The organism is Caballeronia sp. GAWG1-1, assembly GCF_023631465.1.
Classification (GTDB): Bacteria; Pseudomonadota; Gammaproteobacteria; order Burkholderiales; family Burkholderiaceae; genus Caballeronia.
Genome location: NZ_JALQDB010000023.1, coordinates 56,703 through 172,045, shown reverse-complemented (window position 1 = coordinate 172,045; position 115,343 = coordinate 56,703). Strand labels below are relative to the sequence as shown.

Annotated in this window: 102 protein-coding genes, 1 tRNA gene and 2 riboswitches (2 of these 105 cut by a window edge); of the genes, 66 read left to right on the top strand and 37 right to left on the bottom strand. The window is 61.8% G+C overall.

The window, feature by feature from the left end; translation table 11 throughout:
* From NCT03_RS14180 to NCT03_RS14125, 12 genes are all read left to right on the top strand, one after another.
* Window positions 1–35, top strand: partial view of a lipid A biosynthesis lauroyl acyltransferase gene (locus tag NCT03_RS14180; RefSeq protein WP_244826664.1) — the 3' end only. The gene continues 850 nt to the left of window position 1, outside the view; the window shows 35 of its 885 coding nt (coding positions 851–885); its start codon lies beyond the left edge, outside the window; the stop codon is at window positions 33–35.
* Window positions 36–114: 79 nt separating this feature from the next.
* Complete coding sequence (gene dapF, locus NCT03_RS14175) at window positions 115–999, top strand: diaminopimelate epimerase (protein ID WP_250492863.1); 885 nt, start codon at window positions 115–117, stop codon at window positions 997–999.
* A 36-nt stretch (window positions 1,000–1,035) separates the two neighbouring features.
* Window positions 1,036–1,749 (top strand): DUF484 family protein, encoded by a 714-nt coding sequence (locus tag NCT03_RS14170; RefSeq protein ID WP_244826662.1) that lies wholly within the window; start codon window positions 1,036–1,038, stop codon window positions 1,747–1,749.
* 7 nt (window positions 1,750–1,756) lie between these two features.
* Window positions 1,757–2,680: a tyrosine recombinase XerC gene (gene xerC, locus NCT03_RS14165; protein ID WP_244826661.1), complete on the top strand. Its 924-nt coding sequence runs from the start codon at window positions 1,757–1,759 to the stop codon at window positions 2,678–2,680.
* Between the two features lie 40 nt (window positions 2,681–2,720).
* On the top strand, window positions 2,721–3,920 hold the full coding sequence (locus NCT03_RS14160) for a class I SAM-dependent rRNA methyltransferase (protein WP_250492862.1): 1,200 nt from the start codon (window positions 2,721–2,723) through the stop codon (window positions 3,918–3,920).
* Window positions 3,921–4,053: 133 nt separating this feature from the next.
* A complete protein-coding gene (locus tag NCT03_RS14155; RefSeq protein ID WP_250492861.1) occupies window positions 4,054–5,127 on the top strand; it encodes a CobW family GTP-binding protein in 1,074 nt (357 codons plus the stop codon).
* A gap of 564 nt (window positions 5,128–5,691) precedes the next feature.
* Window positions 5,692–6,108, top strand: a complete 417-nt coding sequence (gene dksA / locus NCT03_RS14150; protein WP_035962045.1) for an RNA polymerase-binding protein DksA — start codon at window positions 5,692–5,694, stop codon at window positions 6,106–6,108.
* 342 nt (window positions 6,109–6,450) lie between these two features.
* Complete coding sequence (gene hslV, locus NCT03_RS14145) at window positions 6,451–6,987, top strand: ATP-dependent protease subunit HslV (protein ID WP_244826658.1); 537 nt, start codon at window positions 6,451–6,453, stop codon at window positions 6,985–6,987.
* A 24-nt stretch (window positions 6,988–7,011) separates the two neighbouring features.
* The gene (gene hslU, locus NCT03_RS14140) at window positions 7,012–8,358 is read left to right on the top strand and encodes an ATP-dependent protease ATPase subunit HslU (protein WP_244826657.1); all 1,347 of its coding nucleotides are present in this window, start codon (window positions 7,012–7,014) and stop codon (window positions 8,356–8,358) included.
* A gap of 352 nt (window positions 8,359–8,710) precedes the next feature.
* Window positions 8,711–9,799 carry a bifunctional DNA-binding transcriptional regulator/O6-methylguanine-DNA methyltransferase Ada gene (ada, locus tag NCT03_RS14135; RefSeq protein WP_250492860.1) on the top strand — a complete coding sequence of 363 codons (1,089 nt, stop codon included), beginning with the start codon at window positions 8,711–8,713 and terminating at the stop codon, window positions 9,797–9,799.
* A 147-nt stretch (window positions 9,800–9,946) separates the two neighbouring features.
* Window positions 9,947–11,560 carry a glutamate--cysteine ligase gene (gshA, locus tag NCT03_RS14130; RefSeq protein WP_250492859.1) on the top strand — a complete coding sequence of 538 codons (1,614 nt, stop codon included), beginning with the start codon at window positions 9,947–9,949 and terminating at the stop codon, window positions 11,558–11,560.
* Between the two features lie 141 nt (window positions 11,561–11,701).
* On the top strand, window positions 11,702–12,211 hold the full coding sequence (locus tag NCT03_RS14125) for a hypothetical protein (protein WP_244826654.1): 510 nt from the start codon (window positions 11,702–11,704) through the stop codon (window positions 12,209–12,211).
* Window positions 12,212–12,214: 3 nt separating this feature from the next.
* Here NCT03_RS14125 and NCT03_RS14120 read toward each other — a convergent pair whose 3' ends face one another.
* Together NCT03_RS14120 and NCT03_RS14115 are read right to left on the bottom strand one after the other, a co-directional pair.
* Window positions 12,215–13,774: a DHA2 family efflux MFS transporter permease subunit gene (locus NCT03_RS14120; protein ID WP_250466235.1), complete on the bottom strand. Its 1,560-nt coding sequence runs from the start codon at window positions 13,772–13,774 to the stop codon at window positions 12,215–12,217.
* Window positions 13,775–13,870: 96 nt separating this feature from the next.
* Window positions 13,871–14,371, bottom strand: a complete 501-nt coding sequence (locus tag NCT03_RS14115; protein ID WP_250492858.1) for a MarR family winged helix-turn-helix transcriptional regulator — start codon at window positions 14,369–14,371, stop codon at window positions 13,871–13,873.
* Between the two features lie 199 nt (window positions 14,372–14,570).
* Here NCT03_RS14115 and NCT03_RS14110 point away from each other — a divergent pair, with 199 nt between their 5' ends.
* Entirely contained in the window at window positions 14,571–14,852 is a 282-nt protein-coding gene (locus NCT03_RS14110; protein WP_250492857.1) for a hypothetical protein, read from the top strand.
* 190 nt (window positions 14,853–15,042) lie between these two features.
* On the top strand, window positions 15,043–16,635 hold the full coding sequence (locus NCT03_RS14105; RefSeq protein ID WP_250492856.1) for an efflux transporter outer membrane subunit: 1,593 nt from the start codon (window positions 15,043–15,045) through the stop codon (window positions 16,633–16,635).
* Window positions 16,636–16,857: 222 nt separating this feature from the next.
* Here the strand turns inward: NCT03_RS14105 and NCT03_RS14100 are convergent, their stop codons facing one another.
* The 12 genes from NCT03_RS14100 to gspD all read right to left on the bottom strand — a co-directional run bounded on the left by NCT03_RS14100 (window position 16,858) and on the right by gspD (window position 28,253).
* Window positions 16,858–17,637: a type II secretion system protein N gene (locus NCT03_RS14100; protein ID WP_250492855.1), complete on the bottom strand. Its 780-nt coding sequence runs from the start codon at window positions 17,635–17,637 to the stop codon at window positions 16,858–16,860.
* A gap of 1 nt (window position 17,638) precedes the next feature.
* On the bottom strand, window positions 17,639–18,142 hold the full coding sequence (locus tag NCT03_RS14095; RefSeq protein ID WP_244826648.1) for a type II secretion system protein M: 504 nt from the start codon (window positions 18,140–18,142) through the stop codon (window positions 17,639–17,641).
* A complete protein-coding gene (gene gspL, locus NCT03_RS14090; protein ID WP_250492854.1) occupies window positions 18,139–19,452 on the bottom strand; it encodes a type II secretion system protein GspL in 1,314 nt (437 codons plus the stop codon). Before gspL ends, NCT03_RS14095 begins: the two co-directional genes overlap by 4 nt.
* 17 nt (window positions 19,453–19,469) lie before the next feature.
* The gene (gspK, locus tag NCT03_RS14085; RefSeq protein WP_244826646.1) at window positions 19,470–20,582 is read right to left on the bottom strand and encodes a type II secretion system minor pseudopilin GspK; all 1,113 of its coding nucleotides are present in this window, start codon (window positions 20,580–20,582) and stop codon (window positions 19,470–19,472) included.
* Window positions 20,579–21,250 carry a PulJ/GspJ family protein gene (locus NCT03_RS14080; RefSeq protein ID WP_250492853.1) on the bottom strand — a complete coding sequence of 224 codons (672 nt, stop codon included), beginning with the start codon at window positions 21,248–21,250 and terminating at the stop codon, window positions 20,579–20,581. Before NCT03_RS14080 ends, gspK begins: the two co-directional genes overlap by 4 nt.
* On the bottom strand, window positions 21,228–21,614 hold the full coding sequence (gspI, locus tag NCT03_RS14075; RefSeq protein ID WP_244826644.1) for a type II secretion system minor pseudopilin GspI: 387 nt from the start codon (window positions 21,612–21,614) through the stop codon (window positions 21,228–21,230). Before gspI ends, NCT03_RS14080 begins: the two co-directional genes overlap by 23 nt.
* Window positions 21,614–22,096, bottom strand: coding sequence for a GspH/FimT family pseudopilin (locus NCT03_RS14070; protein WP_244826643.1), 483 nt, complete (start codon window positions 22,094–22,096; stop codon window positions 21,614–21,616). The genes gspI and NCT03_RS14070 overlap by 1 nt, the downstream gene beginning before the upstream one ends.
* Before the next feature lie 13 nt (window positions 22,097–22,109).
* Window positions 22,110–22,568 (bottom strand): type II secretion system major pseudopilin GspG, encoded by a 459-nt coding sequence (gene gspG, locus NCT03_RS14065; RefSeq protein ID WP_244826642.1) that lies wholly within the window; start codon window positions 22,566–22,568, stop codon window positions 22,110–22,112.
* Between the two features lie 117 nt (window positions 22,569–22,685).
* Window positions 22,686–23,099: a type II secretion system protein N gene (locus NCT03_RS14060; protein WP_244826641.1), complete on the bottom strand. Its 414-nt coding sequence runs from the start codon at window positions 23,097–23,099 to the stop codon at window positions 22,686–22,688.
* On the bottom strand, window positions 23,099–24,316 hold the full coding sequence (gspF, locus tag NCT03_RS14055; protein WP_250492852.1) for a type II secretion system inner membrane protein GspF: 1,218 nt from the start codon (window positions 24,314–24,316) through the stop codon (window positions 23,099–23,101). Before gspF ends, NCT03_RS14060 begins: the two co-directional genes overlap by 1 nt.
* Window positions 24,317–24,321: 5 nt before the next feature.
* On the bottom strand, window positions 24,322–25,833 hold the full coding sequence (gene gspE, locus NCT03_RS14050) for a type II secretion system ATPase GspE (protein ID WP_370652050.1): 1,512 nt from the start codon (window positions 25,831–25,833) through the stop codon (window positions 24,322–24,324).
* Window positions 25,830–28,253 (bottom strand): type II secretion system secretin GspD, encoded by a 2,424-nt coding sequence (gspD, locus tag NCT03_RS14045; RefSeq protein WP_250492893.1) that lies wholly within the window; start codon window positions 28,251–28,253, stop codon window positions 25,830–25,832. The genes gspE and gspD overlap by 4 nt, the downstream gene beginning before the upstream one ends.
* Window positions 28,254–28,877: 624 nt before the next feature.
* Here gspD and NCT03_RS14040 point away from each other — a divergent pair.
* Window positions 28,878–29,324, top strand: coding sequence for a lytic transglycosylase domain-containing protein (locus NCT03_RS14040; RefSeq protein ID WP_250492851.1), 447 nt, complete (start codon window positions 28,878–28,880; stop codon window positions 29,322–29,324).
* Between the two features lie 182 nt (window positions 29,325–29,506).
* Entirely contained in the window at window positions 29,507–30,715 is a 1,209-nt protein-coding gene (locus NCT03_RS14035) for a GTP-binding protein (RefSeq protein ID WP_250492850.1), read from the top strand.
* A 144-nt stretch (window positions 30,716–30,859) separates the two neighbouring features.
* Here the strand turns inward: NCT03_RS14035 and NCT03_RS14030 are convergent, their stop codons facing one another.
* Complete coding sequence (locus NCT03_RS14030) at window positions 30,860–31,138, bottom strand: HU family DNA-binding protein (RefSeq protein ID WP_008352404.1); 279 nt, start codon at window positions 31,136–31,138, stop codon at window positions 30,860–30,862.
* A gap of 299 nt (window positions 31,139–31,437) precedes the next feature.
* On the opposite strand from NCT03_RS14030, the gene NCT03_RS14025 reads away from it, so the two are divergent.
* The 8 genes from NCT03_RS14025 to NCT03_RS13990 all read left to right on the top strand — a co-directional run bounded on the left by NCT03_RS14025 (window position 31,438) and on the right by NCT03_RS13990 (window position 41,684).
* Window positions 31,438–32,463: a DedA family protein/thiosulfate sulfurtransferase GlpE gene (locus tag NCT03_RS14025; RefSeq protein ID WP_250492849.1), complete on the top strand. Its 1,026-nt coding sequence runs from the start codon at window positions 31,438–31,440 to the stop codon at window positions 32,461–32,463.
* A 66-nt stretch (window positions 32,464–32,529) separates the two neighbouring features.
* Window positions 32,530–34,335: a bifunctional tRNA (5-methylaminomethyl-2-thiouridine)(34)-methyltransferase MnmC2/FAD-dependent 5-carboxymethylaminomethyl-2-thiouridine(34) oxidoreductase MnmC1 gene (gene mnmC / locus NCT03_RS14020; RefSeq protein ID WP_250492848.1), complete on the top strand. Its 1,806-nt coding sequence runs from the start codon at window positions 32,530–32,532 to the stop codon at window positions 34,333–34,335.
* 783 nt (window positions 34,336–35,118) lie between these two features.
* Window positions 35,119–36,321: a cation:proton antiporter gene (locus NCT03_RS14015; RefSeq protein WP_250466215.1), complete on the top strand. Its 1,203-nt coding sequence runs from the start codon at window positions 35,119–35,121 to the stop codon at window positions 36,319–36,321.
* A 44-nt stretch (window positions 36,322–36,365) separates the two neighbouring features.
* Window positions 36,366–37,481 (top strand): YbdK family carboxylate-amine ligase, encoded by a 1,116-nt coding sequence (locus tag NCT03_RS14010; protein WP_244826634.1) that lies wholly within the window; start codon window positions 36,366–36,368, stop codon window positions 37,479–37,481.
* A gap of 803 nt (window positions 37,482–38,284) precedes the next feature.
* Window positions 38,285–38,929 (top strand): MarR family winged helix-turn-helix transcriptional regulator, encoded by a 645-nt coding sequence (locus NCT03_RS14005; protein WP_244826633.1) that lies wholly within the window; start codon window positions 38,285–38,287, stop codon window positions 38,927–38,929.
* A 145-nt stretch (window positions 38,930–39,074) separates the two neighbouring features.
* A complete protein-coding gene (locus tag NCT03_RS14000; protein WP_250492847.1) occupies window positions 39,075–39,803 on the top strand; it encodes a glutamine amidotransferase in 729 nt (242 codons plus the stop codon).
* Window positions 39,804–39,904: 101 nt separating this feature from the next.
* Window positions 39,905–41,017 carry an NADH:flavin oxidoreductase/NADH oxidase gene (locus tag NCT03_RS13995; RefSeq protein WP_250492846.1) on the top strand — a complete coding sequence of 371 codons (1,113 nt, stop codon included), beginning with the start codon at window positions 39,905–39,907 and terminating at the stop codon, window positions 41,015–41,017.
* 217 nt (window positions 41,018–41,234) lie between these two features.
* A complete protein-coding gene (locus tag NCT03_RS13990; RefSeq protein ID WP_244826630.1) occupies window positions 41,235–41,684 on the top strand; it encodes an SET domain-containing protein in 450 nt (149 codons plus the stop codon).
* Window positions 41,685–41,738: 54 nt separating this feature from the next.
* Here NCT03_RS13990 and NCT03_RS13985 read toward each other — a convergent pair whose 3' ends face one another.
* The 3 genes from NCT03_RS13985 to NCT03_RS13975 form a co-directional block, all read right to left on the bottom strand.
* The gene (locus tag NCT03_RS13985; protein ID WP_370652049.1) at window positions 41,739–43,259 is read right to left on the bottom strand and encodes a sensor histidine kinase; all 1,521 of its coding nucleotides are present in this window, start codon (window positions 43,257–43,259) and stop codon (window positions 41,739–41,741) included.
* Window positions 43,260–43,279: 20 nt separating this feature from the next.
* A complete protein-coding gene (locus NCT03_RS13980) occupies window positions 43,280–43,966 on the bottom strand; it encodes a response regulator transcription factor (RefSeq protein WP_244826629.1) in 687 nt (228 codons plus the stop codon).
* 282 nt (window positions 43,967–44,248) lie between these two features.
* Window positions 44,249–44,512 (bottom strand): hypothetical protein, encoded by a 264-nt coding sequence (locus tag NCT03_RS13975; protein ID WP_250492845.1) that lies wholly within the window; start codon window positions 44,510–44,512, stop codon window positions 44,249–44,251.
* Window positions 44,513–44,514: 2 nt separating this feature from the next.
* Between NCT03_RS13975 and NCT03_RS13970 the strand changes: the two genes are divergently transcribed.
* Complete coding sequence (locus NCT03_RS13970) at window positions 44,515–45,000, top strand: Lrp/AsnC family transcriptional regulator (RefSeq protein ID WP_244826627.1); 486 nt, start codon at window positions 44,515–44,517, stop codon at window positions 44,998–45,000.
* On the opposite strand, the gene NCT03_RS13965 is transcribed toward NCT03_RS13970, so the two are convergent.
* The gene (locus NCT03_RS13965; protein ID WP_250492844.1) at window positions 44,976–45,515 is read right to left on the bottom strand and encodes a class IV adenylate cyclase; all 540 of its coding nucleotides are present in this window, start codon (window positions 45,513–45,515) and stop codon (window positions 44,976–44,978) included. The two genes, NCT03_RS13970 and NCT03_RS13965, sit on opposite strands and share 25 nt — an antisense overlap.
* 88 nt (window positions 45,516–45,603) lie before the next feature.
* Window positions 45,604–46,506: a LysR family transcriptional regulator gene (locus NCT03_RS13960; protein WP_250492843.1), complete on the bottom strand. Its 903-nt coding sequence runs from the start codon at window positions 46,504–46,506 to the stop codon at window positions 45,604–45,606.
* Between the two features lie 125 nt (window positions 46,507–46,631).
* Here NCT03_RS13960 and NCT03_RS13955 point away from each other — a divergent pair, with 125 nt between their 5' ends.
* From NCT03_RS13955 to NCT03_RS13825, 27 genes are all read left to right on the top strand, one after another.
* Entirely contained in the window at window positions 46,632–48,308 is a 1,677-nt protein-coding gene (locus NCT03_RS13955) for a GMC family oxidoreductase (RefSeq protein ID WP_250492842.1), read from the top strand.
* 312 nt (window positions 48,309–48,620) lie between these two features.
* Window positions 48,621–49,400, top strand: coding sequence for an ABC transporter ATP-binding protein (locus tag NCT03_RS13950; RefSeq protein WP_244826623.1), 780 nt, complete (start codon window positions 48,621–48,623; stop codon window positions 49,398–49,400).
* A complete protein-coding gene (locus NCT03_RS13945; protein WP_244826622.1) occupies window positions 49,397–50,158 on the top strand; it encodes an ABC transporter ATP-binding protein in 762 nt (253 codons plus the stop codon). Before NCT03_RS13950 ends, NCT03_RS13945 begins: the two co-directional genes overlap by 4 nt.
* Window positions 50,159–50,253: 95 nt before the next feature.
* Window positions 50,254–51,471, top strand: a complete 1,218-nt coding sequence (locus NCT03_RS13940) for an ABC transporter substrate-binding protein (protein ID WP_244826621.1) — start codon at window positions 50,254–50,256, stop codon at window positions 51,469–51,471.
* A gap of 83 nt (window positions 51,472–51,554) precedes the next feature.
* Entirely contained in the window at window positions 51,555–52,439 is an 885-nt protein-coding gene (locus tag NCT03_RS13935) for a branched-chain amino acid ABC transporter permease (RefSeq protein WP_250492841.1), read from the top strand.
* Complete coding sequence (locus tag NCT03_RS13930) at window positions 52,439–53,410, top strand: branched-chain amino acid ABC transporter permease (protein WP_250492891.1); 972 nt, start codon at window positions 52,439–52,441, stop codon at window positions 53,408–53,410. Before NCT03_RS13935 ends, NCT03_RS13930 begins: the two co-directional genes overlap by 1 nt.
* A 504-nt stretch (window positions 53,411–53,914) precedes the next feature.
* A complete protein-coding gene (locus NCT03_RS13925) occupies window positions 53,915–55,081 on the top strand; it encodes an ABC transporter substrate-binding protein (RefSeq protein WP_250492840.1) in 1,167 nt (388 codons plus the stop codon).
* A gap of 247 nt (window positions 55,082–55,328) precedes the next feature.
* On the top strand, window positions 55,329–56,501 hold the full coding sequence (locus NCT03_RS13920) for an ABC transporter substrate-binding protein (RefSeq protein WP_250466197.1): 1,173 nt from the start codon (window positions 55,329–55,331) through the stop codon (window positions 56,499–56,501).
* 156 nt (window positions 56,502–56,657) lie between these two features.
* Window positions 56,658–57,713, top strand: a complete 1,056-nt coding sequence (locus NCT03_RS13915; protein ID WP_250492839.1) for a branched-chain amino acid ABC transporter permease — start codon at window positions 56,658–56,660, stop codon at window positions 57,711–57,713.
* Between the two features lie 4 nt (window positions 57,714–57,717).
* Complete coding sequence (locus NCT03_RS13910; protein WP_250492838.1) at window positions 57,718–59,502, top strand: branched-chain amino acid ABC transporter ATP-binding protein/permease; 1,785 nt, start codon at window positions 57,718–57,720, stop codon at window positions 59,500–59,502.
* On the top strand, window positions 59,502–60,254 hold the full coding sequence (locus NCT03_RS13905) for an ABC transporter ATP-binding protein (RefSeq protein WP_250492837.1): 753 nt from the start codon (window positions 59,502–59,504) through the stop codon (window positions 60,252–60,254). The genes NCT03_RS13910 and NCT03_RS13905 overlap by 1 nt, the downstream gene beginning before the upstream one ends.
* A 150-nt stretch (window positions 60,255–60,404) precedes the next feature.
* Window positions 60,405–62,369 (top strand): tRNA uridine-5-carboxymethylaminomethyl(34) synthesis enzyme MnmG, encoded by a 1,965-nt coding sequence (mnmG, locus tag NCT03_RS13900; protein ID WP_250492890.1) that lies wholly within the window; start codon window positions 60,405–60,407, stop codon window positions 62,367–62,369.
* Window positions 62,366–63,031 (top strand): 16S rRNA (guanine(527)-N(7))-methyltransferase RsmG, encoded by a 666-nt coding sequence (rsmG, locus tag NCT03_RS13895; protein WP_250492836.1) that lies wholly within the window; start codon window positions 62,366–62,368, stop codon window positions 63,029–63,031. The genes mnmG and rsmG overlap by 4 nt, the downstream gene beginning before the upstream one ends.
* A 76-nt stretch (window positions 63,032–63,107) precedes the next feature.
* Window positions 63,108–63,878 (top strand): ParA family protein, encoded by a 771-nt coding sequence (locus tag NCT03_RS13890; protein ID WP_250492835.1) that lies wholly within the window; start codon window positions 63,108–63,110, stop codon window positions 63,876–63,878.
* Window positions 63,879–63,924: 46 nt separating this feature from the next.
* Entirely contained in the window at window positions 63,925–64,827 is a 903-nt protein-coding gene (locus NCT03_RS13885; RefSeq protein ID WP_244826612.1) for a ParB/RepB/Spo0J family partition protein, read from the top strand.
* 3 nt (window positions 64,828–64,830) lie between these two features.
* The gene (locus NCT03_RS13880; RefSeq protein ID WP_502800371.1) at window positions 64,831–65,967 is read left to right on the top strand and encodes an SLC13 family permease; all 1,137 of its coding nucleotides are present in this window, start codon (window positions 64,831–64,833) and stop codon (window positions 65,965–65,967) included.
* A 303-nt stretch (window positions 65,968–66,270) separates the two neighbouring features.
* Window positions 66,271–66,750 (top strand): ATP synthase subunit I, encoded by a 480-nt coding sequence (locus NCT03_RS13875; RefSeq protein ID WP_250492888.1) that lies wholly within the window; start codon window positions 66,271–66,273, stop codon window positions 66,748–66,750.
* Between the two features lie 167 nt (window positions 66,751–66,917).
* Window positions 66,918–67,769, top strand: coding sequence for a F0F1 ATP synthase subunit A (gene atpB / locus NCT03_RS13870; protein WP_244826610.1), 852 nt, complete (start codon window positions 66,918–66,920; stop codon window positions 67,767–67,769).
* Window positions 67,770–67,859: 90 nt separating this feature from the next.
* The gene (atpE, locus tag NCT03_RS13865) at window positions 67,860–68,129 is read left to right on the top strand and encodes a F0F1 ATP synthase subunit C (RefSeq protein ID WP_244826609.1); all 270 of its coding nucleotides are present in this window, start codon (window positions 67,860–67,862) and stop codon (window positions 68,127–68,129) included.
* A gap of 136 nt (window positions 68,130–68,265) precedes the next feature.
* Window positions 68,266–68,736, top strand: coding sequence for a F0F1 ATP synthase subunit B (locus NCT03_RS13860; RefSeq protein ID WP_244826608.1), 471 nt, complete (start codon window positions 68,266–68,268; stop codon window positions 68,734–68,736).
* Window positions 68,737–68,738: 2 nt separating this feature from the next.
* A complete protein-coding gene (locus NCT03_RS13855; RefSeq protein WP_250466184.1) occupies window positions 68,739–69,281 on the top strand; it encodes a F0F1 ATP synthase subunit delta in 543 nt (180 codons plus the stop codon).
* Between the two features lie 57 nt (window positions 69,282–69,338).
* Entirely contained in the window at window positions 69,339–70,880 is a 1,542-nt protein-coding gene (gene atpA / locus NCT03_RS13850) for a F0F1 ATP synthase subunit alpha (protein WP_244826606.1), read from the top strand.
* A 70-nt stretch (window positions 70,881–70,950) separates the two neighbouring features.
* Window positions 70,951–71,847, top strand: coding sequence for a F0F1 ATP synthase subunit gamma (gene atpG, locus NCT03_RS13845; RefSeq protein ID WP_244826605.1), 897 nt, complete (start codon window positions 70,951–70,953; stop codon window positions 71,845–71,847).
* Window positions 71,848–71,891: 44 nt separating this feature from the next.
* A complete protein-coding gene (gene atpD / locus NCT03_RS13840; protein WP_244826604.1) occupies window positions 71,892–73,286 on the top strand; it encodes a F0F1 ATP synthase subunit beta in 1,395 nt (464 codons plus the stop codon).
* A gap of 70 nt (window positions 73,287–73,356) precedes the next feature.
* Window positions 73,357–73,782 (top strand): F0F1 ATP synthase subunit epsilon, encoded by a 426-nt coding sequence (locus NCT03_RS13835; protein WP_244826603.1) that lies wholly within the window; start codon window positions 73,357–73,359, stop codon window positions 73,780–73,782.
* Window positions 73,783–74,002: 220 nt separating this feature from the next.
* Entirely contained in the window at window positions 74,003–75,733 is a 1,731-nt protein-coding gene (locus NCT03_RS13830; protein ID WP_250492834.1) for an AMP-binding protein, read from the top strand.
* Window positions 75,734–76,334: 601 nt separating this feature from the next.
* The gene (locus tag NCT03_RS13825) at window positions 76,335–77,282 is read left to right on the top strand and encodes an alpha/beta hydrolase (protein ID WP_250492833.1); all 948 of its coding nucleotides are present in this window, start codon (window positions 76,335–76,337) and stop codon (window positions 77,280–77,282) included.
* A gap of 4 nt (window positions 77,283–77,286) precedes the next feature.
* Here NCT03_RS13825 and NCT03_RS13820 read toward each other — a convergent pair whose 3' ends face one another.
* Entirely contained in the window at window positions 77,287–78,069 is a 783-nt protein-coding gene (locus NCT03_RS13820) for a transporter substrate-binding domain-containing protein (RefSeq protein ID WP_502800370.1), read from the bottom strand.
* Between the two features lie 198 nt (window positions 78,070–78,267).
* On the opposite strand from NCT03_RS13820, the gene hemE reads away from it, so the two are divergent.
* The 4 genes from hemE (at window position 78,268) to NCT03_RS13800 (ending at window position 87,687) form a co-directional block, all read left to right on the top strand.
* Entirely contained in the window at window positions 78,268–79,365 is a 1,098-nt protein-coding gene (gene hemE, locus NCT03_RS13815; protein ID WP_350030145.1) for a uroporphyrinogen decarboxylase, read from the top strand.
* A gap of 448 nt (window positions 79,366–79,813) precedes the next feature.
* On the top strand, window positions 79,814–82,051 hold the full coding sequence (locus NCT03_RS13810) for a primosomal protein N' (RefSeq protein ID WP_250492830.1): 2,238 nt from the start codon (window positions 79,814–79,816) through the stop codon (window positions 82,049–82,051).
* A gap of 465 nt (window positions 82,052–82,516) precedes the next feature.
* Window positions 82,517–86,446, top strand: a complete 3,930-nt coding sequence (gene putA, locus NCT03_RS13805; RefSeq protein WP_250492829.1) for a trifunctional transcriptional regulator/proline dehydrogenase/L-glutamate gamma-semialdehyde dehydrogenase — start codon at window positions 82,517–82,519, stop codon at window positions 86,444–86,446.
* 92 nt (window positions 86,447–86,538) lie between these two features.
* Window positions 86,539–87,687: a branched-chain amino acid ABC transporter substrate-binding protein gene (locus NCT03_RS13800; RefSeq protein WP_244826596.1), complete on the top strand. Its 1,149-nt coding sequence runs from the start codon at window positions 86,539–86,541 to the stop codon at window positions 87,685–87,687.
* A gap of 71 nt (window positions 87,688–87,758) precedes the next feature.
* Here NCT03_RS13800 and NCT03_RS13795 read toward each other — a convergent pair whose 3' ends face one another.
* The 4 genes from NCT03_RS13795 to NCT03_RS13780 all read right to left on the bottom strand — a co-directional run bounded on the left by NCT03_RS13795 (window position 87,759) and on the right by NCT03_RS13780 (window position 91,452).
* A complete protein-coding gene (locus NCT03_RS13795) occupies window positions 87,759–88,658 on the bottom strand; it encodes an NYN domain-containing protein (RefSeq protein ID WP_250466170.1) in 900 nt (299 codons plus the stop codon).
* A 196-nt stretch (window positions 88,659–88,854) separates the two neighbouring features.
* Window positions 88,855–89,415, bottom strand: coding sequence for a cytochrome b/b6 domain-containing protein (locus tag NCT03_RS13790; protein ID WP_250466168.1), 561 nt, complete (start codon window positions 89,413–89,415; stop codon window positions 88,855–88,857).
* Window positions 89,416–89,427: 12 nt separating this feature from the next.
* Window positions 89,428–89,691, bottom strand: coding sequence for a PepSY domain-containing protein (locus tag NCT03_RS13785; protein ID WP_250466166.1), 264 nt, complete (start codon window positions 89,689–89,691; stop codon window positions 89,428–89,430).
* Window positions 89,692–89,769: 78 nt separating this feature from the next.
* The gene (locus NCT03_RS13780; protein WP_250492828.1) at window positions 89,770–91,452 is read right to left on the bottom strand and encodes a thiamine pyrophosphate-binding protein; all 1,683 of its coding nucleotides are present in this window, start codon (window positions 91,450–91,452) and stop codon (window positions 89,770–89,772) included.
* 404 nt (window positions 91,453–91,856) lie between these two features.
* On the opposite strand from NCT03_RS13780, the gene flhF reads away from it, so the two are divergent.
* From flhF to NCT03_RS13765, 3 genes are read left to right on the top strand one after another with little or no spacing between them, the layout of a single operon-like run.
* Window positions 91,857–93,641, top strand: coding sequence for a flagellar biosynthesis GTPase FlhF (gene flhF / locus NCT03_RS13775; protein WP_244826591.1), 1,785 nt, complete (start codon window positions 91,857–91,859; stop codon window positions 93,639–93,641).
* Window positions 93,634–94,554, top strand: a complete 921-nt coding sequence (locus NCT03_RS13770) for a MinD/ParA family ATP-binding protein (protein WP_244828138.1) — start codon at window positions 93,634–93,636, stop codon at window positions 94,552–94,554. The genes flhF and NCT03_RS13770 overlap by 8 nt, the downstream gene beginning before the upstream one ends.
* Before the next feature lie 18 nt (window positions 94,555–94,572).
* The gene (locus tag NCT03_RS13765) at window positions 94,573–95,304 is read left to right on the top strand and encodes an RNA polymerase sigma factor FliA (protein WP_244826590.1); all 732 of its coding nucleotides are present in this window, start codon (window positions 94,573–94,575) and stop codon (window positions 95,302–95,304) included.
* 94 nt (window positions 95,305–95,398) lie between these two features.
* Here NCT03_RS13765 and NCT03_RS13760 read toward each other — a convergent pair whose 3' ends face one another.
* The gene (locus NCT03_RS13760; RefSeq protein WP_244826589.1) at window positions 95,399–96,493 is read right to left on the bottom strand and encodes a GGDEF domain-containing protein; all 1,095 of its coding nucleotides are present in this window, start codon (window positions 96,491–96,493) and stop codon (window positions 95,399–95,401) included.
* Window positions 96,494–96,696: 203 nt separating this feature from the next.
* Between NCT03_RS13760 and NCT03_RS13755 the strand changes: the two genes are divergently transcribed.
* Window positions 96,697–97,680, top strand: a complete 984-nt coding sequence (locus tag NCT03_RS13755; RefSeq protein ID WP_250492827.1) for a Rieske 2Fe-2S domain-containing protein — start codon at window positions 96,697–96,699, stop codon at window positions 97,678–97,680.
* A 24-nt stretch (window positions 97,681–97,704) separates the two neighbouring features.
* Here NCT03_RS13755 and NCT03_RS13750 read toward each other — a convergent pair whose 3' ends face one another.
* From NCT03_RS13750 to NCT03_RS13710, 9 genes are all read right to left on the bottom strand, one after another.
* Window positions 97,705–98,544, bottom strand: a complete 840-nt coding sequence (locus NCT03_RS13750; RefSeq protein WP_250492826.1) for an arylamine N-acetyltransferase family protein — start codon at window positions 98,542–98,544, stop codon at window positions 97,705–97,707.
* A 1-nt stretch (window position 98,545) separates the two neighbouring features.
* Window positions 98,546–99,226, bottom strand: coding sequence for an acetyltransferase (locus tag NCT03_RS13745; protein WP_250492825.1), 681 nt, complete (start codon window positions 99,224–99,226; stop codon window positions 98,546–98,548).
* Complete coding sequence (locus NCT03_RS13740) at window positions 99,223–99,972, bottom strand: SDR family NAD(P)-dependent oxidoreductase (protein WP_244826585.1); 750 nt, start codon at window positions 99,970–99,972, stop codon at window positions 99,223–99,225. The genes NCT03_RS13745 and NCT03_RS13740 overlap by 4 nt, the downstream gene beginning before the upstream one ends.
* A gap of 11 nt (window positions 99,973–99,983) precedes the next feature.
* Window positions 99,984–100,736: an SDR family NAD(P)-dependent oxidoreductase gene (locus tag NCT03_RS13735; RefSeq protein WP_244826584.1), complete on the bottom strand. Its 753-nt coding sequence runs from the start codon at window positions 100,734–100,736 to the stop codon at window positions 99,984–99,986.
* Window positions 100,737–100,742: 6 nt separating this feature from the next.
* A complete protein-coding gene (locus NCT03_RS13730) occupies window positions 100,743–100,964 on the bottom strand; it encodes an acyl carrier protein (RefSeq protein ID WP_250492824.1) in 222 nt (73 codons plus the stop codon).
* A gap of 13 nt (window positions 100,965–100,977) precedes the next feature.
* Entirely contained in the window at window positions 100,978–102,045 is a 1,068-nt protein-coding gene (locus NCT03_RS13725; RefSeq protein ID WP_250492823.1) for a 3-oxoacyl-ACP synthase III family protein, read from the bottom strand.
* On the bottom strand, window positions 102,042–102,278 hold the full coding sequence (locus NCT03_RS13720) for an acyl carrier protein (RefSeq protein WP_250492822.1): 237 nt from the start codon (window positions 102,276–102,278) through the stop codon (window positions 102,042–102,044). Before NCT03_RS13720 ends, NCT03_RS13725 begins: the two co-directional genes overlap by 4 nt.
* 65 nt (window positions 102,279–102,343) lie before the next feature.
* Window positions 102,344–103,894 (bottom strand): amino acid adenylation domain-containing protein, encoded by a 1,551-nt coding sequence (locus NCT03_RS13715; RefSeq protein WP_250492821.1) that lies wholly within the window; start codon window positions 103,892–103,894, stop codon window positions 102,344–102,346.
* 166 nt (window positions 103,895–104,060) lie between these two features.
* Window positions 104,061–105,233: a DegT/DnrJ/EryC1/StrS family aminotransferase gene (locus tag NCT03_RS13710; RefSeq protein WP_244826579.1), complete on the bottom strand. Its 1,173-nt coding sequence runs from the start codon at window positions 105,231–105,233 to the stop codon at window positions 104,061–104,063.
* A 290-nt stretch (window positions 105,234–105,523) separates the two neighbouring features.
* On the opposite strand from NCT03_RS13710, the gene NCT03_RS13705 reads away from it, so the two are divergent.
* Entirely contained in the window at window positions 105,524–107,761 is a 2,238-nt protein-coding gene (locus NCT03_RS13705) for a glycosyltransferase family protein (protein ID WP_250492820.1), read from the top strand.
* A 21-nt stretch (window positions 107,762–107,782) separates the two neighbouring features.
* Here the strand turns inward: NCT03_RS13705 and NCT03_RS13700 are convergent.
* A tRNA-Arg gene (locus tag NCT03_RS13700) sits at window positions 107,783–107,858 on the bottom strand.
* 304 nt (window positions 107,859–108,162) lie between these two features.
* On the opposite strand from NCT03_RS13700, the gene NCT03_RS13695 reads away from it, so the two are divergent.
* A complete protein-coding gene (locus tag NCT03_RS13695; RefSeq protein ID WP_244826577.1) occupies window positions 108,163–109,062 on the top strand; it encodes a c-type cytochrome in 900 nt (299 codons plus the stop codon).
* A 196-nt stretch (window positions 109,063–109,258) separates the two neighbouring features.
* On the opposite strand, the gene NCT03_RS13690 is transcribed toward NCT03_RS13695, so the two are convergent.
* Window positions 109,259–111,346: a UvrD-helicase domain-containing protein gene (locus NCT03_RS13690; RefSeq protein WP_250492819.1), complete on the bottom strand. Its 2,088-nt coding sequence runs from the start codon at window positions 111,344–111,346 to the stop codon at window positions 109,259–109,261.
* A 311-nt stretch (window positions 111,347–111,657) separates the two neighbouring features.
* On the opposite strand from NCT03_RS13690, the gene NCT03_RS13685 reads away from it, so the two are divergent.
* The 4 genes from NCT03_RS13685 to gcvT all read left to right on the top strand — a co-directional run.
* Entirely contained in the window at window positions 111,658–112,701 is a 1,044-nt protein-coding gene (locus tag NCT03_RS13685) for an oxidoreductase (protein WP_250492818.1), read from the top strand.
* 154 nt (window positions 112,702–112,855) lie between these two features.
* Entirely contained in the window at window positions 112,856–113,656 is an 801-nt protein-coding gene (locus NCT03_RS13680) for a hypothetical protein (protein WP_250492816.1), read from the top strand.
* Window positions 113,653–114,045 (top strand): hypothetical protein, encoded by a 393-nt coding sequence (locus tag NCT03_RS13675; protein WP_250492814.1) that lies wholly within the window; start codon window positions 113,653–113,655, stop codon window positions 114,043–114,045. The genes NCT03_RS13680 and NCT03_RS13675 overlap by 4 nt, the downstream gene beginning before the upstream one ends.
* A gap of 105 nt (window positions 114,046–114,150) precedes the next feature.
* Window positions 114,151–114,264: riboswitch (glycine riboswitch) on the top strand.
* A gap of 22 nt (window positions 114,265–114,286) precedes the next feature.
* A riboswitch (glycine riboswitch) is annotated at window positions 114,287–114,404 on the top strand.
* 125 nt (window positions 114,405–114,529) lie between these two features.
* Window positions 114,530–115,343 carry the 5' portion of a glycine cleavage system aminomethyltransferase GcvT gene (gene gcvT, locus NCT03_RS13670; RefSeq protein WP_250492813.1) on the top strand. The gene runs 308 nt beyond the window's last position, so 814 of the gene's 1,122 nt are visible here — the first part of the coding sequence; the start codon lies at window positions 114,530–114,532; the stop codon falls past the right edge of the window.

The following is a 115,343-nucleotide window of genomic DNA, read 5'->3' as shown; positions in this document are numbered from 1 at the left end:
AAACGCGTCCGCCGGGCGAGCCGGGCTTCTATTGAGCGCGCATGGCGCCGTGGTGGCGCAGATCGTCGCGAAACGTCATGAAACGTGACGGTGAGGCTCACATACAATAGCGCCATGAAACTCAAATTCACCAAGATGCAAGGCGCGGGCAACGACTTCGTCGTGCTCGACGGCTACACGCAGGCGCTCGATCTGAGCGCGCAGCAAGTGCGTGCGCTCGCCGACCGTCATTTCGGCGTGGGCGCGGACCAGTTGCTGCTGGTGGAAAAGCCGACCATCGAGGGCGTCGATTTCAAATACCGCATCTTCAATTGCGACGGCGGCGAGGTCGAACATTGCGGCAACGGCGCGCGCTGCTTCGTGAAGTTCGTGCGCGACCGCAAGCTGACCGACGCCGCCACCGTGCGCGTGCAGGTGCAAAACGGCGTCATCACGCTGACCATGCAAGCCAATGGCGAAGTGACGGTCGACATGAGTACGCCGGTGTTTCATGCGCCCGAAGTGCCTTTCGACGCGCACGGTCTCGAAGGCCGCAACGAAGGCAACGACACGCTCTGGCCGCTCGATCTGAACGGTTGCGCGAATGAACCGCGCTGGATTTCCGTCGTCTCGATGGGCAATCCGCACGCCGTGCAGATCGTGGATGACGTGGAAGCGTATCCCGTGCTCGTCGAAGGTCCGCTGATCGAGCGTCACGCGCGCTTTCCGAAGCGCGTCAACGCGGGCTTCATGCAGATCGTCGATCGTCATTCGGTCAAGCTGCGCGTCTACGAACGCGGCGCGGGCGAAACGCTCGCGTGCGGCACGGGCGCGTGCGCGGCGGTGGCGGCAGGCATCCGGCGCGGCGTGCTCGACACGCCGGTGCGCGTCGAGACGCACGGCGGCACGCTCACCATCGGCTGGGACGGCGCACGCGACGAATCCGCGCCGCTTTTCATGGCCGGACCCGCCGCGACGGTTTTCGAAGGCGAGATCGACCTCGACCGCATCGCCGGCTGAGTTTGCATACGCATCGCATCATTACGACCATCGACCATGAATCCACGCGAAGTCGCCGATTATCTGCTCGACAACCCCGATTTCTTCACCGAGCACGCTGAACTGCTCGGCACGATCCGGTTGTCCAATCCGCATGGCAAATCCGCCGTGTCGCTGCAGGAACGCCAGATGGAAATGCTGCGCGACAAGAACAAGCAACTCGAACGGCGCCTCGCCGAACTGCTGCGCTACGGCCACGAAAACGACAGCATCTCGACGAAGTTCAACCGCTGGACCGTGCGCGTGATCGCGCAGCGCGATCCATACGCGTTGCCCTCGACCATCAGTCGCGGCCTGTGCGAAGTCTTCGACGTTCCGCACGCCGCGCTGCGCGTCTGGGATGTCGACGAAGGGTATCGCCAGGCCGACTTCGCGCGTCAGGTCGGCGAGGAAGTGCGCATCTTCGCGAACAATCTGGAAGTGCCGTATTGCGGCGCGAACAGCGGCTTCGCGGCGGCGCAGTGGCTTGGCGCGCCGAACTCGGCGTCGGCTACGACCGTTGCCGGAGAAGGCGCCGCGCAGCGCAAGATCGAATCGATCTCGCTGATCGCCCTGCGCGATCCGCAAGCCGGTCCGGATGCGCCCACCTTCGGCCTGCTCGTCATGGGCTCGCCCGATCCGCGCCGCTTTCACGACGGCATGGCGACCGATTTCCTCACGCAGATCGGCGCATTGGCCAGCGCGGCTTTGAGCCGTCTGATGCCTTACTGAGATCGCCATGGACGCCGCCGAAGCCATCGCCACGTATCTTTCGATGCTCGAACACGAGCGGCGTCTGTCCGAACACACTTTGCGTGGCTACACGTACGAACTGAGCGAACTGCGCGCGCTCGCCAAAGACCGTCCGCTCGAATCACTGACCGCGCTCGATATGCGCGGCGCGGTGGTCAGGGCGCATTCGGCGGGGCTGTCGTCGCGCTCCATCGCGCATCGGCTGTCGGCGTGGCGGGCGTTTTATCGATGGTTCGCGCAGCAAGTCGACATGCCCGCGAATCCGGTGGCGACCATTCGCGCGCCCAAGCGCGAGAAGAGCTTGCCGAAGGCGCTTTCCGTCGATGACGCCATGGCGCTCATGGACGCGCCCCAGGCCAGCACAACCGAAGCCGCGCGCGATCACGCGATCCTCGAACTCTTCTACTCGTCCGGCTTGCGGCTCGCCGAACTGGTCGGGCTGGACGTGCATTTCGTCGAGACCGCCGAATACCGCTCGCAAGGCTGGCTCAATCTCGCGCACGAGGAAGTGACGGTGCTCGGCAAGGGCAACCGGCGGCGTTCGGTTCCGGTCGGACGCAAGGCAGTCGATGCCTTGCGCGCGTGGATCGCGGTACGCGGCGAATTCGTCAAGCACGACCCGCACGCGCTCTTCATTTCGGTGCGCGGCAACCGCATGGCGCCCGGCGTGGTGCGCGAGCGCGTGAAGCGCATGGCGCTGCTCGCGGGCATTCCGTCGAACGTACATCCGCACGTGTTGCGGCATTCGTTCGCCACGCATGTTCTGCAATCGAGCGGCGACCTGCGCGCCGTGCAGGAGTTGCTCGGTCACGCGAGCATCACGGCCACGCAGGTCTATACATCGCTGGATTTTCAGCATCTCGCTCGCGTCTACGATTCAGCGCACCCGCGCGCGAAGAAGCGCGATTAACCTGCGGGCGCTTGCATGAGCGCCCGCGCCTGACATTCTCATGCATACCATCACGCTCAAACCGGCGAAGGACAGGTCGCTCGTTCGCCGCCATCCGTGGATTTACGCCAACGCCATCGCGCGGATCGACGGCAATCCCGCGCCTGGCGCGACCGTCGCCGTGCGCGCGGCCGACGGCCGCTTTCTGGCGCGCGCGTCGTATAGCCCGCATTCGCAGATTCGCGCGCGCGTCTGGTCTTTCGACGAAGCCGAACCGGTCGATCACGCGTTCTTCAAGCGTCGCGTGCAGCGCGCGGTCGCGCATCGGCAGACGATGGTGCGCGATACCGGCGCCACGCGCCTCATTTTCGGTGAAGCGGACGGCTTGCCCGGCTTGATCGTCGATTACTACGTCGCCGACGAAGGCGCGCGCGCGCAACTCGTTTGCCAGTTCATGGCGACGGGCGTCGAAGCTTGGAAAGAGGCGATCGTGCAGGCGCTCATCGACGCCACCGGCTGTCCAAATGTCTACGAACGCTCGGATGTGTCGATTCGCCAGAAGGAAGGGCTCGAGCAAACCACCGGCGTGCTCGCCGGCGACGCGCCGCCCGAGACGCTCATCACGAACGAATGCGGCGTGCGCTATCACGTCGATGTCATGCACGGCCACAAGACAGGCTTCTATGTCGATCAGCGCGACAACCGCGTACTGGTTCAGCAAAACGCGGAAGGCCGCGAAGTGCTGAACTGCTTTTGCTACACGGGCGGCTTTTCGCTCGCGGCGCTCAAGGGCGGCGCCACGCGCGTGGTGTCCGTCGATTCGTCCGGCGACGCGCTCGCCCTGGCGCGCGCCAACGTCACGGCAAACGGCTTCGACGCCGAACGCGCCGAATGGCTCGACGCCGACGCGTTCAAGACCTTGCGCCGTCTTTACGACGAAGGCCGGCGCTTCGACCTGATCGTGCTCGATCCGCCGAAGTTCGCGCCGTCGAAGGAAAGCGTCGAGCGCGCCGCGCGCGCTTACAAGGACATCAACCTCAGCGGTTTCAAGCTGCTGCGTCCGGGCGGGCTGCTCTTCACGTATTCGTGTTCCGGCGCGATCGATTCGGACCTCTTCCAGAAGATCGTCGCGGGCGCGGCGTCGGACGCGCGTGTCGATGCGCGCATCCTCAAGCGGCTCGGCGCGGGCGTCGATCACCCGTTGCTGACGGCTTTTCCCGAAGGCGAATACCTGAAAGGGCTGCTGTTGCAAATTGCGTGAGCGCCCTTATCTAGCGGCCACGTAACCGGGTCGCACGGAGCACCGGTTCGGCAAATATGTTTCAATATTCGACTCATTGCGCCTGCCGCGGCCCGCGCAATCCCCGAACACAGACAAGGACACAGGCGACACCATGATTCCCGTAACCATCCTGACCGGCTTTCTGGGTAGCGGCAAAACCACGCTGCTCAAGCGCATTTTGAACGAGCAGCACGGCATGAAGATCGCCGTGATCGAGAACGAGTTCGGCGAAGAGAACATCGACAACGAAATCCTCGTGCAGGAAACGAACGAGCAGATCATCCAGATGAGCAACGGCTGCATCTGCTGCACGATTCGCGGCGATCTGGCGCGTGCGCTGGAAGACCTCGCTAACCGCAAGAAGGCGGGGACGCTCGATTTCGACCGCGTGGTGATCGAAACGACGGGTCTCGCGAATCCGGGCCCCGTGGCGCAGACGTTCTTCATGGACAACACCGTCGCCGACGAATTCCTGCTCGACGCGATCATCACCCTCGTCGATGCAAAGCACGCGAACGCGCAGCTCGACCAGCACGAAGTGGTGCAGCGTCAGGTCGGTTTCGCGGACCGCCTGTTCATCACCAAGTCCGATCTCGTCGATGCCGCCGCGCTCGAAGCGCTCAAGCATCGCCTGCTGCACATGAACCCGCGCGCGGCCATTCGCGTCGTCAATTTCGGCGATGCGGACATCAAGGAAATCTTCGACCTGCGCGGCTTCAATCTGAATTCGAAGCTCGAGATCGACCCGGATTTCCTCGCGGAAGACGACCACGACCACGGCCATGACCACGCGCACGATCACGGCGACGACCACGATCACGCCACTTGCGGTCACGATCATAGCCACGACCATGAGCATCATCATCACCATCACGCGCATCACGACGACAAGATCAAGTCGTTCGTGTATCGCAGCGACAAGCCGTTCGATCCGAACCGCCTTGAAGACTTCCTGGGCGGCATCCTGCAGATCTACGGCGAGCGTCTGTTGCGCTACAAGGGCGTGCTCTATATGAAGGGCGTGGATCGCAAGGTCGTGTTCCAGGGCGTGCATCAGATGATGGGCAGCGACCTCGCCAGCAAGTGGATGCCGATCGAGAAGAAGAACAGCAAGATGGTGTTCATCGGTATCGAGTTGCCGAAGGATCTGATTTTCGACGGCCTCGACGCCTGCCTCGTCAAATAGATTGGCATGCATATCGCTTGATAGCCGCGGTTCCCGTCTTCAGGAAGCGTGCGCGAAAAGCTGGAAACGCCGCCGCGGCCTATCGCGCGCGGCGTTTTTCGTAGCGTGACTTTCGTGCGGCGTGTGTAGTCGCGACCACGAAGCAGCATCGCTTTTTGTACGTCCACGCGTTATATTTTTGAAATTCCGACATAAATTGACAGGGTTTTCTCGTTGTCGTCGGAAATTGCGGTTCAGTTACAATACAGCCCCACTGGAGAAGGGCAAATCCGTTTGGCGCATGGCTTGAAGTCACATCTGAGCCTTACGCTGTCGGATGTCAGGAGAAGGGATGGCCTGTTTTGCGTTATCTCGATTTAGCGGGGGAAGGCGAATCGAAACAACGCAGGAAGGCCCGGAACGCGGACATGCGAAAAAATGCCCCGTGTACCGGACACATCCGTAATCGGTTTCCAGAGGAGTTCGGCCCCGCATCGACGTGTCGCGTGATGCCATGACGCTGCATGCGGGTAATGTAGTCGGGGCGTTGCGGAAGACTTCGCCTTACATTGAAGAAGCAAGCAGATGACAACGAAACTCTTGACCGAAGCCGAAATCCTGAAGATGAGCGAGAAGGACTACATGAACGAGGAACAGCTCGCCTTCTTCAAGAACCGGCTCGAACAGTTGCAAGCCGACATTCTCAAGAATGCCGGACAGACGACCGAGAACCTGCGGGAAACGGTGATCGTGCCGGACCCGGCGGATCGCGCGACCATCGAGGAAGAGCATGCACTGGAACTGCGCACGCGTGACCGCGAACGCAAGCTCCTGAAGAAAGTGCAGCAGTCGCTCGCGCGCATCGAGTCCGGCGATTACGGCTGGTGCGAGGAAACCGGCGAGCCGATCGGCATTCCGCGTCTCATCGCGCGCCCGACCGCCACGCTCTCGCTCGAGGCACAGGAACGCCGCGAACTGCGTCAGAAGCTGTTCGGCGACTGAAGCGCGTCTCTCTCGGCGAACGTCGCGGGGCCGCCCGCCACGGGGAAGACGCCGCCGCGAAATTCGCGTGTTCGAACGCTCCGGTACACGCAAGGCACACGCATCCGCGTGTGCCTTTTTGTTTGCGCGGCGCGTCCTGCGCATCGCGTGTCTTGATAAATTCCCCATCGCCCTAAAATGAATCCGACGCGCCCGTTCACGACGACGGCGCGTGCGCGGCGCCGGACGCTCGTCTTTTCGAGTCGGGCGGAACCCCGCGCCGTGCACTCCATCGAATTCTCGACTGCGTGGCGGTTCTTTAGATCGAGCCGCCCGCGTCCTTCGTTTTCTCAAGGAACGCACATGGAACAATTTCACGGCACGACCATCGTCTCCGTGCGAAGCGGCGGCAAAGTCGCGTTGGGCGGCGATGGTCAGGTGACGCTCGGCAATATCGTCATGAAAGGCGGCGCGAAGAAAGTGCGCCGTATCTATGGCGGCAAGGTGCTGGTCGGCTTCGCCGGCGGCACGGCCGACGCGTTCTCACTGCTCGACCGCTTCGAAGCCAAGCTGGAAAAGCATCAGGGCAATCTCACGCGCGCAGCCGTCGAACTCGCCAAGGACTGGCGCACCGACCGCATGCTGCGACGTCTCGAAGCCATGCTGATTGCCGCCGACGCGCAAGCCACGCTCGTCATCACCGGCAACGGCGACGTGCTCGATCCCGAAAACGGCATCTGCGCCATCGGCTCGGGCGGCGCGTACGCGCAAGCCGCGGCACAGGCACTCGCCGAAAACACCGAACTCTCTCCGCGCGAAATCGTCGAGAAGGCGCTGACCATCGCCGGCGACATGTGCATCTACACCAATCACAATCGCGTCATCGAGACGATCGAGTAAGCGCACGCGCGCAAAGGACCAACGATGACCACCATGACTCCCGCCGAAATCGTCTCGGAACTCGACAAACACATTATCGGCCAGGGCCGCGCGAAGAAAGCGGTCGCGGTCGCGCTGCGCAATCGCTGGCGCCGTCAGCAAGTCGCCGAGCCGCTGCGTCAGGAAATCACGCCGAAGAACATTTTGATGATCGGGCCGACGGGCGTCGGCAAGACCGAGATCGCGCGACGTCTCGCGAAGCTCGCGGACGCGCCGTTCATCAAGATCGAAGCGACCAAGTTCACCGAAGTGGGCTACGTCGGCCGCGACGTGGACAGCATCGTGCGCGATCTGATCGAGATTTCGGTGAAGCAGACGCGCGAATCCGAGATGAAGAAAGTCCGCACGAAGGCCGAGGATCGCGCCGAAGACCGCATCCTCGATATTCTGCTGCCGAGCGCGCGGCCGGTTGGCTTCGGCGCGTCGAGCGCGGCGGAATCGGCCGAGGACAGCAACAACGTCACGCGTCAGACCTTCCGCAAACGGCTGCGCGAAGGCGCGCTCGACGACAAGGAAATCGAACTCGATGTCGAACAGCCGCAAGTCGGCATGGACATCATGGGTCCGCCGGGCATGGAAGACATGACCGAGCAGATTCGTTCGATGTTCGCGAACATCGGCGGCGGCAAGAAGACGCGCCGCAAGGTGAAGGTGAAGGAAGCGCTCAAGCTGCTCACCGACGAGGAAGCCGGCAAGATGCTCAACGACGAAGAGGTCAAGAGCCGCGCGGTGCAGAACGTCGAGCAAAACGGCATCGTGTTTCTGGACGAGATCGACAAGATCGCGTCGCGCAGCGAAACCGGCGGCGCGGAAGTGTCGCGCGCAGGCGTGCAGCGCGATCTGCTGCCGCTCGTCGAAGGCACGACCATCAACACGAAATACGGGATGATCAAGACAGATCACATTCTGTTCATCGCGAGTGGCGCGTTTCATTTGGCCAAGCCGAGCGATCTGATTCCCGAACTGCAAGGGCGTTTTCCCATTCGCGTCGAGCTGGATTCGTTGTCCGTGCAGGACTTCGAGTCGATCCTGAATTCCACCGATGCAAGTCTCGTCAAGCAATACAAGGCGCTGCTCGCGACCGAAGGCGTGGAACTCGATTTCGCCGATGACGGCATCCGGCGTCTCGCCGAAGTCGCGTTCTCGGTGAACGAAAAGACGGAGAACATCGGCGCGCGGCGGCTTTACACGGTGATCGAAAAGTTGCTGGAGGAAGTGTCGTTCGCGGCGGGGAACCACGCGGGCACGCCGGTGCGAATCGACGCGGCGTATGTGGATCGCGCACTGAACGACGTGGCGCAGGATGAGGATCTTTCTCGCTACGTGCTGTGATGTAACTCGGTGAAAACGAACCGGGCGAGCTTCAGACGCCCGGTTTTTTTACGCCCGAAAGCCACGCGGCGCGCGGCATCGCCAAAAACGACAGACGAAAAAAAGCCCGCCTAGTTGGCGGGCTGAATCCATATCAGGAGGAGACATGGAGGAGACAGTTCCAATACTACACAGCCACTTGATGCGACGCAATAGTTTTTTTAGTAAAAACCCCTATGGCGCCGAAGTGTGGCATCTGTGCGTCACAATTCTGAAATTGCTGGACGCGGCGCGCGATGACAGCGCAAGAAACGGCGCGTAACCTTTCTCACAGGGCCTTACAGTGGATTCACGCCCTTCCACTGGAGCAGCCATGAACATCGCGGAAACCTTTCATATCGTCCCTGATTTCGATACCGACGCCGGCCGCTGGCAAGCCGTGGTCGATCGCGACGCGCGCGCCGACGGCGCATTTTTCTTCGCGGTGCGCACCACGGGCGTATTCTGCCGTCCGTCGTGCGCGTCGCGGGCGCCGCGACGGGAGAACGTCGAGTTCTTCCAGACGACGGATGCCGCCGCCGAGGCGGGTTATCGGCCATGCAAGCGTTGCCAGCCGACCGGCCTGCCGCGCGAACTCGCGATTGTCGAGCGCGCGTGCAAGGTACTCGACGCCGATCCGCAGCGGCGCCTGACGCTCGCGCAACTGAGCGACGCCGTGCACGTCAGCCCGTTTCATTTGCAGCGCTTGTTTTCGCGCATCGTCGGCGTATCGCCGCGGCAGTATCAGGCGGCGAGGCGCGCAGGCGTGCTGCGTGAAGCCTTGCAGCACGGCCGGGACGTCACCCGCGCGACCAACGACGCCGGTTTCGGCTCGCCTTCGCGTCTGTACGACGCCGTTCCCGCCGAACTCGGCATGACGCCATCGGCCTACAAGCGCCGTGGCGCGGGCTCGACCGTGCGCTATACGACGGCCGACACGCCGCTCGGCGTCGTATTGGTCGCGGCAACCGACAAGGGCATCTGCAAGATCGCTTTCGGCGACGATGGCCGCGCACTCATCGATCAATTGGCGGTGGAATTCGCCATGGCCGAGCGAATCGAGGATGCCACGCGACTGGAGCCGTTCGTCGCGCAAGTTCTGGCCTACGTGCAGGGCACGCGCGAACGTTTCGATTTGCCGCTCGACATCGGCGCCACGGCGTTTCAAGGGCGCGTCTGGGAAGCGTTGCGCAACATTCCCTACGGGCAGACGCGCACCTATTCCGAGATCGCCGAAGCGCTCGGCGCGCCGCGCGCGGTGCGGGCGGTGGCGAACGCGTGCGCGTCGAATCCGGTGGCGCTCGCGATTCCCTGCCATCGCGTGATTGGCAAGGACGGCGCGATCACGGGGTATCGCTGGGGCGTGACGCGCAAGGAGGCCCTGCTCGATACCGAACGCGCGCAAAGGGACGCGAAGTCCTGAGCGCGGCCGCACCGCAAACCCCGGAAATCCCCGCAAATGCCCGTCGCCATTGGGCCCAAGCACATCGAACACCGAGATGTTAAAGTGCCCGCTACCCGAAAATAAGACCGGGCGCGAAACACCTGCGCTCCTCGCTCAACGGCTTCAATGGCAAACCAGCAATCCGCTCACCCCAAGGCCGGCGCCTATCAGCGCCGGCTCGCCGCGCTCGCGTCCGGACCGCACGCCAACGCGTTGCGTCAAGGCTTGCGCGGCATCGAGAAAGAAAGCCTGCGCGTGACGCCCGAAGGCAAGCTCGCGACGACGCCGCATCCGCGTTCGTTCGGCTCGGCGCTGACGCATCCGCTCATCACGACCGACTATTCGGAAGCGCTCGTCGAACTCATCACGCCAGCGGAAACGGATATCACGCTGACGCTCGATCGTCTCGATCTGCTGCATCGTTTCGCCTACGCGCATCTCGGCGACGAGTTACTGTGGAACGATTCGATGCCCTGTTCGCTGCCGCCGGAAGACGACATTCCGCTCGGGTTTTACGGCACGTCGAACATCGGTACGCTCAAGCACGTGTACCGGCGCGGGCTGGCGCTGCGCTACGGCCGCACGATGCAATGTATCGCGGGCATCCACTACAACTATTCGCTCGACGAAAACGTCTGGCGCGCGTGGCAAGCGCTCGATCCGTCGAGCACGCTCTCGGCGAAAGACTTCCAGTCGGAGCGTTATTTCGCGCTCATCCGCAATTTCAGGCGCACGAACTGGCTGCTGATGTATTTGTTCGGCGCATCGCCCGTGCTGAACCGGCGCTTTATCGAAGGCAAGGCACATAGCCTGGAAGCGCTCGACGCGGACACGTTCTATCTGCCGCACGCCACCAGTCTGCGCATGAGCGATCTCGGCTACACGAACAATCCCGCGCAGGCGGATTTGCTGCCGAGTTACGACAATCTCGCCGCGTATGTCGACGTGCTCGCGAACGCCGTGAGCCAGCCATATGCGCTTTATCAGGCCATCGGCACGCAGCGTAACGGCGAGTGGGTGCAGATCAACACCAACGTGTTGCAGATCGAAAACGAGTTCTACTCGACCATTCGGCCTAAGCGCGTCACGCGTTCGGGCGAGCGTCCGCTGCATGCGCTGGCCGATCGCGGCGTGCAGTACATCGAAGTGCGTTGTCTGGATATCGATCCGTTCGAGCCGACCGGCATTTCCCTCGTCACTTCGCGCTTTCTCGACGCCTATCTGCTTTACTGCGCGCTCGAAGACAGCCCGTTGCTCTCGCGCGAAGCGAATCTCGAAGCGAACGGCAACTTCACCAAGGTATCGAAGGAAGGGCGCAAGCCAGGACTGACGCTCACGCGCGACGGCGCGTCCGTGTCGATGCAGCAATGGGCCGAGGAATTGTTCGACGCCATTGCGCCGGTTGCGAAGATCCTCGATCAACTCGACGGCACGAACGACACCACGCGCGTGCTCGAAGCACTGCGGCCGCGCATTCGCGATGCATCGCTGACGCCTTCGGCACGCGTGCTTCAGACGATGCGCGACAAGCAGCAATCGTTCGATGCGTTCGCGCTCGACTTGAGCCGCCAACATGCGGAGTTCTTCCGCGAGCGTCCGCTTTCGCCCGAAGAAGCAGGCGAGATGGCCGCGCTTGCCGCGAAGTCGCTGGAAGAGCAAGCCGAGATCGAACGCAATCAAACCGAAACGTTCGACGAATTCGTCACCGCGTATCGCGACTACAAGGCGGCCGCGCGCTGAACCGGCGCGTAGTTTTACCTTGCTCGCGCCTCGTGCGCGCGGCAAGCGTTACGCGTGTTTGAAACAACCCGAAACGCGCAGAAACGCCGCCCGGCGGGATCAGTCAAAATGATCAAGGACTTATCGACTAGCGGGGACGCAATGAGCACCAAATTACTGAAGGCCGCATCGGCGACGGCAGCGCTGGTTCTGCTCGCGAGCTGCACGAGCGAAGGCCAGGTCAGCAGTCAGACGATGGAGCAGGCCACCGCGCCGCTCACCTGCATGAGCAAGCTGGAATGCGACGCCTGGTGGGCGCGCGCGCAAGTCTGGGTGACGAATCATTCGGAGTACAAGCTTCAGGCAATCACGGATTCGATCATCCAGACGGCAGGACCGTCGAGCGGCAAGCGTGCGCTTGCTTATCAGATCACCAAGACGCCGAGCAACGAAGGCACGGCCACGATCGGTTTCGCCGCGCATTGCGACAGTCCGCTCGGCTGCCAGCCAGGTCCGTGGCAGGCGGGCGCGGACTTCAAGCAGTTCGTGCGCAATGGCGCGACGCGCCCCGTGAGCGCAACGCCGCAAGCCGTGCAGACGAATCCGCAGCCTGTACCGCTCAATCTCGACAGCCAGCCGGGCCAGTCGGGCGAACCGCTCACGCCGCAATAGGCGTCAGTGTCCCGTCGTCGCCGACGCGCCTTTCCTCGGGCGCGTCAGCCAGACCATCGCGGCGAGCACGAGAAACGCATAGAAGGAAATGCGGAAGAAGTCGTTGGTCGACATCATGTACGCCTGCGCCGACACCACGCGGTCCAGTTGCGCCGTCAGTGCCTGCCCTGAAAGCCCCAGTCCCGAGAGAAGGTCCGAATAAGCGGTCGTGCCTTGCGAATAGGCGCTCACCGACTCCGTGAGCACCGAATGATGGCGGATCATGTCGTTCTCCCAGAAGGTCGTGCTGACCGCCGTGCCTATCGCGCCCGACAAGGTCCGCAGAAAATTCGAGAGCCCCGCCGCGCCCGCAAGCCGTTCGTCGGAGACGCTCGATAGCGTGATGGTCGTCATCGGCACGAAGAAGCACGCGACGCCAATGCCCTGAATCAGACGAGGAAAGATGATGTGGCTAAAGGGCGTATCGAGCGTGAAAGTCGAGTTCCAGTACGACACGAACGCAAACACGATAAACGCGAAGCTCGCGACCACGCGCAGATTCATGCGATGCATGTTTTGCCCGATCATCGGCGAGAGCACGAGCGCGAGTATGCCGACCGGCGCGGTTGCAAGACCCGCGAGCCACGGCGTATAGCCGAGCACGGTTTGCAGCCACAGCGGCAATACCACGACCGAGCCGAAGAACGCGAGAAAGCCCAGCGAAGTGATCATCACGCCCATTGCGAAATTGCGGTCGCGGAACAGCGACAGGTCGATCACCGGTTCTTTTTCCGTCACTTCCCACGCGAACATGAACGCGAGCGATACCGCCGCGACGATCGCCAGCGTGACGATGAACGTCGAGTTGAACCAGTCGCGGTCCTTGCCGAGATCGAGCATCATCTGCAGGCTCGCGACGCCGATCACGAGCAAACTGAGCCCGACGGCGTCGATGCGCTGTCGCGTCGTCTTGGTCTCATGTCCGCGCAGGAGAAAGTACGCAATCGCCGCCGAAAAGATGCCGATCGGCACATTGATATAGAAGATCCACGGCCACGTGTAGTTGTCGGTGATGTAGCCGCCCATCACGGGACCGAAAATTGGCGCGACGATGACAGTCATTGCCCACAAACCGAGCGCGAGTCCGCGTTTTTCCGGCGGATAGCTGCGCATGAGGATGGTTTGCGACAGCGGCACCATGGGGCCGGATACGAGGCCTTGCAGCAGCCGGAAGCCGATGAGCGATTCGAAGTTATGCGCGAAGCCGCAAAGCGCCGACGCCACGGAAAACAACAGCACGGAGATAGTGAACAGTTTCACTTCGCCGACGCGGCGCGCGAGCCAGCCGGTGAGCGGCACGGCGATCGCGGATGCAACCGAGTACGAGGAAATTACCCACGTGCCTTCGCTCGTCGCGACGCCCAGACTTCCTGAAATGGTCGGCACGGCGACATTGGCGATGGATGTGTCGAGCACTTCCATGAAGGTGCCGAGCGCCAAGCCCATTGTCAGCAAGGCGAGGATGCCGCCCGTGAGCGGACGCGGCGCGGGCGTGGCGGGTTCGGCAGTCGCGGTCGTCGACATATCTTTTCTCTTATGCGTTCGAAAGTCCGTGCCACGGCATTCTCTGCCCAGACAGCAAAATGCGCGGCTTTTGGCGGCTACGTTGCCGCTGCTTTGTTACTCCCCGGCGTCTTCCACACATCCGACGCAACCTGCGCGGCCAGCACCAGGCGAATTGCTGATGATGCGCGCTAGCATCGACGTCAGAAGATCGAGTTCGGCCCGGCTGAAGCCTTCCAACTGCTTGTTCAGTACCGCAGCGCCGAGCGCGGGCAGTTGCGCGGCGGCGGCGCGGCCACGGTCCGTCAGATTCAGTTCGACGATGCGCCGGTCCGCGTCGCTGCGCGTGCGGCCGATGAAACCCTTCTTCTCCAACCGGTCCAGCATGCGCGTCATGGAACCGCTGTCGTAAGACATCTCGCGCGACAGTTCCAGCGGCGTGCGCGCTCGACCCGCTGCCAGGAAAAGCAGCACGCCGATTTGCTGCGACGTCAGATCGAGCGGCCGCAGCGCTTCGTCAGTTCGCGCGATCAACACGTTGCGAGCCTTCGCAAGGTAGTAGCCAAGGCTGGTGTCGAGTTGAATCGTGGCGGGATCGTAAAGCGGTTCGCTGGTCATTCGACAGTCCGTGGGACGACGCGCAAAGCTATGCAACGTCCCGGAAAAGCAACATTCCGAAAAAAGCAATCGGTAGTATCTTGAAAACTACTTGCATAGTCAATATTATTTAAGGCACCGAGTTACGCGCGACATGCGCCACCCGAGACCATGTTCTGATCGCCCGATGCGCCGTTCGCGACGCCCCAAGGACCCTTCGATGACCCGCTTTGCCCGCACCGCCGGCCGACGTTTCGGCCAAGTCAGCAGCTCGATCGCCAACGCATCCCGTCAGTTCGTTCCGCCGAATCTGAACTCGTGGAAATTCGCGTTGTATCTGATCGTGTTCCTGATGCCGGGCGGTTCGTTCATCGTGCTGGCCATGGGATGGTTCGAGAATCGGCAGCGGCGCAAGACTGAAAAGCCCGCGCGTGCATCAAGCCGCACCTTGCTTCCCGCGCCGTGCGCTTGCTCCAGTAGCGGCGGAGCAGGCGGCGCCTGAAGCGCGTAACGCGTCGTAACCGATTCCCGCTGCCGCGTAACACCCACCTTACGCCGAAGCCGTTACCCTAACGTCTGCCTGACGCTCGCGCGCAAGTCCCACGACCTGCTTCGCGAGCGTTCCGTTACCATCTCGGCAGTCGCATTCGTCATATCGGACGAAGCGCCGCCGACAGGAATTTCGAAAGCAGATGCCGTCTCGCCTCGCTGTTTCATCCTCGCTGCGCCTTTCCGCCACTGCGCTTGCGGCCACGCTGGCGTTGTCCTTCGCCGGTTGCGCGGTCGGTCCCGACTATCAGCGCCCGTCCACGGCAATGCCCGCGTCCTATAAGGAAGCGCCCGAAGGCTGGAAAGTCGCGCAGCCCGCCGATCAAACCGATCGCGGAACGTGGTGGACCATTTACGACGACGCAACGCTCAACGACCTCGAAGCGCGGCTGAATCAGTCGAACCAGACGGTTGCGCAATATGCGGCGGCTTATCGGCAGGCGCGGGCGCTCGTCGGCGAGGCGCGCGCGGCATATTTCCCGACCATCGGTGCGTCGGCTTCGGGGTCGCGCTCTGGGCAAGGTGCCGGCACGCGTTCCACGAGCACTTCGACGTTCGGCAACAGTTCCAGCACCGTCGGCAACAGCTTCAGCGCATCGCTCGATGCCACTTGGGAGCCTGATCTCTGGGGCAGCGTGAGCCGCACGGTATCGGCGCAGAAGGCCGGCCAGCAGGGCGCGGCAGCCGATCTCGCGAACGCGCGTCTGTCCGCGCAAGGCACGCTCGCGCAGACCTACTTCCAGTTGCGCTCGCTCGACGCGCAACAACGGCTTCTGGACGATACCGTCGCCGCTTATCAGCAGTCGCTGAAGCTCACGCAGAATCAGTATGGGCAGGGAATCGTCGCGCGCTCGGACGTGATTCAGGCGCAGACGCAGTTGCAGTCGGCGCAGGCATCGGCAATCGATAACGGCGTCGCGCGCGCGCAGTACGAGCATGCCATCGCCGTGCTTATCGGCGAGGCGGCTTCGACCTTCTCGCTGGCGCAGATGCCGCTCGATGCCACGCCGCCGACCGTGCCCGCGCAGATGCCATCCGCGATTCTCGAACGGCGGCCGGATATCGCATCGGCCGAACGGAAGGCTGCGGCGGCGAACGAACAGATCGGCGTGGAAATCGCGGCGTACTTTCCCACGCTCACGCTCTCCGCGCAGGGCGGCTTCGAAAGCTCGGTGTTGTCGCAATTGCTGCGCGCGCCGTCGCGTTTCTGGACGCTCGGCCCGGACATCGCCGCAACCATTTTCGATGGCGGTTTGCGCGCCGCCCGCACGGACGCCGCGCGTGCCGCTTACGACCAGAATGTCGCGACGTATCGGCAGACGGTGCTGACGGCGTTTCAGGATGTCGAAGACAATCTCGCTTCGCTGCGCATTCTCGAGAAGGAAGTCGTCGTGCAGCAGCAGGCGGTGGAGTCGGCGCAGCAGGCGCTCGCGATCATCAACAATCAGTACAAGGCGGGGACGGTCGCGTTCATCAACGTGCTGACCGCGCAAACCACGGCGTTCACGGCGCAGCAGAAGCTGGCGAATATCGCGGGACAGCGGATGGTCTCGTCGGTGGGATTGGTGAAGGCGCTAGGCGGCGGGTGGGATGTCGCGCAGATGGATCAGGAAACGGGGGCGGCGCAGGCGCCAGCTTCGGCTTCGGCTTCGGCTTCGGCTTCGGCTTCGGCTTCGGCTTCCGATATCGTCAGTCAGACGCTATCGGCTAGCGACAAGCGCGCGTCAGCCGACTAAAACGCCCGTGCAAGCTCGAACGCATGCGTGTTGCCTGGTGCGCCGCGTTGCGGGCAAGCAAGCACAAGCCAGCTGAGTAAGAATCTCGCGAGCTCAAGCGGTGCGCTCAGTGCGCCTTCGTTGTTCAACGTGCGCGCACGAACCGCTCAATCCGAAGCGCCGTTGGAAAGACAACTTGCACAACCGCACCGGCACTAAAGACATCCGAAAGCCAGCACCGCCTCACCGCACCAAGGTCAGCGCCACCGTATCCTGATCCGTATGCCGGCCTAGCAGATTCAACAGTCCCGCCAGATTCTCGCGCTGCTCGGGCGCCGCCGTCGCGGTGCCGTTGAACGCCGTCGATCCCTGCGACACCGTGCCGTTTCCCTTCAGCAAGAGCGGGCCACGCGTAGTCGTGAGATCGATTTCCGCCGATTCACCCTGCGCCTGCAACGCCACCCGATACGACCCGAGCGGCTTCACCCGCGATACTCTCGACGACATGTCGTCCAGCGTGACGACCACCTGACCATACGCATTCCTGCCAAGCACGCGGAACTCGGTCCATGTGAGCCGCACCGAACCATCGAAGTTCAGCGTGTTGAACGGCGCGCCGAGTCCGGAAAGCAACGTGGCCGGCACGGCGATCCCGCCAGCCGAAAGAAACGCGCCGCGCGGCGTGGCATCGACGATCACGGCGTCGGGCATCGCTTCGCTCTGGCGCATGCTCATGTGAACGCGGCCCGTGAAAAGCGGCCAAAACGCCGTCGTCCACTCGATACGCCCCGGCAGCAGCGTCGCGCCGGATACGTCGCCGCCCGTCGCGAGCATGAGCGTGGCTGAACCGCGCCAGAGCGAACCCGCCGGATCGACGAGATTCACGCGGCCGCCCGTCACGCGCGCGAATTGCGGCGTGATCCAGGCGGCGGGCAGCATTACGAGCAGCGTGCCGGCGACCGACAAGATCATCACGAAAAAAGCCGGCAGCGCGTACCGGATTCGGCGAGTCCAATAGCTCATGTCACTTCACGCTCGCCGGTTGCAGCGATGCCGTCAGATCCACCTGGCCATCCGGCTGAAGCGCCGTGACATGCGCCTCCGACACTTGCACCTTGAACTGCTTGCGGGCGTCGTCGAGCCACAGCGTCCAGTTCGGAAACGACGTGTTCTTCAACTGAATCTGCACCGCCGCGCCGATCACCTGCACCTGCGTCGCCTGCATGCCGCTGTCCGCCAGCGACTTGGTGAGCGCATCGCGCAAGGCGCCGCCCGTCGGCGTCACGCTATCCGAATTGCCCGCGAGCGAGCGCGCCTCGTTGGCTTGCGCGGTCATCGTCGCGAGCTGGCGTTGCATGGCGGGCAGCGTGTCGCGCAAGCGGCCGCGCCCTTCGAAGGCAGGCGCCCACAGCACCAGATACACGAGCGCGAGGCCGAGAACCAGTCCGCCCCAGAACAGCAGCGCCTTTTCGCGTGCCGTGCGCGCCTCCCAAAACTCTCCGAGCGAACGTCCGAGTTCCGCTTTCATTGACCGCTCCTGATCGTCCACTTACCCGTGTTGCTGTCGATTGCACCGTTCAGCCCGTTCGCCGAGAGACGCCGGGAAAGATCGCCATCGACCTTCGTCTCCGGTTTGAACGTCACTTCGAGATGCCGATCGCGATAATCCAGCCCCGCGATGCCGTTCACCGGCACCGGCCCGAGCGAACGCGCGAGGCCATCGGCGAGTGTCAGAAAATCCGATGGCGACAGCTCGCCCGACGCCACGCGCAGACGATCGAGATTGCGCGTCATCTGATCGGGCGCGTCGAGCACGACGGTGGTTTTCGGGAAGGCGTTGAGCAGCAGCTCCGTCATCTGCGCGCTGATCGCGTCGCGCTGACGCGCAAGCTGAATCCACTGCACGTTGATCCCGATGATCGACACGACGATCGACGCCACCACGAGCGCGATCGGCACGCGCAGACGGCGCATCGTCGTGCGGTCTAGCCGCCACGGCTGCGCGGCGAACTCGAACTGGCACAGATCGAAGCGGCTCGCGAGCGCATTGCGTGCGAGCGACTCGAACGCGAGCGGCTCTGCGCCGACGATGCTCGCCGCCGCCCGCGACGACGCGAGACGCGGCTCGTCGCCCGGAAGATCGAGAAGCGAATACACGGTGACCGGCTGATCGCCCGCGAGAGCGTCTAGCGTCGCGGCTATGGAATCGGACGGCAAGGCGAGTCCCTCGCCGAGCGCCGCGTGCTCGCCGCGCGCAATCGCCACTTCCATGCGCGGCGTGACAAGCGCGGCCGGCGCGGCCACTTCGCCGATCAGCGCGGGCGCGGTCGAAACCACATGCCCGAGCAGTCCGGCGACGAACGGCGGCGCGGCAAGTGCTTCATCGGCTTCGCGGGACGGAATCGGCAGGCAACGCATGGCGGGCACCGCCTTCACATTGCGATGCCCCGCGCCAGAGAATGCCTCGCGCACGAAGCGGAACCAGCCGCGATCGATGACCGCGAGCACGCGCCGGCCATCGGCGAGCGCGACGGGATCGACGGCGATATGGCAAGTCTGCGCGTCCTGGATCACCTGATCCTCGATCACGTTCGGCAGCGCCTGACGCAAGCGCGGCCCCTTCAGCGGCGGCACTTGCGCGGCGAGCAGCAGCGTGTCGCGCGCGGCGACGATCAGCACGGTCGCGTTCGCACGCGGCAGCAAGCCGAGCGATGCGCGGCCAGCGCGCTGAGTTTCGCCGCGCTTGTCGAGCAGCACGAACGGCAGGTCGGGCAGATGCCACTCTTCCGAGCGCACCGCCGGATCGCGCGGCGGTAGTAGAACGATCAGTGTGCTCAAAGGCCACTTCCTCTCATTTAAAGCGCGTCGCGCGTATAGACGATGCGCGTCGTATGCGTGGTCGGATCGCGGTACACGAGCGTCGAGCGCTCCAGCTGCGCGCGCTCATGTTCGACGCGCCCACGGATCACGAAATAGCGTGTGGTGACATCGAGCTCGCTGGGATCGATCGATGTCGCGGTCTTCACGCCCGCGCCGGTGAGCGCGAGCTGCACGTTGCCGGTATCGTGAAAGAACACCGTCTCGCGGCGCGCGACGAACGCCTGCGCCTGCGATAGATTCATTCCCGGCACCACGGCCGCGACCACTTCGGCGGGCGCGGTGTTCATGTTCACGGCGGTCGTCGTCGGCAAAACGGTGACGAACGGCCTGAGCTTCGCGACGGCTTCCGGCGAGAAACCCTGCACGTCGAGCAGCGAGTCCACGCTGATCATCTGCAAGGGCGCGACGGGCGCGTCGGTATCCGCGTCCTTCAGGCCGGGATCGTCGGTGAAATTGCCGCCGCCCGTGCCACCGCCCTGCGCAATCGCCGCGATGGTCGCTTCCGGCGTGGTCGTGCTCGTCGTGGTGCTGTTGCCCGTTTGCGTCTGAAAACGCGTCGCGGACCGCGCGAGACCCGCGCGTATCTGCAGCGCCACCGTTTTCGCGAGCGACCCGTTGATGCCGAGAAGCGTAAGCAGCCGCTGGAACGCCTGAATCTGTTCGACGTTGATGGTCAGTACGCCCGGCGTTGGCGTCGACACGAGGTTGCGCAGATTGAACTTCGCCTGCGCGTCTTCAATCGATCCGGACAGAAACGTCTGCGCGCCTTCCTGCGAACGCACTTCACCAATCTGCCCGAGAAAGTCCGACAGCTTCGTCTTCGCGATGGGCACACCCCACACGCCGCCGAGATACGTGACGGTCGGCGAGGTATCGGCTTCCGAGCGCAAAATGAGGCGCGTCCAGTCGAGCGCGCTACGCGAAATCCACTGCGCCTGCGCGAGCAGCCGCTGATTTTCGATACGCCGCACCTGCACCTGCTGACGCCACAACATGCCCGACACCAGAATGGCCGACAGCGCGACCACCAGCAACGCGCTGATGATCGCGACTCCGCGTTCTTTCCGGCTTCTGGCGCGCATCGTCATTCTCCGACCATGAATACACGCGTGATCGGCACGGCGAGATTGCGCGCGCCGACCGCCACCTGAATTCCCGAAACCGCGCGCGGCAGCGGCGCGTTGCCGAGCTGCGGCACCTTCAGGTTGTTGTCGTTCTCGTTGATCTGCGAGAACACGTCGTTCATCCTCGTGGTCCAGCCTTTCTGCGGAATATAGACGCGCGAGGCGAGCGAAGCCACGCCGCCCATCAACTGCACCGCGTTCCATCCGTCCGCCGTATCGCTCGATGACAACGCGCGCCGCACTTCGCCCACATTTGCGAGCGGCGGCGACGCGAAGCGCACGATGCGCCCGTCCGACAAACGGTAACGCACGACCTGCAAGCGCGGCGGCGCACCGACCGCGAACATGCCGCGCACAATCTGCAGCGAGCCGTTGTCGATCGACACCGCGGGCTGACCCGCTTCGTCGTCGGTGGCGGCCTGACGCGCGTCGATACGCATCTGGTCGAACAACTGCGCGACCACGCGCTCGTCTTCCATCGAATTGGTGATGGTCGCACGGGCGCGGATGATGGAGTCGAGCCCGCGCCACGACAGCACCGCGATCACCGCCAGAATGGCGATGGCGATCAGCATTTCCAGCAGCGTAAAGCCGCGCTGCCTCGCGGCGTCAGAGGGAGCGATTCGTTTCATTCGCCACCACCGTGACCATTTGCGCGAGATAGCCCGAACGGCCCGGCGTCGTGACGAACATCTCGACGCGCCGGAAAATCGGGTTGGGCGTCGCGGTGACGCGCTGCGTGCAGACCAGCTTCAGGTTGCCCTGCGAACATTCGAAGGTGCGTGAGCCGATCTCCGGGAATGTGTGCGCCAGCCGAATCTGCGCGAGCTCGTTGTCCGCGCTCCAGCCGGCAAGCAGACGCCGATGCAAATCCGCCTCGCCGTTGGCAATCGCGCCGACCGCCCTCAGCGACGCGGCAAGCGCCACCGCGATGATCGCCAGCGCAACCAGCACTTCGATCATCGTGAACCCGCGTTCCTTCCGCCGGGTGCACATCACCGCACCTGAAAGCGGCCATTGCCGCTGCCGACGATGGTCGCGCGCCCTGCCGGCGAAACGAGCGTGACTTCCATGGGCGTGTCGATGGCTTCGGTGCCGAAGACGAGGCGGCTCGCCGACTTGTCGGAATCGAGAAACTGGATCGTCGCGCTCGTCACGCCGCCTTCCCACGGACGCGGCCGCAGCAGATCGTCGCGCAGCGGACGCCAGCCGTCCTCGGTGCGGATATCGAAGCGAAAACCGCCGTCATAAGGCTGCCACGCGATGGGCCGCGCGCGCACTTGCGCTTCGTCGCCCGCGGATTCGAACAGGAGCGCGAGACGCTGCGCTTCCTCGTTGAGGTCGGTGCGCGGATTGCGCGTGAGCTGCAACGAAGCCAGCGACACGAGCAGACCCGCGATCACCAGCACGACGAGCATTTCCAGCAGCGTGAAGCCTGCTTCACGGCCTCTATGCATATCGCGCCTGCCCACGATCATTCCTTCGATGAGATTACTGCCATGAACCGACGTCGGCGTCGTTGCCGTCGCCGCCCGCCTTGTTGTCCGCGCCGTAGCTGAACACGTCGATTTCGCCGTGTACGCCCGGATTCAGATATTGATACTGCGCGCCCCACGGGTCGGCCGGCAGACGTTCCAGATAGCCGCCGTCCTTCCAGTTGTTCGGCGCCGGTTCCGTGGTCGGCTTCTCGATCAGCGCGCGCAAACCCTGCTCTTGCGTCGGATAACGGCCGTTGTCCAGGCGATACAGCTTCATCGCCTGCATGATGGTGCCGATGTCCTGTTTCGCGGCGACGCGGCGCGCCTCGTCCGGACGACTCATGATCTTCGGCACGATGAGCGCGGCGAGAATACCGAGAATGGCGATCACCACCATGATTTCGATCAGCGTGAAACCGCCCTGACGGCGCGCCTTTGCAACGTTCATGCGGCGTTGTGTCCACAATTGCATGACTACTACCTCTTGATATGAATCCGGGGCTTGCGCCCGCTGTTATTGAAAATTCCCGCCGAGCATTCTAGCGAGCGCGTTCGCATGAACACGCGAACGAACCCGCCGCGCGGCGCTTTAGCGCACGTAGATCGTCGGTCCAGGAGGCATCTGCGGCAGGAAGATCTCCGACTTCGAGCCGTTACGATCGATGATGATCGAACGCGCGCGCACTTCCGAAAGCTTCACGCCTTGCGTGAGCGGACCGCCGAGCGAGATCGCGCGGGCCGGCTCGCCGCCATAACTGACGATAGCCGCCGCGCCGTGCTGCAGGGCCAGGATGCCGAACAGATGCACATCCTGATTCGCTTGCCGTTCCAGTTGTCCGCCGAAAATAGTCGCGGCCTGTTCCACCGACGGCGTGCGCGTGGCGGCGGCAGCGGGCAAGGGCGCGGTCTGCCGCGAGGTCAGCGTGACGACCCAGTACGTCACGGTCACGCAAAAGAGCGCGAGGGCGGCGAGCGATATCAGGCGAATTTGCAGGCTGTTCATTACTGCACCAGATTGTTCAGTTCGATGATCGGCAGCATCACCGCAAGCACGATCACCAGCACGACGCCGCCCATCGCCAGAATGAGCAGCGGTTCGAGCAGACTCGTCAGGAACATCGTGCGACGTTCGAGTTCGCGCGCTTCGCCTTCGGAGGCGCGGTCGAGCATGGTGGTGACGTCGCCGGTGGCTTCGCCGGAGCGGATCAGATGCACCAGCACGGGCGGAAACGTCTTCGTGTTGCCGAGCGCGCGCGACAGCGACGAACCTTCGCGCACGCGCACGATGGCGTCGTCGACGTTATTGCTCATTGCCCGGTTGCTCAGGGTTTCGCCCGCGGCCTGCAGCGCGCGCAGGATCGGCACGCCGGCGGCCGTCAGAATGGCGAGCGTGCTGGCAAAGCGCACGGTGTTATAGCCGCGCACCAATTTGCCGATGAGCGGCGCGGTGAGCAGCCAGCGGTCGAACGCCATGCGCGGCCCGGGCCGCGCGAGAATGCTCTTGACGATCCACGCGAAAAGCGCGACGCCGACCAGCATGGCCCACCAGTAATTCCGCACGAACGCGGAGAGCGCCATCATCATCACGGTGAGAACGGGCAGCGCCTGCTTGGTGCTGGCGAACACGTTCACGACCTGCGGCACGACATAACTCAAAAGAAACGTGACGATGCCAAGCGCGATGATCGTCACGATACCCGGATACGTAAACGCCAGAATGATCTTCTGTTTCAGCGCGTTGCGTTGCTCGATGTAGTCCGCGAGACGGGAGAGCACGAGACCCAGCTTGCCGGTATGCTCGCCCGCCGCGACGAGCGCGCGATAGATCTCGGGGAAGTCTTTCGGATGCTGCGCCAGCGCATTGGCGAACGAATGCCCGCCGAGCACTTCGGCGCGGATCGCGGCCATGAGTTCGCGGATGTAATCGCGCTCGGACTGCTCGGTCAGAACCGCGAGCGTTTCGCCGAGCGGCAAACCCGCGATCAAGAGGCTCGCGAGCTGACGCGTGAGAATGGCCTGCTCGCGCTGCGACAGACGCCGCCCGAGCGAAAGGCGTTGCTGCCGTTCGCCGCGCGTCCGCGTACCCGCCGCCTCGACGATAAGCGGCGTCAGACCTTGCGTGCGCAACTGGCTGCGCGCGGCGCGGGCGCTGTCGGCATCGAGCACGCCCTTTTGCGTCTTGCCCGCGTGGTCGATCGCTTCGAAACGGAAAGCCGGCATACGCCTTAATCTCCGCCCGTCACGCGCAGCACTTCTTCGAGCGACGTCACGCCGGTCGCCAGCCAGCGGTTGCCGTCCTCGCGCAGCGTGCGCATGCCTTGCTTGCGGCCCGCCGCGAGAATTTCGGCATCGGCGGCGTTGCGGTGGATCAGCGGACGGATTTCATCGTCCATCAGCAGAAGTTCGTAGACGCCGCGGCGTCCTGCGTAACCCGACTGGCCGCAGCGGTCGCAGCCCACCGGATGCCAATGCGTCACGCCGTCTTCCTCGACGCGCTCTTCCTTGCACACCGGACACAGTTGCCGCACGAGCCGCTGCGCCAGCACGCCGAGCAGCGACGATGCGAGCAGATACGGCTCCACGCCCATATCGGTGAGACGCGTGACGGCCGAAGCGGCGTCGTTCGTGTGCAAGGTCGCAAGCACCAGATGACCCGTGAGCGACGCCTGCACCGCGATCTGCGCCGTCTCCAGGTCGCGAATTTCCCCGATCATGATGATGTCCGGGTCCTGCCGCAAAATGGAACGCAGCGCGCGCGCGAAGGTCATGCCGATGCGCTCGTTCACCTGCGTCTGGCCAATACCCGACAAGTCGTATTCGATCGGATCTTCCACCGTCATGATGTTGGTGGTGGTGGTCTCAAGCCGCGACATGGCCGCATAAAGCGTCGTGGTCTTGCCCGAGCCCGTCGGCCCGGTGACGAGCACGATGCCGTGCGGACGGCCGATCAGCTTGTCGAAGTTCACGAGCGTGTCGCGCGCCATGCCGAGCTTTTCGAGGTTCAGGCGTTGCGCGTCTTTTTCGAGCAGACGCAGCACCGCGCGTTCGCCGTGTCCGGTCGGCAGCGTCGACACGCGCACATCGACGGGACGCCCACCGACGCGCAAGGTAATGCGCCCGTCCTGCGGCAGACGTTTCTCGGCGATATCGAGCTGCGCCATGATCTTGATCCGCGAGATCAGCGCGCCGTGCAGCGCTTTCTTCGGGCGCACGACGTCGCGCAACGTACCGTCCACGCGAAAACGCACGACCGACGCGTTCTCGAACGGCTCTATATGTATGTCCGACGCCTGTTCGCGCGCCGCCTGCGTCAGAAGCGCGTTGATCATGCGGATGATCGGCGCGTCGTCTTCCGATTCCAGCAGGTCCTCGACTTCCGGAATGTCCTGCATCAGGCGCGAGAGATCGACTTCCCCTTCCACTTCGCCGACAACCTGCGCCGCGCTGCCGTCGTTGCGCGCATAGGCGGAATTGATGGCGGCGGCCAGTTCATCGGCGGATTTGCGCTGGATGGACAGCGCGCCGAAATTGCGCGCGACTTCCGCGAGCGCGGCGTCGGACGTGCGCTCGCTGATCCAAACCTCGATGTTGTCCGCATGCTGATGCGCGAGCAGTATCTGCCCGGTTCGCGCGAAGCTGTAAGGCACGAGCCTGGCCGCGAGCGGCGACGCTGCGGCCGGCGCTTCAGCGTTGTGGGCGAGATTCGTGCGATCGGCTTCGGCGTTCAGCGTATTCACGGCCGTGCTCCTGACGAACTGTTCGAATTGTTCGAACTGTTATCCAGCGGCGTGGTGCTCGGCTGATTGTTGGGCACCGCGTAATTGGTTGGCGCATTGCCGTACGGCGGCTGCTGCGGCTGCGGCAACTCCGAACGCTGCGGCGCTTGCTGATACGGCTGCGGCGCGGGACCCGCGTTCGGGTCCTGGGGCAGCGTCGTGCTCGGCGTACCGCGCGTCAGGTTGCTCCAGTCCAGCAGATTCTGGGCCGGGGCGCCACCGCCTTCGCTCGGTCCAAGCGGCTTCGGCGGCATGACCGGTACGTTCTGATCGCGAATCAGGCGGTTGTCCGTGGTCGAGCCGTATTGTTGCTGGCGCATGTAGTCGTAGCGCGTGTTGGCGATCTGCGAAGCCGTCGCCTGATCGCGCACGATCACTGGGCGCAGGAACACCATCAGGTTGGTCTTCGTGCGCGTCTTGCTTTCGCTGCGGAACAGGCTGCCGATGAACGGGATATCGCCCAGAAGCGGAATCTTGCTGTTGTTATTGTTGTACTGATCCTGCATCAAGCCGCCCAGCACGACGATTTCGCCATCGTCCGCGAGAATGGTCGACTGCACGGAGCGCGTGTTGATGGTCACGCCGCCCGGATCGGTCTTGGTCGTGGCATCGACGCTCGAATCTTCCTGATAGATCTGCATCTTGAGCACGCCGCCGTCGGTGATCTGCGGCTTGACGTGCAAGGTCACGCCGACGTCGCGGCGGTCGAACGTGTTGAACGCCGTCACCGACGTCGCGGCGTTGGCGGTCGGCGTGGCGTAGGAGCCCGTCACCACCGGCACGTTCTGGCCGACGACGATTTTCGCTTCCTCGTTGTCGAGCGTGATCAGGTTTGGCGTGGAGAGGATGTTGGCGTCGGCGGACGTGGACAACGCCTGCAAGAGACCGCCGAGACCGAACAGATTGCCGAAGCGGTGCAGCAAGCCAATGTTCAGGCCGTTCGCCAAAAGACCCGTCGAAGCGGTGATCGCCGACGTGTTTTGCGCGACGGCTGCGCCCTGCACGGTCAAATCGAAGATGTTGGTATTGCCCGAGCCGAAGCTCGTGCTGCCGTACACCGCGTTGTTGCCGCCGTTCGAAAGCAGCAGACCCTGCCATTGAATGCCGAGATTGGCCCCGGTGGTGGCCGAGAGTTCGACGATCAGCGCTTCGATATAGACCTGCGCGCGGCGCGCGTCGAGCTGGTCGATCACGGCGCGCAGGTTCCGATAGACCGGGTCCGCCGCCGTGATGATGAGCGAATTCGTCGCCGAATCCGCCTGGATCATGCCGCCGCCCGAGTCGTTGCCGTTGTCGCTGTCCTTGTTCGACGAGAAACCGCTGTCGCGATTGCCGCCCGATCCCGACATCGGGTTACTGCCGCTGCCCGAACTGCTGTTGCCGCCAAAACCGCCTGGCAACGGCGGCACGCCCGACGTGCCGGTGGAGTTCGACGAATTGCCGAGCCCGCCGCTCTGGCCGAACGAATTCGACGAGTTCGAGTTCGAATTGCTCGACGAGTTGTCGTTGCTGCTGCCGTTGCCCTTGCCCATCATGCCGCGCAGGGTTCTGGCAAGACGCGTGGCGTCGGCGTTGCGCAACGCCACGACGTGCATGTTGCCCGGCTGCGAAGTCGGCGAGTCCAGCTTCTTCGCTAACGTTTTCGCGGCTTCGAGCCGCGCGCTGCTGGAAGCGCGGAACATGAGCGAGTTGGTGCGCGGGTCGGCGGTGACGACGACCTTGAGCGTGGCGTCCGTGCTGCCGATCGTGCCGGGGTCGAGCAGCTTGTTCATCTGGTCGGCCACGTCGATCGCGTTCGCGTTCTTCAGCTGGACCAAGTCCACCTCGCGCCCGGCGGCGGTGTCGATACCCGCGATGATTCCGGCGATCCGCCGCACGTTGTCGGCGTAGTCGGTGACCACGAGCGTGTTGTTGCCGGGATAGGCCGCGATGGTGTTGTTCGGCGAGATCAGCGGGCGCAACACCGGCAAAATGTTATTGGCCGATTCATTGCGTAACTGGAACACCTGCGTGATGACCTGATCGCCTCGCGCGGCAGGCGAGTTGCCGACATAGGTCGGCACGCCCTGCAGCTTGGCGTCGGCCTCGGGCACGACTTTCAATACACCGTGATCCTGCACCAGCGCAAAACCCTGCATGCGCAGTGAGGCTTGCAATGTCTTCAGCGCCTGATCCTCGGGTACCGGATTTTCCGAGACGAGGTTCAACTGCCCCTTCACCCGGGGATCGACGATGATTGTCTTGCCAGTGGCGGCGCCGATCGCCTTTGCGACCTGGTCGATATCGGCGTTGACGAAATTCAATGTCACTTGCGCGTGCGCGGCTTGCGCGACGATAAGTCCCGCCGCCAGCAGTGCCGTCGCGATGCGACGCAGTGCGATAGGTTGTCTTCTCATGAATGTGTTGTCTAAGCGAACTTCTCGGGTAAAGCCCGCTAAGGCAGCACCGCTCGTCAAGCAGAGGCGCCGCCGATCGTTTCCGGGCTAGCTTGCCCGGGCGACGATCATTTCAAAAAATTGTGACGATAGCAGCAACGCGTAACGAAATTATTCAAAAAATCGTTCAAGACCAGAATTTTCTCTAGCCGCCTTCGCTTACTGAATTCCGCCGCTCTCAAGCTTTCAACGAACTTGCCGATAAACCGTCTGTGAAGCCTTCACAGGCTGGCCCATGCGCGCGGGAGACGAATTGTAACCCGACTCGAAGTCTTATTATTCAGACGTTTAAGAACGCCTTCCGCCGCGCGGCTGGCGGAAAACGGCTGACCTATGGCGCGCCCTCGCCGGGGTGTATGTCTGGTGGCTAACTTATGGCGTCAAACTTCAGCGGGTATGATACGGGCGGTTCCGCATTCCGGGCGGCGACATCGGGGGTGGGTTTTCCCGATGCCATACGACTGCGAGCGTGCTTTGACTGGCGCCGACGCGGATGAATGACGTTAGGCGCCCGGTCGCCGAAATGGCGGCGTGACGCTTTTCCGCGTGGGCGGATGGAGTAGAAAGAAGATGAAGAGATTCCTGCGATTACTTGCGATGGCCGGCGGCGTGATGCTCGCGGCTGCTTCCGCACACGCCGACTGCTTCGACGAGGCAGCGAAGTATCAAAAGGTCAATCCGCTCATCTTGCGCGCCATCGCCTGGCAGGAATCGCACAACAAACCCGACGCCATCAACAAGAACGCCAACGGCTCGACCGACTACGGTCTGATGCAGATCAACTCGATTCATCTCAACACGCTGGCTCAATACGGTATCTCCAGCGGCACGCTGATGGAACCCTGCAAGGCCGTGTACGTGGCCGCATGGCATCTGCGCCAGAAGATGAACAAGTATGGCAATTCGTGGCAGGCCGTCGGTGCTTACCATTCCGAAACACCCGCATTGCGCGACAAGTATTCCTCGCAGATCATCGATATCCTGCGTCGCTGGAAGTTGCTTCAGGCTTCCAAGTAAGTTCGGCCCGGCGCTCAGGCGCTTGCGTCCTTGCGCCTTTCATCTGCATTTGATGCAAAATCCCTTCTCCGACAGCGCGCGCCGTTGACCATTGTCCGGCGTGTCGCTTCGCCTGTGCGCGGGCTTGCCGTTTGCCGCGTGTCCGCCTGCCTCTCAAATGCCGCTCGCCGGTCATCATCGCAATGAACTCAACGCCACTCCCAGTCACCGTGATTTCCGGATTCACCGGCGCGGGAAAGTCCGCGCTCGTCAATGCCATGCTCGCCAACGATGAAGGCGTGCGCGTTGGCGCCGTTAGCGTCGCTCACGAAGCGGACCCGGTCGAAGCAATCGAGCGAGACATCGCAGCGCTTGCCGAACAGCAGCGATTCGATGCGATCGTCGTCGAGCTGCCGCCGTTCGTGAACCCGCTCGATATCGCGGAGCAACTTGCTTTCGGCGACGACGAGCAAGCGACGCTCGGCGGTCAGGCCGTGCTCGATACCTTCGTCACCGTGATCGATGCGGCGAGCTTCCTGCGCGATTACGCATCGACGGATTCGCTCGCGCAACGCGGCCTTGCATCGCACGATGACGCGCACGACGAAGGCAGGACGGTGGTCGAGTCGCTCATCGAGCAGATCGAATTCTGCGATGCCATCGTGATCAACAAGATCGACCTCGTCGACGAAGAGGCGCTCGAAACGCTCGCGAGCATTCTTCATGCGCTCAATCCGCGCGCGCTTCAGGTGCAGACGCAGTCAGGCAAGGCGCCCATAGCCGACGTGCTCGATACGAACCGCTTCGATTTGGACAACACGGCAAGCGCGCCTGGCTGGCTCGCGATTCTCAACGACGAGCATCCTTCGAACGGCGAGCCGGATGCGTCGGGTGTCGGGCATCTCGTCTATCGCGCGCGCCGGCCTTTTCATCCGCAAAGACTGTGGGAACTGCTGCATCGCGAATGGACGGACGTGTTGCGCGCCAAGGGATTCTTCTGGCTCGCCACGAGAAGCGAAGTGGGCGGGGCGTTGTCGCAAGCGGGCGGGACGCTGCGGCATGGTCCGGCGGGCGTGTGGTGGGCGGCGCAGGATCGCAGCGAATGGCCAACGGACGATCCCGAGCTCGAAGCGGATATCGTCGCGGAATGGTTCGGTGACCCGGATGACAACAGCGTCGGCGATCGCAGGCAAGAGCTGGTGCTGATCGGCCTCGATCTCGACGTGGCGGCATGGGACGCCAACTTCGATGCATGCCTGCTCACCGACGAGGAATGGCTGCTCGGCTCGGACGGCTGGCGGCATCTGAACGATCCGTTTCCTGCATGGGATATCGACGATCACGAGCATGAACACGGCGATGACGATCACGAGCACGGTCCGGATTGCGGCTGCGACGGCCACACGCACTAAGCCAAACCGCACGAGTCGAGCGCGCGAAAAAAAACCCGCCGAAGGCGGGTTTATGTGTTGCTGCGGTCTGTCTGCGCGCACGCGGATTAACCTGATTCCGAGGCGCCGCGCTAAGAGCGCGTAGCGCCACAATCGGCAAGAAACTTACCGCTTGTTCACTGCGTCCTTGAATGCCTTGCCAGCCGTGAACTTCACCGTCTTTGCGGCCGGAATCTTGATGGACTCGCCCGTCTTCGGATTACGGCCGGTGCGCGCTGCGCGCTTGCCCGAACCGAAGCTGCCGAAGCCGATCAACTGCACTGCGTCACCTTTCGAGACAGCCTTCTTGATCACTTCGAGCAGGGTGTCCAGCGTTTCGCCGGTTTGAGCTTTGCTTGCGCCGGTCTGAGCGGCTACGGCGTCGATCAATTCCTGTTTGTTCATTAAGGTTCCTTTATCAGTTTAGGTTGACACGAACAGCGCGAACGCGCCGATTATACGTGCGCGGGCCGTGCAGTCGAGTAGGGACGGCCTTCCGGCGCGCCTTTGCGACGAACTGGCGTTCTTTCGCGCCACTTCTACGGCCATGCTTCGCTTCATTGCCCTCGCGCCGCCTCTATACGCGGCGCTTGGTATGATAGCGCAGCGCAAACCCAATCAGGACAAGGGTTTCAAAGATTTACCCTTATATTTTCCGGGCTTGCGGGCGGTTTTTTTGAGCATAGAACTCCGGGGTGCGGTCCATGCTACGCGAGCTGATCATCGAATACGGGCTGCCGTTGGTTTTTGCCAACGTTCTGCTGGAATGCCTCGGTCTGCCGCTGCCAGCCTTGCCCACATTGGTTCTGACGGGCGCCATCGCAGTCACCGCGAGCCTCGGAAAGAGCGGTCTCACGGCCATGTTTCCCGCCTCCGCATTCGCGCCGCTCGTCGCTATCGTGGTGGTCGCAAGCACCGCCGCGTTGCTCGGCGACACCCTCTGGTTCTGGCTCGGACGCCGTTATGGCAGCCGCGTGCTGGGCGTTTTGTGCAAGCTTTCCATCTCGCGCGACACGTGCGTGAACCGCAGTCTCGACTTCTTCGGCCGCTTCGGCGTGCGTATTCTCGCGGTATCCAAGTTCATCCCCGGCCTTTCCACGCTGGCCATTCCCGTGGCGGGCGCGACCGGCGTCAGCTTCGGCACCTTTCTGTTTTATGACGCACTCGGCGCGGTCCTTTGGTCGGGACTCGGCGTGACGTTCGGCGCGATGTTCGCCGATCTCGTCGATAAGGCGCTCGCCCTGCTCGACTGGCTCGGTCGCGGCGTCCTGGCATTCGCGGTCGTCGTGCTCGCGCTATATCTCGGCGCGCGCTGGTGGCGGCGCGTCACGTTGTTGCGACGCCTGCGCATGGCGCGCATCGAGGTTGCGGAGTTGCGCGCGTTGCTTGCGAGGGAACCACGGCCGCTCGTCATCGATGTTCGTCGCGGCGAGCGTCGCGCGATGGACCCGTATGCCATTCCGGGCGCGCTGCTGCTCGATCATGGCGGCATCGCGGCGCAGCTTGCGGGCATCGAGCGCGATCTCAAGATCGTGACCTACTGCGATTGTCCGAACGAAGTATCCGCGGCGTTGGCGGCAAAAGACCTGATCGCGCATGGTTTCGACGATGTCGCGCCGCTCTTCGGCGGTCTCGAAGCATGGCGCGCCGCCGGTCACGCGGTCGAACCGATTGCGCTCGAAGGCACGATGCCCAACGCCTTGCATGCGGCCAAAGCGCCGTCTGTCTAGTACATGCTTGAGTCTTGCCGTCTTCGTCCGGTATAGCGGACGCCTTCGATTTCCTTTCCCTTTCGCATGACCGAATCATCGTTGCCTACGGACAAGCTTTTCGCGCTGCACGATCTTCCCGCGCGCTGGCGGCATCGGCGCGTCTTTACTTTCGTCGATACGCAATTCGCGCACGCCAACCGCTTTCTCGACATCTGGCGACGTTGGCGTGATGACAACGCGCGCTGCGAACGTCTGCATGTAGTCGTCATCGCGCCGTTGCATGCGCTCGATGCAGCGCCGTCGAAGAACGGCGACCCGCTCGCGGACGCACTGATAAACGCCTGGCCGATGCGCGTCTCCGGCATGCATCGGCTCGAATTCGATGCAGGGCGCGTGGTGCTGACGCTCGCCATCGGCGATGCGAACGACATGCTGTCGAGACTGTGGCTGCGCGCCGATGCCTTCCATCTCGACGCCGCCGCCTTCGACAATCCGCAATGGTTGTGCAAGGGCATCGCGCGGCTTGCGGGCGACGATGCAACCGTATCGGCGACGAACATCGCGGACGCCGCCTCGTTGCGACGCGCATTGGAGGCTTCGGGTTTCACGTGTGCCGACGACCGAAGCGCGCGCTTCGCCCCGCGCTGGCGCGTGCGTCGTCACGAACCGCCGCGCGCGTCCGCTGTCCAGTCGCGCGAAGCCATCGTGATCGGCGCGGGACTCGCGGGCTCTGCAATGACATCGCGTCTCGCGGCGCGCGGCTGGCATGTCACGCTCATCGACCGGCACGCGCTGCCCGCGCGCGACGCGTCGGGCAATCCCGCTGGCGTGTTTCATCCCATCGTCTGGCGCGATGACAGCGTCGCCGCGCGGCTCACCCGTGCGGGCTTTTTGTTCGCGCTGAGTCAGTGGCAAGCGCTCGAAGCGCGCTCTTACGACTTGCAACGTAGTCGCGATGGCTTGCTGCAAATCGCGGACACGCCCGAAGACGCCGCCGCAATAGCCGACGCCATCGCCCGTTTCGCGTATCCGCGCGACTACGTGAGTTCGGTATCCAGCGCCGATTCATCGCGTATCGCAGGCGTGGATGTCGCGCGCGGCGGATGGTTCTTCCCGCACGGCGGCGCGATCTCGCCGGCATCGGTCTGCGCGGCGCAGCTTGCCGATGCCGGCGCCGCGCTGACGACGCGAATGAACACGGAAGTGGCGCGCATCGAACGTGATGGTGACAACTGGCGCGTCTTCGACACGCACGACGCGGAGGTCGCGCGAGCGCCGATTCTCGTGCTGGCGAACGCGCATGAAGCTGCACGACTCGCACATCTCGATGATGCAACGACGAGCAGCGTTCGCGGACAACTCAGCGTCCTGGACAGCACCACGCTCGATGGATTGCGCGTTCCCGTCATCGGCGAAGGTTATGCGGTGCCTTTGGGCGAACGAGGCACGCTGATCGGCGCGACCTATGACATCGACGATCCCGATATCGAAGTTCGTGACGCAGGGCATCGGGAAAACATCGAGCGCGTTGGAGCCATGCTTCCAGCACTGCAAGCGACGGCGCATGTGAAGCAAGGCCGCGTCGCGTTCCGTTGCGTGACGAGCGACCGCATGCCGATGATCGGCCAGTTCGCCGATGAAGCCGCCGCGCGCGCCGACGCCGCCCGCCTCAAAGGCGCGTGGCCGCTCGACCTGCCGCGCATGCCGGGTTTGTATGGCGCGTTTGCCTTCGGTTCGCGCGGGCTCGTCTGGGCGACGCTCGCCGCGGAACTCATCGTCTCGCAGATCGAAGGCGAACCTTGGGTCATCGAACGCGAACTCGCCGAGTCGATCGATCCCGCGCGCTTTTTATTGCGAGCGCTGCGTCACGGTCAATTCGACGCAACGTAGTTATCCAAGCCGGGTTGTGGATAAGACCCGGGTTTACCGAAGAACGAGTTGTGGACTCGTTGTGCACGTAAACGGGACAACCTGCACGAGTGCCCGAGCGTCCCGAAAGTTGTTCAAAGTTGACCGCCATGCCTGAACATGTTTACCGCTGCGTTCTGCTTTCCACAATCGCTTGTTTGGAAAGGAGAAATTGGTCTTATCCACAGATAAGGCAGGTGCTTGTTAACTACTACTACATGTATATACAGTAAACCTGTAAACACCTGACACAGAGGCTATCGGAAGAGGGAAATCGAATCCAAAAACCGCCCGCCGGTCAGCCTTGCCGCCTTCGCGCGTGCGCGGCTGTCGCTTTTACTTCATAAAAATCATGAGCCTGGACTTCCCTGTCACGGTCATCGAGGTATGGCACAATCGCGCTTCTTCCCGCGTCGCGCCGTTCAGACGGCGACCGCTTCAACGGAACGATGAGCGCGCGCCACGAATCTGATCAACCAGGGCCGCGCTGTCGTCTGGCCGTCGGCCCGCCTCCGGGCAAGCGCCGCTTGTCTTGCCCGCATCCGTCACCATCTCAATGCGCGCGAGTCGTAAGCCGCGCGATGGCGAGCCGGGTGCGTCGTCTAATTCGTGCACGGCTGGTTCCGTGACGCCGTGTTCGTTCGCTTTCGTTTCATTTGAATGAACTCATTCGCCTGAACAGGCGAGCCGCTCGGATGCGCCGCGCGCGCAAAGTCACGCAACAGAACGTGCATCCTCTGCTGCAACGAAGGAGAAGCAAACACGATGAATTCGGCCTTTTCGTTTTTGCCCGCCTGGCCGCTCGAACCCAATGCCATTCTTTGGGCAGGTCTTGCGCTCGTCACCGCCGGCCTCGCCGGAGAATTGCTCTGGCGCGCATGGCGTCTGCCGCGTATCACGGGCTATGCGGTCATCGGGCTGATCGCCGGTAACGCGGGGCTCGGTGTGATCGACGTCAGCGCAGGCGCCATCTCACGGCCTCTGCTGGATGTCGCGCTCGGGCTATTGCTCTTCGAACTCGGCGGCCGGCTCGATTTGCGCTGGATCCGCCGCAATCCGTATCTGATTCTGTCGAGCATCGCCGAAGCCACGCTTACCTTCGGCTTCGTGCTGATTGCGTTGATGTTATGCAACGTGCCGACAATGCCTTCGATCGTCATCGCGGCCATCGCCATGGCGACGTCGCCCGCAATGGTCATCCAATTGAAGACCGAATTGCGCGCCGAAGGACAGGTTACGCAGCGTCTTCTCACGTTGACCGCGTTGAACAGCATGTACGCGGTGATCGTCGAAAAACTCGCGGCCGGCGTGTTGCATCAGGAAATTTACGGCAATGCGTTTGCAACCATTCTGCAGCCGCTTTATCTGCTGATCGGTTCGCTCGTGCTGGCCTTCCTGCTCGCGCGTGCATGCAACCTGCTGTATCGGCGTCTGAATGCGAACGACGAGCACTCCTTCGTCGCGTTGTTCGGTCTCGTGCTGCTGGCTATCGCGATCGCGCATATCTTCAAACTGTCGATCATTCTTGCGCTGCTTGCAGCAGGCATCATCGTTAAGAACGCTGATGAAAAGCCGCAACTCTGGCCTACGCATTTCGGTTCCGCTGGATGGCTGCTGACCGTCATTCTTTTTGCGCTGACACTGACGTCATTCGAATGGCGCGATATCGCGCTTGGCGGTGTAGCGGCGCTCGCGCTGATCGTCGCGCGCTTCATCGGCAAGCTGGCCGGCGTGATGATTTTTGCAAAGCCGAGCGGCCTCGACTGGAAGCAGGGCGCGGCGTTGGGCGTCGCGCTCACGCCGATGTCCGCGCTTGCCTACCTGCTCGTCGACGACATGTACGTGCTTTATCCGAGCTACGACCCGACGCTTCGTGCGATCGTCATGTGCTCGATCGTCGTGCTGCAAATCGTGTCGCCGTTCCTGGTGTACCGTAGCCTGTCGGCGGTGGGCGAGCGGCGCGAATAGGCGCCGCACCGCACCGCACGGGCATTGAATTTTTTAGAGGCGTCATGGCACTCGAACCATTTATCGACTCCGAGCCGTTCACCTTCGGCGTGGAGCTTGAGATCCAGGTCGTCAATACGCACGACTACGATCTGACCCGCGCCGCGTCGGACCTCATGCGTCTCATCAAGGACGAAGAGATTCCGGGCAACATCACGCCGGAAATCACCGAAAGCATGATCGAGCTTTCGACCGGCATCTGCACGACGCATGAACAGGCCGTCACCGATCTGCGCAAGATTCGCGATACGCTGGTCGCGGCGGCGGATCAACTCAATGTCGGCCTTGCCGGCGGCGGCACGCATGCTTTTCAGCAATGGAGCGACCGGCAAATTTACGACGCGCCGCGCTTCCAGTACATCTCCGAACTCTACGGCTACCTGGCCAAGCAATTCACGGTGTTTGGCCAGCACGTGCATATCGGCTGCCCGGACCCGAATAGCGCGCTGTTCCTGTTGCATTCGATGTCGCGCTATATTCCGCACTTCATAGCGCTTTCGGCATCGTCGCCGTATATCCAGGGTGTCGATACCGGCTTCCATTCGGCACGGCTTAATTCAGTATTCGCGTTCCCGCTTTCCGGACGCGCGCCATTTGTCCTCACGTGGGACAGCTTCGAGGAATACTTTTCGAAGATGGTGCACACGGGCGTCGTGAACAGCATGAAGGACTTCTACTGGGATATCCGGCCGAAGCCGGGTTTCGGCACCATCGAGGTTCGCGTGATGGATACGCCACTTTCTGTCGATCGCGCTGCGGCGATTGCTTGCTATATACAAACGTTGTCGCGGTATTTGCTGCTCGATAAACCGCTTACGCCGCAAGAAGACGATTACCTCGTCTACACATTCAATCGTTTCGAAGCTTGCCGCTTCGGTCTGGAAGGCACTTGCGTGCATCCGCAGTCGGGTGAGCGGCACACCATCGGCGAAGATATTCTCGCAACGCTGGATGTACTTGCACCGCATGCCGAAGCATTGGGTTCGCAAGCGGCGCTCGCGCAGATCGCGGACATTGCACGCGGTGGCATGAATGACGCCACTTGGTTGCGCGGTGTATTCGACAAAGAGAAGTCGCTCCATGAAGCCGTACGTCAGCAATGCCTGCAATGGCGCGCATGACGCTGCCCTTACACACGCGTTGAAGTGAGAATCAAGACGAAAGGCCGTTTCGATGAAAGTCGAAACGGCCTTCGTGCTTTGAAACTTCGGTCTCGCTATGTTGTGTATGAAACGCGTGCATGCGGAACTTAGGAATAAGCTCGTTGCCTGAACGTTACGTGAATCGATACGGCATCTCTAAGGTTTCCCGTGAGAAGTCCGTATACCTACGTAATAGAAGGTAACGAGGGCTGCGCGACGCTATGGAAAACGTTAAAAAGCGCTGCAAGGTCAACGAATTGGAAAAACGATAAGGCGGTGAATCAAAGTTGAATGGATGCGCGCGGCCAACGATACGACAAAGGGTGGTCGAAAGATGCCTTGGCTTATCGAGAATTCGCTCACAACCAAACGCTACGTTTTTCCACGGGTTATCCACAGTTTTGCGTGAATAATTAAGGTGTACGTTTGTTCTAGGTCGCTTAGAATGGCGACGTTGCCGACGGCGCGTTATAGTCGGCAAAAACATAGCGCCGCAACCGGTCACTTTGGACGCAAAGCAAGATTGTCGAGCAGGGTGGTGAAGTGGCTGGTGACAAGATGGCGCATAACGAAGAGGGTTGCATGTCCCCCATTCAGGCAAAGCGAATTGGCTTGGTACGCCTGAATTTTGAGACGGCGGGGACCACGACCTGAAGGCGGTCTTTGGAATACTGACAGCAGTGCACAGGCAGCAGGTTCCTGGGGCGGCTTAGGGGACGTGGTGTTCGTTGGTTAGCGAACATGCCGTCAAAACCCATAAGCGGAACAACAAGCGAAAGATCATGAGTGAAGGTTTATACGGAGAGCAGGCGACGGGGCGGGTGACCCACGGCCTGCTGAGGCTGAGCACAGCGATGCGCAGCCAGGCCTGGGAATGGGCGGAAGGCGCGGGGCTTACGCCAACCCAGGGTGAAATTCTCGTACTGCTGATGCAGCGCAAGGGGCCCATGCGCCTCGGCGAGATTGCACGGGAAACCGCGCTGACCGCCGCGACCACCAGCGACGCCGTGAGCACGCTCGAAGGCAAGGGGCTCGTCGAAAAGCGCCGTGCACTCGACGACGGTCGCGCACTGGCTGTGCGTCTGACCGCACGCGGCCGCACGGCCGCCAAGCGCGCGCTGCAATGGCCGGACTTCCTCGCGAAGGCAGTCGGCACATTGCGTGAAGAAGAGCAAGCGGCGCTTTACCGCAGCTTGCTCAAGACCATCCGCCAGCTCGAAACACAACAGCAGATTCCGGCGCATCGGATGTGTCTGTCGTGCGCGCATTTCCAGCCGAGCAAGAATCCGAAGAAGGTGCTGCATCATTGCGCACTGCTTCAGATCGACATGGCGGATACCAATCTGCGTCTCGACTGTTCGGTATACGAAGAAGCCGACGTCGCCACGCAGAAGAAGAGCTGGAAGGTCTTCGCGCAAATCGCCTGAACGGCAACGGCCCGGGACAACCCGGGTCGATCGGTGCAAAGGTACGCTGTGAGGCCGCGTCGAGTCGGTTAGACTGTGCGCGTCGCGCCTCCTGGCGAGGCGCGGCTCGTCTCTACTCCGCAGTCCGAGCCACGGAAACCCGCCGATGAAACATGAAGTCCTGGCGATTCGCCACGTCTATTTCGAAGATCTGGGCAGCCTCGAACTGGTCCTCGGCGACCGCGGCCATCTCGTGCGTTATCTCGACGTGGGCCGCGGACGCATAGACGCGCCCGATCCGCTCGATGCATCGCTCATGGTCGTGCTCGGCGGGCCGATCGGCGCCTACGACGATGCGCAGTATCCGCATCTGGCTCCGCTTTTGTCGATGCTCGAAAAGCGCATTGCGGCGGGCTTGCCGACCATCGGCATCTGTCTTGGCTCGCAACTGATCGCGCGTGCTCTCGGCGCGCGCGTGTATTCGTCGGGAAAGCTGGAGCTCGGCTGGTCGCCGCTTGCGCTGACCGACGCCGGGAGCGCGTCGCCGCTGCGTCATCTCGAAGCTGACGGCAAACCCATTCCCGTATTTCACTGGCACGGCGACACCTTCGATTTGCCGCAGGGCGCGAGCTTGCTTGCATCGACGGAAGCTTGCGCGCATCAGGCGTTCTCGTGGGGCGAGCATGTGCTTGCGCTGCAGTGCCATCCCGAAGTGCTGCCAGACCGGTTCGAGAGCTGGCTCGTCACCTATCCCGCGGATATCGCCAGGAGCGGCGCCACGGCCGTCACGCTGCGTGAAGAGACGGCGCGCCACGGTCCCGCGCTCGAACGTGCGGCGCGCGCCATATTCCACGAATGGCTCGACAAGTTTCCCTGCACCGAACGTCAGGGCTGAAGGTCAAGGCGCGAATTGCGGCGGGTGGCACCGCATGCATCCTGCACGGAAGAAATCCCGATGCTATTCTCGATCGCATCTTTTCTCACCGAGCCTTCGACATGAGCGCGCTTTTCACTCCCAAGACCTTACGCAGCCTTCAGCTTCCCAATCGCATCGTCATTTCGCCGATGTGCCAGTACTCCGCCGAACGCGGCGAGGCCACTGCGTGGCACATGATCCATCTGGGCCAACTCGCGCTCTCGGGCGCGGGCATGCTCGTCATCGAGGCGACCGCGGTCGAGCCTGACGGCCGCATCACGCCCGGCGATCTCGGTCTCTGGGACGACGCGACCGAAGCCGCGCTGCGTCCGGTCCTCGCGGCCATCCGCCAGTATTCGGATATCGCCGTGACCATGCAGCTCGCGCACGCGGGCCGCAAGGCGTCGAGCAACAAGCCGTGGGATGGCGGCCAGCTGATCCGGGTTGCCGACGGCGGCTGGATGACGCACGCTCCTTCGGCCATTCCGCACAAGGAAGGCGAGACGCCGCCGCTCGCGCTCGATGCGGCCGGCCTCATTCGCGTGAAGGAAGCGTTCGTCGCATCGGCGAAACGGGCGGCGCGGCTTGGTATCGACGGCATCGAAGTGCATGCGGCGCATGGTTATCTGCTGCATCAGTTTCTGTCGCCGCTCGCCAATCAGCGCACCGACGAATACGGCGGTTCGCTCGAAAATCGCATGCGTTATCCGCTCGAGATTTTCGAGGCCGTGCGCGCCGCGTTTCCCGCCGACAAGCCCGTCGGCGTGCGCGTGTCCGCGACGGATTGGGTCGAGGGCGGCTGGACCATCGAGGACACGATCGCGTTCGCGGCGGAACTGAAGAAGCGCGATGTCGACTGGATCGATGTCTCGTCGGGCGGCGTATCGCCGCTGCAGAAGATCACGCTCGGGCCGGGCTATCAGGTGCCGTACGCGCAGGCGGTCAAGGAAGCCACGGGCGTGACGACCATCGCGGTCGGTCTCATCACGGAGCCGCAGCAAGCCGAAGCTATCGTTGGTAGCGGCAAGGCGGACTTCGTCGCCATCGCGCGGGCCGCGCTGTACGATCCACGCTGGGCGTGGCACGCCGCCGCCGAGCTCGGCGCGACCGTCACGGCGCCGCCGCAATACTGGCGCTCGCAGCCGCGCGAACTGAAGAACCTGTTCGGCGACGTGGCGTTCGGCCAGCGCTAACCAACATCATCAGTCGATACCCACGGATACTCACGGGCCAGTTGTTCGACAGCGGCCCGGGAGTGTACGATGACGATTGAGTTGAACAGCACGTTCAACCATGCCAACGCGGCGCCTCAGCGGCCACCGCGTTTTTTTTATCCGCTTTCGTCGAGACGATCCAAGACGAAGTGGACATGAAGCCAACCCCACACCTCGTTTATTAAGGATTCGTTCGATGAGTTCACGCAGGATCACCGTCCGCCGCTCGGGAGTACATGGCAAGGGCGTATTCGCCGTGAAGCACATCGCGGCGGGTGAGCAGGTGATGGAATACAAGGGCGAGCGTATCTCGTGGAAGGAAGCGCTGCGCCGGCATCCGCACAATCCGGATGAGCCGAATCACACGTTCTACTTCGCGCTCGACGACGGCAGCGTGATCGACGGCAAGATCGACGGCAACAGCGCGAAGTACATCAATCATTCGTGCAAGCCGAATTGCGAAGCCGAGGAAGTGGAAGGGCGCGTGTTCATCCACGCCCTGCGCGACATCGAGCCGGAAGAAGAGCTCAATTACGACTACGGCCTCGTGATCGAAGGCCGCATCACGAAGAAGCTCAAGAAAGAATACGAGTGCCGTTGCGGCGCGAAGAAGTGTCGCGGAACCATGCTCGCGCTGAAGAAATAGGCGCTTGCAACGCGATGGTAAAGAAGCCACTGCATGGAATCATGCCGTGGCTTTTTATTTTGCGGCGGCTGGCGCCGCGCCGTCCTTGAGCGGCATACGCACGATGAAGCGCGCGCCGCCTTCCGGAGCGTCTTCGTAATGCACCGTGCCGCCGTGCAGCGAGATGATGTCGTGAACGATGGCGAGCCCGAGTCCCGCGCCGCCTTCCACCATCTGACCGTCGCCACGGAAGAAGCGCTTGAAGAGATCGGGTTGCTGATCCGGCGGCACACCGGGACCGTTGTCCTCGATGACCACCTCGCCGAAACGCTTGCCTTGCGCATCGTGCCAGTCGCCGATGGTCAGCGTGATGCGCGAACCTTCATGACGCGACGGCGGCACATACTTGAGCGCGTTGTCGATGAGATTCGCGATCACCTCGCGCGTCAGCACGATATTGCCGCGCGCCATCATCGGGTGTTCGTTGTCGGGGTCGTCGAGACGCTGAAAGCCCAAATCCACGCCCGCCGACAACGCGCGCGGCACCCATTCCGCGCCGGTTTCGAACGCGAGCGTGGCGAGATCGAAGTCGGTGAAACGCGCGGCTTGCTCGCCCGGTTCGGCGCGCGCGAGCGAAAGCAGTTGATTCGACAAACGCACCGCGCGATCCGCCGATGCGCGCAGTTCCTTCACCGCTTCGATGGCCTTCGCCGGATCGCGCGAACTAAGCGCTTGCTCCGCGTGCAGCTTGACGGCGGTAAGCGGCGTGCGCAATTGGTGCGCGGCATCGGCGATGAATTTGCGTTGTGCATCGAGCGCGGCCTGAAGACGCACGAGCAAGCCGTTCATGGCGCTCGTGAGCGGACGGATTTCGCTTGGCACGAAGGTTTCGTCGACGGGTTCGAGCGAGATGTGGGTCTGCTGGTTGAGCGTGTCGGCGAGATCGGTGAGCGGGTTCAATTGCTGATTCACCACGCGCCATACGATCACCCAGCCTGCGAGCAGCAAAAGCAGCAGCGGCATCATGATCGCGAAGAGAAACTCCACCGCGATTCTGTAGCGCGAGCCCACGCGCTGCGCCACTTCGACGACGATAGGATTGCCCGTCGGCTGCGGCACGCGCACTTGCGCGGCGCGCACGCTCACGCCCTGATAGTGCGTTTCGAAAACGTATGCATAGTGGATGCGCCGCACGGCGGTGCCGGTCAGCGGCAGATCGGGCTCGCCGGCAATTTCCTGGTCGCCCGTGCTGATGCGATAGACGAGTTGCTCCACCGGATCGGAGAACATCGCCTGGGCGAGCGGCGGAACGGTGACGGGGGCATCGACGCCCGCGAGCTGAATCTGCTTGGAGATGGCGGTGGCGAGATCCGCGAGAGAACGGTCCACCACGTGCTGCGTGTACTGCCACGCGAGCCAGTACGCCATCAGGCCGCTCATCAGCGCGAGCAGGGACAGCGGCGCGGCCAGGCGGCGCAACAGCGTGCGCCGCAGGCTCGGTGACGCGGGAACTTCGGTGGCCTTAGATCGCGCCAGATCGAGCCAATCTTCGCGGGCGAAACGCTGATCGCCCGCGCGCCGGGTGGGAAGTCGCAAACCGTTCTACCGCCGGGACATCACGTCGCCTGACGGATCTCCTGAAGCAAATAGCCGAAGCCGCGCACCGTCACGATTTCCACGCGCGTGTTTTCGAGCTTTTTGCGCACGCGATGCACATAAACTTCGATGGCCGTATCGCCGAGATCGCCGCCGAAATGCGTCAGGTGATCCTGCAATTGCGCCTTGCTGACGACGCGGCCATGACGCAGCAGCAGCATTTCCAGCACGGCGAATTCGCGCGGCGACAGTTCGAGCGGACGCTCGTCGTTGAAGATGCGGCGATCCACGCCCGACAGACGCAAGCCGCCCAAGGTGACTTCGGGGCGCGGCACGTCGCCGTGCGGGCCGCTACGGCGCATCACGGCGCGAATGCGCGCTTCCAGTTCCTGCGGCTCGAAGGGCTTGAGCATGTAGTCGTCGGCGCCGCTGTTCAGCCCCTGCACGCGGTCATGCAGTTCGTCGCGCGCGGTGAGGATGATGACCGGCGTATGCCGGTTGCTCTGGCGAAAGCGCGCCAGAAGCGTCATGCCGTCGATGCCCGGCAGGCCCAGATCGAGAATGACCAGTTCGTGGCGGTTCTGCGCGAGCGCTTGCTCGGCGAAGATGCCGTCGTGGACCATATCGACCGTGAAGCCCGACTGTTCGAGGCTGCTCTGGATGCCGCGCGCAATGGGGCGGTCGTCTTCAATCAGAAGGATTCGCATGAACTCGCTCAAGTACGATGGGTTTAACCCGAGCCGGCGCCCAAGCCGGTGACATGCACGACGCGGCGGCGCGGGTTCGAGCCGGATCAAATCCGTTGATTCTCATGCGGCGTCGCGCGAACGTAACCTCGAGCCGCGAGCGGCCGTACACCGGATGACTTTCTGCCTGAACGTTGCCCAGGCTAGTTGCGCTGCTGATTGTACAGCGTCAGTCAGAAGTGCCGGTCGATCGGCCGGGTCCACGGGCGCGCGTCACGCGGCTAGATTACACGCCCTTATAAATCAGCCTGCACGACCGAAAGATTTCAGCACGATTTCTTTCTCCAAGCTTCGCATCGGCTTCCATCCATGACGTGAAGCTGGCAAAAGGCGCTTTTCGATCCTTTCGATCATGTCACGGTTGGTAATACGGCTGTTACCTTGTCGGTTGCCGTAAGCAGGCGTTAAGCTCCGCGCGAAACGGCCCTTCGACGCGTCGGGTATGTGAGTGATGGCATTTTCATGCGCTAAAGTCGCATCTTCGTTTTCGCTTTCGCGCGCGCCCAATCATGCTGGAACTCGATCATTTCGATCTCGCCTTGCTCGATGTGCTGCAACGCTTCGGCCGCGCCACGCATCAGCAATTGGGCGAGCAGGTGCCGCTGTCGCCGTCGCAGATCGGCCGTCGACTGCAGCGGCTCGAAGCGACCGGCGTGATCGAAGGATATCGGGTGGTGTTGCGGCCAGAAAAGCTTGGCCTCGGTGTGACCGCGTTCACGAGCCTGAAGCTCAAGCATCACGGCGATTCGATCATCGAGGAGTTTCAGCAGCAGATCGAGACGCTGCCCGAAGTGCTCGAATGCCACGCGACCGTCGGCGATGCGGATTACCTTCTGCGGATCGTCGCGCCCGATCTGAACGCGCTGTCCACCTTCGTGATGAAGAAGCTGATGCGCGTTCCCGGCGTCGATAGCGTGCGCTCGAACATCGTTCTCACGACATTCAAGCGCAACGGTCCGCTGCCGCTAGGTCACTTGTCGACCGATTCCGCCTGAAGCGTCGGATTCAGCAAGTCGACATAAGCAACCGGCACCAGATCCGTCTGTTCCACGCCAAGACGCGCGAACATGGCGTGCGCTTCTTCCTCGCCGCCGGCTTCGTCGTCTTCCTGACCCAGCAGCACTTCGAGTTCGATGAAGTCCCCAAGCCCATCCACGCGATCCAGATGGATGCGCGTGCGCCCGACCAGATAGACATGCCTTTCCTTCGTGACGATGCCGCGCGTGGTCAGCGCCTGCGCGAGCAGCGTATGCATGGCTTCGGGATTCGTCACGGGACTGCGCGAGTAATACGAGACTTTCGGGCCGTCGCGGTCGTCGCGCTGATAGAAGATCAGCTCCGATGGCGTGCCGTCGTCGAACTGGCGCAACTTGAGACGGCCGATGGGCACGTCGTAGAAGAAGTCCTGCTGGCGAAACACCAGCGGCCTGTCGGTGGCGAGCGCGGCGGCGCGCTCACGCAATTGGTCGAACTGATGAGCGCGTGCCTTGATTTCGATGTTGCGTGCCATGGAGGACTCCGGTTGAGCGGTTTGCGTTGAATGAAGCATCTGCGCTCAAGCCTAGCAAAGTTTCGATGAAGGCCGCTTGAACTTCGCCTTACATCGACCATTGGGCGTCGATGAGCCGCAGCGCAGCCGCAATCGCCGGTTCCTCGCGGCGTTCGGCGAGCGTCACGAACGACAGTTGTGTCGATACCGTGACGCCCTCGACGATGGTCAGCGCATGCGCGTGCGCTTCCCGCAGCGCGATCGAATCGCGGGCGAGCGAAAGGCCCACGCCCGATTTGACGAGATCGAGCATCGACGGCTCCTGATCCACTTCGGCGACGATGGTCGGCGACGCGTTGGCATCGCGGAAAATCTGCGATAGCAGCCGGTTGTGCGCGGATTCCGGCGGCGTCCAGATCCACGGCAACCGCGCGAGCGTCGCCCAGTTGCGCTTTCCCTTGTTCACGCGGTTATGCCAGCCAGCGGGCGCGAGCACGCGATAGTCGAAGGGCGTCAGCCGCACGACATGAAAGCGCTCGCCATCGCGCGTGCCGTCCGCCGCAGGGTCGCCGATGTAGTAGCCGACATCCAGTTCGCGCGACTTCACGCGTTCGAGCACCCAGCCCGACATGCCATGCCGCAACGCCGTTTCAATGCGCGGATACGCTTCCACGAGTTGCCGCAGAAAGCCGCCAAGGCGCAGAAATTCGGGATCGAGGATCGTCCCGATGCGCAACGTGCCGCTCACTTCGTCGCGCAATGCGGCGGCGGCGCGTTGGACATCGGCGGCGGCGCCGAGCGCGCGTTCCGCGTGCGGCAGCAGCGCTTCGCCGTCGCGCGTCAGCAAAAGTCCGTGCGATGTCCGCGAGAACAGCACGACGCCGAGCATCTCCTGAAGATTCTTGATCTGGAGACTGACCGCTGGCTGAGTGACATGCAGTTGCGCCGCCGCGCGCGTGAGATTGCCTTCGCGAGCGACGGTGATGAAAGCGCGCAGAAGTGTGTAGTCCATGCGCTGATATTAGCGCGACTTATATCGCCGATGAACATATCTCATTGGATTTGCTGCGGCTTGCGGCGTTACTCTCGCCAGACCATGCCGCGACAGACGGCATTGCCGGCCATCAGGAGACAGCGATGAAACAGGACGCCCGCAAGTTGGAAGGTGAATTCGACTACATCATCGTCGGCGCGGGCACGGCCGGATGCGTGCTCGCCAATCGCCTCAGCGAAGACCCCAACGTGAACGTGCTGCTGCTCGAAGCGGGCGGCAAGGACGACTATCACTGGATTCACATTCCCGTCGGCTACTTGTACTGCATTGGCAATCCGCGCACGGACTGGCTGTACAAGACGCAAGCCGAAGCGGGTCTCAACGGGCGCGCGCTGTCTTATCCGCGCGGTCGCGTGCTCGGCGGATGTTCATCCATCAACGGCATGATCTACATGCGCGGCCAGCGCGAAGACTACGATGACTGGGCGCATATCAGCGGCGACCCGAACTGGTCGTGGGATTCCGTGCTGCCCATCTTCAAGCGCAGCGAGGATCATCACGGCGGCGCGAATCAGTGGCATGGCGCGGGCGGCGAATGGCGCGTGGAAAAACAGCGTCTCAAGTGGAAGATTCTCGAAACCTTCTCGCAAGCCGCGCAGCAAAGCGGCATTCCCGCAACCGATGACTTCAATCGCGGCGACAACACAGGCGTCGGTTATTTCGATGTGAACCAGCGCGGCGGCATTCGCTGGAACGCGGCCAAAGCCTTCCTGCGTGAAGCGATGAAGCGCCCGAACCTCACGACCATCACCGGCGCGCACACGCAACGGCTCGTGTTCGAGGGCATGCGGTGCTCGGGCGTGGAATATCGCGGCGGCGACGTCGATTACATCGCGCGGGCGCGTTGCGAGGTGATTCTCAGCGCGGGCGCGGTCAACTCGCCGCAGATTCTCGAGCTCTCGGGCATCGGCAATGGCGCGCGGCTGCAGCGGCTCGGCATCGATGTCGTGCGCGATCTGCGCGGCGTCGGCGAGAATCTGCAGGACCATCTGCAATTGCGCATGGCATACAGAGTGAACGGCGTACGCACGCTCAATACGTTGTCGGCCAAATGGTGGGGCAAGCTTTTCATCGGCATGCAATACGCGCTCTTGCGCAGCGGCCCCATGTCGATGGCGCCGTCGCAACTCGGCGCGTTCGCCAAATCCAATCCCGACGACGCATCCATCAAGCGCTCCGATGTCGAATATCACGTTCAGCCGTTGTCGCTCGAACGCTTCGGCGAGCCCTTGCACGCGTTCAATGCGTTCACGGCGTCCGTATGCAATCTGCGGCCTACGTCGCGCGGCAGCGTGCATATCGGCTCGCCGGATGCGCACGCGGCACCGCTCATCGCGCCGAATTATCTTTCCACGAAACACGACCGCGAAGTTGCCGTCAACGCGTTGAAGCTCACGCGACGTATCGTCAGCGCGCCCGCGCTGGCGCGACATGCGCCCGAAGAGATTCTGCCCGGCATCCAGTTCCAGACGCAGGAAGAACTGATCGAAGCGGCAGGCAATATCGGCACGACGATTTTTCATCCGGTCGGCACATGCCGCATGGGCACGGACAACGATCCCGCCGCCGTGGTCGATAGCCGTCTGCGCGTGATCGGCGTGCGCGGATTGCGCGTGGTCGATGCATCGGTGATGCCGGTCATCACCTCCGGGAACACGAATTCGCCGACGCTGATGATCGCCGAACGCGCAAGCGACATGATTCGCGAAGACCGGCGCGGCATGGAAGCGCAAGAGGTCATCGCAACCGCGCTTGCATGACCGCACGATGAACAGCGCGTTTGGCGGCCTCGCACGAGACGGCGTCATGCGAGGCCTTCGCATGTCCGACAGCCCGAGCTTTCAACGGCGTAAGTAAGTGCAAATCCCAATGATTGCGCTGCATCATTGCGGCGACAATGGCCTCGAATCAGGTGATGCTCGGCTTATCGCGCGCACACTTTTGTGCAACCGCAACAGCGGCGCACGAGGCTAAGCGGTATCGGCGCGAAACCCGCGTCCGGTATGCGCGGATAAAAAATAAGGCGCAGGCGAAGTCATCCGCTTAGCGTTTCACTTCGCATGGAAGGGGACATGATTCTCGGCGACACCATTCTGGAAACGCGAGGGCTCACGAAGGAATTCAAAGGCTTCACGGCCGTGAATGGCGTGAACCTGCGCGTGCGCCGCGGTTCGATCCACGCGCTGATCGGTCCCAACGGCGCGGGCAAGACGACCTGCTTCAACCTTCTCACCAAGTTCCTCGAACCCACCGCGGGCCAGATCGTCTTCAACGGCACCGACATCACGCGCGAACGCCCGGCGCATATCGCGCGGCGCGGCATCATTCGTTCGTTCCAGATTTCCGCCGTGTTTCCGCACTTGAGCGTGCTGCAGAACGTGCGCGTCGGCCTGCAGCGGCAGCTCGGCACGTCGTTCCAGTTCTGGCGCAGCGAGCGTTCGCTCGATGCCCTCAACGACCGCGCGATGGATCTGCTCACGCAAGTGGGCCTGACCGATTTCGCCGATACGAAAACCGTCGAGCTTTCATACGGCCGCAAGCGCGCGCTGGAAATTGCCACGACGCTTTCGATGGAACCCGAACTCATGCTGCTCGACGAACCGACGCAAGGTATGGGGCACGAGGACGTGGATCGCGTGACGGCGCTCATCAAGAAGGTCTCGGCGGGACGCACCATTCTGATGGTCGAGCACAACATGAACGTGATCGCGGGCATCTCCGACACCATCACGGTGCTTCAGCGCGGCGAAGTGCTCGCGGAAGGCAGCTATGCGGAAGTATCGAAGAATCCGCTCGTGATGGAAGCCTACATGGGCAGCGCCGATGCAGCGCTCACCGGAGCGCACGCATGAGCACGATCGTGGAAGCGCGCCGCTCGCAAGAGGCGAACGGCGCAGCGGGTCATGTGCCCGCGCTGGAAATAGCAGGCTTGCAGGCGTGGTACGGCGAATCGCACATTCTGCATGGCGTCGATCTGAAGGTGAATCGCGGCGAAGTGGTCACGCTGCTCGGCCGTAACGGCGCGGGGCGCACGACCACGATGCGCGCCATCATGGGATTGACCGGGCGGCGCACGGGCTCTATCCGCGTGGGCGGACGCGAGACCATTGGGCTTGCCACACACAAGATCGCGCATCATGGGGTCGGCTATTGTCCGGAGGAGCGCGGCATTTTTTCGAGCTTGTCCTGCGAAGAAAATCTTCTCCTGCCACCGGTGACCGGCAATCCGAAAGAGGCGATGCCGCTGGACGAGATCTATTCCATGTTCCCGAATCTGAAGGAGCGGCGCGCGAGTCAGGGCACGCGGCTCTCGGGCGGCGAACAGCAAATGCTCGCGGTGGCGCGCATTCTGCGCACCGGCGCCAATTTGCTGCTGCTCGATGAAATATCGGAAGGGCTTGCGCCCGTCATCGTGCAGACACTTGCGCGCATGATCCTCATGCTGAAGGCGCGTGGCTACACCATCGTCATGGTCGAACAGAATTTTCGTTTCGCGGCGCCGCTCGCGGACCGCTTCTATGTGATGGAGCATGGAAACATCGTCGAGCATTTCGGCGCGGGGGAACTCGAAGCGAAGATGCCGGTGCTGCACGAATTGCTCGGGGTGTAATCGTTCTTAAATCGACAAACGCGGCACGTTGAAGCGGCACGTAAAGCGGCACGGCTCAGGCAGCACGCAACAACCAAAAACTCACGGAGACTGCAATGAAAATGAAGACCCTCGCGCGCCTTTCCACTTTTTGCTTTGCGGCTGCGGCGGCGAGTGTGGCGTCCATGAACGCTGCTCACGCGGCCGACGGCAACACGGTGAAGATCGGCTTCATTACCGACCTGTCGGGTCTCTATGCCGATATCGACGGCCAGGGCGGTCTCGAAGCCATTCGCATGGCGATTGCGGACTTCGGCGGCAAGGTGAACGGCAAGCAAATCGAACTCGTGTATGCGGATCACCAGAACAAGGCGGATATCGCGGCATCGCGCGCGCGTGAGTGGATCGACCGCGATGGCGTGAACGTGATCATCGGCGGCACGAACTCGGCTACCGCGCTTTCCACCAATCAGGTCGCGGGCGAGAAGAAGGTTCCGTACATCAACATCGGCGCGGGCGCGGACAACCTCACGAACGAGCAGTGCACACCGTACACCGTGCACTATGCGTACGACACCATGGCGCTCGCCAAGGGCACCGGTTCCGCCGTGACGAAGCAGGGCGGCAAGTCGTGGTACTTCCTCACCGCCGACTACGCGTTCGGCAAGGCGCTCGAAAAGAACACGGCCGATGTGGTGAAGGCCAACGGCGGCCAAGTGCTCGGCGATGTACGCCATCCGCTGTCGGCGTCGGACTTCTCGTCGTTTCTGTTGCAGGCGCAAGGATCGAAGGCGCAGGTGCTCGGTCTTGCGAACGCGGGCGGCGACACCATCAACTCGATCAAGGCAGCGAAGGAATTCGGCATCAACAAGTCGATGAAACTCGCCGCGTTGCTGATCTTCCTGACGGACATCCACAGCCTGGGACTCGAAACCACGCAAGGCCTCGTGGCGACGGATAGCTGGTACTGGAATAAGGACGACAAGACGCGCGCGTGGGCCAAGCGCTACTTCGACAAGATGAAGAAGATGCCGACGAGCCTGCAGGCCGCGGACTATTCGGCTGTCACGACGTATCTGAAGGCCGTGCAGGCCACGGGCACGACCGACAGCGACAAGATCATGGCGCAGTTGAAGCAGACGAAGATCGACGACTTCTACGCGAAGGGCACCATCCGCCAGGACGGCGCGATGATCCACGACATGTATCTCATGGAAGTGAAGAAGCCGTCGGAGTCGAAGGAGCCGTGGGACTACTACAAGATCACGGCGACGATTCCCGGCGATCAGGCATTCGGCACGAAGGCGGAGTCGCGCTGCGCGGCGTGGAAGTAAGCGCACACGGTTGATGCGGCAAGCGGCTGTCATCGGCCGCTTGTCGCGATGACTTAATCGACCCATTCCTGACGGCAGGTTCAATGGAAATTTTCGGCATTCCGCTCGCCGCGATGATGAGCCAGTTGCTCCTCGGACTGGTGAACGGCTCGTTCTACGCGATCCTGAGTCTCGGGCTCGCGGTGATCTTCGGCTTGCTCAACGTCATCAACTTCGCGCACGGCGCGTTGTTCATGCTTGGCGCGATGCTCGCGTGGATGGGCGCCTCGTATCTCAACGTGCCGTATTGGGCGATGCTCGTGCTCGCGCCGCTTGTCGTCGGCCTCTTCGGCATGGTTATCGAACGCTCGATGCTGCGTTGGCTGTACAAGCTCGATCATCTCTACGGCTTGTTGCTTACGTTCGGCCTCACGCTCGTGATCGAAGGCGTGTTCCGTTCCATCTATGGTTCGTCGGGTCAGCCTTACGACGTGCCCTCGCTTCTGACGGGCGCGACCAATCTCGGCTTCATGTTCCTGCCGAACTATCGCGCGTGGGTCGTCGTGGCATCGCTCGCGGTGTGCTTCGCGACATGGTTCGTGATCGAGAAGACGCGCATCGGCGCTTATCTGCGCGCAGGCACGGAGAACCCGAAGCTCGTCGAGGCATTCGGCATCAACGTGCCGCTCATGATCACGCTCACCTATGGCTTCGGCGTCGCGCTTGCGGCCTTTGCGGGGGTGCTGGCCGCGCCGGTGATTCAAGTGTCGCCGCTGATGGGCCAGTCGATGATCATCACCGTGTTCGCGGTCGTGGTGATCGGCGGCATGGGTTCGATCATGGGCTCGATTCTCACGGGTCTTTTGCTCGGCATCATCGAAGGCCTGACGCGCGTGTTTTATCCGGAAGCGTCCGCGACGGTTGTCTTCGTCATCATGGCGCTCGTGCTGATGGTGCGGCCCGCCGGACTCTTCGGCAAGGAAAAATGATGCAGAGAAAAGCGCTTTACGGCTTGTTGCTGATCGCTTTGATCGTCGCGCCCTTCGCGGGCGTATATCCGGTCTTCATGATGAAAGTGCTGTGCTTCGCGTTGTTCGCGGCGGCGTTCAATCTGTTGATCGGCTATACGGGCTTGCTGTCTTTCGGGCACGCGATGTTTCTGGCAAGCGCGGGTTACACCGCGGGCTATGCCATCCAAACATTGGGGTTGACGCCCGAACTCGGCGTGATCGCGGGAACGGCGGTGGCGACCGTGCTTGGATTGATCGTCGGTCTTCTGGCGATTCGCCGCCAAGGCATCTACTTCGCGATGGTCACGCTCGCGCTCGCGCAGATGGTCTACTTCGTGTTCCTGCAGGCGCCGTTCACGCATGGCGAAGACGGCTTGCAAGGCGTGCCGCGCGGCAAGCTCTTCGGCGCGTTGAACCTCGGCAGTGACATCACGCTCTATTACGTCGTACTCATCGTCATGTTGCTGGCGTTTGCGTTGATCGTGCGTATCGTGCATTCGCCGTTCGGGCAAGTGCTGATCGCGATCAAGGAGAACGAGCCGCGCGCGGTATCCCTCGGCTACGATACCGCGCGCTACAAGCTGCTTGCGTTCGTGTTGTCGGCGGGTCTTGCAGGGCTGGCCGGTGCGCTGAAGACGCTCGTGCTCGGCTTCGAAACTCTCGGCGATGCCTACTGGACCATGTCCGGCCTGGTTGTGCTGATGACGCTCGTCGGCGGCATGAGCACCATGTTCGGTCCGTTGCTCGGCGCGGCGATCATCGTTGCGCTGGAAGACCGGCTCGGCGATATCGGCGGCGGACTTGCGCGACTCACCGGCGTGGACTGGTTCAATTCGCTGGGTGAATCCGTGACTATCGTGACGGGCCTGATTTTTATCGCATGCGTGCTGGCATTTCGACGTGGCATTGTGGGTGAAATCGTGGCGCGTGTCAGACCGCTACAGGGTTAACCATTTAGTTGGATATCCGAACAAATACTGTTCAAGCAACGGCACGCGCGCAATGCACGGTTAACGACCCCGAAATCGCCCTCTTAAGGTGCTTTTATGCACCACTAGGGTAAATGCTAGGTTGTTGCGAAACGATACAGTCGATAACATTCTGCTTAGTTCTGTTGCACCCAGATTTTTGAGGTGGAGAACGAGGAGACATGAGGCACCAAGTGCCCGACCGAAAGCGCTGTTGGATGATTCCAACAGCGCTTTTTTATTGGCTGTTTTGTTTTACGTCGATATTTCGCGTCGCCGAAATATAATCCGCATACCGTTTCGGCGGATTCAAAAAACTCGCATTCACACCCGGTCGCAGCTTACGTTCGACAGCCGTCATAAGCCCTGCAAAACGCTTGCTGTGCATGACGCGCCTCCGCTAAACTGCATTTCCCGACCCATCGGTCGGTGAAAAGACGCGGGCTTCAAACTGGACGTTTCACGATCAAGACGGGGCGCAAATCAATGAAGTGGGCTTTACGCGTTAAGACGGTCGCAATGGCTGTCGCGGGTTTATCGGCGGTATTCAGCACTCAGGTTTTCGCGGACGTAAAGATAGGCGTGACGGTTTCGGCAACGGGCCCGGCGGCTTCGCTCGGCATTCCGGAAAAGAACACCATCGCGTTGTTGCCAAAAGAAGTGGCGGGGCAGAAGGTGCAGTACATCGTGTTGGATGACGCCACGGATTCCACGCAAGCCGTGAAGAACGCGCGCAAGCTCACGAGCGAAGACCACGTCGATGCGCTCGTCGGTTCCACGGTCGTTCCCAATTCCCTCGCGATGATCGACATCGCCGCCGAGACCACCACGCCCATGATCTCGATGGCGGCCGCGGCCAGCATCGTCGAACCCATGGACGCGAAGAAGGCGTGGGTCTTCAAGACGCCGCAGAACGACATCCTCATGGCGACCGCCATCGCGCAGCACATGTCGAATCATGGCGTGAAGACGGTTGCCTTCATCGGCTTCTCAGACGCCTACGGCGAGAGCTGGTTCAAGGAGTTCACGAAGGCGGCGGAATTCGCGAAGATTCGCGTCGTGGCCAACGAGCGCTTCGCGCGCAACGACGCATCGGTCACGGGGCAAGTGCTCAAGATGATGTCGCAGAACGCGGATGCGGTGCTCATCGCCGGTGCTGGAACACCCGCCGCGCTGCCGCAGAAGACGCTCAAGGAGCGCGGCTACAAGGGCAAGATCTATCAGACGCACGGCGTTGCCAACAACGACTTCCTGCGCGTATGCGGCAAGGATTGCGAAGGCACGTTCCTGCCCGCCGGACCGTTGCTGGTCGCCGAGCAACTGCCGGACAGCAATCCGGTAAAGCAAGCCGCGCTCACTTACAAGAAGGCTTATGAAGGCTCATACGGCGCGGGTTCGGTCTCGACGTTCGGCGGTCATGCGTGGGACGCGGGCCTCATTCTCCAGCGCGCTATTCCCATTGCCTTGAAGAAGGGTCAGCCAGGAACGCCCGCGTTTCGCGAGGCATTGCGCGCGGCTATCGAGGGCACCAGGGACTTGCCTGCATCGCACGGCATCTTCAACATGAGCGCGAACGATCACTCTGGTCTTGATCAGCGTGCTCGCGTGATGGTGGAGATCGTCGGCGGCAAGTGGAAGCTCTCGGGCAACTGAGCATGTGAAATCACGCAAACGAAGAAGGCGCGTCTGTCATGGTCGCGCCTTTTTTTCTGCATGCCGTAATCGAAGAGAAGAGGGCGCGAAAACCCCATGCAGCGCCTGTCGACGGTCAGGGAAAACCAGCCTAGGCACGTGGTTTCGCGGTACATAGATTGGGGCGGCTGTTCAGACGGCAGTAAGCAAGCTTCATCGATAACAACTCGCAGCGGCGCGTACAGCCGGTCGCGTTTGGAGACAAGCAATGAAAACGAAGCACACATGGATCAGGGCAAGCGTCGCGCTCGCCATCGCGGGGGGCGCGCTCGTAAGCTCAGGCGCGGCCTTCGCGCAAGTGAAGATTGGCGTGACGCTCTCGGCGACGGGACCGGCGGCATCGCTCGGGATTCCCGAGAAAAATACCATCGCGTTGTTGCCAAAGGAAATTGGCGGCAAGTCCGTCGAGTACATCGTGCTGGATGACGGCTCCGACACGAGCCGCGCCGTGCAGAACACGCGCAAGCTGATAGACGAGGATCATGTCGATGCAGTCGTCGGTTCAACGGTCACGCCCAATTCGCTCGCGATGATCGATGCCGCTTCGGCTTCGAAGACACCGATGATCTCGATGGCGGCATCGGCTTCCATCATTGCACCGATGGATGGCAAGAAAGCGTGGGTCTTCAAGACGCCGCAGAACGACGCGCTCATGGCCGACGCCATCGCCAGTTACATGGAGAAGCACGGCGTGAAGACAGTGGGCTTCATCGGCTTCGCGGATGCCTACGGCGACGGCTGGTACAACGTCTTCAACGCAGCGGCGAGCGCGCACAAGCTCAAGATCGTCGCGAACGAACGCTATAACCGCACGGACACGTCCGTCACCGGTCAGGTGCTCAAGACGGTGGGCGCCAATCCGGATGCCGTGCTGATCGCAGGCGCGGGAACGCCGTCGGCGCTGCCGGCGAAGGCGTTGAAGGAGCGCGGGTACAAGGGCAAGGTTTATCAGACGCACGGGGTGGCGAACAACGACTTCCTGCGCGTATGCGGCAAGGATTGCGAAGGAGAGATCCTGCCTGCCGGGCCGGTTCTCGTGACCGAGCAACTGCCGGAAAACAATCCGGTGAAGAAGTCCTCGGCGGCGTACAAGAACGCCTATGAGAAGGCCAACGGGGCGGGTACGCTTTCCACCTTCGGCGGTCACGCGTGGGACGCCGGTCAGATGCTTCAGCGTGCGATCCCCGAAGCGCTCAAGAAAGCGCAGCCGGGTACGCCCGAGTTCCGTGAAGCGCTGCGCGCCGCGTTAGAGAATCTGAAGGACTTGCCCGTCGCGCACGGCATCATGAACACGACATCGAACGATCACAACGGCTTCGACGATCGCGCGCGTGTGATGGTGCAAATCTCCGATGGCAAGTGGAAGCTGCTCAACGACTGATCGGACTTGAGCGCGGGCTCTGCTAAAGGCGCGTTCTTTTCTCCGATTTTCAAGATAGCAAAGCGGTGCGCCGATGTATGCGGCGCGCCGCTTTTTCCCATGTTCACGGGCTGATCCGGCAGCCCGACCTTTTTGCGGAAGCTCTGAAGAGGAAGTATGGACTTATCGATTGCGGCGATCCTCGCGCAAGACGGGATCACCACGGGCGCGATCTACGCATTGCTCGCGCTCGCCCTGGTGCTCGTGTTTTCCGTGACTCGCGTCATTTTCATCCCGCAAGGGGAGTTCGTCGCTTATGGCGCGCTCACGCTTGCCGCGCTGCAGACGCAAAAGCTGCCGGCGACGTGTTACTTGCTCATCGTCATGGGCGCGGGTTGCTTCGTCGCGGAACTTGCGGGGATCGTGCGGCATCCGACGCGGTATCGGCAGATTGGACGGCTGCTTGCAACGCTCGCGGGAAAGTATGTGCTGTTTCCCGTCGGCGTATGGGTACTGACGCAGGCAATCTTCGCGCAGCCCTTGCCGATGTTCGTGCAGATCGCGCTGACGCTGTTGATCGTCGTGCCGATGGGACCGTTCGTGTATCGACTCGCCTACGAGCCGATCGCGGAGGCAAGCACGCTGTTGCTGCTGATCGTCGCGGTGGCCGTGCACTTCGCGATGGTCGGGCTCGGGCTCGTCATGTTCGGCGCGGAAGGATCGCGCACGACGGCGTTCTCCGACGCCACCTTCAATCTCGGCAGCGTGTCGATCTCCGGGCAGAGTGTGTGGGTGGTGGGCACGGCGGTCGTGCTGATCGCGGCGCTCTACTTCTACTTCGACCGGACCATTTCTGGCAAGGCGTTGCGGGCGACGTCGGTGAACAGGCTGGGCGCGCGCCTGGTCGGCATCGGCACGACGCAGGCGGGGCGGCTCGCGTTCACGCTGGCGGCGGGGCTCGGCGCGCTGTGCGGCGTACTCGTCGCACCCATCACGACCATCTATTACGACTCGGGATTCCTGATCGGCTTGAAGGGCTTCGTCGGGGCAATCGTGGGCGGTCTGGTGAGTTATCCGCTGGCGGCAGCGGGGTCGCTGCTCGTCGGCTTGCTGGAGTCGTATTCGTCGTTCTGGGCGAGCGCGTACAAAGAGGTGATCGTCTTCACGCTAATTATTCCGGTGCTGCTATGGCGAAGCCTGGCAAGCCCGCATTCCGATGAAGACGAGGAGTAACGCAATGGCATTCCTTCATCGATACCGCTTCTTCTGGCTGTTCCTCGTCGTGGTCTTTGCGTTGCCCGTGTTGCCGAAACCGGTGGCCGTGCCCGAGTACTGGATCACGCTGCTCAACTACATCGGCTTGTATTCGATTGTCGCGATAGGGCTCGTCTTGCTGACGGGCATAGGCGGGATGACGAGCTTCGGGCAGGCCGCGTTCGTCGGCGTAGGCGCGTATGCAACGGCGTTTCTGACGACCCAATACGGTGTGTCACCGTGGCTTGCGTTGATCGCGGGCGTGGTGTTGACGGCGATCATCGCGCTGTTTCTGGGCCTCATTACGATGCGGCTTTCCGGGCACTTTCTGCCGCTCGGCACAATCGCGTGGGGACTGTCGTTGTTTTATCTGTTTGGAAACATGGAGTTGCTCGGCAAGTACGACGGGATCAATGGAATTCCTGTGTTGAACCTTTTTGGATGGCACTTGGAGTCTGGGCGCAGCATCTACTACCTGATTTGGGTCGTCGTGCTGCTCGCCGTCGTATCTGTTCAGAATCTGCTTAATAGTCGTCCGGGCCGCGCCATCCGTGCGTTGCGCGGCGGCGGCACGATGGCGGAGGCGATGGGCGTCAATACCGGCTGGATGCGCGTCGTTATCTTTGTCTATGCGGCGGTGCTTGCATCCATTTCCGGCTTTCTTTACGCGCATTTGCAGCGTGCGGTGAATCCGACGCCGTTCGGGCTTAATCATGGCATCGAGTTTCTGTTCATGGCAGTGGTTGGCGGAGTGGCGCATGTCTGGGGTGCAATTCTGGGCGCGACTATCCTCACCGTTCTGCAAGATTATCTACAGACGCTGCTGCCCAAGTTGATTGGTGCGAACGGAAATTTCGAGGTTATTGTCTTCGGCGTGTTGATGGTGTTGCTGCTTCAATACACGCGTCAGGGAGTGTGGCCGTTCGTGGCGCGTTTGTTTCCAAGCGCTCCGCGAGCGCGCGTGCCGGAGCGCGTCGAAGCGTTGCCGCAGCGCAGCAAGCCGGCGGCGGGCGAATCGCTTCTTGTCGTCGATAACGCGCGCAAACAGTTCGGCGGGCTTGTTGCAGTGAACGACGTGAGCTTCGACATAAAAGCAGGGGAGATCATCGGACTGATCGGGCCGAACGGCGCTGGAAAATCCACCACTTTCAATCTCGTAACCGGCGTGCTTCAGGCTACAAGCGGCGCGATCAGCTTTCGGGGCGAGCGTATCGAGAAGCTAACATCGCGGGAGATCGTAAAGCGGGGCATCGGGCGAACCTTCCAGCACGTGAAGATGCTTCCGGGTATGAGCGTCTTGGAAAATGTCGCGATTGGCGCGCATCTGCGGGGAAACACCGGAGTTTGGCGGAGCGTCGCGCGTTTGAACGGTGCGGAGGAAATTCGGCTGATGGCCGAGGCGGCGCGACAAATCGAACGCGTCGGCTTGGAAAAGCATGTATTCAGTGAGGCCGGAAGTCTAGCGCTGGGGCAACAACGCATCATGGAAATTGCGCGCGCGCTGTGTTGCGATCCGACGCTTTTGCTTCTCGATGAGCCAGCTGCTGGTTTGCGGTACCAGGAGAAGCTTCAGCTTGCCGACCTGCTGCGTAGGCTTCGCGCAGAGGGAATGAGCATCCTGCTGGTCGAGCACGATATGGACTTCGTGATGAATCTCACCGACCGCCTTGTCGTGATGGAGTTCGGGACGAAGATTGCGGAAGGCTTGCCTTCAGAAGTTCAGAAAGATCCTACTGTGCTCGAAGCGTATCTTGGTGGAGTGGAGTAATGCAAAAAAGTGTACCGATTCTTCAAGTCGATGGTTTATCCGTCCGATACGGGAAAGTCGAGGCGCTGCACAATGCGACGCTTACGGTCGGCGCCGGACAAATCGTGTCGGTGATCGGTCCAAATGGTGCGGGCAAATCCACTCTTTTGAATGCAATCATGGGGGCTTTGCCGCAGACAGGATCGTCTAATGGTGTGATCCGGTATCTGGACGAAGATGTCGCTGCGCTGCCTATCGAGCGTCGTGTTTCACGTGGAATGTGCCTTGTTCCTGAGCGCCGGGAACTGTTTGCTTCGATGTCGGTTGAGGACAATCTCGTCCTAGGCGCCTATCGGCGCAAGCGAGCGGGGGAGCGAAACTTCTTGGATCAGCTTGAACCAGTCTTTCGCCTTTTTCCCCGGTTGAAGGAACGCCGCAGGCAGGCGGCAGGAACGCTATCCGGCGGTGAGCGGCAAATGCTTGCTGTAGGTCGAGCGTTGATGGCCAAGCCAAAATTGTTGATGCTCGATGAGCCTAGTCTGGGCTTGGCACCCTTAATCGTGAAGGAAATTTTTCATATCGTTAGCGCGCTTCGCGAGACGGGCGTCGCAATACTTTTGATCGAGCAAAATGCACGCGCGGCACTTCAGATATCTGACTTCGGCTACGTTCTTGAGACAGGCGAATTCGCCCTGAAAGGCCCCGCGCAAGATTTGCAACACAATCCCCAAGTCATCGAGACTTACCTCGGGTTGGTAAAGAAGGCCGTTTAAAAGGTTGCGTCAAATATCGAAGGCGTGTTTCACGTGAAACACGCCATTTTTTTCGCCTTTTCCGGATCGTTGGAAAACCGGCGAACGAGAACCCGATATAATTCGTCGATATTCTTTCTTCAGGTTCGCATCGCTCGATGCGAGATCTTCATGCTTTTTCCCTCAGAATTTGATGTGATCGTCGTTGGCGGTGGTCACGCGGGCACCGAAGCGGCGCTTGCATCGGCGCGAATGGGCTGTCGGACGCTGCTCCTGACGCATAACATCGAGACGCTTGGCCAGATGAGCTGCAATCCGTCGATCGGCGGCATCGGAAAAGGACATCTCGTCAAAGAAGTCGATGCGTTGGGCGGCGTGATGGCTGCCGCCACCGACGAGTCCGGTATTCAGTTTCGCATTCTCAATTCGTCCAAGGGTCCTGCAGTGCGAGCCACGCGCGCTCAAGCCGACCGCATTCTTTACAAGCAGGCAATACGCCATCGGCTGGAAAATCAGCCGAATCTCTGGCTGTTCCAGCAAGCCGTCGATGATTTGATGGTGGAAGGCGACCACGTGGTTGGTGCCGTTACGCAAGTTGGCTTACGGTTTCGGGCGCGTGCCGTGGTTCTGACAGCGGGGACGTTCCTCGACGGAAAGATCCACGTGGGGTTGAACAACTACGTGGGCGGCCGCGCGGGCGATCCTGCTGCGATATCTTTATCCGCACGTCTCAAAGAGTTGAATTTGCCGCAGGGCCGACTTAAGACGGGAACGCCACCGCGCATCGACGGCCGCACGATCGATTTTTCAAAACTTGAAGAGCAGCCGGGCGATTTGGATCCGGTTCCGGTTTTCTCTTTTCTTGGCCGCGTCGAGCAGCATCCGCGCCAGGTGCCGTGCTGGGTGACGCACACGAACGCTCAAACGCACGACATTATTCGTTCAGGCTTGGATCGGTCGCCGATGTACACAGGGGTGATTGAAGGCGTTGGGCCGCGGTACTGCCCGTCGATTGAAGACAAGATTCATCGGTTTGCATCGAAGGACGCACATCAAATCTTTCTGGAACCAGAAGGGCTGACGACGAACGAGTTCTATCCCAATGGAATTTCGACGAGTCTGCCTTTCGATGTCCAATTAAATCTTGTGCGTTCCATGCGTGGTCTCGAACACGCCCATATCTTGCGTCCTGGCTATGCAATCGAATACGACTACTTCGATCCGCGTGCGCTGAAGGCTTCGCTGGAGACGAAATCCATTTGTGGGCTTTTCTTCGCCGGACAGATCAACGGCACGACGGGTTATGAGGAAGCTGCCGCGCAGGGACTATTAGCCGGCATAAACGCAGGGCTTCAGGTGCAGGGCAGGGATGCCTGGACACCGCGCCGTGATGAGGCGTACTTGGGTGTATTGGTCGACGATTTGGTAACGCGCGGAGTTTCTGAGCCGTATCGAATGTTCACGAGCCGTGCGGAATATCGTCTGTCTCTACGTGAAGATAACGCGGATATGCGCCTGACCGAAACAGGGCGGGAGCTTGGAGTCGTAGACGACGGCCGTTGGGATGCTTTCAGCCGCAAGCGCGACGCTGTTTCACGTGAAACAGAGCGTCTGCGCTCCACGTGGGTGAACCCTAAGACGCTTCCCGCTGAAGAGGCGACCGCGTTACTCGGCAAGCCGATCGATCACGAGTACAGTTTGGCCGATCTGCTACGACGCCCTGGTGTCTCGTACGATGGCGTCTGCGCTTTGCGCAACGGGGAATGCGGTTCAGCTGAATCGCTTGCCGATGATCCAGTTCTGCTCGCGCAGATCAAAGAACAGATCGAGATTGGCGTGAAGTACCAAGGCTATATCGACCGGCAAGCGGACGAGATCGTGCGCAACGGAGCGCAAGAGAACACGCGTTTGCCAGAAGCAATCGACTACAGCGAAGTGCGCGGCCTTTCGTTTGAGGCGCGACAAAAGTTAACGCAGCATCGTCCAGAAACGATCGGGCAGGCATCGCGTATACAGGGCATCACGCCGGCTGCCATATCACTGCTCATGGTGCATCTCAAGCGCGGCCTCGGCCGGCGCGGACGCGGCGCAGGCAGCGATCAGGATCAGGCCAGCAGCAACCCGGTGGTTCAATGAAGGACCAAAACGAATCGCTGGCTAACTTGCTCGACCGAGGTACGACTGAACTCGCGCTTGCGCTGACTTCATCGCAGAAACAGCAGCTGCTCGATTACGTTGCGCTGCTGGGCAAATGGAACGCCGTCTACAACCTGACGGCGATCCGCGACCCGAAGCAAATGCTCATTCAGCATATTCTCGATTCGCTTGCCATCGTTCCGATGCTCGTGGCGCGCCAACCAAAATCGATCTTGGATGTCGGTTCGGGCGGCGGTCTGCCGGGTATCGTGCTGGCAATTGTCTTCCCCGACGTGAAAGTGACGCTGAACGACATCGTTCACAAGAAGACCGCCTTTCAGTCGCAAGCGAAGGTTCAGTTGGGGTTGGCGAATCTTTCCGTCGTGACGGGGCGCGTTGAGAATCTGCGGCCGGGTTGCGAAGTCCCGGGAAAATTCGACGTAATTGTCTCGCGCGCGTTCGCAGACCTCGCGGATTTCGTTACACTTGCGCGTCATCTGGTTGCGGAGGACGGCCGGATTCTCGCGATGAAGGGCTTGCAACCGGACGACGAGATCGCGCGTCTGCCAGATGGCGCGACGGTGGAGCGCATCGAGCGTCTGAATGTTCCGATGCTCGATGCCGAGCGCCACTTGATCCATGTAGCCGTCGGCGCGCAGTAACACGTCGCGGGCGCTTTCGTCACGGCCGTAAATGGCAGCTGATCTTCTGACAGCGAAGAAACGAGGACATAAAACGATGGCAAAAATCTTCTGCGTCGCAAATCAGAAGGGCGGCGTTGGAAAGACCACCACGGCGGTCAATCTCGCGGCAAGTCTCGCGGGCCTTGATCAACGCGTTCTACTCATCGATCTGGACCCGCAGGGGAACGCGACGATGGGCAGTGGCGTCAACAAGGGCGCATGCGAGAAGACAATCTACGAAGTGCTAGTCGACGGGGTGACACTACGTGAGGCGGTAGTGCGACCGGAGAGCGTGGGATACCACGTTCTGCCTGCGAATCGTGAACTCGCTGGCGCGGAAGTCGAGCTTGTGGATATGGACGACCGCGAGCACATTCTTCGCTCGGCCATCGCGCAAATAGTCGATGACTATGACTTCATCTTGATTGATTGTCCGCCTGCATTGTCGCTGTTGACATTGAATGCGTTGTGCGCCGCGCATGGCGTCGTCATTCCAATGCAGTGTGAATATTTCGCGTTGGAAGGCTTGTCGGATCTGGTGAGCACCATCAAGCAGATCCACGCGAACCTCAACCGCGATCTGAAAGTGATCGGACTGTTGCGTGTGATGTTCGATCCGCGCATCACCTTGCAGCAGCAAGTGTCCGAACAGTTGAAGGAACACTTTGGCGACAAGGTTTTCGATGTCGTCATTCCACGCAACGTGCGCCTTGCCGAGGCGCCGAGTTACGGCCTGCCAGGCGTGGTGTTCGACAAGTCGTCGCGTGGCGCGCAGGCGTATATCCAGTTCGGCACGGAAATGATCGAGCGCGTACGCGCGCTGTAACGCAAACCCATTCGATCTGGCGGACGACGCCAACGGAGGAATCGAAATGAGCGCTGTGATGAAGAAGAAGGGTTTGGGCCGAGGCCTGGATGCATTGCTCGGCGGCAGCGTCGACATTACCGAAGCCGTACGCGGCGAAGGCACGCCGTCAGTCCTGTCGCTCGACAAGCTGCAGGCGGGCAAGTATCAGCCGCGTACCCGAATGGACGAGGGCGCGTTGCAAGAGCTCGCCGCGAGTATTCGCGCGCAAGGCCTCATGCAGCCGATTCTCGTGCGCTCCGTCGGCCCGGATCAGTACGAAATCATCGCGGGCGAGCGACGTTTTCGCGCGGCGCGTCTGGCTGGGCTCGACGAAGTGCCGGTGCTGGTGAAGAACGTGCCCGATCAGGCTGCCGCCGCGATGGCGCTGATCGAAAACATCCAGCGGGAGGATTTGAATCCGCTGGAAGAGGCGCAGGGTATCCAGCGCCTGCTCGACGAATTCACGTTCACGCACGAGCAGGCGGCCGAAGCGGTCGGGCGATCGCGTAGCGCGGTATCGAATCTGCTGCGTCTCTTGAACCTCGCCACGCCCGTTCAGACGATGCTGCTCGCAGGCGATCTCGACATGGGGCACGCACGCGCGCTGCTCGCCGTCGATGCCGCCACGCAGATTCAATTGGCTAATCACGTGGTGAACCGACGCTTGTCGGTGCGTGAAACGGAGCGCCTCGTCGCCGCGACGACGAAGGAAGCGCCGGCAGTCAAGGCGCGTCCCGCGAACGATGGCGGCCGTGACACGCGCAGGCTCGAGGAAGAGCTGTCGGATCTGCTCGCGGCGAGCGTGAAGATCAAGCTGGGCGGACGAGGACGCGGCAAGGTGATGATCGATTTCGGCAACCTCGACGCGCTCGAAGGCATTCTGAGCAAACTACGCGGCAGCATTGAAGCGCCTAATTCGGCCGCGTGAGTCTTGTCGGAATACAACGTCAAGCAATCGCGCTCCGACCTCCTGACGCGCGTCTGGAGGACCGTCAGTAAAGAGCCGGTCCTCGCCATTCTCGTGCTCGCGCTCGGCGTGTTGCAAGTGGTTCATCCGCGCTCGTGGGCTTCGCTGCCAGGTCTTGTGGATTGGCAGACCGTGCTCACGCTCGCCGGCCTGCTCATCCTGACCAAAGCGATCGAATTGTCAGGATTCCTGATGTGGGCCGCGCATCGGCTGGTGCATCACATCCACGGCGAACGCGGCCTGGCGCTGCTGCTCGTCGCGCTGGCGGCGGCGCTGTCCACGGTGCTGACCAACGATGTCGCGTTGTTCGCGGTCGTGCCGCTCGCGCTATCGCTGCATCGGCTCGCGCCCTTGCCCATCAAGCGTCTTGTCATCGTGATTGCGTTGTCGGTGAACGCGGGGTCGATCCTCACGCCGCTCGGCAATCCACAAAACCTCTTCCTCTGGCAGACGAGCGGCGTCTCCTTTGGCGCGTTCGTCTGGGCGTTGCTGCCGCTTTGCGCGGTCCTCATGCTCATGCTCGGCGCCGTGACTTGCGCGATGTTTCGCAACGCGCCGCTCGACCTTTCTGGCGATGCCGAAGAGCACGGCGTCGACCGTGTGTTATGCGGTGTGAGCGTGCTTGCGTTCGCCGGCTTCGTCGCACTGGCCGACGCGCATCATGCCGGGCCCGGCCTCGCTGTCCTTGCCGTCGCGTTCCTGCTTTGGCGCCGCGAAGTTGTCTTGAAGATCGACTGGCTGCTTTTGCTCATCTTCATGCTGATGTTCATTGTGCTGCGCAGCGCGGCCGCGTTGCCGGCCATCCACGGCTTCATCGCGCAGTTGGGTATCGGCACGCCGATGCGTGCTTATGCTGCGGGCGCGGTGCTGTCGCAGGCCATCAGTAACGTGCCGGCGGCCATCGTGCTCGCCGAGTTTTCGAAGGACTGGCGCGCGCTTGCGTTCGGAGTGAGCGTCGGTGGTTTTGGGGTGGCAATCGGCTCGCTCGCCAATCTCATCGCCGTGCGTCTGTCGGGCGAGAAGGGCATGTGGGGTCCGTTTCACCTCGTTTCGATCCCTTTCTGGTTTGTTGCAGTGCTTGTTGGATGGGCGCTCATCTGAGTTTCGCGACGCAATCTCACGTCGTCTGAAAATCTGCTTGTAACCGCAAGAAAAGTCTCGCTTTCGAGACCATTTTTTAAGCTTTGTCCGCTTGGCTTTTGACGCACCTAAACTATTGAATCCCTGAGGACAATCGCTTACAATCCCCCGGATTTATCAGCTAGGCCACCTAGAAAGCGCGGCGAAAGCGCAGGGTGGTTTCCGAACTGTCGGTTGATGTGTTGAAGGGGTTTGAAGACGGTGCGAGAGCAGAATCGAGCGCCGGTGGGCGGGCAAGACAGCGCTCAAAACAAACGCGGAGACATTCACGCTTCAGGAGATCAGCCCCGCAGTTCGTCTGACGACTCGTGGGACGCCGAGGCGCAAGATAACAATATCGTTCCGCTCACGCGGGGCCAGGCAGAGAAGCTGTTCGGTCCTGATGTGAGTCGTCCATCGCGGGTCACGCCTTTCAAGGTAGTGGCCGCGCAAATGGTTTTGTCCCTGGGTGCGACGCTGTTGTGGTGGCTGTTCTACAAGCCGCCGGGCGATGCTGCGCTGTCCGCCTTCCTCGGAGGCGCGATCTGCTGGCTGCCCAGTGCACTGTTCGCGGCGCGCCTGAAGGCGAAGAGCGGAGCCGAGACCATCATGAGTTGGACGATCGGCGAAGCGATGAAAATGGGAGCGACGATTGCTATGTTCGTAGCGGTCGCTTTCTGGTACAAGAGCGCGCTGTGGTTGCCTTTGCTCGTTACGTACATCGTCGCGTTGAAGACTTACTGGCTGGCCATGGCTTTGCGTTGACCTCCAGGGTAATCGCCAGCCCGAAGTCAAGTATGTAGCATCACACATGAAAGCGCGGTTATGAACGCCGCGCTCGGGCCGGACGCCCGGAGCCGCAACGCGAAGCGGTGGCTCGGATAAGCGTCTGGCGACGAAAGATTTTTGACAATTTGGGTGGCTTTAACGATATGGCAGCTAGCGAAGGAACGCACGCTCTGGACCCGTCCGAGTACATTGCGCACCACTTGCAGAATCTTTCCACGCACACACAGACGTCGATTTTCGACATCCACGTCTGGAATCTGGACACGCTGTTCTGGTCCATCGTGTGCGGTCTCCTGACCATCGTCATTCTCGGTATCGCGGCGCGCCGCGCGACGTCCGGTGTTCCCGGCCGTTTCCAGTGCGCGATCGAGATGCTCGTCGAAATGGTCGAAGATCAGTCGAAGTCGATGATCCACGGCAGCCGCCGCTTCATCGCTCCGCTCGCGCTGACCGTGTTCGTCTGGGTCGCCCTGATGAACTCGCTCGACTTCATCCCCGTGGATCTGCCAGGCCGCGTGATTGGCTGGCTGGGCCTCGAACAAGTGCTGCCGCATCATCGCATCGTGCCCACGGCCGATCTGAACGGCACGCTCGGCATCGCGCTCGGCGTGTTCGTGCTGATGATCTACTACAACCTCAAGATCAAGGGCGCAGGCGGCTTCGTGCACGAGCTGCTGTCCGCTCCGTTTGGCGCGCATCCGCTTCTGTGGATTCCGAATCTTGCGCTGAACATCATCGAGTTCGTCGCCAAGACGGTTTCGCTCGGCATGCGGCTTTTCGGCAACATGTACGCGGGTGAGCTGCTGTTCCTGCTGATCGCGCTGCTCGGCAGCATGTGGCACTTCGGCGCGGACGCCTCTGTACTTGGCTTTATCGGCCATGTGGTCGCGGGTACGGTCTGGGCGATCTTCCACATTCTGATCGTGCTGCTGCAAGCGTTCATCTTCATGATGCTGACGCTCGTGTACATCGGTCAGGCGCACGACTCTCACTAAAGAGTGTTCGCGGCAGGTCCAGAATCGCTTAGGTTTTAGTTTTCAATTTTTATAAATCCAGTTCCAAAGTCTTTAATCAAAGGAGTGAACATGAACGCTTTCATCGCCAACATCCAGGGTCTGACCGCCATCGGTATCGGCATCATCATCGGCCTGGGTGCAATCGGCGCCTGTATCGGTATCGGCCTGATGGGCGGCAAGTACATTGAAGCATGCGCCCGCCAGCCGGAACTGATGAACCCGCTCCAGACCAAGATGTTCCTGCTGGCTGGTCTGATCGACGCGGCGTTCCTGATCGGCGTTGGTGTGGCAATGCTGTTTGCGTTCGCGAACCCGCTGCTCTCGAAGCTCGCAGGCTGAGGTTCCTCGGAAGTGTGCGTCTCTTCTTGCGATGAGACGCAAGACGGAACGGGTGAGGCGCTGATCGAGCACAACGGGCCGATGAGCGCCTTTTAACCGTTTCACTCTCCGACTAAGCAACGTTTAAGGAAACACCGTGAATCTCAACGCAACCCTGTTTGCGCAAATGGTCGTGTTTCTGATCCTCGCGTGGTTCACGATGAAGTTCGTGTGGCCGCCGTTGATCAATGCCCTCGACGAGCGCTCAAAGAAGATTGCCGACGGCCTCGCCGCCGCCGACAAGGGCAAGGCGGAACTCGAAGCCGCGCATAAGCGCGTCGACCAGGAACTCGCGCAGGCTCGCACGGACGGTCAGCAACGTATCGCTGACGCCGAAAAGCGCGCCGCAGCCGTCGCCGAAGAAATCAAGGCCAACGCTCAGGCTGAAGCCGCGCGCATCGTCGCGCAAGCCAAGGCGGACGCCGAACAGCAAGTCGTCAAGGCGCGCGAGTCGCTGCGCGCCGAAGTCGCGGCCCTGGCCGTGAAGGGCGCCGAGCAAATTCTGAAGCGCGAAGTCGATCAGAAGGCTCACGCCGATCTGCTGAATCAACTCAAAACCGAGCTCTGATCATGGCCGAACTTGCAACCATCGCTCGTCCTTACGCAGAAGCGCTGTTCCGCGTAGCCGAGAGCGGCGATCTCGCGGGCTGGTCCACTTTCGTCGAGGAACTGGCCCAGGTTGCGCGTCTGCCCGAAGTGCAGTCGGTCGCCTCGAGCCCGAAGGTGAGCCGCGATCAAGTAGCGGACTTGCTGCTGTCCGCAGTGAAGTCGCCTTTGGCTCAAGGCAATGTACAGGCGAAGAATTTCGTCGGCATGCTGGTGGACAATCATCGTCTGTCGCTGCTGCCTGAAATCGCCGTGCAGTTCGACGAGCTGAAGAACGCCCGCGAAGGTGCGGCCGACGCGCTGATCGTAAGCGCGTTCCCCTTCGAAGGCGAACAATTGAACGACCTAGTCGCAAGCCTCGAACGCAAGTTCGAACGCAAGCTGAAACCGACCGTCGAAGTCGATCAGTCGCTGATCGGCGGCGTTCGCGTGACGGTTGGCGACGAAGTGCTCGATACCTCGGTCCGCGCGCGCCTCGCCAGCATGCAGACGGCTCTGACCGCCTGACGCTTCGTTAGAAGCGAATCGCTGGCACGCAACAGAATTGACTATCAGGAGCGAATAATGCAACTCAATCCCTCTGAGATCAGCGAGCTGATCAAGAGCCGGATCCAGGGCCTTGAAGCGAGCGCGGATGTTCGCAACCAGGGCACCGTGATCTCCGTGACCGACGGTATCGTGCGTATTCACGGCCTGTCGGACGTGATGCAGGGTGAAATGCTCGAGTTTCCGGGCAACACCTTCGGCCTCGCGCTGAACCTCGAACGCGACTCCGTCGGCGCCGTTATTCTCGGCCAGTACGAGCACATCTCGGAAGGCGACATCGTCAAGACGACGGGCCGCATTCTCGAAGTGCCGGTCGGTCCGGAACTGATCGGCCGCGTGGTCGACGCGCTGGGTAACCCCATCGACGGCAAGGGTCCGGTCAACGCGAAGATGACCGACGCAATCGAAAAGATTGCCCCGGGCGTGATCTGGCGTAAGTCGGTGTCGCAGCCGGTGCAAACGGGTCTGAAGTCCATCGACTCGATGGTGCCGATCGGCCGTGGTCAGCGCGAGCTGATCATCGGCGACCGTCAGTGCGGCAAGACCGCGGTGGCTGTCGACGCGATCATCAATCAGAAGGGCAAGGACCTTTTCTGTATCTATGTCGCGATCGGCCAGAAGGCTTCGTCGATCATGAACGTGGTGCGCAAGCTCGAAGAAACCGGCGCAATGGCTTACACCATCGTCGTGGCGGCTTCGGCTTCGGAATCGGCCGCGATGCAATACCTCGCGCCGTACGCCGGTTGCACGATGGGCGAATACTTCCGCGATCGCGGCCAGGACGCGCTGATTGTTTATGACGATTTGACCAAGCAAGCATGGGCGTATCGCCAGATTTCGCTGTTGCTGCGCCGTCCGCCGGGTCGTGAAGCGTATCCGGGTGACGTGTTCTATTTGCACTCGCGTCTGCTCGAGCGTGCGGCTCGTGTTTCGGAAGACTACGTCGAGAAGTTCACCAACGGCGAAGTGAAGGGCAAGAGCGGTTCGCTGACGGCACTGCCCGTCATTGAAACGCAAGCCGGCGACGTGACCGCGTTCGTTCCGACGAACGTGATCTCGATTACCGACGGCCAGATCTTCCTGGAAACCGACTTGTTCAACGCCGGTATCCGCCCTGCCATCAACGCGGGCGTTTCGGTGTCGCGCGTCGGTGGTGCGGCTCAGACCAAGGTCATCAAGAAGCTGTCGGGCGGTATTCGTACCGACTTGGCGCAGTATCGTGAACTGGCTGCGTTCGCGCAGTTCGCGTCGGACCTGGACGAAGCCACCCGCAAGCAGTTGGAGCGCGGTCGCCGCGTGACGGAACTGCTGAAGCAGCCGCAGTATCAGCCGCTTCAAGTGTGGGAACTCGCTGTGGCGCTGTTCGCGGCTAACAACGGCTACCTCGACGATCTGGAAGTTGCGCAAGTGCTGCCGTTCGAAAAGGGCCTGCGCGAATACCTGAAGACGAGCCATGCCGATCTGGTTAAGCGCATCGAAGACAATAAAGACTTGTCGAAGGACGACGACGGCGCACTGCATACCGCGCTGAAGGACTTCAAGAAGTCGGGCGCTTATTGATCGGGACTGAGGAGCAACGCGCGGTGCATCGACCGATGAACACCGCGCGGCTTCGATCAAGGAGTAAGCAATGGCTGGAATGAAGGAAATTCGCGGCAAGATCAAGAGCGTGCAGAACACGCGCAAGATCACGAAAGCGATGGAAATGGTCGCCGCATCGAAGATGCGCCGCGCCCAGGAGCGCATGCGTTCCGCCCGTCCGTATGCCGACAAGGTCCGTGCAATCGCGGCGCACATGAGCGCGGCGAACCCTGAGTATCGTCACCCGTTCATGGTGAAGAACGAAGGCGCGAAGACGGCCGGCCTGATCCTCGTCACGACCGACAAGGGTTTGTGCGGCGGCATGAACACGAACGTGCTGCGTGCGTCGTTGCAGCGCATCAAGGAGCTGGAGCAGACCGGCGTGTCCATCGAAGCGTCGGCTATCGGCGCCAAGGGTCTCGGCTTCCTGAACCGGCTGCGCGCCAAGGTCGTGTCGCAAGTCACGCATCTGGGCGACACGCCGCATCTGGAAAAGCTGATCGGCGCGGTGAAGGTGCAGCTCGACTTGTATTCGGAAGGCAAGATCAACGCGGTGTACCTGGGGTACACGCGCTTCGTCAATACGATGAAGCAGGAAGCGGTGATCGAGCAATTGCTGCCGTTGACGGCCGAAGATCTGCAGCAGAAGGCAGACGAAGCCGCGATTGCGAACGACACGCCGAAGACCTCGTGGGACTACATCTACGAGCCGGACGCTCAAACCGTGGTGGACGAATTGCTCGTGCGCTACGTCGAGGCGCTGGTTTATCAGGCGGTGGCGGAAAACATGGCGTCGGAACAATCGGCGCGCATGGTCGCAATGAAGGCCGCGTCGGATAACGCGAAGACCGTGATCAACGAACTGCAGCTCGTCTACAACAAGAGCCGCCAGGCCGCGATTACGAAAGAATTGTCGGAAATCGTCGGCGGCGCCGCTGCGGTCTGATCTTGATGACCGCGTGAAAGAACACAGTATCTAAAGGAAATGCGATGAGTACTACTGCTTTGGTAGAAGGCAAGATCGTACAGTGCATCGGCGCCGTTATCGACGTGGAATTTCCGCGCTCGCACATGCCGAAGATTTACGACGCGCTCATTCTGGAAGGCACCGAGCTGACGCTGGAAGTCCAGCAGCAGTTGGGCGACGGCGTGGTCCGCACCATCTGTCTGGGTGCATCCGACGGCTTGCGCCGCGGCACGATCGTGAAGAACACGGGCAACCCCATCAGCGTGCCGGTCGGCAAGCCGACGCTTGGCCGCATCATGGACGTGCTCGGCCGTCCGATCGACGAAGCCGGTCCTATCGAATCGACCGCCACGCGTTCGATTCACCAGCTCGCGCCGAAGTTCGACGAGCTGTCGCCTTCGACCGAACTGCTCGAAACGGGCATCAAGGTTATCGACCTGATCTGCCCGTTTGCCAAGGGCGGTAAGGTTGGCCTGTTCGGCGGCGCCGGCGTGGGCAAGACCGTGAACATGATGGAACTCATCAACAACATCGCGAAAGAACACGGCGGTTATTCCGTGTTCGCCGGTGTGGGTGAGCGTACCCGCGAAGGGAACGACTTCTATCACGAAATGAAGGACTCGAACGTTCTCGACAAGGTCGCGCTGGTGTACGGCCAGATGAACGAGCCGCCGGGCAACCGTCTGCGCGTGGCGCTGACCGGCCTCACGATGGCCGAGCACTTCCGTGACGAAGGTCTCGACGTGCTGTTCTTCGTCGACAACATCTACCGTTTCACGCTGGCGGGCACGGAAGTGTCGGCACTGCTCGGCCGTATGCCGTCGGCAGTGGGCTATCAGCCGACGCTGGCTGAAGAAATGGGCAAGCTGCAAGAGCGCATCACGTCGACCAAGACTGGTTCGATCACGTCCGTTCAGGCCGTGTACGTCCCTGCGGATGACTTGACCGACCCGTCGCCGGCTACGACTTTCGGCCACTTGGACGCAACTGTCGTGTTGTCGCGTGACATTGCATCGCTGGGTATCTATCCGGCAGTGGACCCGCTCGATTCGACCTCGCGTCAGATCGACCCGAACGTGATCGGCGAAGAGCACTACTCGATCACGCGCGGCGTGCAGCAAACGCTGCAGCGTTACAAGGAATTGCGCGACATCATCGCGATTCTGGGCATGGACGAACTCGCGCCGGAAGACAAGCTCGCCGTGGCGCGCGCTCGTAAGATCCAGCGTTTCCTGTCGCAGCCGTTCCACGTTGCTGAAGTGTTCACGGGCTCGCCGGGCAAGTACGTGCCGCTGAAGGAAACCATTCGCGGCTTCAAGATGATCGTCGAAGGTGAGTGCGATCATCTGCCGGAGCAGGCGTTCTACATGGTTGGCACGATCGACGAAGCCTTCGAAAAGGCCAAGAAGATTCAGTAACGGTCGGGTGTAGACGAAGCGGGCGCGGATCTCAAAACTCCGCGCCTTCGTAATACGCTCAGGAGTCGATATGGCAACCATCAAAGTAGACGTCGTCAGCGCGGAAGAGCAGATCTTCTCGGGCCAGGCGAAGTTCGTCGCGCTGCCGGGCGAAGCAGGTGAACTCGGCATTTTGCCGGGCCACACGCCGCTCATCACGCGCATTCGTCCGGGCGCGGTGCGCATCGAAGCGGAAGACGGTTCGGAAGAGTTCGTTTTCGTCGCAGGCGGAATCCTCGAGATTCAGCCGGGCGTCGTGACCGTTCTTGCCGATACCGCCATTCGCGGCGCCGATCTGGACGAAGCGAAGGCCGAGCAAGCAAAGAAGCGCGCGGAAGAAGCGTTGCAGAACACGGGCTCGAACCTTGAATACGCGACCGCGCAAGCGGAACTCGCGTACGCAACGGCACAGCTCGCCGCCATTCAGCGTTTGCGCAAGCTTGGCTCGAAGCACTAAGCCAGCGCGCTTGTAGCAAATCGAAGAAAGCAGCCTCCGGGCTGCTTTTTTTTTATGGCGAGTCCGGGTTGCTTACCGGCAAATCTGCATGACCGTTGTGCACCCCGATTGCGGGTAACACTTGATGCCAGCGCCGCTTGCCACCGTGCAAAATAGCCTTCCAAACAGCCTACGTCCTTGAGGCTGCATATCTTGCACGGTCGATAGCGGAGACCCTTCGATGGCAACTCAACCGACGCAGGCCAGCGCGCAAGTCGAACCGCGTGACGGTCTTTCCTACGTCCGCGGCGCGACCGACACGCCCTTGAGCGACGCCACCGTTTCGCGCTTTCTTCTCGATACCGCGCGCCGCTTTCCCGGGCGTCCCGCTGTCGTGTTTCGTGAGCAGAACATCCGCTGGACCTGGCGTGAGTTCGCCGACGAGATCGACGTGCTTGCGAGCGGCTTGCTTGCGCTTGGCATCGAAGCAGGCGACCGCGTCGGGATCTGGTCGCCGAATCGCGCGGAATGGCTGCTGACGCAATTTGCGACGGCGCGCATCGGCGCGGTGCTGGTGAATATCAATCCGGCTTATCGGCTTGCCGAACTGGAATACGCACTGAACAAGGTCGGCTGCAAGGCGATCGTCGCGGCGGAGCAGTTCAAATCGTCGAAATATCTGGAGATGTTGCAGACGCTCGCGCCGGAGCTCGCCCATGCGCAACCGAACGCGCTAAACGCGGCGAAGCTGCCGGACCTGCGCGCCATCATCCGAATGGGCGAAGGCAAGACGCCCGGCATGCTCAACTTCGACGCGTTGATGGAAAAAGGCCGCGCGCTCGTCGATACCGCGAAGCTCGATGCGCTCGAAGCCAAACTCGCCGCCGACGAAGCGATCAACGTGCAGTTTACGAGCGGCACGACGGGCAATCCGAAGGGCGCGACGCTTACGCATCGGAACGTGGTGAACAACGCGCGCTATATCGCGATGGCCATGCGCCTCACCGAGAACGACTCGCTGTGCATTCCCGTGCCGCTTTACCACTGCTTCGGCATGGTGCTCGCGGTGCTGGCGTGCGTATCGACCGGCTGCGCGATGGTGTTCCCCGGCGAGGCATTCGATCCCGCCGCGACGCTCGCCGCCGTGCACGAGGAGCGTTGCACGGCGCTACACGGCGTGCCGACGATGTTTATCGCCGAGCTCGATCATCCCGAGTTCGCGAATTACGACTTGAGCCGGCTGCGCACGGGCATCATGGCGGGCTCGCCGTGCCCCATCGAAACGATGAAGCGTGTGGTCTCCACCATGCATTTGGACGAGATCACCATCGCTTACGGCATGACGGAGACAAGTCCGGTTTCGTTTCAAAGCTCGACCACCGACCCGCTCGACAAACGCACGACCACTGTCGGGCGCGTTCAGCCGCATCTGGAGGTGAAGATCATCGACCCGCTCGGCGAAATCGTGCCGGTCGGCCAGACGGGCGAACTGTGCACGCGCGGCTATTCGGTGATGAAAGGCTACTGGGGCGACGACGCAAAGACGCGCGAGGCAATCGTCGATGGCTGGATGCATACCGGCGACCTCGCGACGCTCGACGCCGAAGGATACTGCAACATCGTCGGACGCCTGAAGGACATGCTGATTCGCGGCGGCGAGAACGTCTATCCGCGCGAGATCGAGGAATTCTTGTTCCGCCATCCGAAGGTGCAGTCGGTGCAGGTGTTCGGCGTCCCGGACGAAAAGTACGGCGAGGAGGTGTGCGCCTGGGTCGTGCTGCGTCCGGGCGAGATGGCCAGCGCCGACGAGATCCGCGACTTTTGCCAAGGACAAATCGCGCACTACAAGATTCCGCGTTACATCCGGTTCGTCGACGAATTGCCGATGACGGTGACAGGCAAGGTCCAGAAGTTTGTGATGCGCGCGCAGATGATCGACGACCTGAAGCTTGCAGAAGCCAAAACGGCGTAATTGAGACGACGAAGGGAGCGCTATTAAGCGCTCCCTTCCTGTCATGGCACGAAACGTTCGGCGGCGAAACTCGCAACTAGCGCAAACGTTTGTGCAGGCGAAAAAAAAGCGGGCCTGGAGCCCGCTAAAAACCACACGCTACGGGGTTAGCGCGAGGAGACCAAAGGTGGGATTCGATTCAACGTCAAATCGACGAACGATCCCAACACTGATGTCCCTTTCAGAGATTCGCCCAAGGCGACCACCGGAAAACGCCGCATTTGCAACCGCGCGCCCGGACACATCCGTGTTGAAACCGTTTGAACAGATTGTGGGCGAATTGATTCTGACCCGCCGTAACAAAGTGTTTCAGGTTGTAACCCCCGTCCCATAAGGCTCTCGTTAAATTTTCGGTCGCGGATGCGTACAAAGCCGTGCAGATATTGTCAGTTATTAAGCTGATTTATTCGATCCGCTAAAACTCCCGGAGTTTTTCCGGTTATATGGGCCGCTGCGTTAATCGGCATTTTCCGGGAAAATCGAACGGGCGCACGTATGAAATCGATACTCATTCGGCCTGAACCGCCAAAACTTCCCGTAAAAGACGCACTTGGAGACTCGTATGACCATTGACGCCGCCCTGCTTCGCTACTACGCCGCCGTCGCCGAAGCTTTTCCGCCGCTCGGTCCCGATGCCGACGCGAAGGCAGTGCGCGAGCGCTTCGGCGAAGTGGCGAAAGCCTACGCCCCGGCGCCGGACGAAACCATTTTCGTCGAGGACATCGAGATTCCGCTTGCCGGGCGCACGCTTGCCACGCGCATCTATAAGCCGAAGTCGGCGAACGGTCTGCTGCCGCTAATCGTCTACTTTCACGGCGGTGGCTGGGTGGTCGGCGATATCGAGACGCATGATGCGCTGGTCGCCCGCCTCGCGCGCGACTCGCAGTGCGCAGTCGCGAGCGTCGATTATCGGCTGGCGCCGGAGCATCCATTTCCCGCGCCTTGCGAAGATGCCCTCGACGCGCTGATTTGGCTCGCCGAACATCGTTCGCGGCTTGGCTTCGCGACGGACCGGCTGGCTGTCGGTGGCGATAGCGCGGGTGCGCATCTCTCGGTGGTCGCGGCGCGCGGCGCGAACGAGCGCGTGGCCGGTCTCGTCAGTCTCCAGCTTCTGCTGTATCCGGTGATGCGGCGGCAATTCGAGAGCGCGAGCTGTCTTGCAAACGCGAACGGCCCCGGCCTCACCAACGACGAGATGAAGTGGTACTGGACTCAGTTCCTGTCCGGCGTGATGCCCGACGCCCATGATGTGCGCGCCTTTCCGCTCGCCGAGCCGTTCGAGCGGACGCCTGCGCCCGCGTTGATCGTCGCGGCAGCCTACGACCCGCTTTACGACGATGCCCACGAACTCAAGCGCTTCCTCGAAACCAACGGCGGCCGCGTCGAATTGATCGACGCTGCGGAAATGACGCACGGCTTCGCCCGCATGCATCCGCGATCCGAAGCCGCGCTTGCCTGGCTGCGTCGAATCGGCGAGCGCGCGGGCGAGTGGTTGCGCGCCGCGCGCTGATCGTTCATTTGAGCCACTTGTCCACTACAGCCTGAAACTCGCCCGAACCGCGCGCGAGGTGCAACCACTGGTCGACGTACTGCTGCCAGACGACATCGCCGCGCGGCAGCAGATACGCCTTTTCGCCGAACTGGAAAGGTTTGTCCGGATGCACGGTGCATAGGCCTGGATTGAGCTTCTGCTGAAGCAGCGTTTCCGAGGCATCCGTGACCATGACATCTGCCTTGCCGTCCAGAATCTGCTTGAAGATCGTGACGTTGTCCGGGTACTCGATCAACTGCGAATGCGGGAAGAACTGCTTGGCAAAGCGCTCGTTCGTGCCGCCGGGATTCACGATCGTGCGCACGTTCGGCTGATCGATCTGTTCGACGGTCTGATACTTGTCCACGTCATCGCAGCGAACAATTGGCGTTTTGCCGTCCTCCATATATGGCGCGGTGAAGAAGGCGCGCTTCTGCCGGTCGAGTGTCGTCGATACGCCGCCGACCGCGATATCGCACTTGTCGATGAAATCGTTCATCAGGTTCGACCACGAAGTCTTCACGTATTCCGCCTTGGCGCCAAGCGACTTCGCGAGGCTTTCCGCCAGGTCGATATCGATGCCTTCGAACTGTCCGTCCGTACGCAGGAACGTGTACGGCTTGTAGTCGCCGGTCGTGCAGACGCGCAGCGTGTGGCGCCCGAGGATGTCGTCGAGCCGCGTGGGCGGCGTGACGGGCGGCGGAGGCGCGGGCACGGTGCCGACACTTCCCGCCTGCACCGTTTGAGCAAGTGCGGTGGTGGACATCGACCCGGCAAAGACGGCGATTGCGACACTAATGGACGTTAAAAACGCGCGTTTCATCGATTCTCCGTGTTCTATTCGTATTGGTTGCCGCCGTCGATCATAACGAGCGCGCGTGAGTCTGAACATCACTCTCAGCCGCCGATGACGCGCGCATCGTCCGGTAGAATGGACGATTCTTCGCATTCAGCATCGAGCGCCGTGGCCCACACTCTCCTGAACGACACCTTTCTGCGCGCGCTCTTGCGGCAGCCGACCGAATACACGCCAATCTGGCTGATGCGTCAGGCCGGGCGCTATCTGCCCGAGTACAACGCCACGCGCGCACGCGCCGGCAGTTTCCTCGGTCTTGCGAAGAATCCCGATTACGCCACCGAAGTGACGCTTCAGCCGCTCGAACGTTATCCGCTCGACGCGGCGATCCTCTTCTCCGACATCCTCACCATTCCCGACGCAATGGGCCTCGGGCTGAACTTCGTGCAAGGCGAAGGTCCGCGTTTCGAACGCACGGTGCGCACCGAAGACGACGTAAAGCGCTTGGCCGTGCCGGACATCGACGCCACGCTGCGCTATGTCACCGACGCCGTCGGCCAGATTCGCCGCGCGCTCACCGACGCGGAAGGCCGTCAGCGGGTACCGCTCATCGGCTTCTCGGGCAGTCCGTGGACGCTTGCGTGCTACATGGTGGAAGGCGGCGGCTCGGACGATCATCGCACCGTGAAATCGATGGCTTATTCGCGGCCCGATCTCATGCACCGCATTCTCGATGTGAACGCGCAAGCGGTTGTCGCGTATCTCAACGCCCAGATCGAAGCCGGCGCGCAGGCGGTCATGATCTTCGATACCTGGGGCGGCGCACTCGCCGACGGCGCGTATCAACGCTTCTCGCTCGACTACATCGCGAAGGTCGTTGCAGGCCTCAAGCGCGAGCACGACGGCGCGCGGGTCCCGGTTATTACGTTCACGAAGGGCGGCGGGTTGTGGCTTGAGCAGATCGCGTCAATCGGCGTGGATGCTGTCGGGCTGGACTGGACGGTGAACCTCGGCGCGGCGCGCGAGAAAGTGGGCGCTCGCGTGGCGTTGCAGGGCAATATCGATCCGAGCGTGCTGTTTGCGCCGCCCGAGGCGATTCGCGCCGAAGCACGTGGCGTGCTGGAAAGCTTCGGCAATCACCCGGGGCACGTCTTCAATCTTGGCCACGGCATTTCGCAGTTCACGCCGCCCGAACGCGTTGCCGAACTGGTCGATGAAGTCCATTCGCACAGCCGGGCGATGCGCGCGGCCACGTTGGTACGCTAAGCGGTATGTTGCAGTGCAGCGCGATACCGTCGGGTGCAGCGTTTTAGAAATCGTCGGATTTGTCTGAAACGCCCGCCCTTGGCGGAATCGAAAGATGTCAAGACAGCAGTTATACACATTTTGTACGTTGCGGCGCGCCATCAGACATATCGCCATCCGCGATCAATTAAATGTCGCTATTTGTTGCGTAAGTGCCTGTTTGCATTAATGTTTGTTGTGGTCTGCCCGAAATGTGGGCCGACGCACATAAGTGATTGGCGACACGGTTTGCGGCAGCCCGTAATGCACTTCTCAACAAAGTTATCCACAGGCCTGTGGAAAGCATCGGAAATCTAAAAATAATCTTCGGTTTACCAGCGATTCTGATGTTTTACTTTAAGTTCGTCGCGCGAAGCCTGATGTCATTGTCGGAAGGCCCGCCGTGGCTTGCCGAAAGGCGTCGCGTGGTATGAGCGGCCTCTATGTGCGCGTCGCTATCGATCAGCCGATGTCCGTGCTGTTCGATTACGTCTATCAACTCGACGTCGAGCCTGTGGTCGGCTCGTTGGTGCAGGTGCCGTTCGGGCGGCGCGACGTCGTTGGCCTCATCTGCGAGATCGCGACCTCAACCGACGTCCCCGCCGACAAACTGCGCCACGTAAGCGCCATCTGCGATGCCTGCGCGCCGCTTTCCGCCGAATGGATCGGGCTCGCGACGTTCGCGGCGGAATACTATCAGCGCGGGCTCGGCGAAGTTGCGCTGCCCGCGTTGCCGCAAGCTCTACGCGACGCATCGCGCTGGAACCGCCTATTCGCGGTCGAGCCGCGTTACCGGATGCTGGCAGCCGGACGAGCCGAACTTCCGGATGCCTTGCCCGCGCGGGCGAGCGCGTTGCGGCGGCTGGCGGAAGCGCTGGGATCGAGCGAGACGCTGGGTTTGTCCGAAGCGCGCGCCGTACATCCCAAAGCAAGCGCGACTTTCGACGAATGGCTGACGCGCGGCTGGATCGAACGCGTTGAAGACGCATCGCCGGCGGATCACGCGCCGACGCTCGCGGCGACCGAAGCGCCGCCGCGCCTGACCGACGAGCAACGCGAAGCCGTCGATGCCATCGCGAGCGCGCAAGGCTTCGCGCCTTTTCTGCTGCACGGCGTGACGGGCAGCGGCAAGACTGAGGTTTATCTGCACGCGCTTGCCGCGCTGCTCGCCAGACAAGCGGATGCGCAGGCGCTCGTGCTCGTGCCCGAAATCAACCTGACACCGCAGTTCGAGGCGGCGTTCCGCAATCGTTTTTCGATGCTTGCGCCCGGTTCCATCGTCACGATGCACAGCGGTCTTGCCGAGGGCGAACGCGCCCGCAACTGGCTCGCGGCACACACGGGAAGCGCGCGCATCGTGCTTGGCACGCGCCTCGCGATCCTCGCGTCGCAGCCAAAACTGGCGATGATCGTCGTCGATGAAGAGCACGACCCGGCGTACAAGCAGCAAGAAGGGTTGCGTTATTCCGCGCGCGATCTGGCCATCTATCGGGCGAAGCAGCTTGGTATTCCCGTCGTGCTCGGGTCGGCGACGCCATCGCTCGAAACCTGGTGGCAGGCGGAGCAGGGCCGCTACACGCGCCTGACGCTCAAGCGCCGCGCCGTCGCCGATGCGGCGTTGCCAAGCGTGCGGCTCATCGATCTCGAAGAGGAAAGGCAGCGCGGGCGCGCGTCCGTGGAAGGCTTGTCGGGCCCGCTCATCGCAGCGCTGAAGGCGCGTCTGGAACGCGGCGAGCAGAGTCTCGTGTTCCTGAATCGGCGCGGCTATGCGCCGATTCTGTCGTGCGACGCCTGCGGCTGGGTCGCGGGCTGTCCGCGATGCAGCGCCTACGCCGTGCTCCACAAGCCCGAGCGCGCGTTGCGCTGTCACCATTGCGGCTGGGAATCGCGCATTCCAAAGGCATGCCCGGAATGCGGCAACATCGATATCGCGCCAATGGGACGCGGCACGCAACGCGTGGAGGAAACACTCGCGAGCGTGGTTCCCGGCGCACGGGTGTTGCGCATCGACGCGGACAGCACGCGGCGCAAGGGCAGCGCGCAGGCGCTTTTCTCGGATGTCCATGCAGGCGAGGTCGATATTCTCGTCGGCACGCAGATGATCGCGAAGGGCCACGACTTCCGCCGTGTGACGCTCGTGGGTGTCCTGAACGCCGACACCGCGCTTTTTTCTCACGACTTTCGCGCAAGCGAACGGCTTTTCGCGCAACTGACGCAGGTGAGCGGCCGCGCGGGTCGCGCCGGACTTCCCGGCGAAGTGATGATTCAGACGCGATATCCGCGTCACGCGCTGTATCAGGCGTTATCGCGGCAGGATTACGTGGGATTCGCCAACGCGACGCTCGCGGAACGTCGCGACGCGCGTCTGCCGCCATTCGTCTATCAGGCCATGCTGCGCGCGGAAGGCCGCACGCTCGAAGCGGCGCTGGCGTTTCTCGGGCAGGCGGCGGCCGCCTTCGCGCCCTTGCCGGGCGCGGACCGCGTGACGGTCTACGATGCCGTGCCGCTTACCATCGTGAAAGTGTTCAACGTGCACCGCGCGCAATTGCTGCTCGAAAGCAGCTCGCGGGCTGCGCTGCAATCCGCCCTGCGCGCGTGGCAACCGGCGTTGCGCGCGCTGAAGGGCGTACTGCGCTGGAACGTGGAAGTGGATCCGCTGGACGTCTAATACTCGGCGCGCGTGGCGCTTCCAGATGCGGATTCGAGGTCGTCGTGAAGATCGTCCGAACGGCCTACATGCGGCGATGCGCCTCGCACAAACAAGACGACGCACACTGCGAACATCACCCAAACGCTGGCTATCACCATCCAAGTGCTCATGCTCGTTATTCTCCGAGAGCCCCGCGGTGGTCCTCCGCGGAATGTGGCGCCGACGGCGCGCATGGCGTTTATATCGGCTGCACTCGGGCAATTACTTAGGGCATGTCCCAAAATAAAAAAGCCTAGGGAAACTACTAGGTGATTTCCGGCAATGTCCGTTCGGCGTTGCATCGCGCAAAGCCTTGTCCCACAAGGGTTCCAACATGGTGCAACCCTATCGAAATTGTCGGTTGCACCTTTTATTTCAGCGGAGTACGATTCGCCAACTTTTAGGTCTACGGCCGGGTGAGCACGTCCGGCAAACGAAGGAATCATGGCGAGCACAACCCTTGGCGTCAAAGTAGACGATCTGCTGCGTTCACGGCTCAGAGATGCCGCGACCCGGCTCGAGCGCACTCCTCACTGGCTCATCAAGCAGGCGATCTTTGCCTATCTGGAGCGTATCGAGCATGGTCAGCTTCCGCCGGAACTCTCGGGCACGAACGGCTCGGGCGAAGCGGGCGAGACCGTAGCCGTCGAGGGCGATGACGACAGCGCGCCGCAACCTTTCCTCGATTTCGCGCAGAACGTGCAACCGCAGTCGGTGTTGCGCGCGGCGATCACGGCGGCGTATCGTCGCCCGGAACCCGAATGCGTGCCGTTCCTGATCGGACAAGCGCGCTTGCCGGCCAGCGTTTCCGCCGATACCGAAAAGCTCGCGACCAGACTCGTCGAAGCCTTGCGCGCGAAGAGCACGGGCGGCGGCGTGGAAGGGTTGATCCACGAGTTCTCGCTGTCGAGTCAGGAAGGCGTTGCGCTGATGTGTCTCGCCGAAGCGCTGCTGCGCATTCCCGACCGCGCGACCCGCGACGCGCTCATCCGCGACAAGATCAGCAAGGGCGACTGGCGTTCGCACATGGGCCAGGCGCCGTCGCTGTTCGTGAATGCGGCGACGTGGGGCTTGATGATCACCGGCAAGCTCGTCACGACGAATAGCGAGGCCGGTTTGTCGTCGGCGTTGACGCGCATGATCGGCAAAGGCGGCGAGCCGCTGATCCGCAAGGGTGTGGACATGGCGATGCGCCTCATGGGCGAGCAGTTCGTCACCGGCGAGACCATCTCCGAAGCGCTCGCGAACAGTCGCAAGTTCGAGGCGCGCGGTTTCCGCTATTCCTACGACATGCTGGGCGAAGCAGCGACCACCGAGGAAGACGCGCAGCGTTACTACGCGTCCTACGAGCAGGCGATTCACGCTATCGGCAAGGCGGCGGGCGGGCGCGGCATCTACGAAGGCCCGGGCATCTCGATCAAGCTCTCGGCGCTGCATCCGCGTTATTCGCGTTCGCAGCAGGAACGCACCATGAGCGAACTGCTGCCGCGCGTGCGCGCGCTGGCGCTGCTCGCGCGTCGTTACGACATTGGCCTGAACATCGACGCGGAAGAAGCGGATCGCCTTGAAATCTCGCTCGATCTGCTCGAAGCGCTGTGCTTCGACCCGGCGCTCGCGGGCTGGAACGGCATCGGCTTCGTGGTGCAGGGTTATCAGAAACGCTGCCCGTTCGTGATCGATTACCTGATCGACTTGGCGCGCCGCAGCCGGCACCGGCTGATGATTCGTCTCGTGAAGGGCGCGTATTGGGACACCGAAATCAAGCGCGCGCAAGTGGACGGACTCGAAGGCTATCCGGTTTATACGCGCAAGATTTATACGGACATCTCGTATCTTGCTTGCGCGAAAAAACTGCTGGGCGCGCCGGATGCCGTCTATCCGCAGTTCGCGACGCACAACGCGTTCACGCTGTCGGCTATCTATCACCTCGCGGGACAGAATTACTATCCCGGCCAGTACGAGTATCAGTGCCTGCACGGCATGGGCGAACCGCTCTATGAAGAAGTCACGGGCCGCGACAAGCTGAACCGGCCATGCCGCGTGTATGCGCCGGTCGGCACGCACGAAACGCTGCTCGCGTATCTCGTGCGGCGTCTACTCGAAAACGGCGCGAACACGTCGTTCGTGAACCGTATTGCCGATGAATCCATCCCCGTGAAGGATCTCGTCGAAGACCCGATCGACGAAGCGCAGAAGATCGTGCCGCTCGGCGCGCCGCACGCGAAGATTCCGCTGCCGCGTCAGTTGTACGGCGACGAGCGGCCCAATTCGATGGGTCTGGACTTGTCGAACGAGCATCGCCTGGCGTCGCTGTCGTCGGCGTTGCTCGCGAGCGCGAATCATCAGTGGCGCGCCGAACCGATGCTCGAAGGCGACGATCCGCACAACGGCGTCGCACGCGACATTCGCAATCCCGCCGATCTGCGCGATCTCGTCGGCACGGTGGTGGAAGCGTCGAAGGAACAAGTCGGCGCCGCGATCGCCAACGCCGTGGCCGCCGCGCCGATCTGGCAAGCGACGCCCGTCGATGACCGCGCCGACTGCCTCACGCGCGCCGCCGACTTGCTCGAAGCGCAGATGCACACGCTGATGGGCCTCGTCGTGCGCGAAGCCGGCAAGTCGCTGGCGAACGCGGTATCGGAGATTCGCGAGGCTATCGACTTCCTGCGCTATTACTCCGCACAGATTCGCGAGGAATTTTCGAACGACACGCATCGTCCGCTCGGACCGGTGGTCTGCATCAGCCCGTGGAACTTCCCGCTCGCGATTTTCATGGGTCAGGTCGCGGCGGCGCTCGCGGCTGGCAATCCGGTGCTCGCGAAGCCAGCCGAGCAAACGCCGCTGATCGCCGCGCAAGCCGTGCGCATTCTGCGCGAAGCGGGCGTGCCGCCGGGCGCCGTGCAACTGTTGCCGGGCAACGGTGAAACCGTGGGCGCGGCGCTCGTCGCCGACCCGCGCACGCGCGCCGTGATGTTCACCGGCTCGACCGAGGTCGCGCGCCTCATCAACAAGACGCTGTCCGAACGGCTCGATCCGGACGGCCGCCCGATTCCGCTCATCGCCGAAACCGGCGGCCAGAACGCGATGATCGTCGATTCCTCGGCGCTTGCGGAACAGGTCGTCGCGGACGTGATGCAGTCGTCGTTCGACTCGGCGGGTCAACGCTGCTCGGCGCTACGCGTTCTTTGTCTGCAAGACGATGTCGCGGATCGCACGCTCGAAATGCTGACCGGCGCGATGAAGCAACTCGCGGTGGGCAATCCTGACCGGCTGTCGGCGGATGTCGGTCCCGTGATCGATGCCGACGCGAAACGCGGCATCGACGCGCACGTTGCGCAGATGCGCGAGAAGGGCCGCAAGGTCGTGCAACTGCCGCTGCCGGACGGTTGCGCGCAAGGCACATTCGTGCCGCCGACGCTGATCGAACTCGACGGCATCGACGAACTCAAGCGCGAGGTCTTCGGCCCGGTGCTTCATGTGGTGCGTTACCGCCGTTCGTCTCTTGATAAACTCCTCGACCAAATTCGGTCGACCGGTTATGGACTGACGCTCGGCATCCACACGCGGATCGACGAAACCATCGCGCATGTCATCTCGCGCGCGCACGTGGGCAACATCTACGTGAACCGCAATGTGATCGGCGCGGTGGTCGGCGTGCAGCCATTCGGCGGCGAAGGTTTGTCGGGCACGGGTCCGAAGGCGGGCGGCGCGTTGTACTTGCAGCGCTTGCTGGCCAAGCGTCCCACTGGATTGCCGAAGTCGCTGGCAAGCGCGCTCGTGGTGGACAAGGCGGCATCCGCCGATGCCCCGACCGCCGCTCTCACGGCGCTGCGCGACTGGTCCATCGGCGAACGCGATCCGCAGACCGCGGCGCGTTGCGACGGTTATCTGCAACACGTGCTCGCGGGCGCGACGGCCGTGCTGTCCGGTCCGACCGGCGAGCGCAACACGTACACGCTCGGCGCGCGCGGCACGGTGCTGTGCGTGGCGGCAACCCCGAGCGGCGCGCGGGCGCAGTTTGCCGCCGTGCTGGCAACGGGCAACAAGGCGCTGTTCGCCGGTTCGGCGGGCGAGCAGTTGGCGGCGTCGCTGCCGGCATCGCTCAAGCCGTATGCGGCGGTCAGGAAAGACGCGGCGGCGGAGTTCGACGCGGTGCTGTTCGAAGGCGACAGCGACGAACTGTTGTCGCTCGTGAAGGAAGTCGCGAAGCGCCCGGGACCGATCGTATCGGTGCAGGGCGTGGCGGCGGGAACATTCGCCGATGCTGATCATGACGGCGAAGACTATGCGCTCGAACGTCTGCTGACGGAACGCTCGGTGAGCGTGAACACGGCGGCGGCGGGCGGCAATGCGAATTTGATGACGATCGGTTGAGAAGTATCCTCTCGCGCTCGATTCAAACAAACGGCAGCAGGCACGGCGATCCCGGCGACGAGCTGCCATTCACACTGGTACTAGGAGAAGCTATGAAGCACACGATGAACAAGCTGGCAGCCGCCCTGACGCTCGCCGGCCTGTCGCTCGCGGGGACTGCGTTCGCGCAAACAGCAGAAGATGTGAAGGTCGGCTTCGCCGGGCCGATGACCGGTGCGCAGGCGCACTACGGCAAGGATTTCCAGAACGGCATCACGCTCGCGGTCGAGGACTTCAACGCCACGAAGCCGGTGATCGGCGGCAAGCCGGTTCGCATCGTGCTCGATTCGGCGGACGATCAGGCCGACCCGCGCACGGGCACAACCGTCGCGCAGAAGCTCGTCGACGACGGCATCAAGGGGATGCTCGGCCACTTCAACTCGGGCACGACCATTCCGGCATCGCGCATTTATGCGAATGCCGGCATCCCCGAAATCGCGATGGCAACCGCGCCGGAGTACACCACGCAAGGCTTCAAGACGGCCTTCCGCATGATGACGTCCGACACGCAGCAAGGCTCGGTCGCGGGCGAGTTCGCGGTGAAGACGCTGAAAGTGAAGAAAATCGCCATCGTCGATGACCGCACGGCTTACGGCCAGGGTCTCGCCGACCAGTTCGAGAAGGCAGCGAAGGCGTCGGGCGGCAACATCGTCGTGCGCGAATTCACGAACGACAAGGCTGTCGACTTCAAGGCGATTCTGACCAAGATCAAGTCGTCGAATCCTGACCTCGTGTACTACGGCGGCGCGGATTCGCAAGCCGCGCCGATGGCCAAGCAAATGAAGACGCTTGGCTTTCGTGCACCGCTGATGGCGGGCGAGATGGTCAAGACCGACACGTTCATCAAGATCGCGGGCGACGCGGCGGATGGCACGGTGGCATCGCTCGCCGGCCTGCCGATGGACCAGATGCCTGGCGGCGCGGACTACACGGCGAAGTACAAGAAGCGCTTCAACGAAGACGTAGAGACGTACTCGCCGTACGCCTACGACGGCGCAATGGCCATGTTCAACGCAATGAAGGCGGCCAACTCGACGGACCCGGCAAAGTATCTGCCGCTGCTTGCCAAAACCGACATGCAAGGCGTGACCACGAAGCATCTGGCGTACGACTCGAAGGGTGATCTGAAAAACGGCGGTATCACGCTGTATAAGGTCGTTGGCGGGAAGTGGACGACGCTGCAGAGCGTGGGTGGGAAGTAAGGTTTAGTGGCTGTTTTGGATGGCCCGGTCGTATGCGACCGGGCCGTTCTTATTTGTGATCCAACGGCAATTTAGCCAGTACGAACTTTCACAGCCTGCAAGCCTCTCGGCGTTTCATTAGCCTGGTAACTCACTTCCATGCCTTCTTCGAGTCCATCCGGGTCGGCATCCGTCAGAACGGCGTATCGGAAGTAGATGCTTGTGTTCGAACCGCTTGCCGGTTTGATGAAGCCGAAGTGATCTTTCAGACTTGCAATGACGCCCATCTTCCAGACATCCTCCGCTGCCCCAGAGGACGGAGGCCTGTCGCGTCTGATCTGAAACAACCCGCTCAAAACGGCCCGCTCGTCTCCTCGCGCGTCATCCATCCGGTCGATGACCTCGGACATCATCAATGGATAACTCACCTCGTTGAGCAACATCTGGCTCGGATTTGCGCCCTTTTGTTCTCCAGTCGTAGTCTCGAATGAGTAAGACCAGCAAACAACCATTACTCGAATACCAAGCGTCTTGAGCTTACGCGCGAGCGGTATGTAATCACTGTCGCCTGCAATAAGGACGACCACATTGAACTGCTTGTAAATGGAAAGCTCGAACGCTTCAAGAGCCAGCCAGACATCGATGCCCTTTTCCTTGCCAGCGAAGCTCATTGGGAAGTAATGCGCCGTGACGTTCTCCCGCATCAGGATGTCGTCGAGTACGCGCTCGTTGAACAGAATGTCGTGGCCTTTGTCCGCGCTCTTGCGCGCTGAGAATCGGCCTCGGAAGTAATGCGCGTCGATCACCTGACAATCGCGCGCGTCCACTGTCTCGACAAGCGCTACTCTGTGGCGAATGTATTCATGCAAACCGTGAATCGAAAGCCATGCTTTTTTCGGATGCTGGTGCATGTAGTACTTGCTCACCAGATCAAAGTAATTCCCATCGTAGAAGACGCCGATCTTCGTCAGTTGCTTCGCTGCGTGAGACATCGATTAGTTCGCTCCTTCTTCAAACTGAGGTGGCTCGCCGAATGGGCGATTAACTCAATTATCCAAAGCGAATGCAGGCTGCTGATAGTGTTTAATGCTTAAAAGAATCGGCTCGTGCGCCGACGTCACCGCTTTGTTGCTGCCTAAATCTCAAGCGATCTATCAGTCATTTGCCGATTAGCTGAATCTGACGCGCTTAGGCATCAGTTGCTCGATCGCTTTCATCGTGCTGTTTAACGCGCTTGAGTCCCGTCACCATCCCGCCGATTAAATTCTCTCGTGTCCACAAGCTCATCGACACCGCCGCGACGACATGCACGCACACGCATATTTCGATCAGATAAGACAGCCATGTGTGGATCTCTTGTGGCCAGTCTTCGCCCCAGAAGGCATCGAGCCGCATGATCCAGCCGGATACCGCGAGCGCCAGTACCAGGAACCACAACGCAACGGCCATCAACGCGCCCAATGGATTATGCGAGACATGATGTAGGGGCTTGCCCGCTGCAAGCGAACGGAGATAGGCACGAAGCTGCGCGGCGCCCGGCCACCAGGCGGCAAAGCGCGCATGCCGCGAACCGACGAAACCCCACACGATACGCGCCAGCACCAACCCCGCCGCGATATACCCAAGCACTCGATGTGTCGGGTTTGTTGGCCCAAAAAGATTCCATGAAACGACGCCCGCCACAATCCAGTGTGTGAGCCGGACCCAAAGATCCCAGACCTTCACGCGAGGGCCGGCCTTGGCAGACATGACGAAGCGCGCTTATTCGACTTCCGATTTCACGACAGCCAGCGTCTTGGTGTCGTAGTAGATCTCGACCTTCTTGCCATTCTTGTCGTGCCCGTAGATTTCATAGCAGTTGCCATCGATCTTGAACTTGCGGATCTTGTAGCCTTGCGCTTCGAGTTGCGCCTTGGCGTCCGACTCCTTGATCCACTCGCTCTTGGGATGCGCCGTGCAGTCCGCCTTCGCGAACGCGGCGCCGGAAAAACCCATTGCCAATGACAAAGCCAGTACCTTGAACATCGTCGACTCCCGGTGGTTTGAAGTCCGAACACTCTACTTCCACCGGAAGGACATCGCAAGTCAATCGAAAGCTATCCCTCAGCGCTTCGCCTGCTCCCGAATCTGTTCGAGCGTCGCGCCCGGCGTGCTCTGATCCGCCGGAATCCGAATCTCGATCACCGCGGGCAATCCGGAACACACAGCGCGCTCGAACGCCGGCATGAACTGCTCCGTCGATTCGACCCGCTCGCCGTGCGCCCCGAACGCGCGCGCATAAGCCGCGAAGTCGGGGTTCGTCAGCCCCGTGCCATGGACCCGATGCGGATAGTGCCGCTCCTGATGCATGCGGATCGTGCCGAACTGCCCGTTGTTCACGACCACGAAAATCACCGGCAGCTGGTACTGCATCGCCGTGGCGAGTTCGTGGCTCGACATCATGAAGCAGCCATCGCCCGCGAACGCGATCACCGTGCGCTGCGGATACAGCGACTTCGCCGCGATGGCCGCAGGCACACCGTAACCCATCGCACCGCTCGTCGGCGCAACTTGCGAGCGGAAGTGCCGATACGAATAATGCCGATGCAGCCAGGTCGCGTAATTGCCCGCGCCGTTGGTGAGAATCGCGTCTTCGGGCAGGCGCTCCGAAAGCGTGCGCATGATCTCGCCGAGCTGGACATCGCCGAGCATGGGGCGCGGCTTGCGCCATTCGAGATACGCGGCGTGCGCCGTCTCGGCGCTGCCCGACCACGCGATCTGCGCGGGCGGTTCGAGCGCGGCGAGCATCGACGCAATCTCGGGCATGCCGGAGACGATCGGCAGATCGGCGCTATACACGCGGCCCAGTTCCTCCGCGCCCTGATGCACGTGTATCAGCGTCTGCTTCGTCTTCGGGATGTCGAGCAGCGTGTAGCCGCCCGTCGTCGATTCACCCATGCGCGGGCCGAGAACGAAGAGCACGTCCGCTTCGCGCACGCGCGCGGCCAGCGCCGGATTGATGCCGAGCCCGACATCGCCCGCGTAATTCGGATGCTCGTTATGCAGCGTGTCCTGATAGCGGAACGCGCATCCCGCCGGCAACTGCCAGCGCTCGATGAAGCGCGCGAAGTCCTGCGTCGCCTCGGCGGTCCAGCCGCTGCCGCCCGCGATCACGAACGGTGTCTTCGCGTTGGCGAGCAGTTCGCGCACACGCTCGATCTGCGCCTGCGAGGGCGCCGCCGCGACGCGCTGATAGCCCGGCACGGGCGGCGCCGCGTCGCACGCTTCGGTCAGCATGTCTTCGGGTAACGCCAGCACGACCGGGCCGGGTCGTCCCGCCGTCGCGACATGGAACGCGTGGCTTAGATATTCCGGCACGCGGCGCGGATCGTCGATTTGCGCGACCCACTTCGCCATCTGCCCGAACATGCGCCGATAGTCGATTTCCTGAAACGCCTCGCGATCCATGTGATCCCGCGCGCATTGGCCGATGAGCAGGATCATCGGCGTCGAGTCCTGGAAAGCGGTGTGCACGCCGATGGACGCGTGCGTCGCGCCCGGCCCGCGCGTGACGATAGCCACGCCCGGACGCCCCGTCAGCTTGCCGACCGCCTCGGCCATGTTCGCCGCGCCGGCTTCGTGGCGGCAGACGATCGTCTGTATCTGGCTGGTTTCGTCGTGCAGCGAATCCAGGACGGCGAGAAAGCTCTCACCCGGCACGCAGAACACGCGTTCGACACCATGATGAACGAGCGCATCGACGACCAGACGCGCGCCGGTGGTCTGGCCATGAGAAGCGGATGCCATGCGAACAAGTCTCCTTTGTCAGTGAGCATCGGTGAGCCCGGGTTTCGAGCCGCAGACCGTAGCTTACGCCGCTGGATGGGACTCTGGCTGATGCGGTCCGGCCGCCTTGGCGCGCGACGCGCCTGCCGCCACGCGCCTCACAGCCGGACAAACCGTCAAGCGACATCTCTCGTCCCGTCGCGTCGATCGTGCCAGACCGGAATTTTTTCCCGCATGACGCGCGACGCAATCCGCACGGCCGGGTTGTTTCCATCAGTCGAAATACCCCTCTTTCACACCCTTTATCCAGCGATAGGCCCGAAGTGATCTTCGCAATAATGGCTTCACTGAAAAGCGGGCACGGAAATAACCAAAGGGTGCTCGCCTCGCAAATATCGCTGCATCTATCCTCATCGGGGGCCAGTTTGAACATTCGTAAATTCATCGGCGCGAACAGTCGTGACGCTCTGCGCCAGGTCCGTGAAGCGCTCGGACCCGATGCCGTGGTGCTGTCCAACCGCACGCTCGACGATGGATCGGTGGAAATCGTCGGTGTCGCGGATAGCGATCTAGCTTCGATCTCGCCCGCGAAGGCCGCACGCGAACAGGCCGCCGCCGCGCCGTTCGCCAGCGCCACGCCGCGCGCCGCGCTTGCACAAGCCGCAGCCGCCGCGATGAAGCAGCAGGCCGCCGCTCCCAGCTCTCCGATGAACCCCTACGCCAGCGGCGATGTTTTCTCCTCCGTCTTCGGCAACACCGCCGACGCCGACGATTTCGACGAGCAAGCCGACGAAGAGCGCATGGAAGCACCGCGCACGATGGCCGATTCCAATCCGTGGTTGATCGAACATGCGCGCCGTATCGCGCAACAGGCTTCGGTGCCGTCGAACCGGCCGCTGACGCCGTCCGCCGCAATTGCACGCGGCATGGGCGTGCCGGTATCGGTCAAGGCAGCCGACGCACCGCGCCAGCAAGCGCCGCGTGCACAAGCCGCCGCGCAACCGGTTGCCGCCGCGCCTGCCGCACCCGCCGCGCAAGCGCACGCAAAGATCGAAACGCCCGACTGGGCGCGTGAAGCCGCGCAAGTCGCCGCACGCCGCGCCGCACAGAAGATCAACGCAGCACCGCAACCCGCCGACGAAGCGCCGGCCGCATCGGGCAATTTCGAAGGCTTGCCGGCTAATGCCGCAGCCGTCGTGACCGAAGCCATCCGCACGCGCATGGAGCAAGTCGTCAACGAAACGGTGATGAACGAACTCTCGTCGATGCGCGAGATGATGGAAGAGCACTTCTCGGGTTTGCTGTGGGGCGACCGCCAGCGCCGCAACCCGACCAACTCGGCCTTGACCAAGCGCCTCTTCGCCGCCGGTTTCTCCGCGCAACTCGTGCGCATGGTGATCGACAACATGCCGTCGATGGAGAACGTGGAAAACGCGCTCGAATGGGTGCAGCAAGTTCTCGAATCGAATCTGCCGGTGATGCCGAGCGAAGACGCGTTGATGGAACGCGGCGGCGTGTTCGCGCTGATGGGCCCGACGGGCGTCGGCAAGACGACGACCACGGCAAAGCTCGCGGCGCGCTGCGTGATGCGCTTCGGCGCCAGCAAGGTCGCGCTCCTGACGACGGACAGCTACCGGATCGGCGCGCATGAACAACTGCGCATCTTCGGCAAGATTCTCGGCGTCTCGGTGCACGCGGTAAAGGACGGCGCCGACCTGCAACTCGCGCTCTCCGAACTGCGCAACAAACATATCGTGCTGATCGACACGATCGGCATGAGCCAGCGCGATCGCACGGTCTCCGACCAGATCGCGATGCTGTGCGGCACGGGTCAGCCGGTGCAACGCTTGTTGCTGCTGAACGCCACGAGCCACGGCGACACGCTCAACGAAGTCGTGCAGGCCTACAAGAGTGCGCCGGACCAGCCGCCGCTCGCGGGCTGCATTCTGACCAAGCTCGACGAGGCGACCAACCTCGGCAGCGTGCTCGATACGGTCATCCGCTACAAGCTGCCGGTGCATTACGTATCGACCGGTCAGAAGGTGCCGGAGAACTTGTACGTCGCAACCAAGCGTTTCCTCATCAAGAGCGCGTTCTGCATTCCGCGCGATGGCTCGCCTTTCGTGCCGCAAGACGACGATGTGCCGGCGCTTCTGTCCGCACTGTCCGCACGCGCCACGACCGAACTGCATGGAGTCCATTTTGGATAAGTTCGTGCTCGATCAGGCTGAAGGCCTGAGAAGGCTGCTGACGCGCGCCAGTTCTCGCGTGGTGGCTGTAGTGGGCGGACCGGCGGGCATCGGTTGCACGTCGGCGGTAGTGAATCTCGGCGCGGCGTTGTCCGTGCATGGCAAGGATGTGCTCGTCATCGACGAGCGGCATAACGCGGGCTCGGTCAGCCGCATGGCGGGTGTGGATGGCGCGGGCGCGCTCTCGGCGGTGATGTCCGGCCGTCGCGAACTGCAGGATGTCGCGGTGCGCACGCCGATGGGTTTTTCGCTGATCGCCGCACCGCGCGATGAACGTATCAGCCACGACGCAGCGCAAGCACGCGCGCTGCTCGACGGCCCTGCGGACATCGTGCTGATCGATGCGCAACTCGATCGTAATGGCGCGCTCTCGTCGCTCGCGGCGCAGGCGCATGACTTTCTGATAGTGACGCGGGTAGCCGCGTCGGCGATCACCGAGGCGTATGCGTGCATGAAGCGCTTGCACTACGCCCACGCGATCGGCCAGTTCCGCGTGCTGATGAATCACGTGCAGGACGCAGCCGATGCAGCGGTCGCGTTCGACAACCTCTCGGGTGTCGCGAGCCGTTATCTGGCCGTGTCGCTCGTGCAGGCAGGGTATGTGTCCGAGGATGCGCGCGTCGCTCGGGCGAGGGAGCTCTCTCGGTGTGCGGTGGAAGCGTTTCCGGCTACGGCCGCGGCGCGCGACTACCGCTACATCGCAGCCGAGCTGCTGCACTGGCCGATGCGTCCCGCGCCGTTTTCGCGCGGCGACGAAGCGAGCCAGTACGACGCGCACATTCCGGTTGGCGAGTCTGGTGAAAGCGGACGGAAAGCGGCGCACCGAGCGGCGGCGTTTTCCGATCATGCAATGAGCAGCACGGCGTCGATGTGATATTGAAAGGTGAACAGGATGTATAACGCCCAAGGCAAACTCTCGCAGTCCGACGTGCTTACGAAATATGCGCCGCTCGTTCGCCGCCTCGGACTCCAGCTCGTCGCCAAAATGCCGGCGAGCGTCGATCTCGACGATCTGATCCAGGCCGGCATGATTGGCCTCCTCGATGCGGCTAGCCGCTACAAGGAAGATCAGGGCGCCCAGTTCGAAACCTACGCAAGTCAGCGTATTCGCGGCGCCATGCTCGACGAGTTGCGCGCCAACGACTGGTTGCCACGCAGCATGCGCAAGACATCGCGCGAAGTGGAGTCGGCGGTACACAAGGTGGAACAGAACCTTGGCCGTTCGGCCAGCGAGACCGAAGTCGCCGAGCACATGAAGATGCCGCTCGACGAGTATCAGTCGATGCTGCAGGACTTGCACGGCAGCCAGTTGATCTATTACGAAGACTTCGACCGCTCGGCGGACGACGAGCCGTTCCTCGACCGTTACTGCGTCGATCGTTCGGACCCGCTGTCGGCGCTTCTGGACGACAGTCTGCGCGGCGCGCTGATCGAAGCCATCGACAAGTTGCCGGAGCGCGAGAAGCTGCTCATGAGCTTGTACTACGAGAAGGGCCTCAACCTGCGCGAAATCGGCGCGGTGATGGAAGTGAGCGAGTCGCGCGTGTGCCAGTTGCATAGCCAGGCCGTGGCGCGTTTGCGTGCGAAGCTGCGGGAACAGTCGTGGACTAGCGTCGAGGCTTGAGTTCCGAGTTGTAGAGGCGCGCGAAGCCCCGAACCGGGGCCGCGCGCTTTTTGCTTTTGCCTTTGCAAAGGCGCTCGAATGCGCGCGGATGGGCTCAATGCATCTCGAAGTCGCGCGCCTCGGCGAACACCGTCTTGCCTTCGCCGAGACTCTTTGCGCGATACATCGCGCGATCGGCGGCTCTCAGCACGGCGGTGATATCGGCGTCATGCGCTTCTGCCGCGCTCGACAGCAAGCAGGCGCCGATACTCGCCGATACGCTCACTGGCCGCTCCTGCACCAGCGTGAGGTCGGCGAGCGCCGAATGGATGCCATCGGTGAGCGTGAGCACCGCGCTGCGATCGCGCATGTTGCGCGCGAGCACGACGAACTCGTCGCCGCCCAGCCGCGCGATGGTGTCGGTCTTGCGCATGCGCCGTGCAAGCAATTGCGCGAACGACTGCAACAGCACGTCGCCGACCGCGTGACCGTAGGTATCGTTCACGCCCTTGAAGCCGTCGAGATCGATCAGTAGCAGTGCGCTGGTATTCGCGTCGGCGGCTTCGGGCGCGGACATCGCGCGATTCACGGTTTGTTCGAGCGCGTAACGGTTATAGAGGCCCGTGAGCGGGTCCGTCGATGCCTGCCGCGCCAGCACGCGATTCGCGCTGCCAAGCCTGTCGACCAGCACGCTCAGATACACCGACGCGCCCAGCACGCTCAGCGCGAGCCCGAGCGCGGCGGCGCGGTTTGCCACCCACCACGGTTGCCACAACGCCAGCGCGACGATCGCGACGAGCGCCATCGCGCACGAAATGGCGAGCGTGCGCTTGCCGTAGCGGCATCCCGAGCCGATCAGAAACCAGAACACCACCCACAGCAGCGGCAAGGCGAGCGTGCCGCAGAGAAAGAGCATGGCGCCGAGCAACGCCTGATCGAGGATAGTGGTGATGACGAGCCGGACGTTGGACAGCGCCATCATCCGGCTGACGAGCAATAGTGTGATTGCACCGTAGGACACGTAGAGCGCGATCAACCGCGTGATCAGCGACGCGTTGGCCGAAGGGTGCCGCCACGCATACACCGCATAAGCCAGCAGAACTGCCGCTCCCATCCCGATACGCAGCATGGCTTGCTCGCGTTCGGGATTCCGGTTGCCGGACCATGCGAAGGCATAGGCCCGGCGTGCCGGTTGATGCGCCTGCTCCATACTGAACCCCTGGTGGTGATTTCTTGCTGTTATGGTCTTTTGCGCGTGTCTTTGCTGTCGCGCTTTTGTCTTATTGCGGCCCCGTCGCGATGTTCGTCTCCGACGACTGGTATTTTGCAACGTTTTGCCAAGCTGCTGTGAATCGTGTAAGAACGCATCTCGGACAGATGATTAACGGCGTTTTCTGCGGATGCTTCAGTGTTATGAGCGACGACTTTTCTCTCGCTGGCGAATGGCTGGCGGTGTGTAATGGCGATGACGTGCCGGCGGGTTCGACGCGAGCGTTCATCGTCGCGGATGAGCGCATCGTCGTATGGCGCGATGCCGAAGGTGTTGCGCATGTCTGGCGTGACTACTGTCCGCATCGCGGCGCGCAACTGTCGCTGGGCACGGTGACGAACGATCAGCTCGTGTGTCCGTACCACGGCTGGCGCTACGACACGCTTGGTCAGTGCGTGCTGATTCCGTCGAATCCGTCGCTTCGGCCTTCGAAACGCGCGTGCGCCACCGCGTTCGTCGCCGAGGAGAAATACGGCGTCGTGTGGATGTGCTTCGGCGAGCCCGCGCACGCGCTCGATTTCTTTCCCGAAGCTGCGATTCCGGGCGGACGGCGCATCAACCTTGCGCCGCAGACGGTGAAGTCATCCGCGCCGCGTGTCGTCGAAAACTTCCTGGACATGGCGCACTTTTCGTTCGTGCACGTGGGCATTCTCGGCGAGGATGCGCATACCGAAGTGCCGGACTATGAAGTCGTGGAAAGCGCCGACGGACTCGAAGCGCGCCAGTGCCGTTTCTGGCAGCCGGCGGGTTTGCCGGGGCAGGGCGGCGCGATGATGGATTACGTTTATCGCGTGAAGCGGCCGCTGGTTGCGAAGCTCACGAAGATGGCGTCGGGGGCAATGGGCGCACTGCATATCATGCTGGTGGCGTCGCCCGTGACGCAGACCGAGACCCGCGCGTGGCTCGTTTCCATTCACGAAGACGAGACTTCGCACAGCGACGAAGAGCTGTACGACTTCAACATGGAGATTCTGCTGCAGGACACGCCGATCGTGGAGTCGCAATGGCCGAAGCTGCTGCCGCTCGCGCTCGATGCGGAGTTGCATCAGAAGTGCGACCGGATGTCGGTGGCGTATCGGAGATGGTTGGCGGGAATGGCGTTTGGGTGGGGGACGACGAGCGCGTGATTCGATGGCCGGTAAGCCACCGCATCAAACGCGCTTGATGAGTCGACCCAGCACGTTCGCCAAGTCGCCGCCGGGCAGGCGGATGCCGAACTCGTCTTGCAGCACGGCCAGCAGTTCGTCGGTGCAGGAAATCTGACGGCGCTCGGCGACCGCATCGAGATGATGGACGCCGTAGTTGCCGTCGACGAGACTCTTGCGTCTTCCCTCGTCCGTGCGCGCAACGACCAATTGCGACGCAAGCGGTGACGCCGGATGCGTCGAGATGAACCAGTTGCCTATCTCGAAGTCGATCTGTTCCTGACGTTGCAAGTCGAATACATATAGCGCGCGCCAGACGCCGTTTATCCGCGCCTGAAGCACGTAACCGGCCTCGCGTTGCAGCAGCCTGAAACGTTCGAGCGATGTCGTTTGCTCGGCATCCGTATCGAGCCGCAGCGGAGTCGTCGGCACCATGCGGCCGAAGCCCACATCCGAGATGTAGTCGTCGCCCGGTCCAAACGTCACGAGAATCGACATATGCGTTCGCGGCGCCCACGCGGTTTCCGGGCCGCCCATGACGACGCGTCCCGTCAGGCCGCGCGCGTCGAATCCCAACTGCCTGAGCAATGCGAGAAAAAGCAGGTTGAGCTCGTAGCAGTAACCGCCTCGCCCGCCGAGCACGATCTTTTGTTCGAGCGATGCCACGTCGATGGACGTAGGCTCCTGCAAGAGCGTCGACAGGTTTTCGAACGGAAAGCGGCGGGTGTGGCGTTCCTGCAAGGTCCGCAACGTGGCGAGCGTCGGTTCGGGGCTGGCGCGACAGCCGAGCTGCGACAGGTAACCGTCGATGTGTTCAAGCCGCGCAGCCGTTTTAACGCGTGCCATGTTAACGCTCGTTGCCCACTTCGCCGATGACCATCGCCGGATTGCCGAACACTTTGGTACGCGCCTTCACGCGTCGCAAGACCACGCTGCCCGCGCCGACATACGCGCGGTCGCCGACGTTGCACTTCGGCAGCAGCGTCGCGCTGCTCGCGATAAACACTTCCTCTCCCACGTTGACGTGACCGTTCAGTTGGCATGCGCCGCAAATCTGCGTGTAGCTGCCGATAGACGTGTCATGCGCCACGCTGCTGTGAGTGCCGATAAACACGTGGCGGCCCACGTCGATATCACACGACATCTGCGTGAACGGACAGATGATTGAGCCCGCGCCGAGTTTCACGTCCCTGCCCACGAGCGCCGTCGGATGCACGAGGATACCGAACTCCGCGCCCTTGTCTTCGAGCAGGGTGACGTAGGCGCGCTTCTGCGACGGATCGCCTATTGCGCAGAGAAAAATGTCGTCGTCTAGCGGCAGATAAGCTTCAGGCGAGCCGATGATGGGCGCGCCGCACGCAAAGCCGTCGAGCATGTCGGTGCGGCTGTCGAGAAACCCCTTGACCTTCCATGGCGTTCCCGCAGCGATGGCCTGTTGCGACCAGACGAGCACTTCCCGCCCCAACGCGCCCGCGCCCACGATAATGAGATTTTTGATGCCGGTCACGGCTGCGAGCGTGTGTGTCATGCGGAAATGTTCACCGAGCGGCCGCCATCGACCACGAGTTGCTGGCCCGTGATCCAGCGTGCATTGTCGGACAACAGGAATTCGGCCATGCCGGCTATGTCGCTTTCACGCCCGAGACCTAGCGGATACGACTCCGCCATGCGCTCGCGCACTTGCTCGTTGCCGAATATCGAATCCGTCATGGGCGTATGAACCGCGCCGGGCAGGATGGAGTTGACGCGAACCGACGGCGCCAGTTCGACGGCGAGCGCGCGCATATAGGCATCAAGCGCGCCCTTGCTCGCGCAATAAACCCCGAGTCCCTTGGCGCCGAACTGACTCGCCGTACTCGACACGAACACGATATTGCGGAGCGCCTTGTCGTTCACCTTGCGTCGCACGAGCAGGCGAGAAATTTCCATGGCCGACATGAAGTTCACGTTCATGACTTCCACCGCGCTCGCGCGCTCGAGCAAACGAAGCGGGCCGATGATCCACGCGCCGGCGCAGTGGACGTAGTTCTCGATACGCATGCCGCGCGACGAAACGAAATCGACGAAGCCGGACTCGATCTCGTCCAGTTCGCGAAGATCCTGCACCCACAATGCGTGGGCGTCGGGGTTAGCGCAAAGCTGTCGCGTCTCCTCCAGCCGCGCCCGGTCCCTGCCGTGCAACACGAGCGACCGCGTGGAGGAAAGCTGAATGGCCGTTGCCCGGCCTATGCCCGATGAGGCGCCCGTAATCAGGCTATGAAATTCGTGGCTCATGACTGTCTTGCTCAGGACGCGGTGTAGCCGCCGTCGCAGACCAGCACCGAACCGGTAATCCAGCGACCGGAGTCGGCAACGAGAAAGGCGGCCGCATTGGCGATGTCTTCGGGCGTGCCCAGACCCAGCGGATGCGCGGATTCGATCTGCTTGCGCTGCTCTTCACTCCAGTGCCGGGAGTTTTCGTCGAACATCGCGGTCTTGACGAATCCGGGAGCAATGCAATTGACGCGGATACTTCTCGGCGCAAACTCCAGAGCCGCCGATTTTGCGAGGCCGGTGAGCGCGGCTTTCGACATGGCATAAGCCGACGCACCGGCGGAGCCGACGATGCTCATGACCGACGAGATGAACACCACCGAGCCGCCATTTGCGCGGCATACGCTGCGGTGCTGAAAGCCGCGCAGCAACGCGAGCGCAGCTTCGGCATTCACGCTGAACACTTCACGATAGCGCGCGGGCGTCAGCAAGCGGGTAGGCGCAATGGAACTGATTCCCGCCGCGTGCACGAGCCCGGAGAACGGTCCCCCGGCTTGCGCCAACTCGGCGAAGAGGCCGGGCAGGCGTTCGGTATCGAGAAGATCGAAGGTCACCGTCTTCGCGTTGAGGCCGGCGCTTGCTTGCTGAAGCCGCGCATCGTCACGATCCAGCATGACGACGGCCGCGCCCAGCGCGCTGAACAACTGGCTGGTCGCGAGACCGATGCCCGACGCCGCACCCGTGACGAGGATTCGTTGACCTTCGAGGTTCAAAGGATTCGACATGAATGCTCAGGCGTGCTGTTTTTCGAGCGCGGCGAACAAGTCCGCCGCGCAAGCGAATTCGCTGATGCCCTTGGCGCTGATCGCGACGCCAAGCTCCTTGTCGAGCCACGCAATCAATGCGAGCGCGGTCAGGGAATCCCAGTTGTCGTAATGGTCGAGCGGCAGGTCTGGGTCGACCGAATCGACTTCGAGCAACTCGGCGAGGTTGGCGTAAAAAGCATCTTTCATTTGGAAGCTCCTGTCAGGAATATTGCACCATTTCACATACGTCCAGCGGTCCGAGACGCATGAGCATCGATCCCCATGTGAGACCGACGCCGAATCCGGCGAGACATACCAGCGCCTCGTGCTGCGTCAGGACTTCGCGCAGGTTTTCGACGGTTGCCATTGGAATCGTCACGCCGCTGCTATTGCCGTACTTTTCCACCACGTTCATGGGCAGCTTGCCGTACGGAATGCCTATCTTGTCCGCGAGCTTTTGCAGCATGAAGCGGTTGGGCTGATGGAACAGAAACCAGTCGATCTCGTCGATGGTCGTTTCCGCCTGATTCATCAGCGCCGTGATCATCGGCGGAACCTCCGTCTGGACGAACGTAAAGACTTCCGAGCCTTCCATCTTCAAATGATCCAGCGCACGAAAATTGTGATCGCCTTCGTCCCGCGACTCGGCCGTTGCCGGCGAACACGGCATGCGCATTCCGCCGGCGGGAATCATCAGGGCCGCGTGTCGCGTGCCGTCCATCTTCAGATTGGCATGGACCACGCGATCCGGCGCCGCCGATTCGACAATGGCGATGGACGCCGCGTCGCCAACCAGCGGATAGCTGTTGCGGTCCCTGGGCGAAGTCCTGCGGCTCATCACGTCGGCGTTGACGAGTGCGACGCGCCGGATATTCGGTTGTTCGAGCAGCATGAACGCCTGGATGAGACCGACGACGAAGCCCGCGCATCCCTGGTTGATGTCCATGCAGAACATGTCCTGCTTCAGGCCGAGTCTTCCCTGCACGATGCTGCTCGTCGGCGGCATCAGGTAGTCGGGCGTTTGCGTGACGAGCACGAGGGCATCGATTTCGTCACGAGCGATCACCTTTCTCGCGAACAACTGCTCCAGCCCGAAGACGGCGAGGTCCGACACGCAGGTATCGGCATCGACGAGACGGTGCTTGTCGTAGCCCATGACCTGCATGAGTTTGCGCGAGCGCGCCTCTGGAAAGTCGAAGCGCTTCATGTCCTCGACGAACGATTGCTCGCGAGCGGGCACGACGGTCAGCAGACTGCTGATGCGCTTGCCCTTGAAGAACAGGTTCACTGCGTCACTCCATATCTCGCGAGGAGCAGGGAAATGGCCTGCACGTTGCGAAAGTGGTCGGGCACGATGTCGAGCCCATCGATCGAAATGTCGAATTCGTCGTCGATGGTCGAGACCAGTGTCAGCATGTCGAACGAATCGAGCAAACCGTCTTCGAGAAAATCCTCGGACCGCGTGAAGTCGCTTTCGGGGCGCACGCTCTTGAGCAAGTCCATCAACTTTGCTGCCAACATAAATTTCACTCCGTGTTCGAATACCGGCGCCAATGCGACTTCTGTCGCGGCGAATCCAGCCTGTTTCACGCCTCGACGGCCGGGCGCGGCGCCGCTTGCTCTTGCGAGAGCGCGAGCCTGTCTATCTTGCCGTTGGGGTTTCGCGGCATGCTGTCGATACGCATAAAGGCGGTCGGCAGCATGTACTTCGGCAAGCGCGCGCCGAGCGCTGTGCGGATGGCGGCGGCGGAAACGTTCTCGTCCGATTCGAAATACAGCGCGATCTGTTTCTTCGCCGAGTCGTACACCACACATGCCTGCGCAATGCCTTCGATCTGCAACGCGGCGTGCTCGATTTCGCCAAGCTCGATGCGATAACCCAAATGCTTGATCTGATAGTCGCGGCGGCCGACGAACATGATCTCGCCGCGCTCGTTTCGATAAACCGTATCGCCCGTGCGATAAAGGCGGTCGGGATAATGCGGCTGCAGCGGATTCATCGTGAAGGCATCCGCCGTTTTCCGCGGATTGTTCCAGTATCCGAGCGCAAGCGAACTGCCACGCACGCACAACTCACCGTGCTCGCCGATGCGCGCGGCGCGCCCCTCGTCGGTCAGGATCAGCACATCCGAATTTCGGCAGGGAAAGCCGATCGGCAGCTTCTCGTCGTCGCCGAAATCGCGCTCGACGATGAAGTACGTGCAATCCACCGTCGCCTCGATCGGCCCGTACAGATTCACGAACATGGCTTGCGGCAAGTGCTTGCGCCAGATGTTCAGCGGCCGCGTGGGGAATACTTCGCCTGCGAAAAGAATCTTCTTCAGCGCGACGGGCGGCAAGCGTTCGAGCAGCGCCTGATTCGCGATGTTCACCATGATCGTGGGCACCCAGAAAATGAAGCTGATGTTCTGATCGATCAGGTGCTGGAGAAGCGAAGCCGGGAAAGCCGCGATCTGTTCCGGGATCAGCGAGATGGTCGCGCCCTTCGCGAGACACAGGAAGAGTTCGAGCGAGTAAATATCGAAATACAAAGGAGACAGGCTGCCGATCGTCTCGCTGCCATCGAGCGCCAGACGTTCGAATGCCCAGTCCATGAAGTCGATGGTCGCGCGATGATTGAGTGCAACGCCTTTCGGCACGCCCGTGGAACCCGACGTGTGGATGATGCAAAGCGGGTCCGTGTCGATGATATTGTCGAGGCACCAATCCAGTTCGACGTTCGATGAAGCGTGGTCCGTATGCCTCACGTCGTCGATAAGGAGAATCCGCTTGTCATCGATTCCGACTGCGTTCAAGGAAGACGCCAGCGCGGCGTTCGTCACGATGAGCGGTGCGTCCAGATTATCGAGAATTGCCTTGAGGCGGATGGCGGGCAGCTTGATGTCGAGATTGGCGTAGCAGTTTCCCGTGTAGACAATGCCCAAGTCGGCGAAGATGGTTTCGGCGCACTTCGGCAGAAACACGGCAATCGGATTGCGGATCGCATCGGTACGCGCGCGAATGGCGGCGGCGAATGCCTTCGCATGAACTTCGAGCTCGCGAAAGGTATAGCGCTTGTCGCCATCGACGATGGCGGTCTTTTCCGGCATGCGTGCCAGCGCACCTCCTTCGAAATATTCGAGCACGTTGATCATCATGGTGCGGCCTGCGTCCTGAAAAAAGCATCGATAAAAGCGGTCGGGCTGACGCGCGTCGTCGTCATGCGGAACATCTAGCGCCGTGCGCCTTGCAGCCCGACTCTCAGGAAAAATTCTGCCATGTCGCTGCAAGACCTCATCGCGCGAACAGACGGTGATTTGACGGTCATTTCAGGTCGTGAGAGCGGCCGTTTGCAGCGCTCAAGATCGTCTCGACGACGAAGGCGACATGCTCGTCGCTCAAGGCCGGGTAGATCGGCAGACACAGTACCTTGCTGGCCGCATTGGCCGCGACCGGCAGATTCGCGCGGCTCGCCGAGGGAAGTCCGCGGTACATCGGGAAATCGGAGATAAGCGGATAAAAATAGCGGCGCGCATAGATCTGCCGACTGCGCAGATGTTCGTATAGCGCATCGCGGGTGAGCGAGAAATCGGCTTCGACGAGTATCGGAAAGTACGAGCAGTTGGCAACGGTCTGCGAGCCTCTTGGCAAACAACGGATACCCGGCACATCGCGCAGCATTTCGCGGTACAGCGCGTCTATCTCTCGCCGGCGCGCGAGCGCATCTTCTATGTGTTCGAGTTGAACCAGGCCGAACGCCGCGTTGATCTCGCTCATCTTCGCGTTGATGCCGCTCGCCACCACCGTCGTTTCGTCGACGAAACCGAAGTTCTTGAGCTGGTCTATGCGCAGCTTGGTCTTTGCGTCCGGACAGACGATTGCGCCGCCTTCAAAAGTGTTGAACACCTTTGTCGCGTGGAAGCTGAGAACGGACAGATCGCCGTGCGCCAGGATGCTGCCCGCTTCGGTCTGCACGCCGAAGCCATGGGCGGCGTCGTAGATGACCTTCAGGTTGTAGTTGTCCGCGATCCGCTGGATTGCATCGACATCGCACGGATTGCCGTAGCAATGAACCGGCAGGATCGCCGTGGTCTGAGGCGTGATGGCCGCCTCGATCTTCGCGGGGTCGAGATTCAGCGTGACAGGATCGACATCGACGAATACGGGTTTGACGCCGTTCCACAACAGCGAATGCGCGGTCGCCACGAACGAATACGGCGTCGTGATGACTTCGCCCGTGATGCGCAGCGCCTGCAGCGCCGTGACGAGCCCGAGCGTGCCATTGCTGAACAGCGAAAGATGCCGGACGCCTAAGTGTTCGCCGAGCGCCTGTTCGAAGCGCTGATGGAACGGCCCGCCGTTGGTCAGGACCTTGCTCTCCCAGATTTGCTCGAGGTAGGGCAAAAATTCCGCGAGCGGCGGCAGATGCGGCTGCGTGACGAACATTCGCTCCAGCGGCAGCGCGGAAACTGATTCGGGAGGCAGGCTGGCTGTCATGTCTTTCGTGTTCCGAGGGTGATGTTGTCGCCGCGCGGCTGGCGGCGTCCCACGCGCCAGCCGAAAACACCTATGCCGGCCTGTCAGGGCGATTCCGATGAATTATCTGGTCAAGGCCGCGCAGGCAATGCGGCGAGATAACGTGCCAAAACCGGTCTGTTCGCGTGATCGACGGAACTCGTCTGCCTGCAGACTTCACGCTCGGGAAGATCGACCGCGAAGTGCCGGCGCTCCTCATCCATTCGTCGAACCGGCCGAAAGCCAGCAACCAGACCGCAGGGTAGTGCCACATGAACATCGCCAGCACCAGAGCTTCACGCAAGGGGCATCCGTACTACATCTATGCGCCGGCTTACCGGGAGTCATCGGCCGGGATCGTCGTGATGCACACGCTCTGTCACCTGCTCAATCGCGAGGGATACGACGCCTATATCTCCGCGACCGATGTCGTCAACCCACGGTTCGACACGCCGCTCGCCACATTCGAGGTGCAGGCCCGACACAGGTTGGAGGGCCGCATGCCGATCGTCGTTTATCCGGAGATCGTGTCGGGCAACCCGATGAATGCCGATGTATGCGTACGCTATATCCTCAACCACATCGGGTTCCTGTCGGGAAAGCCGCTCAACGAGGGCAAGGACGATCTGGTCTTCTATTTTTCGGAGAACTTCCTCGGTAGCGCGAACAAGAAGGACGTCGATTTTCTGTTCTTGCCCGTCATCGATACGGAGCTGTTCAAGCCCGATCCCACGGTCAAGAAGGACCGGACGTTCGTCTTCCATTACCGGCATCCGCTCGACAAGATCGACTTTTCGCTTTTCCCGCCCGGCACCGAACTACTGTCGATGGCGAACCCCGTGACGCTTCCCGAACTCGCGAAGAAGCTGCAAGGCGGCCGGGTGCTTTACTCCTACGAGCAGTCGTCTGTCTGTAACGAAGCCATGGCGTGCGGCTGCCCTGTCATCTACCTGCCCGAGGGCGGGTTGAAGGCCGTGCCGGATCAGTTCGCCTTCGGCGTCAACGGGGCGGCCATGGCGAACGAGAAGAATGGCTACGCGCGCGCCTTGGCGACCGTGGACACGATATATCCGACCCTGGTGGCGCTCGGCAACGTGTTCCGGGCGGACCTGCCCGTGTTTCTGGAGAAGACTCAGGATGCGGCGCGAAAAGCGCTTCGGCGCCCGGCCGAACTGCGGGTTGCCTCGTCGAACGTGCCGAAGACCCCGAAACGGCGGATCGCGGCACTGACGACCGAGCCGGTCGCGCACCGCTGGTCGACATCGCGCGTCAAGAAGCCGTTCGAACTCCTGGCCGACCATTGGGAACTGATCTGGCCGATCCAGAACAACGAGGAGAAGATTGCGTCGGCCGACATCGTTTTGATGCAGCGGCGCTTTCCGATGGCCGCCACGCCCGAGCAACTCGAAGCGATCTTCGGGCTCGGCAAGCCGGTGATCTACGAGACCAACGAGCCGTATCACGACCTTCCCGAGACCCATCCGCTGCACTTCTTGAGCCGGCGCGCGGGCGAGAAGGTCGAGTACGTCATGCGCCGTGCGAACGCGCTGATCGTCACGACGCCGGCGCTAGCGGAGGCGATGCGTCCGTGGAATGGCAACATTCACGTGTTGCCGACGAGCGTGGACTTCGACCGCTTCTACAGTCCGGTCCGAATGAACGAGGACAAGGTACGCATCGGCATCATGGGTTCGGCGACGAAGCCGTGCAATTTCGCAGTCATCGAACCGGCGCTCATGGCGCTTCGCGCGCGCTTCGCTGGCGACGTGCAATTCGTGTTCGTCGGCGCGCCGCCTCCGCCGGACTGGATGGGACAGCCGGATGTCACCCTGGTTGGCGTAGCCGAAACCTACGAGGAGCACGCGAAGGTCTTCCGGCAACTTGAACTCGATATCGGCCTCATGCCGCGTGCCGCGTCGGAAGTCGACAATGGCGAAGCGCGGACGGAATGGCTCGAATACGCGGCGGCAGGCGTGGCGACGCTCGGCAGCGAGCATCCCGCATACAGCGACCTGGTGCGCGATGCCCGTTCGGGCGTGCGTGTGGATTCGGTATCGGCCGATGCCTGGGTCACTGCGATTGCGAATTTGATCACCAACCCGGCGCAGCGCCGTAGCCTTGCACGTACGGCGCAAGCCATCGTCTACAAGAGCGGTTCAGTGCAGTCGCAACTGGCGCAATATCACGAAGTGTATTTGCGGGGCCTGGGGCTCAAGCTCGGTGGAGCGTCGGCAAGTGGACCGGAGCGGATTCCAGCCGTGTTGATTCTTGACCCGGAAGGAGACGCGCGGAAGGTGCAGGACAGCTTGCGACATCATGCACGAGGTCCGCTCAGGAATCATATGACCGTGGTGCTGACGACGCAGGAGGGCGCGGTGCCGGAGTGGAGCGACAACCTGCGTTATCTTCAAGCCACGGTGGGCGAATTCTCGAGCGCGATGGAGCAGATTTGCGGGCATGATGAATTCGACTGGAAGGTGGTCACGGAAGCGGGCGTCGAGTTGATCTGAACGGCATTGCCGAGAACTACGTGGTGCGCCCGGCTGGGATCGAACCAGCAACCCCTGCCTTCGGAGGGCAGTACTCTATCCATTGAGCTACGGGCGCGTTGACGAGGATCTTGGCTGCGGGGGACGCTGGAGAAGCATCTGCAAGACCCATGCGAATCCGAGAGAATACCTGTTTTCGATGAATCCGTCCATCGCGCGGCCCGCGCGAGCGCCTTTCTTGGAAGCTCGGAACCCGCGCCGGTTCGGGTAAACGCGCGTGAAACCAAAGCAGGCGGCCCACGCCCTGCGTTAAACGTTCCGTCTATAATCGACCGTGCCCTCATACAGAAGGAGGGCAATCGCGGTAGCCACACGCTGTCACTGAACCGACTCACCTAGAAAAAACGGGAGACGAGACAAGCATGAGCGAAGCACCCCACGGAGCCCCAATAAAAACACCCGGCCAACTCATCGCGGCGGTGATCGCGGGGTTTGGCATACCGGTCGCCATCATCATCCTGCTCGCGGTCTATGTGAATAACTCGACTCGCACCGGCGCCGGCACCGACCTCGAAGCTTCGGTCAAGGAACGTATTGCACCGGCCGCTCAAGTCGATATCCGCGATGCCAACGCGCCACGCGTCTACAAGACCGGCGAACAAGTCTTCAAGGCCGTGTGCTCGGCCTGTCACGCGGCAGGAACCGCAGGCGCGCCCAAGTTCGGCGATGCCAGCGCCTGGGCCCCGCGCATCAGCGAAGGCTACGACACGCTTCTGCATAACGCGCTCAACGGCAAGGGCGCCATGCCCGCGCGCGGCGGCACGAGCCCCGACGACTATAGTGACTTCGAAATCGCTCGCGCAGTCGTCTACATGGCCAACGACGGCGGCGCCAAGTTCCCCGAACCGGCTCAACCCGCTTCTGGCGCAACGGCAGGCGCCGCGGCTCCCGCAGCCGGAGCATCCGGCGCGGCGGCTGGCGCGAGTTCGACGGAGAACGCTCAGGCTGCGGCGGCAGTCGCCGCGCTGGCATCGGTGCCGCAGGCGGCTGCTCCGGCAGCGGGCGCGCAAAGCGCCGATGCATCGCAAGCCGGCAAGGCGCTCTATGAGCAGGTTTGTCAGGCGTGCCACGCGGCCGGCGTGCTCAACGCACCGAAGTTCGGCGACAAGGAAGCATGGGCGCCGCGCTTGAAAGATCCGATGGACACCGTCTACAACTACGCGCTGCACGGCAAGGGCGCAATGCCGGCGAAAGGCGGGTCGAACGCATCCGATGCGGACGTGAAAGCCGCCGTCGATTACATGGTGAATGCTTCGAAGTGAATGGCGGCGGTAAAAGCCCTGCGTGCGTGTGAGCGTCGCGGGGCTTTGCTTTTACAACGCAATATTCGCCGAACGAGGGGTTAGCCGGCTTGCCTTTCGACGGTAGCCGCCGGGACCGCGTCTGCAGCTTGAAAGCGCAGAAAATCTCACGCATACGCTCGACGCGCTTCAAGACTGCCGAACGCGCCAGCGCTCATCACCCCTTCTGCAACATCGCCTTCAACATCGCCATCCGATCCTTCGGCGACAACGGTGCTTCTTCGGCCGTCGGCGGCGGTGCATCGTCGAGCAGCATCTCGGGGATGAAGCGCGATGGCTCGCACACCACCGTTTCCCGCGCCCGCTTGCGCTTCTTGCACCAGTTCAGATGCAGGCTGCGCTGCGCCCGCGTGATCGCCACATACATGAGCCGCCGTTCTTCCTCGATACGCGCGGAATCCACTGGCGCGTCATCGTCCGAACTGCCGCGATGCGGCATGATGCCTTCCTCCACGCCCACCAGAAACACGTGCGGATATTCGAGCCCCTTCGACGCATGCACCGTCGATAGCCGCACCGCGTCCGGATCTTCATCGCGGCCTTCGAGCATGGACATCAGCGCGACGGTTTGAATCAGGCCGAGCAGATTCTTGCCGTCATCCGAAAGACCGTCGGCCGTATCGAACCCGGTTTGTTCCGCTTCCGCCGATGGCTCTGGCTTCGTGCCCTTGCGCTTGAGCCACTCGCAGAATTCGAGCACGTTCTGCCACTTCGATTGCGCCTGCCGTTCGTCGTAGGCATCGTAGAGATACGCTTCGTAGTGGATCGCTTCCATCATGTCGTCGAGCACGGTGCTCGCCGGATCGCGCGCGGCGCGGTCCGACAGCCTGCGAGTCCACTCGCAAAACGTGCGCAGCGGTTCCACTTGCCGCGCCGACAAGCGCGCCTCGATACCGCCCATGAACACGGCCTCGAAGAGCGACACCTTCGCCGCGCCGGCGAACGCGCCGAGCGCTTCGAGCGTCGTGTTGCCGACACCGCGACGCGGCGTCGTGATCGCGCGGATGAACGCGGGGTCGTCGTCGGGATTCGCGATCAGCCGCAAATACGCGATGATGTCCTTGATCTCGGCGCGGTCGAAAAACGACTGCCCGCCCGACAGCACATACGGAATGCGCTCACGCCGCAAAACCTGTTCGAAGATGCGCGCCTGAAAGTTGCCGCGATACAGAATGGCGTAGTCGCGAAACGCCGCGCGCCGTTCGAACTTGTGCGCCGACAGCCGGAACACGACGGACTCCGCTTCGTGCTCTTCGTCATTGCAACCGGTCACGGTGATGCTGTCGCCCATGCCGTGCTCGGACCAGAGCTTTTTCTCGAACAGTTTGGGATTGTTGGCGATCACATTGTTCGCCGCTGTCAGAATCCGCACCGTCGAGCGATAGTTCTGCTCCAGCTTCACCACATGCAGTTTCGGGAAGTCCTTGCTCAACTGTCCGAGGTTTTCCAGCGTGGCGCCACGCCAGCCGTAAATGGCCTGATCGTCGTCGCCCACGGCGGTGAAGGCGGCGCGCGGACCAGCCAGCAGCTTCAACAACTCGTACTGACAGGCGTTGGTGTCCTGATACTCGTCGATCAAGAGATATCGCAGACGGTTCTGCCACTTGTCGCGAACCTGCTCGTTTTCGGCGAACAGTTGCGCGGGACGCAGGATGAGATCGTCGAAATCCAGCGCCTGATACGCATGCAAGGTCGCCGCGTAGCTCCGATAAACAATCGCCGCCTGATGCTCGTCTTCGTTATTCGCGAGCACGGACGCCTGATCGGGCGAGACCATCGCGTTCTTCCACAGCGAGATGATCGACTGCACCTTGCGGATCAAGCCCTTGTCGGTCGTGCCGAGCTGCTCCTGAACCATGCCGAAGCAATCGTCCGAATCCATGATGGAGAACTGCGGTTTGAGGCCGACATGTTCCGCTTCCTGACGCATGATCTGCACGCCGAGCGAGTGAAACGTGCAGATGGTCAACTGATTCACGGGCACCTTGCGGCCTTCCTTGCCGGGCGTCGTGAGCGTTTTGCCTTCGAGCAGCTTCGCGGTGCGCTCGCGCATTTCGAGCGCGGCCTTGTTGGTGAAGGTGAGGGCGGCAATGTGCCTAGGCTCGAAGCCGCGTCCTTCGATCAGATGCGCGATCTTCTGCGTGATCACGCGCGTCTTGCCGCTGCCCGCGCCGGCGAGCACGAGACAGGGACCGTCGAGATAGCGCACGGCTTCGCTTTGCGCGGCGTTCAGACCTGCGGACATCGTTTTGGACTTTGAGTTGAGGCTCGCGGCGGCGCCGGTGCCTGATGGACTGCGCGCATCGCAGCGACGCGCGTGCGACCGCAAAAAATCCGCGAGAGCGCGATGTTAACACGATAGAACGCGACGGGTTTTGGCCCTCGTTCGTTCGGACGATGGGTGGCGCTCGCGATTGCGTCTTGTCGCCAAGCGGGACCATCGTCCGTCAATTGGCGGATGATCGTGACGCCGCCGTGAACGACGCATCGAGCGCGCCGCGTTCAACTGACATGCCACAATATCCAGCCGGATTACCGATTCAAAGGACGCCAAGCATGAGTTCAAAACTGAAAGTCGGCGTGATGGGCTATGGTCTGGCGGGCGCGACGTTTCACGCGCCGGTCATCGAACACTGCGGCCGCGCGGAGGTGACGGCCATCGCGACGAGCCAGGCCGAGCGCGCCGAGGCCGATTATCCCGATGCACGGATCGTCGCCGATTTCGATGCGCTCCTCGCCATCGACGCGCTCGATTGCATCGTCATCGCCACGCCCAACGACACGCACTTCGACCTCGCGCATCGCGCGTTGTCGGCGGGCAAGCATGTGGTCGTCGACAAACCCGTGACGCTTTCCTCGCGCGATGCCCGCACGCTCGCCGATCTCGCCGCATCGCGCGGGCTTCTGTTCGCGCCGTTCCACAATCGCCGTTGGGATGGCGATTTCATGACCGTGCGCGCGTTGATCGAAAGCGGGCGGCTTGGGCGCATCACGCATTACGAATCGCATTTCGACCGCTTTCGTCCGAAAGTGCCGCAGCGCTGGCGTGAGGAAGCATCGCGCGGCGGCGGCTTGCTGTTCGATCTCGGGCCGCATCTGATCGATCAGGCGCTGACGTTGTTCGGCGCGCCCGCGACGGTGACGGCGTTCGTGAAGGCGCATCGCGACCACGCGCATGCGCCGGATTACGTGCATCTCGTGCTCGGCTATGCGGATAAGGAAGTAGTTCTGCATGCAAGCGCGCTCGCGGCGCTCGATCCGCCGCGTTTCACGATTCACGGCACGCGCGGCAGCTATGTGAAGAGCGGGCTCGATGTGCAGGAAGATCAACTGCGCTCCGGCATGCGGCCGGGGCATTCGGAATTCGGCAAGAACCCGCCGGGCTTGCTGCGCGAAGTCGATGGCGATCACGATCTGCGTCAGGCTTTCGCCACCCGCGACGGAGCGTATGTGGAGTTTTATCGGGCGTTGGCGGGGGCCGTGTTAGACGGCAAACCGTTCCCCGTTAAGCCGCAGGATGCGGTGGATGTGATGGCGATCATCGAGCTGGCCATTCAGAGTGAAAAGGAAGGGCGGCGGGCGGAGTTTGTTCGACATTGACGAAGCGGCCTTTGCGCTCACTCGAACGATTGCGGCAATAATTCCGTGCCTTCCAGCAGGGGCATTTAATTCACATTAAAGAGACAAACGCCTGGCGCGATCGAGGCGGTAGTATTTCGAATCGACCGCAAACGAATATCCGGAGTGCGTTCCCTTGAATGTCCCGAAAGCTGTTGCAACAGAGTGGCTATGCGATCTGATCGATATGGTGATCACGGCGCAGAGCAACGAATTCCAGGTAAGGCGCATCGAGCGAGAAGCGCTTGCGTTCTTGAGCAAGGGCCGCGAACGTCCTGAGATATGTTGGCTCGTACTCGCATTCACCGCGTTCCTCCGTGGTGATCGCGACGAATGCGTTCGTTGCTCCGAAGCCGCGCAGGCACTAGCGAGGCATGACGTCACCATTCTGACCAATGTGGCGTCGCTAATGTGCGATCTCGGAGAGCCGCGCATGGCGGTGAACTACGCGCGCTTGCTCGCCGATACGCAGCGTAGCGACCCGACAAGCCGGGTCAAGGCGGCTCGTGTATTCGTCACGGCGCTGCATGCCGAAGAGGCGGCGGCAATCATGCTTGCTCATGATCTCAATGCAACCGTTGCCGAAGGCGATGCGGAGCTGCCGCGCGACATCGAAGCAACGGCACAGATCTTTCTTCGTTGCGGCGTCGATGCCGAGCAACGGCTTGCTTTGTTGGAAACGGCGGTCGAAGCAATCCGCTCGCAGGGCTGCATGATTCGCGGCAGCAGGTTGATGATTTACGACGACACAACGAGATACGAGCTTTATGTCGACGAAACTGCAAGCCAGTGTGGAAACGTCAACTTCGCGATTGCGGAGGCATTGACCACGACCTTCGATAACGCGTACCCAGAGGTGATTACCTTCGTCTGTCGCCCTGTTGGTTCGCTTAGTGCGCTTGCCTCTCGCAGTGCGCTAATGGAGGTGGTGCAATGAGCATCGAGGTTTCCGATCTGCTGCATCTGGCGCAGCAGTTGTCGGCAGGCAATAGCGAATGCGAATGGCGATCCGGCGCGTCGCGAGCTTATTACGCCGCTTATCACAAAACGCTTGCCGTGGCGGACGCTTGCTTGCCGTCAACGCGCGAGGTTGCCGGTCAACATGAACGGCTGACAAATCGGCTCATGACCGTAGGGAACAGAGGCCGGGCGCTGGCCTACGTGCTCATCGACCTGAAAAAAGTGCGTACGCACGCGGATTACCATCTCACGGAGCCGTTTAGTCAGCACGACGCCACCGACCTCGTCGCGAACTGTCTGGCGTTCTTGCCGAAAACCGATGCATTTCAGGGGCAAATCAACTCGACCCTGTCAACGACGTTCTGAGGCCGACGCATGGCAAGGCATCGTCGCCAGCCACAACCCGCTCCACCGCACACTCAGCCCCGTCCGAATCCGTTTGACAAGCCTAATTCGGTCGCGTAAATTCGGCCGCACGCGTCGGGAGAGCGCGTGGCTTCTGTCGATTTCAAAATCGCCAAGCGAGCCGCGCCGCCGAAGGGGCACACCCACAAACTCTCAGGCAAAAGGACCGGCCGCGTCGAAGAAATCGCCCTTTCGGGCAATTTTTTCGCACTCTGGAGAGCGGCAGCGGCATCGAACGATGTCAGCAGCCCACCGAAGGGGCGCGCGACGGATTTTTTGATCCGCGCAATCTCTCAGGTACCGAGGACAGAGGGGTCACGCATCGCAACCGCCAGCCGGTATGCGCTTTGCGCTGCTGAAAGTCAGCGAGCAAAGGCATAGTCCGCGGCGAAGGCAGATTTCTGCGCGCTGCGTGGCCTTTTTTGTTTCGCGAACCGAGGCCCCGATGACCGCTCTTCAACACACGCCCTTGCATGCCGCCCACCTTTCGCTCAACGCGCGCATGGTCGATTTCGGCGGCTGGGACATGCCCGTCAACTACGGTTCGCAAATCGACGAACATCACGCCGTCCGAACCGACGCAGGCATGTTCGACGTATCGCACATGCGCGTCGTCGATTTCGAAGGCGACGCCGTTCGCCCCTTCTTCCTGCACGCCATCGCCAATAACGTCGACAAGCTGACGACGCCCGGCCGCGCACTGTATTCGTGCCTGCTCAAGACCGACGGCGGCGTCATCGACGATCTGATCGTCTACTACTTCTCCGAAACGAGTTTCCGCGTGGTCGTGAACGCGAGCACGGCGGATAAAGACATCGCGTGGTTCCAGCAACTGAACGCGGAAGGTGGTTTCGATCTGTCGATCCGCCCGCGCGGCGATTTCGGCATCATCGCGGTGCAAGGTCCGAATGCACGCGAAAAGGTTTGGCAAGTGCTGCCGCAGACGCGCGCCGAAACCGAATCGCTCAAACCCTTCAATGCGGCGAAGTTCGCAACCACGCCCTTCGGCGAACTGATGCTCGCGCGCACCGGCTACACCGGCGAGGACGGCTTCGAGATCGTGGTTTCCGCCACGCACGTGGAAGCGCTGTGGAACGCGCTCCGTGAAGCCGGCGTGAAGCCCGCAGGCCTCGGCGCACGCGACACCTTGCGTCTCGAAGCCGGCATGAATCTCTACGGTCAGGACATGGATGAAACCGTGTCGCCGCTCGACGCCGGCCTCGCCTGGACCGTCGACCTGAAAACCCCGCGCGATTTCG

What these genes read in the sequence shown, in the direction of transcription:
- NCT03_RS13675 (WP_250492814.1), top strand. Translation starts at nt 113,653, where the DNA reads ATGAGCATCGAGGTTTCCGATCTGCTGCATCTGGCGCAGCAGTTGTCG.
- NCT03_RS14070 (WP_244826643.1), bottom strand. Translation starts at nt 22,096, where the DNA reads ATGATCGTGGGCAGGCGCGATATGCATAGAGGCCGTGAAGCAGGCTTC.
- NCT03_RS13980 (WP_244826629.1), bottom strand. Translation starts at nt 43,966, where the DNA reads ATGCGAATCCTTCTGATTGAAGACGACCGCCCCATTGCGCGCGGCATC.
- NCT03_RS13925 (WP_250492840.1), top strand. Translation starts at nt 53,915, where the DNA reads ATGAAGTGGGCTTTACGCGTTAAGACGGTCGCAATGGCTGTCGCGGGT.
- NCT03_RS13820 (WP_502800370.1), bottom strand. Translation starts at nt 78,069, where the DNA reads ATGTCCACCACCGCACTTGCTCAAACGGTGCAGGCGGGAAGTGTCGGC.
- NCT03_RS13910 (WP_250492838.1), top strand. Translation starts at nt 57,718, where the DNA reads ATGGCATTCCTTCATCGATACCGCTTCTTCTGGCTGTTCCTCGTCGTG.
- rsmG (WP_250492836.1), top strand. Translation starts at nt 62,366, where the DNA reads ATGAAGGACCAAAACGAATCGCTGGCTAACTTGCTCGACCGAGGTACG.
- gspI (WP_244826644.1), bottom strand. Translation starts at nt 21,614, where the DNA reads ATGTGCACCCGGCGGAAGGAACGCGGGTTCACGATGATCGAAGTGCTG.
- NCT03_RS13950 (WP_244826623.1), top strand. Translation starts at nt 48,621, where the DNA reads ATGATTCTCGGCGACACCATTCTGGAAACGCGAGGGCTCACGAAGGAA.
- NCT03_RS13765 (WP_244826590.1), top strand. Translation starts at nt 94,573, where the DNA reads ATGTATAACGCCCAAGGCAAACTCTCGCAGTCCGACGTGCTTACGAAA.
- NCT03_RS13890 (WP_250492835.1), top strand. Translation starts at nt 63,108, where the DNA reads ATGGCAAAAATCTTCTGCGTCGCAAATCAGAAGGGCGGCGTTGGAAAG.
- NCT03_RS13785 (WP_250466166.1), bottom strand. Translation starts at nt 89,691, where the DNA reads ATGTTCAAGGTACTGGCTTTGTCATTGGCAATGGGTTTTTCCGGCGCC.
- NCT03_RS13685 (WP_250492818.1), top strand. Translation starts at nt 111,658, where the DNA reads ATGAGTTCAAAACTGAAAGTCGGCGTGATGGGCTATGGTCTGGCGGGC.
- NCT03_RS13715 (WP_250492821.1), bottom strand. Translation starts at nt 103,894, where the DNA reads ATGATGATCAACGTGCTCGAATATTTCGAAGGAGGTGCGCTGGCACGC.
- atpA (WP_244826606.1), top strand. Translation starts at nt 69,339, where the DNA reads ATGCAACTCAATCCCTCTGAGATCAGCGAGCTGATCAAGAGCCGGATC.
- NCT03_RS14170 (WP_244826662.1), top strand. Translation starts at nt 1,036, where the DNA reads ATGAATCCACGCGAAGTCGCCGATTATCTGCTCGACAACCCCGATTTC.
- NCT03_RS13945 (WP_244826622.1), top strand. Translation starts at nt 49,397, where the DNA reads ATGAGCACGATCGTGGAAGCGCGCCGCTCGCAAGAGGCGAACGGCGCA.
- NCT03_RS13955 (WP_250492842.1), top strand. Translation starts at nt 46,632, where the DNA reads ATGAAACAGGACGCCCGCAAGTTGGAAGGTGAATTCGACTACATCATC.
- NCT03_RS13930 (WP_250492891.1), top strand. Translation starts at nt 52,439, where the DNA reads ATGCAGAGAAAAGCGCTTTACGGCTTGTTGCTGATCGCTTTGATCGTC.
- NCT03_RS13745 (WP_250492825.1), bottom strand. Translation starts at nt 99,226, where the DNA reads ATGACACACACGCTCGCAGCCGTGACCGGCATCAAAAATCTCATTATC.
- NCT03_RS13990 (WP_244826630.1), top strand. Translation starts at nt 41,235, where the DNA reads ATGAGTTCACGCAGGATCACCGTCCGCCGCTCGGGAGTACATGGCAAG.
- mnmC (WP_250492848.1), top strand. Translation starts at nt 32,530, where the DNA reads ATGACCGAATCATCGTTGCCTACGGACAAGCTTTTCGCGCTGCACGAT.
- NCT03_RS13750 (WP_250492826.1), bottom strand. Translation starts at nt 98,544, where the DNA reads ATGGCACGCGTTAAAACGGCTGCGCGGCTTGAACACATCGACGGTTAC.
- NCT03_RS13830 (WP_250492834.1), top strand. Translation starts at nt 74,003, where the DNA reads ATGGCAACTCAACCGACGCAGGCCAGCGCGCAAGTCGAACCGCGTGAC.
- NCT03_RS13760 (WP_244826589.1), bottom strand. Translation starts at nt 96,493, where the DNA reads ATGGAGCAGGCGCATCAACCGGCACGCCGGGCCTATGCCTTCGCATGG.
- gspK (WP_244826646.1), bottom strand. Translation starts at nt 20,582, where the DNA reads ATGACGATGCGCGCCAGAAGCCGGAAAGAACGCGGAGTCGCGATCATC.
- NCT03_RS13825 (WP_250492833.1), top strand. Translation starts at nt 76,335, where the DNA reads ATGACCATTGACGCCGCCCTGCTTCGCTACTACGCCGCCGTCGCCGAA.
- gspG (WP_244826642.1), bottom strand. Translation starts at nt 22,568, where the DNA reads ATGCAATTGTGGACACAACGCCGCATGAACGTTGCAAAGGCGCGCCGT.
- NCT03_RS14115 (WP_250492858.1), bottom strand. Translation starts at nt 14,371, where the DNA reads ATGACCAGCGAACCGCTTTACGATCCCGCCACGATTCAACTCGACACC.
- NCT03_RS13965 (WP_250492844.1), bottom strand. Translation starts at nt 45,515, where the DNA reads ATGGCACGCAACATCGAAATCAAGGCACGCGCTCATCAGTTCGACCAA.
- NCT03_RS13710 (WP_244826579.1), bottom strand. Translation starts at nt 105,233, where the DNA reads ATGACAGCCAGCCTGCCTCCCGAATCAGTTTCCGCGCTGCCGCTGGAG.
- NCT03_RS13720 (WP_250492822.1), bottom strand. Translation starts at nt 102,278, where the DNA reads ATGTTGGCAGCAAAGTTGATGGACTTGCTCAAGAGCGTGCGCCCCGAA.
- NCT03_RS13995 (WP_250492846.1), top strand. Translation starts at nt 39,905, where the DNA reads ATGAGCGCGCTTTTCACTCCCAAGACCTTACGCAGCCTTCAGCTTCCC.
- NCT03_RS13940 (WP_244826621.1), top strand. Translation starts at nt 50,254, where the DNA reads ATGAAAATGAAGACCCTCGCGCGCCTTTCCACTTTTTGCTTTGCGGCT.
- NCT03_RS14000 (WP_250492847.1), top strand. Translation starts at nt 39,075, where the DNA reads ATGAAACATGAAGTCCTGGCGATTCGCCACGTCTATTTCGAAGATCTG.
- NCT03_RS14100 (WP_250492855.1), bottom strand. Translation starts at nt 17,637, where the DNA reads ATGAGCTATTGGACTCGCCGAATCCGGTACGCGCTGCCGGCTTTTTTC.
- NCT03_RS14060 (WP_244826641.1), bottom strand. Translation starts at nt 23,099, where the DNA reads ATGAACAGCCTGCAAATTCGCCTGATATCGCTCGCCGCCCTCGCGCTC.
- NCT03_RS14160 (WP_250492862.1), top strand. Translation starts at nt 2,721, where the DNA reads ATGCATACCATCACGCTCAAACCGGCGAAGGACAGGTCGCTCGTTCGC.
- NCT03_RS14110 (WP_250492857.1), top strand. Translation starts at nt 14,571, where the DNA reads ATGACCCGCTTTGCCCGCACCGCCGGCCGACGTTTCGGCCAAGTCAGC.
- NCT03_RS13690 (WP_250492819.1), bottom strand. Translation starts at nt 111,346, where the DNA reads ATGTCCGCAGGTCTGAACGCCGCGCAAAGCGAAGCCGTGCGCTATCTC.
- NCT03_RS13835 (WP_244826603.1), top strand. Translation starts at nt 73,357, where the DNA reads ATGGCAACCATCAAAGTAGACGTCGTCAGCGCGGAAGAGCAGATCTTC.
- NCT03_RS13780 (WP_250492828.1), bottom strand. Translation starts at nt 91,452, where the DNA reads ATGGCATCCGCTTCTCATGGCCAGACCACCGGCGCGCGTCTGGTCGTC.
- NCT03_RS13855 (WP_250466184.1), top strand. Translation starts at nt 68,739, where the DNA reads ATGGCCGAACTTGCAACCATCGCTCGTCCTTACGCAGAAGCGCTGTTC.
- hslU (WP_244826657.1), top strand. Translation starts at nt 7,012, where the DNA reads ATGACCACCATGACTCCCGCCGAAATCGTCTCGGAACTCGACAAACAC.
- NCT03_RS13915 (WP_250492839.1), top strand. Translation starts at nt 56,658, where the DNA reads ATGGACTTATCGATTGCGGCGATCCTCGCGCAAGACGGGATCACCACG.
- NCT03_RS14030 (WP_008352404.1), bottom strand. Translation starts at nt 31,138, where the DNA reads ATGAACAAACAGGAATTGATCGACGCCGTAGCCGCTCAGACCGGCGCA.
- NCT03_RS14155 (WP_250492861.1), top strand. Translation starts at nt 4,054, where the DNA reads ATGATTCCCGTAACCATCCTGACCGGCTTTCTGGGTAGCGGCAAAACC.
- NCT03_RS14125 (WP_244826654.1), top strand. Translation starts at nt 11,702, where the DNA reads ATGAGCACCAAATTACTGAAGGCCGCATCGGCGACGGCAGCGCTGGTT.
- xerC (WP_244826661.1), top strand. Translation starts at nt 1,757, where the DNA reads ATGGACGCCGCCGAAGCCATCGCCACGTATCTTTCGATGCTCGAACAC.
- gshA (WP_250492859.1), top strand. Translation starts at nt 9,947, where the DNA reads ATGGCAAACCAGCAATCCGCTCACCCCAAGGCCGGCGCCTATCAGCGC.
- NCT03_RS13795 (WP_250466170.1), bottom strand. Translation starts at nt 88,658, where the DNA reads ATGTCTCACGCAGCGAAGCAACTGACGAAGATCGGCGTCTTCTACGAT.
- NCT03_RS14010 (WP_244826634.1), top strand. Translation starts at nt 36,366, where the DNA reads ATGGCACTCGAACCATTTATCGACTCCGAGCCGTTCACCTTCGGCGTG.
- atpB (WP_244826610.1), top strand. Translation starts at nt 66,918, where the DNA reads ATGGCAGCTAGCGAAGGAACGCACGCTCTGGACCCGTCCGAGTACATT.
- NCT03_RS13920 (WP_250466197.1), top strand. Translation starts at nt 55,329, where the DNA reads ATGAAAACGAAGCACACATGGATCAGGGCAAGCGTCGCGCTCGCCATC.
- NCT03_RS13800 (WP_244826596.1), top strand. Translation starts at nt 86,539, where the DNA reads ATGAAGCACACGATGAACAAGCTGGCAGCCGCCCTGACGCTCGCCGGC.
- mnmG (WP_250492890.1), top strand. Translation starts at nt 60,405, where the DNA reads ATGCTTTTTCCCTCAGAATTTGATGTGATCGTCGTTGGCGGTGGTCAC.
- NCT03_RS14080 (WP_250492853.1), bottom strand. Translation starts at nt 21,250, where the DNA reads ATGAAACGAATCGCTCCCTCTGACGCCGCGAGGCAGCGCGGCTTTACG.
- atpG (WP_244826605.1), top strand. Translation starts at nt 70,951, where the DNA reads ATGGCTGGAATGAAGGAAATTCGCGGCAAGATCAAGAGCGTGCAGAAC.
- NCT03_RS13905 (WP_250492837.1), top strand. Translation starts at nt 59,502, where the DNA reads ATGCAAAAAAGTGTACCGATTCTTCAAGTCGATGGTTTATCCGTCCGA.
- NCT03_RS14015 (WP_250466215.1), top strand. Translation starts at nt 35,119, where the DNA reads ATGAATTCGGCCTTTTCGTTTTTGCCCGCCTGGCCGCTCGAACCCAAT.
- dksA (WP_035962045.1), top strand. Translation starts at nt 5,692, where the DNA reads ATGACAACGAAACTCTTGACCGAAGCCGAAATCCTGAAGATGAGCGAG.
- NCT03_RS14025 (WP_250492849.1), top strand. Translation starts at nt 31,438, where the DNA reads ATGCTACGCGAGCTGATCATCGAATACGGGCTGCCGTTGGTTTTTGCC.
- NCT03_RS13935 (WP_250492841.1), top strand. Translation starts at nt 51,555, where the DNA reads ATGGAAATTTTCGGCATTCCGCTCGCCGCGATGATGAGCCAGTTGCTC.
- NCT03_RS13735 (WP_244826584.1), bottom strand. Translation starts at nt 100,736, where the DNA reads ATGTCGAATCCTTTGAACCTCGAAGGTCAACGAATCCTCGTCACGGGT.
- NCT03_RS13755 (WP_250492827.1), top strand. Translation starts at nt 96,697, where the DNA reads ATGAGCGACGACTTTTCTCTCGCTGGCGAATGGCTGGCGGTGTGTAAT.
- NCT03_RS14120 (WP_250466235.1), bottom strand. Translation starts at nt 13,774, where the DNA reads ATGTCGACGACCGCGACTGCCGAACCCGCCACGCCCGCGCCGCGTCCG.
- NCT03_RS14005 (WP_244826633.1), top strand. Translation starts at nt 38,285, where the DNA reads ATGAGTGAAGGTTTATACGGAGAGCAGGCGACGGGGCGGGTGACCCAC.
- NCT03_RS13740 (WP_244826585.1), bottom strand. Translation starts at nt 99,972, where the DNA reads ATGAGCCACGAATTTCATAGCCTGATTACGGGCGCCTCATCGGGCATA.
- NCT03_RS14105 (WP_250492856.1), top strand. Translation starts at nt 15,043, where the DNA reads ATGCCGTCTCGCCTCGCTGTTTCATCCTCGCTGCGCCTTTCCGCCACT.
- dapF (WP_250492863.1), top strand. Translation starts at nt 115, where the DNA reads ATGAAACTCAAATTCACCAAGATGCAAGGCGCGGGCAACGACTTCGTC.
- NCT03_RS13695 (WP_244826577.1), top strand. Translation starts at nt 108,163, where the DNA reads ATGAGCGAAGCACCCCACGGAGCCCCAATAAAAACACCCGGCCAACTC.
- NCT03_RS13790 (WP_250466168.1), bottom strand. Translation starts at nt 89,415, where the DNA reads ATGTCTGCCAAGGCCGGCCCTCGCGTGAAGGTCTGGGATCTTTGGGTC.
- ada (WP_250492860.1), top strand. Translation starts at nt 8,711, where the DNA reads ATGAACATCGCGGAAACCTTTCATATCGTCCCTGATTTCGATACCGAC.
- NCT03_RS14095 (WP_244826648.1), bottom strand. Translation starts at nt 18,142, where the DNA reads ATGAAAGCGGAACTCGGACGTTCGCTCGGAGAGTTTTGGGAGGCGCGC.
- NCT03_RS14040 (WP_250492851.1), top strand. Translation starts at nt 28,878, where the DNA reads ATGAAGAGATTCCTGCGATTACTTGCGATGGCCGGCGGCGTGATGCTC.
- NCT03_RS13970 (WP_244826627.1), top strand. Translation starts at nt 44,515, where the DNA reads ATGCTGGAACTCGATCATTTCGATCTCGCCTTGCTCGATGTGCTGCAA.
- hslV (WP_244826658.1), top strand. Translation starts at nt 6,451, where the DNA reads ATGGAACAATTTCACGGCACGACCATCGTCTCCGTGCGAAGCGGCGGC.
- NCT03_RS13730 (WP_250492824.1), bottom strand. Translation starts at nt 100,964, where the DNA reads ATGAAAGATGCTTTTTACGCCAACCTCGCCGAGTTGCTCGAAGTCGAT.
- NCT03_RS13960 (WP_250492843.1), bottom strand. Translation starts at nt 46,506, where the DNA reads ATGGACTACACACTTCTGCGCGCTTTCATCACCGTCGCTCGCGAAGGC.
- NCT03_RS13810 (WP_250492830.1), top strand. Translation starts at nt 79,814, where the DNA reads ATGAGCGGCCTCTATGTGCGCGTCGCTATCGATCAGCCGATGTCCGTG.
- NCT03_RS14035 (WP_250492850.1), top strand. Translation starts at nt 29,507, where the DNA reads ATGAACTCAACGCCACTCCCAGTCACCGTGATTTCCGGATTCACCGGC.
- NCT03_RS13705 (WP_250492820.1), top strand. Translation starts at nt 105,524, where the DNA reads ATGAACATCGCCAGCACCAGAGCTTCACGCAAGGGGCATCCGTACTAC.
- atpE (WP_244826609.1), top strand. Translation starts at nt 67,860, where the DNA reads ATGAACGCTTTCATCGCCAACATCCAGGGTCTGACCGCCATCGGTATC.
- NCT03_RS13885 (WP_244826612.1), top strand. Translation starts at nt 63,925, where the DNA reads ATGAGCGCTGTGATGAAGAAGAAGGGTTTGGGCCGAGGCCTGGATGCA.
- atpD (WP_244826604.1), top strand. Translation starts at nt 71,892, where the DNA reads ATGAGTACTACTGCTTTGGTAGAAGGCAAGATCGTACAGTGCATCGGC.
- gspF (WP_250492852.1), bottom strand. Translation starts at nt 24,316, where the DNA reads ATGCCGGCTTTCCGTTTCGAAGCGATCGACCACGCGGGCAAGACGCAA.
- putA (WP_250492829.1), top strand. Translation starts at nt 82,517, where the DNA reads ATGGCGAGCACAACCCTTGGCGTCAAAGTAGACGATCTGCTGCGTTCA.